The 115343-nt window shown below is 60.2% G+C and carries 94 protein-coding genes and 25 pseudogenes (1 of these 119 running past the window's edge); 43 read left to right on the top strand and 76 right to left on the bottom strand.

Annotation, left to right across the window (positions count from 1 at the left end; all coding sequences use genetic code 11):
- Both NKJ01_RS02225 and NKJ01_RS02220 read right to left on the bottom strand, forming a co-directional pair.
- A protein-coding gene (locus tag NKJ01_RS02225) for an ABC transporter permease (protein WP_352725663.1) crosses the window boundary here: on the bottom strand, positions 1 to 269 show its beginning. 514 nt of this gene lie to the left of the window's left edge; the window shows 269 of its 783 coding nt (coding positions 1-269); the start codon lies at positions 267 to 269; its stop codon lies beyond the left edge, outside the window.
- A gap of 8 nt (positions 270 to 277) precedes the next feature.
- On the bottom strand, positions 278 to 1696 hold the full coding sequence (locus NKJ01_RS02220) for an ABC transporter substrate-binding protein (protein ID WP_352725661.1): 1419 nt from the start codon (positions 1694 to 1696) through the stop codon (positions 278 to 280).
- A gap of 390 nt (positions 1697 to 2086) precedes the next feature.
- Here NKJ01_RS02220 and NKJ01_RS02215 point away from each other — a divergent pair, with 390 nt between their 5' ends.
- Positions 2087 to 2839 (top strand): Crp/Fnr family transcriptional regulator, encoded by a 753-nt coding sequence (locus tag NKJ01_RS02215; protein ID WP_352726027.1) that lies wholly within the window; start codon positions 2087 to 2089, stop codon positions 2837 to 2839.
- A 19-nt stretch (positions 2840 to 2858) separates the two neighbouring features.
- Here the strand turns inward: NKJ01_RS02215 and NKJ01_RS02210 are convergent, their stop codons facing one another.
- From NKJ01_RS02210 to NKJ01_RS02170, 9 genes and pseudogenes are all read right to left on the bottom strand, one after another.
- Positions 2859 to 3815 (bottom strand): HEAT repeat domain-containing protein, encoded by a 957-nt coding sequence (locus tag NKJ01_RS02210; protein ID WP_352725659.1) that lies wholly within the window; start codon positions 3813 to 3815, stop codon positions 2859 to 2861.
- A 1-nt stretch (position 3816) separates the two neighbouring features.
- Entirely contained in the window at positions 3817 to 4050 is a 234-nt protein-coding gene (locus NKJ01_RS02205) for a 4Fe-4S dicluster domain-containing protein (protein ID WP_352725657.1), read from the bottom strand.
- Between the two features lie 10 nt (positions 4051 to 4060).
- The gene (locus NKJ01_RS02200) at positions 4061 to 5797 is read right to left on the bottom strand and encodes a fumarate reductase/succinate dehydrogenase flavoprotein subunit (RefSeq protein ID WP_352725655.1); all 1737 of its coding nucleotides are present in this window, start codon (positions 5795 to 5797) and stop codon (positions 4061 to 4063) included.
- A gap of 9 nt (positions 5798 to 5806) precedes the next feature.
- Entirely contained in the window at positions 5807 to 6094 is a 288-nt protein-coding gene (locus NKJ01_RS02195) for a gamma-butyrobetaine hydroxylase-like domain-containing protein (RefSeq protein WP_352725653.1), read from the bottom strand.
- Between the two features lie 126 nt (positions 6095 to 6220).
- Positions 6221 to 6377: pseudogene (locus NKJ01_RS02190) on the bottom strand (pantoate--beta-alanine ligase); the annotation flags it as partial.
- Entirely contained in the window at positions 6365 to 6421 is a 57-nt protein-coding gene (locus NKJ01_RS02185; protein WP_352726026.1) for a hypothetical protein, read from the bottom strand. The gene NKJ01_RS02185 and the pseudogene NKJ01_RS02190, both read right to left, overlap by 13 nt.
- 461 nt (positions 6422 to 6882) lie before the next feature.
- Positions 6883 to 7965, bottom strand: coding sequence for an HPP family protein (locus tag NKJ01_RS02180; protein ID WP_352726024.1), 1083 nt, complete (start codon positions 7963 to 7965; stop codon positions 6883 to 6885).
- Between the two features lie 491 nt (positions 7966 to 8456).
- Positions 8457 to 9303 (bottom strand): annotated as a pseudogene (locus tag NKJ01_RS02175) (LysR family transcriptional regulator); the annotation flags it as partial.
- Positions 9304 to 9827: 524 nt separating this feature from the next.
- Positions 9828 to 10442 carry a hypothetical protein gene (locus NKJ01_RS02170; protein ID WP_352725651.1) on the bottom strand — a complete coding sequence of 205 codons (615 nt, stop codon included), beginning with the start codon at positions 10440 to 10442 and terminating at the stop codon, positions 9828 to 9830.
- A 753-nt stretch (positions 10443 to 11195) separates the two neighbouring features.
- On the opposite strand from NKJ01_RS02170, the gene NKJ01_RS02165 reads away from it, so the two are divergent.
- Entirely contained in the window at positions 11196 to 11435 is a 240-nt protein-coding gene (locus NKJ01_RS02165) for a hypothetical protein (RefSeq protein WP_352725649.1), read from the top strand.
- 50 nt (positions 11436 to 11485) lie between these two features.
- On the top strand, positions 11486 to 11701 hold the full coding sequence (locus NKJ01_RS02160; RefSeq protein ID WP_352725647.1) for a hypothetical protein: 216 nt from the start codon (positions 11486 to 11488) through the stop codon (positions 11699 to 11701).
- A 12-nt stretch (positions 11702 to 11713) separates the two neighbouring features.
- On the opposite strand, the pseudogene NKJ01_RS02155 reads toward NKJ01_RS02160, so the two are convergent.
- Positions 11714 to 11995, bottom strand: a pseudogene (locus tag NKJ01_RS02155) (class I tRNA ligase family protein); the annotation flags it as partial.
- A 128-nt stretch (positions 11996 to 12123) separates the two neighbouring features.
- Complete coding sequence (locus tag NKJ01_RS02150) at positions 12124 to 13770, bottom strand: MFS transporter (RefSeq protein WP_352725646.1); 1647 nt, start codon at positions 13768 to 13770, stop codon at positions 12124 to 12126.
- A gap of 318 nt (positions 13771 to 14088) precedes the next feature.
- Between NKJ01_RS02150 and NKJ01_RS02145 the strand changes: the two genes are divergently transcribed.
- Together NKJ01_RS02145 and NKJ01_RS02140 are read left to right on the top strand one after the other, a co-directional pair.
- On the top strand, positions 14089 to 14472 hold the full coding sequence (locus NKJ01_RS02145) for a hypothetical protein (RefSeq protein ID WP_352725644.1): 384 nt from the start codon (positions 14089 to 14091) through the stop codon (positions 14470 to 14472).
- A gap of 212 nt (positions 14473 to 14684) precedes the next feature.
- A complete protein-coding gene (locus NKJ01_RS02140; protein ID WP_352725642.1) occupies positions 14685 to 14963 on the top strand; it encodes a WGR domain-containing protein in 279 nt (92 codons plus the stop codon).
- A 356-nt stretch (positions 14964 to 15319) separates the two neighbouring features.
- Here NKJ01_RS02140 and NKJ01_RS02135 read toward each other — a convergent pair whose 3' ends face one another.
- The 4 genes and pseudogenes from NKJ01_RS02135 to NKJ01_RS02120 all read right to left on the bottom strand — a co-directional run bounded on the left by NKJ01_RS02135 (position 15320) and on the right by NKJ01_RS02120 (position 18465).
- On the bottom strand, positions 15320 to 16156 hold the full coding sequence (locus tag NKJ01_RS02135) for a thermonuclease family protein (protein WP_352725641.1): 837 nt from the start codon (positions 16154 to 16156) through the stop codon (positions 15320 to 15322).
- Between the two features lie 243 nt (positions 16157 to 16399).
- Positions 16400 to 16861 carry a hypothetical protein gene (locus NKJ01_RS02130; RefSeq protein ID WP_352725639.1) on the bottom strand — a complete coding sequence of 154 codons (462 nt, stop codon included), beginning with the start codon at positions 16859 to 16861 and terminating at the stop codon, positions 16400 to 16402.
- 86 nt (positions 16862 to 16947) lie between these two features.
- The gene (locus NKJ01_RS02125) at positions 16948 to 17634 is read right to left on the bottom strand and encodes a DUF6946 family protein (protein ID WP_352725637.1); all 687 of its coding nucleotides are present in this window, start codon (positions 17632 to 17634) and stop codon (positions 16948 to 16950) included.
- A gap of 157 nt (positions 17635 to 17791) precedes the next feature.
- Positions 17792 to 18465, bottom strand: a pseudogene (locus NKJ01_RS02120) (class I SAM-dependent methyltransferase).
- 941 nt (positions 18466 to 19406) lie between these two features.
- Between NKJ01_RS02120 and NKJ01_RS02115 the strand changes: the two are divergent.
- Both NKJ01_RS02115 and NKJ01_RS02110 read left to right on the top strand, forming a co-directional pair.
- The gene (locus tag NKJ01_RS02115; RefSeq protein ID WP_352725635.1) at positions 19407 to 19793 is read left to right on the top strand and encodes a hypothetical protein; all 387 of its coding nucleotides are present in this window, start codon (positions 19407 to 19409) and stop codon (positions 19791 to 19793) included.
- Between the two features lie 11 nt (positions 19794 to 19804).
- Positions 19805 to 20023, top strand: coding sequence for a hypothetical protein (locus tag NKJ01_RS02110; protein WP_352725634.1), 219 nt, complete (start codon positions 19805 to 19807; stop codon positions 20021 to 20023).
- 699 nt (positions 20024 to 20722) lie between these two features.
- Here the strand turns inward: NKJ01_RS02110 and NKJ01_RS02105 are convergent.
- The 3 genes from NKJ01_RS02105 to NKJ01_RS02095 form a co-directional block, all read right to left on the bottom strand.
- Complete coding sequence (locus NKJ01_RS02105) at positions 20723 to 21166, bottom strand: hypothetical protein (protein ID WP_352725632.1); 444 nt, start codon at positions 21164 to 21166, stop codon at positions 20723 to 20725.
- Between the two features lie 236 nt (positions 21167 to 21402).
- A complete protein-coding gene (locus tag NKJ01_RS02100; RefSeq protein WP_352725631.1) occupies positions 21403 to 21651 on the bottom strand; it encodes a DUF982 domain-containing protein in 249 nt (82 codons plus the stop codon).
- Between the two features lie 93 nt (positions 21652 to 21744).
- On the bottom strand, positions 21745 to 22041 hold the full coding sequence (locus NKJ01_RS02095; protein WP_352725629.1) for a DUF982 domain-containing protein: 297 nt from the start codon (positions 22039 to 22041) through the stop codon (positions 21745 to 21747).
- A 161-nt stretch (positions 22042 to 22202) separates the two neighbouring features.
- Between NKJ01_RS02095 and NKJ01_RS02090 the strand changes: the two genes are divergently transcribed.
- Together NKJ01_RS02090 and NKJ01_RS02085 are read left to right on the top strand one after the other, a co-directional pair.
- On the top strand, positions 22203 to 22562 hold the full coding sequence (locus NKJ01_RS02090; protein WP_352725628.1) for a hypothetical protein: 360 nt from the start codon (positions 22203 to 22205) through the stop codon (positions 22560 to 22562).
- 383 nt (positions 22563 to 22945) lie between these two features.
- Positions 22946 to 23437: a HEPN domain-containing protein gene (locus NKJ01_RS02085; protein WP_352725626.1), complete on the top strand. Its 492-nt coding sequence runs from the start codon at positions 22946 to 22948 to the stop codon at positions 23435 to 23437.
- Here NKJ01_RS02085 and NKJ01_RS02080 read toward each other — a convergent pair.
- Positions 23415 to 23711, bottom strand: a complete 297-nt coding sequence (locus NKJ01_RS02080; RefSeq protein WP_352725624.1) for a hypothetical protein — start codon at positions 23709 to 23711, stop codon at positions 23415 to 23417. The genes NKJ01_RS02085 and NKJ01_RS02080 overlap by 23 nt on opposite strands.
- 1267 nt (positions 23712 to 24978) lie before the next feature.
- Positions 24979 to 25890: a DMT family transporter gene (locus tag NKJ01_RS02075; RefSeq protein ID WP_352725623.1), complete on the bottom strand. Its 912-nt coding sequence runs from the start codon at positions 25888 to 25890 to the stop codon at positions 24979 to 24981.
- Positions 25891 to 26029: 139 nt separating this feature from the next.
- Here NKJ01_RS02075 and NKJ01_RS02070 point away from each other — a divergent pair, with 139 nt between their 5' ends.
- Positions 26030 to 26905: a LysR family transcriptional regulator gene (locus tag NKJ01_RS02070; RefSeq protein WP_352726022.1), complete on the top strand. Its 876-nt coding sequence runs from the start codon at positions 26030 to 26032 to the stop codon at positions 26903 to 26905.
- Between the two features lie 183 nt (positions 26906 to 27088).
- On the opposite strand, the gene NKJ01_RS02065 is transcribed toward NKJ01_RS02070, so the two are convergent.
- From NKJ01_RS02065 to NKJ01_RS02055, 3 genes are all read right to left on the bottom strand, one after another.
- The gene (locus NKJ01_RS02065; protein WP_352725621.1) at positions 27089 to 27361 is read right to left on the bottom strand and encodes a Y4lK-related protein; all 273 of its coding nucleotides are present in this window, start codon (positions 27359 to 27361) and stop codon (positions 27089 to 27091) included.
- A gap of 839 nt (positions 27362 to 28200) precedes the next feature.
- Positions 28201 to 28404 carry a hypothetical protein gene (locus NKJ01_RS02060; RefSeq protein WP_352725619.1) on the bottom strand — a complete coding sequence of 68 codons (204 nt, stop codon included), beginning with the start codon at positions 28402 to 28404 and terminating at the stop codon, positions 28201 to 28203.
- Positions 28405 to 28825: 421 nt separating this feature from the next.
- Positions 28826 to 29431, bottom strand: a complete 606-nt coding sequence (locus NKJ01_RS02055) for a cold-shock protein (RefSeq protein ID WP_352725617.1) — start codon at positions 29429 to 29431, stop codon at positions 28826 to 28828.
- On the opposite strand from NKJ01_RS02055, the gene NKJ01_RS02050 reads away from it, so the two are divergent.
- Positions 29424 to 29573 carry a hypothetical protein gene (locus NKJ01_RS02050; RefSeq protein ID WP_352725615.1) on the top strand — a complete coding sequence of 50 codons (150 nt, stop codon included), beginning with the start codon at positions 29424 to 29426 and terminating at the stop codon, positions 29571 to 29573. The two genes, NKJ01_RS02055 and NKJ01_RS02050, sit on opposite strands and share 8 nt — an antisense overlap.
- A gap of 77 nt (positions 29574 to 29650) precedes the next feature.
- Here the strand turns inward: NKJ01_RS02050 and NKJ01_RS02045 are convergent.
- Positions 29651 to 29948, bottom strand: a pseudogene (locus NKJ01_RS02045) (3-methyl-2-oxobutanoate hydroxymethyltransferase); the annotation flags it as partial.
- Between the two features lie 187 nt (positions 29949 to 30135).
- On the opposite strand from NKJ01_RS02045, the gene NKJ01_RS02040 reads away from it, so the two are divergent.
- From NKJ01_RS02040 to NKJ01_RS02010, 7 genes and pseudogenes are all read left to right on the top strand, one after another.
- Positions 30136 to 31095, top strand: a complete 960-nt coding sequence (locus NKJ01_RS02040) for an NUDIX hydrolase (RefSeq protein WP_352725613.1) — start codon at positions 30136 to 30138, stop codon at positions 31093 to 31095.
- Positions 31096 to 31158: 63 nt separating this feature from the next.
- Positions 31159 to 32132 (top strand): annotated as a pseudogene (gene nadA / locus NKJ01_RS02035) (quinolinate synthase NadA).
- Positions 32129 to 33674 (top strand): annotated as a pseudogene (locus NKJ01_RS02030) (L-aspartate oxidase). Before nadA ends, NKJ01_RS02030 begins: the two co-directional pseudogenes overlap by 4 nt.
- Positions 33671 to 34525, top strand: a complete 855-nt coding sequence (gene nadC / locus NKJ01_RS02025; RefSeq protein WP_352725611.1) for a carboxylating nicotinate-nucleotide diphosphorylase — start codon at positions 33671 to 33673, stop codon at positions 34523 to 34525. The pseudogene NKJ01_RS02030 and the gene nadC overlap by 4 nt, the downstream one beginning before the upstream one ends.
- Before the next feature lie 150 nt (positions 34526 to 34675).
- A complete protein-coding gene (gene bioB / locus NKJ01_RS02020; protein ID WP_352725609.1) occupies positions 34676 to 35617 on the top strand; it encodes a biotin synthase BioB in 942 nt (313 codons plus the stop codon).
- Positions 35614 to 36753, top strand: a complete 1140-nt coding sequence (locus NKJ01_RS02015) for an 8-amino-7-oxononanoate synthase (protein ID WP_352725607.1) — start codon at positions 35614 to 35616, stop codon at positions 36751 to 36753. The genes bioB and NKJ01_RS02015 overlap by 4 nt, the downstream gene beginning before the upstream one ends.
- A pseudogene (locus tag NKJ01_RS02010) lies at positions 36750 to 36872 on the top strand (AAA family ATPase); the annotation flags it as partial. The gene NKJ01_RS02015 and the pseudogene NKJ01_RS02010, both read left to right, overlap by 4 nt.
- On the opposite strand, the pseudogene NKJ01_RS02005 reads toward NKJ01_RS02010, so the two are convergent.
- The 6 genes and pseudogenes from NKJ01_RS02005 to speB form a co-directional block, all read right to left on the bottom strand.
- A pseudogene (locus NKJ01_RS02005) lies at positions 36861 to 36998 on the bottom strand (IS701 family transposase); the annotation flags it as partial. The pseudogenes NKJ01_RS02010 and NKJ01_RS02005 overlap by 12 nt on opposite strands.
- A gap of 243 nt (positions 36999 to 37241) precedes the next feature.
- Positions 37242 to 38030, bottom strand: coding sequence for a methyltransferase (locus NKJ01_RS02000; protein WP_352725605.1), 789 nt, complete (start codon positions 38028 to 38030; stop codon positions 37242 to 37244).
- A gap of 291 nt (positions 38031 to 38321) precedes the next feature.
- Positions 38322 to 39353: a PLP-dependent cysteine synthase family protein gene (locus NKJ01_RS01995; RefSeq protein WP_352725603.1), complete on the bottom strand. Its 1032-nt coding sequence runs from the start codon at positions 39351 to 39353 to the stop codon at positions 38322 to 38324.
- A complete protein-coding gene (locus NKJ01_RS01990) occupies positions 39350 to 40702 on the bottom strand; it encodes a type III PLP-dependent enzyme domain-containing protein (protein ID WP_352725601.1) in 1353 nt (450 codons plus the stop codon). Before NKJ01_RS01990 ends, NKJ01_RS01995 begins: the two co-directional genes overlap by 4 nt.
- Before the next feature lie 10 nt (positions 40703 to 40712).
- Complete coding sequence (locus tag NKJ01_RS01985; protein ID WP_352725599.1) at positions 40713 to 41126, bottom strand: ParB N-terminal domain-containing protein; 414 nt, start codon at positions 41124 to 41126, stop codon at positions 40713 to 40715.
- Between the two features lie 874 nt (positions 41127 to 42000).
- Positions 42001 to 43071 carry an agmatinase gene (speB, locus tag NKJ01_RS01980; protein WP_352725597.1) on the bottom strand — a complete coding sequence of 357 codons (1071 nt, stop codon included), beginning with the start codon at positions 43069 to 43071 and terminating at the stop codon, positions 42001 to 42003.
- Positions 43072 to 44197: 1126 nt separating this feature from the next.
- On the opposite strand from speB, the gene NKJ01_RS36365 reads away from it, so the two are divergent.
- Complete coding sequence (locus tag NKJ01_RS36365) at positions 44198 to 44554, top strand: hypothetical protein (protein WP_502905847.1); 357 nt, start codon at positions 44198 to 44200, stop codon at positions 44552 to 44554.
- Between the two features lie 467 nt (positions 44555 to 45021).
- Positions 45022 to 45534 (top strand): GNAT family N-acetyltransferase, encoded by a 513-nt coding sequence (locus tag NKJ01_RS01970; RefSeq protein WP_352725595.1) that lies wholly within the window; start codon positions 45022 to 45024, stop codon positions 45532 to 45534.
- A 102-nt stretch (positions 45535 to 45636) separates the two neighbouring features.
- Here NKJ01_RS01970 and NKJ01_RS01965 read toward each other — a convergent pair.
- From NKJ01_RS01965 to NKJ01_RS01920, 10 genes and pseudogenes are all read right to left on the bottom strand, one after another.
- Positions 45637 to 45858 (bottom strand): annotated as a pseudogene (locus tag NKJ01_RS01965) (IS6 family transposase); the annotation flags it as partial.
- A 95-nt stretch (positions 45859 to 45953) separates the two neighbouring features.
- Positions 45954 to 46277 carry an IS66 family transposase zinc-finger binding domain-containing protein gene (locus tag NKJ01_RS01960; protein WP_352725593.1) on the bottom strand — a complete coding sequence of 108 codons (324 nt, stop codon included), beginning with the start codon at positions 46275 to 46277 and terminating at the stop codon, positions 45954 to 45956.
- Between the two features lie 64 nt (positions 46278 to 46341).
- On the bottom strand, positions 46342 to 46551 hold the full coding sequence (locus NKJ01_RS01955; RefSeq protein ID WP_352725591.1) for a transposase: 210 nt from the start codon (positions 46549 to 46551) through the stop codon (positions 46342 to 46344).
- Positions 46552 to 46762: 211 nt separating this feature from the next.
- Positions 46763 to 47620, bottom strand: coding sequence for an ABC transporter permease (locus NKJ01_RS01950; protein ID WP_352725589.1), 858 nt, complete (start codon positions 47618 to 47620; stop codon positions 46763 to 46765).
- Between the two features lie 31 nt (positions 47621 to 47651).
- Positions 47652 to 48473 carry an ABC transporter permease gene (locus tag NKJ01_RS01945; protein WP_352725587.1) on the bottom strand — a complete coding sequence of 274 codons (822 nt, stop codon included), beginning with the start codon at positions 48471 to 48473 and terminating at the stop codon, positions 47652 to 47654.
- A gap of 38 nt (positions 48474 to 48511) precedes the next feature.
- The gene (locus NKJ01_RS01940) at positions 48512 to 49555 is read right to left on the bottom strand and encodes an ABC transporter ATP-binding protein (protein ID WP_352725585.1); all 1044 of its coding nucleotides are present in this window, start codon (positions 49553 to 49555) and stop codon (positions 48512 to 48514) included.
- A gap of 9 nt (positions 49556 to 49564) precedes the next feature.
- Positions 49565 to 50683 (bottom strand): ABC transporter substrate-binding protein, encoded by a 1119-nt coding sequence (locus NKJ01_RS01935; protein WP_352725583.1) that lies wholly within the window; start codon positions 50681 to 50683, stop codon positions 49565 to 49567.
- A gap of 15 nt (positions 50684 to 50698) precedes the next feature.
- Entirely contained in the window at positions 50699 to 51730 is a 1032-nt protein-coding gene (locus tag NKJ01_RS01930; protein WP_352725581.1) for a histone deacetylase family protein, read from the bottom strand.
- A 101-nt stretch (positions 51731 to 51831) separates the two neighbouring features.
- Positions 51832 to 53484 (bottom strand): annotated as a pseudogene (locus tag NKJ01_RS01925) (choline dehydrogenase); the annotation flags it as partial.
- A 5-nt stretch (positions 53485 to 53489) separates the two neighbouring features.
- Positions 53490 to 53849, bottom strand: coding sequence for a cupin domain-containing protein (locus NKJ01_RS01920; protein WP_352725577.1), 360 nt, complete (start codon positions 53847 to 53849; stop codon positions 53490 to 53492).
- 108 nt (positions 53850 to 53957) lie between these two features.
- On the opposite strand from NKJ01_RS01920, the gene NKJ01_RS01915 reads away from it, so the two are divergent.
- Positions 53958 to 54917 (top strand): LysR family transcriptional regulator, encoded by a 960-nt coding sequence (locus NKJ01_RS01915; RefSeq protein ID WP_352725575.1) that lies wholly within the window; start codon positions 53958 to 53960, stop codon positions 54915 to 54917.
- 196 nt (positions 54918 to 55113) lie between these two features.
- Here the strand turns inward: NKJ01_RS01915 and NKJ01_RS01910 are convergent, their stop codons facing one another.
- The 5 genes from NKJ01_RS01910 to NKJ01_RS01890 form a co-directional block, all read right to left on the bottom strand.
- Positions 55114 to 56751: an ABC transporter ATP-binding protein gene (locus NKJ01_RS01910; RefSeq protein ID WP_352725573.1), complete on the bottom strand. Its 1638-nt coding sequence runs from the start codon at positions 56749 to 56751 to the stop codon at positions 55114 to 55116.
- Positions 56744 to 57568, bottom strand: coding sequence for an ABC transporter permease (locus NKJ01_RS01905; RefSeq protein ID WP_352725571.1), 825 nt, complete (start codon positions 57566 to 57568; stop codon positions 56744 to 56746). Before NKJ01_RS01905 ends, NKJ01_RS01910 begins: the two co-directional genes overlap by 8 nt.
- A gap of 8 nt (positions 57569 to 57576) precedes the next feature.
- A complete protein-coding gene (locus tag NKJ01_RS01900) occupies positions 57577 to 58536 on the bottom strand; it encodes an ABC transporter permease (protein WP_352725570.1) in 960 nt (319 codons plus the stop codon).
- Between the two features lie 16 nt (positions 58537 to 58552).
- Complete coding sequence (locus tag NKJ01_RS01895) at positions 58553 to 60139, bottom strand: ABC transporter substrate-binding protein (protein ID WP_352725568.1); 1587 nt, start codon at positions 60137 to 60139, stop codon at positions 58553 to 58555.
- 991 nt (positions 60140 to 61130) lie between these two features.
- On the bottom strand, positions 61131 to 61808 hold the full coding sequence (locus NKJ01_RS01890; protein ID WP_352725566.1) for a GntR family transcriptional regulator: 678 nt from the start codon (positions 61806 to 61808) through the stop codon (positions 61131 to 61133).
- Positions 61809 to 61980: 172 nt separating this feature from the next.
- Here NKJ01_RS01890 and ocd point away from each other — a divergent pair, with 172 nt between their 5' ends.
- The 4 genes and pseudogenes from ocd to tnpA all read left to right on the top strand — a co-directional run bounded on the left by ocd (position 61981) and on the right by tnpA (position 65162).
- A complete protein-coding gene (ocd, locus tag NKJ01_RS01885; RefSeq protein WP_352725564.1) occupies positions 61981 to 63048 on the top strand; it encodes an ornithine cyclodeaminase in 1068 nt (355 codons plus the stop codon).
- Entirely contained in the window at positions 63048 to 64280 is a 1233-nt protein-coding gene (locus tag NKJ01_RS01880) for an amidohydrolase (protein WP_352725562.1), read from the top strand. Before ocd ends, NKJ01_RS01880 begins: the two co-directional genes overlap by 1 nt.
- A 170-nt stretch (positions 64281 to 64450) precedes the next feature.
- Positions 64451 to 64657, top strand: a pseudogene (locus tag NKJ01_RS01875) (DUF6429 family protein); the annotation flags it as partial.
- 76 nt (positions 64658 to 64733) lie between these two features.
- The gene (gene tnpA, locus NKJ01_RS01870; RefSeq protein WP_352725560.1) at positions 64734 to 65162 is read left to right on the top strand and encodes an IS200/IS605 family transposase; all 429 of its coding nucleotides are present in this window, start codon (positions 64734 to 64736) and stop codon (positions 65160 to 65162) included.
- 94 nt (positions 65163 to 65256) lie between these two features.
- On the opposite strand, the pseudogene NKJ01_RS36360 reads toward tnpA, so the two are convergent.
- Positions 65257 to 65437 (bottom strand): annotated as a pseudogene (locus NKJ01_RS36360) (IS66 family transposase); the annotation flags it as partial.
- 284 nt (positions 65438 to 65721) lie between these two features.
- On the opposite strand from NKJ01_RS36360, the gene NKJ01_RS01865 reads away from it, so the two are divergent.
- The 3 genes from NKJ01_RS01865 to NKJ01_RS01855 all read left to right on the top strand — a co-directional run bounded on the left by NKJ01_RS01865 (position 65722) and on the right by NKJ01_RS01855 (position 69530).
- Entirely contained in the window at positions 65722 to 66084 is a 363-nt protein-coding gene (locus tag NKJ01_RS01865; protein WP_352725558.1) for a cupin domain-containing protein, read from the top strand.
- Between the two features lie 330 nt (positions 66085 to 66414).
- Positions 66415 to 67695 (top strand): NAD(P)/FAD-dependent oxidoreductase, encoded by a 1281-nt coding sequence (locus NKJ01_RS01860; RefSeq protein ID WP_352725556.1) that lies wholly within the window; start codon positions 66415 to 66417, stop codon positions 67693 to 67695.
- A gap of 755 nt (positions 67696 to 68450) precedes the next feature.
- The gene (locus NKJ01_RS01855) at positions 68451 to 69530 is read left to right on the top strand and encodes a LysR family transcriptional regulator (protein ID WP_352725554.1); all 1080 of its coding nucleotides are present in this window, start codon (positions 68451 to 68453) and stop codon (positions 69528 to 69530) included.
- A 500-nt stretch (positions 69531 to 70030) separates the two neighbouring features.
- Here NKJ01_RS01855 and NKJ01_RS01850 read toward each other — a convergent pair whose 3' ends face one another.
- The 6 genes from NKJ01_RS01850 to NKJ01_RS01825 form a co-directional block, all read right to left on the bottom strand.
- On the bottom strand, positions 70031 to 71152 hold the full coding sequence (locus tag NKJ01_RS01850) for a GlxA family transcriptional regulator (protein WP_352725552.1): 1122 nt from the start codon (positions 71150 to 71152) through the stop codon (positions 70031 to 70033).
- 1 nt (position 71153) lies between these two features.
- Complete coding sequence (locus tag NKJ01_RS01845; protein ID WP_352725550.1) at positions 71154 to 72398, bottom strand: NAD(P)/FAD-dependent oxidoreductase; 1245 nt, start codon at positions 72396 to 72398, stop codon at positions 71154 to 71156.
- Between the two features lies 1 nt (position 72399).
- The gene (locus NKJ01_RS01840; RefSeq protein ID WP_352725548.1) at positions 72400 to 74082 is read right to left on the bottom strand and encodes a hydantoinase B/oxoprolinase family protein; all 1683 of its coding nucleotides are present in this window, start codon (positions 74080 to 74082) and stop codon (positions 72400 to 72402) included.
- Positions 74079 to 76133 carry a hydantoinase/oxoprolinase family protein gene (locus NKJ01_RS01835; RefSeq protein WP_352725546.1) on the bottom strand — a complete coding sequence of 685 codons (2055 nt, stop codon included), beginning with the start codon at positions 76131 to 76133 and terminating at the stop codon, positions 74079 to 74081. Before NKJ01_RS01835 ends, NKJ01_RS01840 begins: the two co-directional genes overlap by 4 nt.
- 9 nt (positions 76134 to 76142) lie before the next feature.
- Entirely contained in the window at positions 76143 to 76460 is a 318-nt protein-coding gene (locus NKJ01_RS01830; RefSeq protein WP_352725544.1) for a hypothetical protein, read from the bottom strand.
- A 388-nt stretch (positions 76461 to 76848) separates the two neighbouring features.
- The gene (locus tag NKJ01_RS01825; RefSeq protein ID WP_352725542.1) at positions 76849 to 77778 is read right to left on the bottom strand and encodes a recombinase family protein; all 930 of its coding nucleotides are present in this window, start codon (positions 77776 to 77778) and stop codon (positions 76849 to 76851) included.
- Positions 77779 to 77843: 65 nt separating this feature from the next.
- Here NKJ01_RS01825 and NKJ01_RS36355 point away from each other — a divergent pair.
- Together NKJ01_RS36355 and NKJ01_RS01815 are read left to right on the top strand one after the other, a co-directional pair.
- Positions 77844 to 78020: pseudogene (locus NKJ01_RS36355) on the top strand (hypothetical protein); the annotation flags it as partial.
- Between the two features lie 17 nt (positions 78021 to 78037).
- Positions 78038 to 78479, top strand: a pseudogene (locus NKJ01_RS01815) (transposase); the annotation flags it as partial.
- Here NKJ01_RS01815 and NKJ01_RS36350 read toward each other — a convergent pair.
- The 3 genes and pseudogenes from NKJ01_RS36350 to NKJ01_RS01805 all read right to left on the bottom strand — a co-directional run bounded on the left by NKJ01_RS36350 (position 78460) and on the right by NKJ01_RS01805 (position 81083).
- Positions 78460 to 78609 (bottom strand): hypothetical protein, encoded by a 150-nt coding sequence (locus tag NKJ01_RS36350; RefSeq protein WP_502905846.1) that lies wholly within the window; start codon positions 78607 to 78609, stop codon positions 78460 to 78462. The pseudogene NKJ01_RS01815 and the gene NKJ01_RS36350 overlap by 20 nt on opposite strands.
- Positions 78610 to 78798: 189 nt before the next feature.
- Positions 78799 to 80692: pseudogene (locus NKJ01_RS01810) on the bottom strand (TPR end-of-group domain-containing protein).
- Positions 80693 to 80888: 196 nt separating this feature from the next.
- Positions 80889 to 81083 carry a hypothetical protein gene (locus NKJ01_RS01805; protein ID WP_352725538.1) on the bottom strand — a complete coding sequence of 65 codons (195 nt, stop codon included), beginning with the start codon at positions 81081 to 81083 and terminating at the stop codon, positions 80889 to 80891.
- 348 nt (positions 81084 to 81431) lie between these two features.
- Between NKJ01_RS01805 and NKJ01_RS01800 the strand changes: the two genes are divergently transcribed.
- From NKJ01_RS01800 to NKJ01_RS01790, 3 genes are all read left to right on the top strand, one after another.
- Positions 81432 to 81899 (top strand): LysR family transcriptional regulator, encoded by a 468-nt coding sequence (locus tag NKJ01_RS01800; protein WP_352725536.1) that lies wholly within the window; start codon positions 81432 to 81434, stop codon positions 81897 to 81899.
- Positions 81829 to 82350, top strand: a complete 522-nt coding sequence (locus tag NKJ01_RS01795) for a LysR family transcriptional regulator substrate-binding protein (protein ID WP_352725534.1) — start codon at positions 81829 to 81831, stop codon at positions 82348 to 82350. Before NKJ01_RS01800 ends, NKJ01_RS01795 begins: the two co-directional genes overlap by 71 nt.
- 836 nt (positions 82351 to 83186) lie before the next feature.
- Positions 83187 to 84869: an adenylate/guanylate cyclase domain-containing protein gene (locus NKJ01_RS01790; RefSeq protein WP_352725532.1), complete on the top strand. Its 1683-nt coding sequence runs from the start codon at positions 83187 to 83189 to the stop codon at positions 84867 to 84869.
- Here the strand turns inward: NKJ01_RS01790 and NKJ01_RS01785 are convergent.
- The 5 genes and pseudogenes from NKJ01_RS01785 to NKJ01_RS01760 form a co-directional block, all read right to left on the bottom strand.
- Positions 84823 to 85593: a tyrosine-type recombinase/integrase gene (locus tag NKJ01_RS01785; protein ID WP_352725530.1), complete on the bottom strand. Its 771-nt coding sequence runs from the start codon at positions 85591 to 85593 to the stop codon at positions 84823 to 84825. The two genes, NKJ01_RS01790 and NKJ01_RS01785, sit on opposite strands and share 47 nt — an antisense overlap.
- Positions 85594 to 86019: 426 nt before the next feature.
- Positions 86020 to 87051, bottom strand: a complete 1032-nt coding sequence (locus tag NKJ01_RS01780; protein ID WP_352725528.1) for an IS110 family RNA-guided transposase — start codon at positions 87049 to 87051, stop codon at positions 86020 to 86022.
- A 242-nt stretch (positions 87052 to 87293) separates the two neighbouring features.
- Positions 87294 to 87695 carry an RES domain-containing protein gene (locus NKJ01_RS01775; RefSeq protein WP_352725526.1) on the bottom strand — a complete coding sequence of 134 codons (402 nt, stop codon included), beginning with the start codon at positions 87693 to 87695 and terminating at the stop codon, positions 87294 to 87296.
- Positions 87696 to 87885: 190 nt separating this feature from the next.
- Positions 87886 to 88563, bottom strand: coding sequence for an XRE family transcriptional regulator (locus tag NKJ01_RS01770; RefSeq protein ID WP_352725524.1), 678 nt, complete (start codon positions 88561 to 88563; stop codon positions 87886 to 87888).
- Between the two features lie 118 nt (positions 88564 to 88681).
- A pseudogene (locus NKJ01_RS01760) lies at positions 88682 to 88950 on the bottom strand (helix-turn-helix domain-containing protein); the annotation flags it as partial.
- A 67-nt stretch (positions 88951 to 89017) separates the two neighbouring features.
- Between NKJ01_RS01760 and NKJ01_RS01755 the strand changes: the two are divergent.
- The 4 genes and pseudogenes from NKJ01_RS01755 (at position 89018) to NKJ01_RS01740 (ending at position 92553) form a co-directional block, all read left to right on the top strand.
- Positions 89018 to 90670 (top strand): annotated as a pseudogene (locus NKJ01_RS01755) (TnsB C-terminal domain-containing protein).
- 1 nt (position 90671) lies between these two features.
- Positions 90672 to 91550 (top strand): TniB family NTP-binding protein, encoded by an 879-nt coding sequence (locus NKJ01_RS01750; protein ID WP_352725522.1) that lies wholly within the window; start codon positions 90672 to 90674, stop codon positions 91548 to 91550.
- Between the two features lie 46 nt (positions 91551 to 91596).
- Positions 91597 to 91956 (top strand): annotated as a pseudogene (locus tag NKJ01_RS01745) (TniQ family protein); the annotation flags it as partial.
- A gap of 228 nt (positions 91957 to 92184) precedes the next feature.
- Complete coding sequence (locus NKJ01_RS01740; RefSeq protein WP_352725520.1) at positions 92185 to 92553, top strand: hypothetical protein; 369 nt, start codon at positions 92185 to 92187, stop codon at positions 92551 to 92553.
- Positions 92554 to 92941: 388 nt separating this feature from the next.
- Here NKJ01_RS01740 and NKJ01_RS01735 read toward each other — a convergent pair whose 3' ends face one another.
- The 5 genes and pseudogenes from NKJ01_RS01735 to NKJ01_RS01710 all read right to left on the bottom strand — a co-directional run bounded on the left by NKJ01_RS01735 (position 92942) and on the right by NKJ01_RS01710 (position 98422).
- Positions 92942 to 94573, bottom strand: a complete 1632-nt coding sequence (locus tag NKJ01_RS01735) for a tetratricopeptide repeat protein (RefSeq protein ID WP_352725519.1) — start codon at positions 94571 to 94573, stop codon at positions 92942 to 92944.
- A gap of 139 nt (positions 94574 to 94712) precedes the next feature.
- Positions 94713 to 95376 (bottom strand): annotated as a pseudogene (gene scpB / locus NKJ01_RS01730) (SMC-Scp complex subunit ScpB).
- A 126-nt stretch (positions 95377 to 95502) separates the two neighbouring features.
- Positions 95503 to 96486: a DUF1403 family protein gene (locus NKJ01_RS01725; protein ID WP_352725517.1), complete on the bottom strand. Its 984-nt coding sequence runs from the start codon at positions 96484 to 96486 to the stop codon at positions 95503 to 95505.
- A 711-nt stretch (positions 96487 to 97197) separates the two neighbouring features.
- Positions 97198 to 98154 (bottom strand): annotated as a pseudogene (istA, locus tag NKJ01_RS01720) (IS21 family transposase); the annotation flags it as partial.
- A gap of 145 nt (positions 98155 to 98299) precedes the next feature.
- Positions 98300 to 98422, bottom strand: a complete 123-nt coding sequence (locus NKJ01_RS01710; protein WP_352618450.1) for a GntR family transcriptional regulator — start codon at positions 98420 to 98422, stop codon at positions 98300 to 98302.
- A 128-nt stretch (positions 98423 to 98550) separates the two neighbouring features.
- Here NKJ01_RS01710 and NKJ01_RS01705 point away from each other — a divergent pair, with 128 nt between their 5' ends.
- The gene (locus NKJ01_RS01705; protein WP_352725515.1) at positions 98551 to 99768 is read left to right on the top strand and encodes a dihydrodipicolinate synthase family protein; all 1218 of its coding nucleotides are present in this window, start codon (positions 98551 to 98553) and stop codon (positions 99766 to 99768) included.
- A gap of 420 nt (positions 99769 to 100188) precedes the next feature.
- On the opposite strand, the gene NKJ01_RS01700 is transcribed toward NKJ01_RS01705, so the two are convergent.
- The 6 genes and pseudogenes from NKJ01_RS01700 to NKJ01_RS01675 all read right to left on the bottom strand — a co-directional run.
- The gene (locus NKJ01_RS01700; protein WP_352725513.1) at positions 100189 to 102348 is read right to left on the bottom strand and encodes a peptidase domain-containing ABC transporter; all 2160 of its coding nucleotides are present in this window, start codon (positions 102346 to 102348) and stop codon (positions 100189 to 100191) included.
- A gap of 31 nt (positions 102349 to 102379) precedes the next feature.
- Positions 102380 to 103465 carry an HlyD family secretion protein gene (locus NKJ01_RS01695; RefSeq protein WP_352725511.1) on the bottom strand — a complete coding sequence of 362 codons (1086 nt, stop codon included), beginning with the start codon at positions 103463 to 103465 and terminating at the stop codon, positions 102380 to 102382.
- A gap of 88 nt (positions 103466 to 103553) precedes the next feature.
- Positions 103554 to 103727 carry a hypothetical protein gene (locus NKJ01_RS01690; protein ID WP_352725509.1) on the bottom strand — a complete coding sequence of 58 codons (174 nt, stop codon included), beginning with the start codon at positions 103725 to 103727 and terminating at the stop codon, positions 103554 to 103556.
- A 564-nt stretch (positions 103728 to 104291) separates the two neighbouring features.
- Positions 104292 to 104495, bottom strand: a complete 204-nt coding sequence (locus NKJ01_RS01685; RefSeq protein WP_352725507.1) for a hypothetical protein — start codon at positions 104493 to 104495, stop codon at positions 104292 to 104294.
- Between the two features lie 352 nt (positions 104496 to 104847).
- Positions 104848 to 105554: pseudogene (gene scpB, locus NKJ01_RS01680) on the bottom strand (SMC-Scp complex subunit ScpB).
- 5 nt (positions 105555 to 105559) lie between these two features.
- Positions 105560 to 105870: pseudogene (locus tag NKJ01_RS01675) on the bottom strand (DUF1403 family protein); the annotation flags it as partial.
- 476 nt (positions 105871 to 106346) lie between these two features.
- Here NKJ01_RS01675 and NKJ01_RS01670 point away from each other — a divergent pair.
- Positions 106347 to 106504, top strand: a pseudogene (locus tag NKJ01_RS01670) (cold-shock protein).
- On the opposite strand, the gene NKJ01_RS01665 reads toward NKJ01_RS01670, so the two are convergent.
- Entirely contained in the window at positions 106441 to 106770 is a 330-nt protein-coding gene (locus tag NKJ01_RS01665; protein ID WP_352725505.1) for a hypothetical protein, read from the bottom strand. The pseudogene NKJ01_RS01670 and the gene NKJ01_RS01665 overlap by 64 nt on opposite strands.
- Positions 106771 to 108871: 2101 nt before the next feature.
- Here NKJ01_RS01665 and repA point away from each other — a divergent pair.
- The 3 genes from repA (at position 108872) to repC (ending at position 112459) form a co-directional block, all read left to right on the top strand.
- Positions 108872 to 110074: a plasmid partitioning protein RepA gene (repA, locus tag NKJ01_RS01660; RefSeq protein WP_352725503.1), complete on the top strand. Its 1203-nt coding sequence runs from the start codon at positions 108872 to 108874 to the stop codon at positions 110072 to 110074.
- Between the two features lie 2 nt (positions 110075 to 110076).
- Positions 110077 to 111087, top strand: a complete 1011-nt coding sequence (gene repB / locus NKJ01_RS01655) for a plasmid partitioning protein RepB (protein ID WP_352725501.1) — start codon at positions 110077 to 110079, stop codon at positions 111085 to 111087.
- A gap of 166 nt (positions 111088 to 111253) precedes the next feature.
- Positions 111254 to 112459: a plasmid replication protein RepC gene (gene repC, locus NKJ01_RS01650; RefSeq protein WP_352726015.1), complete on the top strand. Its 1206-nt coding sequence runs from the start codon at positions 111254 to 111256 to the stop codon at positions 112457 to 112459.
- Between the two features lie 83 nt (positions 112460 to 112542).
- Here the strand turns inward: repC and fic are convergent, their stop codons facing one another.
- Positions 112543 to 113646 carry a protein adenylyltransferase Fic gene (gene fic / locus NKJ01_RS01645; protein WP_352725499.1) on the bottom strand — a complete coding sequence of 368 codons (1104 nt, stop codon included), beginning with the start codon at positions 113644 to 113646 and terminating at the stop codon, positions 112543 to 112545.
- A gap of 137 nt (positions 113647 to 113783) precedes the next feature.
- On the bottom strand, positions 113784 to 114959 hold the full coding sequence (locus NKJ01_RS01640; RefSeq protein ID WP_352725497.1) for a site-specific integrase: 1176 nt from the start codon (positions 114957 to 114959) through the stop codon (positions 113784 to 113786).
- Between the two features lie 197 nt (positions 114960 to 115156).
- Between NKJ01_RS01640 and NKJ01_RS01635 the strand changes: the two are divergent.
- Positions 115157 to 115343, top strand: a pseudogene (locus NKJ01_RS01635) (RHE_PE00001 family protein); the annotation flags it as partial.

Genomic DNA, 115343 nt, shown 5'->3' with positions numbered 1-115343 from the left:
CCGATGACGAGACCGAGACCGATGCCGATCACGGCGGCGATGCCAAAGCCGGCCAGAACCCTTTCCAGGCTGCTCGAGACATGGGCAAAGAACTTGGGCGAGCGCAGGAAATCCAACGCTGCCGACACGACATCCACGGGCAATGGCACATTCTCGAACGTGACAATGCCGAGATTCAGTCTGAGGCTCGATGCCATCTGCCAGAGAATGAGGCAGATGGCGAGGGATCCGGCCCGGCGCAACCAGCGCCCTAGGTGGAAACGCGTCATGGCCAGCCTCAATTGCTGGCCAGGATCGAGTCCTTGGCGGCAGCGAAATCCAGCACCTTGCCACCATGATCCCTGGCCCATTTCTCGGCGTTTTCCTTCAGCAGGAAGGCGCTGACTTCGCCGCCGTCGGTACGCACGAACCAGGCCTGATTGCCGAGCAGCTTGATGCCGCTTTCACGGTCCTGGGCATAAAACACCCGGACCGGCTTGCCCTCACCTTCAATGGCCTTGAGCGCCTTGAATGCGCTCTGCGGCGACGCATAGTGTCGGACGAGCGGCTCACCCTGGATCCAAATCTCAGCAACGCGCTTGGGATCGCTGATCGCCTCACCGGTGGCAGCATCCTTGGCGTTCAAAGGCAGCTGGGCATAATTCTTAAGCGCGGCATCATAGTCGACCCCAGACGCCTTGAATGCGGCCTTTATGAATCGGTCATCGACAAAGCTGTTCACGTCGAGCGACTGGTCGGTCTTTTTCAGGACCCTCAAAGTGTCGATCGCGGTGGCGACAGCCTGGCGGTATTCCGGCTTCCAGGTTAAATCACGGGTCTGAAGCCCAAGCGGTCCATGGAACAGGTAGTCGACCTCGGCATCGACGCCCGTCACCTTGGCGATCAGCTCACTGTATTTCTCCGGCTCCCTGGCGATCAACTGATCGGCCTCGATTGCGGCGCGAAGATAGGCAACAACAATCTCGGGATATTTGCCGGCATAGTTGGCATCGACCAGGGCACCGTGGAAAGTGGGCGTCTTTGCCTGCGATCCGTCATAGATCTTGCGGGCGAAGCCGCGCCAGGGGAAGAGTTCGGCAAAGGGGACAAAATCGGCATGCGCCTCGATCTGGTTTGCCTGGAGGGCCGCGCCGGCAACTTCAGGCGCCTGGGTGATGATCTTCACGTCGCGTTCGGCGTCCCACCCCTGTGCCTTGACGGCGCGCAGCAGCATGCCATGCGAGGTCGATGCGAATGGAACGGAGATGGTTTTGCCCTTGAGGTCCGAGAGCGACTGGATGGGCGAAGCGGTCGGCACCACAATGCCGTTGCCGCTACCGTTCACGCTGCCCGACAGCACGGTGATGAACAGGCTCTTTCTTCCGGCCTTGATATGGGCGAGACCGTTGAAGGAGCCAGGGAAATCCGCCATCACGCCGAAATCAAGCTTTCCGGCGATCTGCTCATTGGTGATCGGCGCGCCGCTCGTGAAGTTCTTCCACTGGATATCATAGATGACGTCCTTATACTTGCCGTCGTGCGGCAGGTATTTGTCGAGCAGCTTCAACTCACGGATCAGCAATCCGCCGGTGGCGGTATTGATGGTGGTGTCCTGCGTGCCGATCGCCACGCGGATGGTTTCGGCATCCGCGGCAGACGCGAAGCCGGCCGCCACAAGGGCAAGGACAAGGGCAGCCAAATGTGTGCGAAAATTCATGGTCCTACCTCGTGATTTGATGCCGGCATACGGCGGCTGGATTTGCCGACGCAGTGGCGATTGCCAACCGCCGTCGCGCAAATTTATGTGCCGATCGGCTGAAGGCATAAGCAATTACTTGCACGATTTCGGAGCCGGTCTTGGACCGCGGGCATCCGGCCGGTTTTGGCACGGATTAAAATCGTCGTTCTAAAACAAGTGGTTAGATGCGCCGTTCGAAATAAGGGCACAAGAATCATCTACGTCAGGCGTGAAAGGCGCAACTATATTCCTTTTTTGTCTATAGAATTTATATACTTTTTACGCGTTTTCACGACGTGCAGGGAGCCGGATATGAGCCTCGAAATGCTTTCGACCGATTTCGAAGCTGAGCGTAAGAAACATGAGCCGGTGCTCGAACTGCCCGAGCAGGTCATTCTTCCCGGCGATCGGGCGCTCTTTCTCAGCGAAAGCGTGGAAGGGCTCGACGACGGCGCGCATTTTCTCGATACCCTGACATCAGACGAGTGGGCGAAACTGAGGGCGCATGGCCGACGTCTTGCTTTTGCGACCGGTCAGGCGATCTTCACCCAGGGCGATAGGCACGGTGGCATTTTCATCATCGAAAGCGGCAAGGTTCACGTCTTCTACACGGCACCGTCAGGACGCGAAATCACCCTTGCCTACTGGACGGCGGGGCATTTCATTGGTGGTCCCGAAATGACCGGCGGTGGAATTCATATCTGGTCCGGAGAAGCGTTGAGTGAATGCCGGATGCTGTTCATACCGGCCAATGCGTTGAAGAATCTCGTCGTCGAGCTTCCGAATTTCGCGCTCTGTCTCCTGCAGGGGCTTGCAGCGAAGGGCAGATGCTATTCGGCGATGGCTCAGATGCTCGGCACGCGTTCGGTGATCGAACGTCTGGCGCAGTTCCTGATGAATCTCGGTAACCTTCATGGCGTGCGCGACGGACGGGCAATCGTCATCAATGCCAAGGTGACGCATGACCAGATTGCGGCCATGGTCGGCTCCACACGCCAATGGGTGACGATGATGATGAAGCGCTTCCAAAAGGAAGGGCTGGTAACGGTGACGCCACGTCATATCCGTATCGAACGCCCGCACGCGCTGATGGAAATGGTTTCGAAGCGCGCGGCGGCGTGAGGCCACGCTTCGGCTTCCACTAACCGAGCCGCGTTAGCGCCCAGCGAACGGTCTTGCGTACGTCTGGATCGGCGTCGCCGATATGCGCCATGAGAGCATCCCGCGACGATGGATCAGCGATTTCACCGAGCGCCGCCGCGGACTCCTTGCGCAGCGAAGCCATGTCGCTGGTCAACAGCTCGGAAATCCGCTGTACCGCCGATTGCGCTTTGAGCTTGCCAAGCGCATTCAGGCATTTTTGCCGAACCTGCCAGTATTCGTCGGAAAGCCCGGCGCTCAGTCCGTCGACGGCCGAGGTCTGGCCGATACGGCCAAGCGATTCGGCCGCCGCGACCCGCACCTGCCAGTTCTCATCGTCGAGGGCTGCCGTCACGGCGGCCGCTGCGGCGGGCTGGCTCGTGAAGGACAAGGCGTTGACCGCAACCGACCGAACGGTGGCATCGGCATCGCGCGTCGCGGCGATGAGCGACGGCAAGGTCTCTTCCAGCTTGAGATAGGCGACGACGCCGAGCGCCTGTGCGCGCACATTGGCATCTTCATCCCGCATCGCCGCCAGAGCGGGGCCGAGTGCGCCGCGCGAACGCAACGCTTTCAGCCCGCGAAAACCCGCCGCCCGGACGAAGGCGCGCCCATGACTGACGAGCGGCAGAATGGATTGCGCTGCCGCCGGATCCTTCAGCTCAGCAAGGCTATCGGCTGCCGCCTGGGCCACCGTCAAATCCTGATCCGCCGCCAGACGGGCAAGGCCCGCAGCCGCCTCAACGGTGTCGAACTCCGACAGTGAGATTGCCAGCTGCAAACGCACGGTCGCGTCGAGGTCGGCAACTGCGGTGAGGAGATGCGGCAGCACATCCGCGCTCGCGGTCTCGGCAAGATCGATCACGGCAAGCCGTCGCACGGCCGCGTCTGCATCGTTCAGACGCTCGCCGATTTCCTCGATGTCGCCAAAATCTTCGAAGGGATCGAATGCAGTCATGTCAGCGCAACAGATAGGGGATGTTGACGGTGACGGCGCCGGTCGGACAATCCTGCTCGCACGGCATGCAGTACCAGCACTCGTCGAATTTCATATAGGCTTTGCCAGTGAGATCGCTGATGCGCAGGACATCCAGCGGGCAGACATCGACGCAGACCGTGCAGCCCTTGTCGGCGATGCATTTCGCCTCGTCCACGACGACGGGAACGGTTGTGGGTGAAAGCGCAAGCGGCATGGCTTCCTCGTCAGGCTTGATTGGAAACGCGCAGACGGTCATAGGCCGTCCGCTCCTCGTTCTCGATCGGAACGATGTAGGGTTGGATTGGCCACTTCTCAGAAACCGAGCGGCCGTCGACCTTGCGCAGAAGCGTATGGCAGAACCAGTTGTCGTCATCCTTTTTGGGATAATCGACACGGTTGTGATAGAGCCCCCAGCGGCTCTCCGTCCGGAAGAGCGAGGCGTGGGCCGCCATGTCGGCGCAGTCGAGAATGGACGACACTTCGAGCGAACGCATCAGTTCATGTGCGTCGCGTGCGACAAGGGCGGTTTCGAGATCATCCCTGATCTCCGCGAGTCGCGCCTGGCCGATCCGCATCCTGGCCGTCACCTTGGGCGGCTGCAGATAGTCGTTGACTAGCCGCCTGGTCTTGTATTCCAGCTGGTTGGGTGGGATGCCGTCCTCGCGCCGCGTCGGTGCCAACACCCGCTCGCGCTCCGCCTTGACAAACTCGCTGTCGAAATCCGCAAGGTCGGTTTCGAGCGCGACTTCGGCGGCGTGCTCGCCGGCGACGGCTCCATTGGTGAAGGCGCCGAGCATATAGTTGTGTGGCACGCTCGCCATGTCGCCCGCGGCATAGAGGCCCGGCACCGTGGTCCGGGCGAATTCATCGACGAAAACACCTGACGCGCTGTGACCCGAACAGAAGCCGATTTCGGAAATGTGCATTTCGATCATCTTTTCGCGGTAATCGGTGCCCCGCGCCTGATGGAACCTGCCGCGCGACGGGCGCTCGACCTTGTGCAGGATCTCTTCGATCTCGCCGACCGTGTCGGCATGAAGGTGGTTGAGCTTCAGGAACACCGGCCCCTTGCCGGACTGTAGTTCGTTGTAGAATTCCTGCATCATCTGTCCCGACCAGTAGTCGCTTTCGATGAAGCGATTGCCTTCACTGTTGGCGGTATAGGCTCCGAACGGACCGGCAACGTAAGCGCAAGCCGGGCCGTTATAGTCCTTGATCAGCGGATTGATCTGATAGCATTCGAGATTCGCGAGCGCGGCACCCGCATGATAGGCCATGGCATAGCCATCACCGGAATTGGTCGGATTCTCATAGGTTCCGAAGAGATAGCCGGAATGCGGCAAGCCGAGCCGGCCCGCCGCGCCCAGGCACAGGATCACGGTCTTGGCACGCAGCACGAGGAATTCAGCCGTGCGCGTGTTCACCGCAATGGCGCCCGCGATCCTGCCGTCCTTGGCGGTCAACAGGCGCGTTGCCATGAACCGGTTGGAGACCAATATCCTTTCGCGCTTGATCTGCCGGTAGAGCGCCTTCTTGACGGTATCGCCATTCGGCATCGGCAGCACATAGGTTCCGAGATGGTGGACCTTCTTCAGGTCGAAATCACCGTTGGCGTTCTTCTGGAAGCGGATGCCGAAACGGTCGAGTTCCTGGATGATGTCATAGCAGCGCGAGGCGTATTTGAAGACCGGCGCCTGGTCGACGATGCCGTCATTGGCGATGGTTATTTCCTTGGTGTATTGCTCGGGCGTCGCATATCCTGGGACGACGGCGTTGTTCAGCCCGTCCATGCCCATGCAGATAGCTCCGGAACGCTTCACATTGGCCTTCTCGAGCAGGACGACATTCAGCGCGGGATTTTTCTGCTTCGCCTTGAGCGCCGCCATCGGTCCGGCGGTGCCGCCGCCGATCACCAGCACATCGCAGGTGACTTCCGACAGTCCTTCGACAAAATGATCCATTCTCGTTCCTCACGCCTGAGAATCGGCGATTTCGCGCAAATAGCTCCAGGGATAAATGCCCCGGTCGTGACCGTCGGAGAACACCAGACGTATGGCATATGAACCGATCGCCTCTGCCCTCGTCACGGTGACGGTCTCGAACGAATGTTCGTTACCCTCGATGTCCGCCCGCACCTGCTGTGCCGCCCGGCTGCGTGCTCGGAGCACGGACGCCGGGATAAGCGAGACCGCACCGTCATCCCATGTAACGCAGAGATGGCTGCGCGCGGCGGTGACCTTGAGCTCAAGAGGTATCACGGCGTTCCCTGATGGTTCGCCTCATCTTAGGGACCAGCGGAACCTGGACACGCAATAAATTGCCTGCGGCCAGCATGCGTATTGAAACCGGGATAAATCGGGGCGGAACAAGAGCTGTCCCAATCTCGGACGGAACGCGCCGCACAGTCCTTCGCTGATGTCGTTCACGGCAACAGTGGTGGCAAGCGGCGCCCTCGTCCTCGATGCGCGGATATGCGGCGAGCTCGGCCTGGCTGTTGAACTGCTTCGGATTGACGAAGAGCGTCACGATCACCCGGTCGGAGCCGTTCCATGGCCCAGCGACGTCCGCACGAATGGAAGGCCCATCGTGACGTTAACGCCGCGTCGACATCTGGGTCTTCAGAGGGATATCTCCGTTCCTATCCCTGCAGGCTCGCCCATCGTCAGCGCGACAGGCTTTTCGTGTACATCATCGTAGCGGTGGCCGGAGCTGGCGAACCCGTCAGTAATCTGCGCAGTACCTTCCGCAGGCCCGAGAGTTCCTCAGTCTTCCGGTCGCTGGCCTCCAGCTTGGCCAATGCGATCGACTTCACATCTGCGCGCTCCCGGTACGCGTCGCTATAGAGCGACAAAGGTTGCCTGTATCCCTCAACCGAGACGCCAAGGCCAGGCGCCCGCTGCAACGAACCGCAGGCGATGTCACGTCAACGGCTGAGAGGCTCGTGGTCGCGGTTGAAAGCGCGGTCGCGTTTCAGAAGGTCGATCCGCTATCCCTATATTCATTGATGTCCTTTCGGGTCCCCGGATCGAGCAATCCGGATGACTATTTATGCGGCCGCCAGCGTTGTGTCTGCCATGTGCACGCGCGCTGCCGCCGCCAGCAGGTCAGTCTGGGTGATCAGCCCAAGAATGCGTCGCTCGGTATCGACGATGACCACGGCATGGCTGCGGCCGTCGGTGAGCACCGGCAGCAGGCTCATCGCCGGCGTATCGGGAGAGGCGGTGCCAGCCTTCGACATCACAGCCCTCACCGTGTCAGTCGCCTTCGTCAGCTCGCGCAGGCCAACTACACCGACCAGCCCGCCCTCGGCGTCGGTCACCGGCAGCGTCCGGATGTTGTGATCGAGCAGCAAATGACGCGCCTGGTCGGCAGGCGCATGTTCATCGACCGAAATCACATCGCGCGACATGATGTCCTTGCACAGCAAGGTCCGGTGGGAGCGCACCATAGCCTGCAACTCGACCTGCCGCAGCAGCCGCTCGAGATCGTTGCGGTCGATGTCGAAGGTTTCCTCGAGCGCGCCAAGCGCGGCATCGATATCCTCGGGCCGGAAGCCGACCCGCTGCCGCGCCGGCGGATCGATGGTTCCATGCGTGCTTTTGAGGGCGGCGGCCGCCACATGCGGATAGTTGCGCCGCGACAGTTTGTGGATGCCGTAGCCGAGTGCGACCAGCACGATCGAGTTCAGCGCCACCGGAACGAAGGGAAACAGCAAGCCGGAGCTGAAGACGGCCGGTCCGCCGAACACCGCGGTCAAGGCGGCGGCGCCGCCCGGCGGATGCAGGCAGCGCGCGAACGACATGGCGGCGATGGCCAGCGCCACCGCAATGCCGGTGGCAAGGACGGGTTCATGCACAAAATGCGCCACGATCACCCCGACCAGCGCCGAAATCGTATTGCCGCCGATAATCGACCAAGGTTGCGCCAGCGGGCTTGAAGGCACGGCAAAGAGCAGCACGGCCGATGCTCCCATTGGAGCAACCAGCAGGGCGACATGTGGGCCAGATCCGTTCGCCAGCGCACTGATCACGCCCGTCAATGCGATGCCGATCATGGCCCCGATGCAGGCGAGCAGCCGCTCGCGCAGCGTCGCACCGGCAAGGATCGGAACAAAGAGACGAAAGGCCATGGCATGTCCTTGGGCGAGTGGTCGGAACTCCGCGGTCCGCAATGCAGGCAAAGCCACAGATTTGGAAGTTAAGCCAATTCGGAAAGTCGGCTCACGGGGGAATACTTTTGCGCGAAGCGGCCATTGCCAAATGGGTGCAGACATTTGATCGGCCAGAGGAGGCGTACGGCACGGACGCTGATCCGCTCGATTGAGCGTCTGCGCCTTGCAGCCGATCTTCGCCGCGATCGAGGAAACCGGAGCCCATCGCGATGAATAGTCGCCTTCGTGATCCATAACCATCCGAACCGCGCGGGCCCGGATCTCAGCTGAAAACGGCGCGGGTTCAACCTGTCTATCTCTTGTTCGTTCCCTTGAACGCGGCGCGCGGCTTATGAAGAGCAGTGGCGGCCCGCTCTTGGATGACGCCGCCCTCGAGAGGGGATTGGGATAGAAACCGCTCGAGAGTGGATATACGCAGAGCCGCCGGAATTTGATAATATCCAACAGCATGAGGAGACGGCTGGCGAGCGCTCATCTCTTGGGTTGACGGCAAGCACAACAGGAACGGGTGATCACTGGATCAATGATCTTAACGGTGCGGACCTGGCCTTGAGACGCCTCTTTCTGAATGGCCGACGGGGTAAGGATGGAATACGCCTTTCCTTCAAGGACTATATTGATGATCGTGGAAAGGGAGTCGACTTCGAAACTGATGTCCAAAACACAATCGTGCTGGGCGACGACATCCGCCACCGAACGCCTGACATTGTTGTTGCGCATGGGAACCGCCAGCGGAAACGCGTGCAGGTCGGCGAGCGGTATCGAATCTTCGAAAGGCGGTTGGCCCGGCGTCACCACCAGGCAAAACTCTTCGCGGGCCAGCACCGTCATTTGCCCCACGCTCTCGACAGTCCGGTACAGGACAGCCAGATTGAAACGGCCAGCAGCCATCCACTCCTCCAGTGGTCCTGTCATGCCCTCGATCATCTTAAGCGAAATCCTTGGCAATTCGCTTGTGACAGATTCAAGCAAGGGACCGCTAAGGACGCGAGAGGCTCCGGACGGAATGCCAATGGTCACCTCTCCGGAAGGAGCAGCCACCGAGTTGGTCAGTTCCGCCTCAGTGATCTGAATTTCCTTAAGGATACTACGGCCGCGCTCAAGCAGCTTGCCTCCGGACGCGGTGACACTGACACCGGTCCTGTCGCGAACCAGCAGCTGGGTGCCGAATCCCTCCTCCAGCCGACGCACATGCAGACTTAGAGCGCTTTGAGCAACGTTGAGCAACGCAGCTGCCTTCGTGAAACTGCCGGCTTCAACGACGCCGACAAAGTATCTTAGCTGCCTGATGTCCACGATGAACAAATCCAACCAGGGCATGATCCCCAGTCCTTTTTTATCTATCTCGACACAGTCTTGACGTGTTCCCGTCCGATCTGGCGGTTCGTCCGTCCGGGCCTGCCGGCCAAAGTGCCGCTCGTCGCGTTCAGCGGCCGTCGCCGACACTGACGCTGGACGGCGTGCTTACCCGCGTTTCGGCAGATGCGATGCACGAGGAGCGCTGCGGAACGACATATTTCAGCTCGGCCGTTGCGGTTGAGCGCCGTGGCGATCAATCGACGAAACGGTGAGGGATATTCCTGTGCGCATGCGCCAGACTCGCGCGCGCACGCCCGAAAGAGAATCCCAAATCGGACTCTTCTGTTGGCGGCAACCACTAGCCCTTAAGAACGTTCACCGCGTGCCTCGGGTTGCCTCAATTATCATTGCCACGTCGTTCCGATGATAGAACTCCTGCAGGGAAGTCGGTGCTCTTAAGAAGTCACGCACATCCGCTTCAATGTCTGCAAAGTTGGACGTAGGATCGAGATGAGCCACAGCTATTTCAACGCCCGCATACCCTTTCGCTCGCGTCGTGCGCCAGTTCCGGTCGATGAGCGCTGCCAGGGCGCGCTCCATACCGACCGCGTCGCGCGTCTCGATACGCATTTCAGCCGTGCCCATCTTGGCTTTGAAAAGGAGCTTGTCGCCCCGTCCTGGCAGCGCATGGGGGAGATGGATGATCGAATCGTCATGGCCGCTTTCTCTATCCAGGCCATGCGAAGGGCCGGAAATTCTGCGGTCGCGATTTCATAGACGCTCTGATGGAAGGCCGTGCGGGTGTCGCGCTTCTTTGAATATCCCGCGCGGGCATCGGCGATCGCCTCCCGCATGACATGAATCTTGAATGCATGCCGAGTTTCGTCCTGGCTTACGAGCCAGGCGACGATCCATTCATAGGTCAGATATCCGTTCAGAAAATCCTTCTCCTCGGCAAGCAGCGCGTCCACGTATCGTTGCGGGGCGGCGAGAATGACAAGGAACGTATCCCATAACTCCTTCGCAACGCCTTCGTCGCCGCGCATTCGGTATCGCTCGAACTGCCGCGCCATCCTGATCGCCCGGATTTTATTTTCGACCAGAAGGCCGCAGCGGCTCCCGTCATTTTCAAGCACGAGTTCGACATCGGTTTTGCCAAGCGAACTTTCGTGAACGCTTCGTCTTACCGACTTGTCGAAAACGGCTGCGTCATTCCGAGATGGCCAGCAACCGCCGTGATGAATTGCGGTTCCGTGCCCGCCAATTCGCAAAGGATGAGATCGGTCATGACCTCCTCGACACGATTCAGCGTGCGGCTATCTGCGAAGACAGGCGAACGGGTCTCCATGGATTTCTTCACCTCCCCCAAGGACAGCGCAGCGGACGCATCCGCTCCGGTTATAGATGCAGGCGTTCATTTTTCTATACGGTACAGTAAGTCCTTCACACCGCGCCTGACGCAGTGGCGCCCCCAAAAAGAGTTTGCACGGTGAGGCCGCTAGAACGCCACTTGTGGCCTTACTCCTATTCTACTTCGATGAGAAAGGCTGCGTGGCAGAACCAGTGGAAAGAACTTTCCCGGAGCTACGATGGCCGCGTATCCAAGCGTCGCACTCACCAAAAGAAAGAAATGCACCTCCTGACGTAGCCATTGTCCTGCTGCCTTTTCGCCGTCCCATGCTTCATGGGAGCGAATGTAGGTGTCCTGTGATGCATGTCGTCGTAGGTTGAAATGTAAAGATGCGGTTGTTCTCGCGTCAATGGATTTCCTAGATGGATCGAAATGCACGATCTGCGGCCACTTCGTTAAGACCCATTACGGTATTGGCATCCAGGGAAGCGGCCCGGGGCTGCGAAGCGTCTGAAGGACACCAGTGCTAAGGGGGACCATGATCTACTGGATTCGAATCGTATTCTTCTGGTCTTTGGCGCTCGCGGTCCTTGCGTTCGCCCTATGGTTCGGTATCACCACCGACAATCTCAATCCGCTGGCGCGTTTCGTCGTGGTTGCCATCTTGGTGGGCTTCTCAGCACTGAGCCTGTTGGAGCTCAAGGGTCATAGTGGGCGGGTCCTGGGCCGCGGAGTATCCGACCCATGGGGCGGCCTTTGGCGACGGCGTAGGCGTTGACGGGAGACAGCGCCGGCGTGGCTTACTGCGGGAGGTCGTGGCGGGTTGCTTTGATCGACGCGAACGACTCGGGCGCGTGCGAGCGGATGGCTCATATCGGGATTGTTGGCCGCGAATATGCCCCTTGCGCCAGCATGCATCCGGCCGACGGCTCGGGAAACGGCATCATCGGATGCGGACGAGGCGGCCAAAGCCGGGCCTGCGTCGCCTACGTGCTCGACGAGATCTACAAGCTGCTGCATGCCCATGAACACCGGCTTCAGTAGTTCCAGATATCAGTCGCAGAACAGGTTCCTGACGAAGCGGTAGGCAGCGCCGGCCGCCTCGTTGAAACGCGCGCGACCTCGTTCATCTCGGCGAAGCGCCGCGTTCCACAGCTTGGTGCCGAAGTTGCGGAAGCCGGCGATGCGCCGGATCGAGCTTCACACCGCGCCCCTGCGCCGCCATGACGGTCAAGGTGAAACGCGGCGCATCGGCACGTATTCGTCGATGAGGTCGAGCGGGTCGATGACGTTGCCTTTCGACCTCGACATCTTCTGCCCGTTCTTGTCGCGCACCAGAAACGGAGAGGTGGCGGTGGACGCTTCGGCCGCCACTTATGTACGGCTCGTCCTCGCATCTGAGCTATGGTGATAGAGCGCGATCAAGTGACAAGCCGGGTCCAACTCCCGAAATTCTACCGATCTCCTTAAGGTCGCGATACAAAGGGCACTGGCTGGACTTGGCTGCCGGGCGCCGGACTTGTCGACCGCTCGATCGAAAGTGAGAGACGAGGAGGAGAATCACCGACCTGCAGAGCGGCAAGGCGCTCGCCTACCTCCCTGTCAGTCACCGTTAGCCTGTGGTTTAGGCGAAGATAGTCCGTCCATGTCGGCGTGCGGAACGTCTCGGTCCAAAGCATGGGCTTCTGAAGGTCGCGCTGGAGGGTCCAGTCCCGCGCACCGGCACGGCTCTGAACGCGCCGCCTTTCGCGCATGCAGCTCAGAAATTCCGCGATATTCTCCTCGGGTATCGAGTACTCCACCTTGATCACGATCGGGCCGCTCCTGGGCTTCAAATCGAGGGCCAGTTCTGGTGGCCTGAAGTCGAAGGCCCCTTGATCCGATTCCTCCCATAGCCGTACCGGCAATAGCTTTCCCACAGCTGCAACCAGCAACAGCGCCGCTGCAGCACCCTCCAAAGCCCACGTCAGGGAATAGTTCTGCGCGACAGCACCCCAGATCCAGCTGCCGGCTGCCATGCCGCCGTAGGTCAAGGCGTAATAGATGGACAGGGTGCGACCAACGACCCACCTTGGGCTTGCCAACTGCACACACACGTCGGTTTCGGTCCAGGTGACAACCCAGCCAGCGCCACCGATTGCAAGCGCGATCGCTGCTACAGCCACCGATGATGTGAGAGCCAGTAAAAGGCAACACGTTGCGCAAGCAACGGATGCGAGCGTGATCAATCGATTCTGGGACGTGATGCGTCGCAAGTAGCTATTGCCAATGCCCGCGATGAAGGCGCCCGTGCCGAAGCCGGCCAACAGGACGCCGTAAACAATTGGTCCACCCGCCAGTTGGTCGCGAACCAGGAGGGGGAGCAGAGCAAGGATCGAGATGCTTGACAGCCCGAACAGGGTTGCACGCACAATCGCCACTCTGATCTCCGAGGAGATTGCCGTGAAGCGCATGCCATCATGAATGGCCGTCGTCATCCGCTCGCGCGGAAGAGGCGAAGAGCGAACTCGCCACTTGGACCGCAGCACAGCGCTCAACGGGACCAGGTCGCTCAGCGCCGCCAAGCCGAAAGCCGTAAGCGGGCCCAGCATAGCCAAAATTACACCGCCCAGCGCCGGTCCTATGCTCCGAACCACGTTGTACCCCACCGACATCAGCGTCACCGCGGCGGGTATGTCACGCTTTTCCAGGATGTCGCCGACCGAGGCGTGCCAGGCTGGATCGTTCAAGGCAAAGCCGCATCCGGCCAAGAAACTCAGCCCCAGGATCAGCCATGGGCTAACAAAGCCCAGTCCAACAGAGAGAGCCAGCGCCGTGGATGCCAGCGCGATCAGGCAATGTCCGGCAAGCATCACGCCGCGGCGGCTGAAGCTGTCTGCAATCGCTCCAGCAAGAATCGACAAGAAGAAGGCGGGCAGTGTCGATGCAGCCTGTACGAGCGCAACCATCAGATCGGAGGCTGAAATCGTTGCCATGAGCCAGCTTATAGCCACGCTTTGCACCAGCCAGCCAAGGCTGGATATCTGCGTGGCTGTCCAGATCGAACGAAAGACCGGGTTCTGAAGAGGGATCAGTGTGCTTGCCGCAAAGCGCGGAGGATCTTGACGCCGCATCACTTCTCACCTCCACCACGCAGTTCTTTCGCTCACGCACCTGCTGACAGCGGTGCGCTTGCGCACAGCTGCGTCAGAACGAAGTTCCGATATCGCGCTCGCAACAAAGCCGATGTCGCATCCACGGTGCTGATGCGCGATGAGTGTGCCAGTTGGGCGTCAGCTGGTCTGGGTCGCGCAGCCCGACGGGGTGCGGTCTGCCCTGCGACTCTTGGCCTTGGACGGTGCTACCGCGCCGATGGCTGCGTTGTCAAACTGCCGCGGTGCTTCCGGGCGTCCATAAATCAGTCACTGCAACGATGACAGGGCGGCATCCAGTTGGCCGCCGCCGGCCATCAGGTGACGGTGCTCGACATCGATCCGCAACTGTCCGCTCTGGAGTGGAGCAAAAACACTCGCCGCGCCGGGTACGCTCTTTCAAACATCGACGTCATCCGCATCAGGTCGACCGAAGTACTGATCGATCGCCTGGCGCAATCCGACGCCGAGGACCTGCTGCTGGTCGATGTCCAGGGCGGCCGTGGCGCCGGCCGTCGCCAACGCCGACTTCGTGCTGATCCCGACGAGGCACGTCTTCGAAGTCACGCAATGCCGGTCTCGCAGATGATCGAGCTGCAGGTCCATTGCGCGCGCAACAGAACACCCATGCAGGAGGTGGTGCAGGGCCCGATAACGGAATTCCTTGCTCGGCAGCCGAAGTAGCCAGACGCGCCAATCAGCGTCGATTTTTCGTTACGACCGACCGCCATGACTCGGGCCCAACGAGGATTGGCTACATCTCTCCGGCGAAGCCATCAAAGACGCTGCTGAACGACTGACGTTCGGTTCCATCCATCATGAGAGTGAATCGATCCGCGTCCGCTGATTCAAACCATTCATTGGACGCGCGGGTCCGGCTGCGCGATCTGTCCGCCATGATCGCACAGCTCTATCGCCTCTGTATCGAACGCCGCGATGCGGATCGGAACATGGCGCGCTTCTATGCGCTGTCGATCGAGGAGACCCTGTTCGGCCAGACCTGCCTGGTCCGCCGTTGGGGCCGGATCGGAACCACCGGCCGCACGGTACAGCACTCCTTCGATACCGAGGGCGAAGCCGTCAAGCTTTTCCTTGAGCTGCTGCGCGCCAAGCGGATGCGCGGCTATCAGCCGCGATCCGCTACCCGACGCGCAGAAGCGATCCCGTCTGGTTGACGGGGCAGCCGCTGGGGCGACGGGAGCCAGGCTGTCCTCGGTCTGGTTGGAGCTGTCGCGCTTGGGTCAAGCGGGGAATTCGACGGCGCCGACAATGATTTTGGAGCTGTAGCGCAAGATGCCCGCGTTGTCCGTTCCCTTGGTTGATGGGTGCCATTCGGTGTCCCTGCTCGGTCTAGCCGCTTTCGCCTTGACCACCTTGCCGTCGACCCGGCGCGGGCGCGATGTCGCCAGTCGGAAGTCAGTGATCTTGACGCTGCCGCATGCTCGCACTTTCGGGGCGTTGCCGAAGCACTCCGCGTTCCCGCGGCCCGCGCCAGCGCAGTAAAAAACAGGGCAACACCGGCCCCTGTGGCTTAACGCTTTGCTTTGCGCCAACCGGCGGCCACCGCCTCTTCCGCGCTGCAGAACCACCGCTCTCCCTTGCTGGTCGTTATGACCGTGCGATCGTAATACTCTTGGCCAGGCATGTGATAGATGTGCTCACCGCGGGCGTTGATGTTGCCCTTGATGTTGCAAGCACTGGGCGACGCAGCGAGCAGAGGAGCGATCGTCGATGGCTGTTCCTTGTCAGCGCGATGCTCGGCACGCCAATCCCAAGGCGCTTCAAACGTTCCTGCCCAGATGCCAACCCTTGCCGCCTTGGCCTTCTCCTGCAGCACGGCGTAGGCACCTTGGCTATATTGCGGCCAATCAAGAGCTTGGCCGTTCTCGACCATCCAGGCGGCGACGCTGGCACCATCGGCCCGCCTACAATTGCCGACATAGCGGTCGTACCGATCCCATGACACAAACGTGCACTGGGTCGGTCGCGAGGCGGCGAGAAAGGCATCAAGAGCGGCGGCAGACTTGGCGCCACATTGATAGTGGAAGCCATTGGCGTCGTCGCACTGCTGTGCTGACTCCGGTGCATCGACACCATTGAAGCGAATGCGCTGGCCATGGATCTCGATCGTGTCGCCGTCGATCACAGATGCGACCCCAGCAATTGCTACCGGTCTCGGCTTGATTACGTTCTGCAGATTGATTTCCGGCAGCGATCCGCTGTTATGCATGACAAACTGCGTCACCAGAGCGCAAGCCGCAGCCACGGTCACGAAGACCAGCCGCATCGGCACGCTGGCCCAGCGGCGTCCTGCGCCAGTACGCTTGCGCAACGAGCTTGACCGATCATCATAGCGGGATTTATCCAAGCCCCTTCTCCCCGGCGCAAGAATGCGCCCAAAATACACGGAAAGTCCAGAATCCTATCGGAACCGCTCAACGGCTCGCCTGTTGTGAAATCGAAGGGCTCAGTCGAGCAGCACCAGTCGAGCGGGTCTTCCACAACCATCGCAAGCGACCGGAACATGGATTCGACCACCACCAAGGCGACCAGTCCGAATTCTGCAAAGACTGTGCCCCTGGCCGCCGCGCCGCGCTACAACATCGCCCGGTCACAGAACCTGCGCCGCCGCACCGTCATTCGTTAGATCGACGCCGCGTAACTTGAGATCGTTCCGTAAGGGAGCAAACACTGGGGTCGCTGACAATTCGAAATTGGCATCCCACTCTGCAAACAACGCGGGAACTTGATCGACACGAAAGTATCGTTCCGCAGCGGTCTTGCTGGTTGCCTTGTCACGTCGCGCCAACCCCTCGGCTACGGGCCGTGGAACGAGGTAGATTGCGCGAGCCTTGAACCCCTCGGATGGCAGCAGAACAATGGCCAGCCAATCGAATTGGTCATAGTCGTTGTAGCCGACATAGGCAGCACCGCGCTTAAATGTCCGCGACTTTACCGAAACGCGTTGCGCTGGCCGGTCGAATGGCTGCGCGATCACATCGTAACCGGGCCAGTTGTCGGGAACTTTCAACGCGGGGATGCCCGCGAGCGTGAGTTCCGCGGCAACGATCATCTCGCAAGCATCGCCCATCTGCTTGGTCGTATATCGCTTTCGTGCAGTGGTCTCCATGCTGGTCGATCTGGCATCCACCGGAACTCTTAGCATTTGAGAAAATCCCCGTTGCCGTTGGCCCAACCTAAGCGGAGCCGCTGCCCTGACTTTAGGATCACGGTGCTCGACTTGTCAGGTTTAACTTCGGCACCGAAAAGGCTCGCGAAGCTGGCGAAATCCTCAAACCATATTCGGGCTGGCGAGAACGAGTGGACGATCATGGCGGCTTCATCGGTCTTGAAGCGCCGAGCCTCGATCAACGAGGAAGCCGTCCTATGCACCAACTGATAACGGATATGAAATGGTGGGACATCATCGAAGCCGAGCAAGCCGCATAGTTGGCGCATGCGCTCTCGCTTTCCCTGCGATGGTTCGGCATACCACTCGCCCACGGTCGGTCCAAACGGCTCGCTTACCTTGCCTTCGATGGTAGCAGCACAAGTCTGTTCGCCGAAGCGGATAAGCGCAAACACGTCGTTCTGACTGTCACGGTTGCCACCGTCGAGTGGCACCCGGTGCTCGGGCAAGGCCAGGAGTAGCTCGGCCGAGCCATCGAACATTTGCGCGACTTCAGCCGGCAAGCCGTCAGCACTTTCCCAACAATGAGCAAGCGTCTTTGCCGAATAGCCGGTTCGCCATTGCCTCTCAGGTTCGGCGAGAAAGGCTTGCCAACTCGTCGGACCTTGGCTCGGAATATAAACCCGCGTCCGACGTGCATTTCGCAGAATACCCAATGGATGACCCCGCTAGCAGCACGTTCGCCCCTGCTGCTCACGCCATATCCTAGCGGATCATTAGTGAACCTCGGTTTAAAAGTCGCGATATGTAGGCTGCATGCCGGTTGACGATCCCGTTAAGGGGAACCTGAGCTGTGATCGAACGCAGCGGCACTCATGCTTTCACCGCCGAGAAGAAGAGAAATCGCGGCTTGGTCGTGAGGTCCTGATATGCCTCCGGAAAGCGTGAGCGGGCCTCAGGATCGGGCTGAGGTTCGTTCAGCGACTCGATATGGAAGCCTGCTGACCTCAATGCATCGAACATGACGTGAAGGGGGCGATACCAGAAGCGCATGGTCATCGGCTTGTCGCCGCGCTGCCAGAATTCGGCCAAGCTATAGGTCTCGAAATAGTTCTCGCGACCCGCCAGCTGGCGATCCATGAGGATGGTGTGTGGACAAAACCAGCCGGCCGCCTTGGGGCAGCAAACGGTTGAATTCCGAAAGCGGTCGTGACCAGTCGGGCAGATAGTGCATGACGAGCGGGGCGAGGACCAAATTGAAGGCACCATCGTTGAAGGGCAGCGGTTCGTTCAGATCAGCGACCAACAATCGTGCCCGGCTCTCAAGGCGACGGTGGGCGATTTCGAGCAAACCCGCACTTGAGTCGATACCGGTCAGGATTGCCCCTCGGCCGACAAGTGCCTCCGCCGCCGCATCCAGCATCGAGCACCCGAAGCCCCTCGACGTGACCCGCCATCGAAAGGATGGCCGGCCGTTTAGTATGCATTCCAGGCGTTGTTCTCTTATCAACGTCATAAGCCGCTGCAAACGTTGTTATCCCAGCCACATAACCACTATCGAAGGTCAGGGTTTATCGAGTTCTGATGCAATAGATAGTTTCCCTCAACTCGACCGGCCAATACCTGTGACTGGCGGCTTTGATCAACGGCTCTCTGAGCCGTCTTCAACGATGTCGACCTTCGGCGACCTCCCCACCGTCGACCTGTCCGCCCGCCTGGATCGGGCGCGCGGAACGACGAGATCAAACGTTTCATCAGTTCGCCGAGGATTCCGTCGTGCTCCGGATGACCGCCATTAACGGCTTTGCTCTCAATTAGCATCGTGGCGACATCGCGCATGCGAACCACGCTAATGCGCTGGGCCAAAAATGTTCCCGCCATGTTCCGGCACGATCCGCGTTCTGCTATGCCACAATCGCCGCTGTTCTGGCTTTGATCTTTCTGTCTATCAGGATGGGTCAGGAGGGCCGGACCAATCATGTGCGGCGATGGCGAGAGCATCTGGTGCCGCCGCCTTCTGATCGCGGCTGAGGAAGGTACGCGATTGTCCGGACCATGCCTGCGCGAATTACCTGTCAGGCGCGCTACCCTCGAGCTCGGTTCGATAAGTCTATTTGGAGACAAAATCCTGTTCGGCCATACAACCCCGAAACACCTCGTCCGAGGTAATTGCCCGGGTCAAGAGGCCCCCATCTGCGCTGGCGAAGTTGTTTGCTGATCTTCCCCTGCAGATTGCCTTCGCCTGCTCGAACCGACTTTGGAAAGACGGTGACGTCGCCTTCCACTGGTCCGAACTGCTGTTACATCCGGTGACGATGAGCATTGCCACCAGAACCCAGCCATAGCGCATGCGATGCTTCCCCCATCAATTCAAAGGCGGCGACGATACCATCGAAATACTCGAAGGAGAACCACTGAGCCCAGTGCGCCAAAGCATTGCGCCGGGTCCGGAAACACGGCATCTTCCTTTACCACGGGGGGCTATCTCATGATCACTTTCAAAGCTGCGGTCTTCGTCGCTTCCGTTGCCCTTGCATCGGCGGCAGTGGCTCAAGAAGCCTATGAGCTGAACGAGATTGAGCTGGCCGCGATCAAACGCAGCGTGAGCGTCCAACTGAAAGACCCCGACAGCGCGAAGTTTGGGCCAATCAAAGCGGTTCCTTATCCCGGTGTCCAGGAGGGAGTTGTTTTGGCTTGCGGCTTGGTCAACGCGAAGAACGGTTTCGGCGGTTACGCCGGCGAGACGCCGTTTGTAGGCGTTCTGGCAACTTATAGGCAGACAGCGCAGGCCGAGTTTGTTCTTAGGGAAATAGGCGGAGCGGAAACCGACAGCGCCGCCATCATTTCCTATTGCAAGAGCCAAGGCATCCGGTGAAAGGGCAGGTCATGGACCGGAACGATACCTTCCTCGACTATCTCGCACCGATCATCGAGGCGTTTGTGATTTTCTTGACTTCGGCAGGCGCGATAAGTGTTCTGGTAATGGCCTTGGCTTGGCTGGCAGGAACTGGCGTCGGTACAGCGGCGCAGTTGGTCGTCTATGCCTTTGCTACGTCCACCACGATAGCGGTCATGATCAGGCGAGAATTGCGGCTGAAACGTTAGGGTTGCTGGACCGACCCAAAATCGGCTTCCGTAGCTGCCTTATCGCCGCCACTAGCCGCCCTCGAAGTCGACCGTAACGCTTCGGTTGCCCGCCCAGCGCGTGACCAAAGAAAGCTTTGGCTCCGAACCCAACGTGCGCGCACGGTCGTGATGTTCGCGACGGTCGCGGTCATGATCGGGCGGCCTTCTGCGATGGCCCGCAATTTCGAGCGGGAGCGCCTGCGGACGGGCGAAGAGTCGGTTGGGAGTTTTCGCCGCCCCTTCGGGGGGCGATGGTCGGTCTGGAGGCCTTTGGAAGATTGGCGAGGGTTTCGGGCGGCCGGATCCGCCCATACGTCAAAGCCAGCTGCAGGGGAATGGTCCTTGGCGAGAGCCGACGAGACGGCCTGGAGACTCTGCATCGGTCCCGTAAGCTCGGGGCACGACGGTTTGGCCAGTGCCTCTTCGTGTTCGGACCCCTCGCCATTCGAGCGCGCGCGGTGGGCTTCCTTGCGCGACAACCAGCCTTCGTGGCACTCGACTTCGCCGCGATGCGAGACGGTGACGACGACCTTGCCGCCTTTCTTCTTCGGCGTCTTTTCGTAGTCCCATGAGTGGAAATATTGCCCCGGTTCGAGCAGCACCACCTCGGGCCACCCGGCTTCCAGATAGGCATCGCGTCTGGCGGCAATCGGCTCGTTCTGCTTTTCCCAGAACAGGTCAGCGCCAGCGAAATAGCATTCCCTGGCCGAACAGGTCTGAGACGATCAGGCCGCCATAATCATCGACGGCAAACAGCGCCACCTTGGTGGAAATCGACTGGCGGCCGAACAGCCATTGCTTCAATTGATAGCCTCGCGGCGCGTGTTGATCGGGATCGGCAAAGCGCCAGCCAGTCCTTCTGCCCGCCTTCGAGGCCATGGTCAGATGCCGCACCGTCTCGGTGTCGATCTCCTCGCGGCGATAGGCTTCGCGAATCTTGGGCGACAGGTCGCCGAGCGCCAGAATGCGCTTCACCTGTTGCTCCATGAGCCCGAAGATGGCGGCGATATCGGCAACGCCGCGCCCTTCCTTGATCAGCCGGGTGAAGGTTTTCGTTGAGAAGCCAAGCCCCGCCCGCATCTCTCCACGCCGGACCGGGCCGCAGCGCTGCGCCGGCGCCACTCAGCCTCCGACTAATAGAAGGTCTGCTGTCCGGCGCTCCAGGAAGCGTTGCGTCTCAATCCGCAAACAGGATAGGCGATGCGGGCGAACGGCGTAGCGCAGTCGGCCGGTTGGCCTGTCGCTCGGGCTTGCGGGTCGCGCTCGCGAGCTGGCTTCAAACACAACTGCTCGTCCCGGCCGCGCGGCTGTACCAGGCAGCGAGAGCCGAAGAGAGGACGCATGGGCCAGAGCTCGGTCTAATCGCTGCGCAGTATCTTTGCTTCCAGGGCGGCCGCGACGAAAGCGCGTCGAGCAACTGGCGACCGAGCCTTCCCACGCAGCACCTGCAGACATACGTCCATCGCTACCCTACTCTTCTCGGTCTGGCGACCAATATCCCGCAGCAAGATAGCGGCGGCGTCATTGACGTCGAGCACGATACGCTCGGAGCCATGGCGGCCGACCTGCACAATGACTGGCCTTTCGAACCTGCTCAAGCCGGCCATCTCCCCCCTTGACAGCCAGTCTGCGCCGACAGGCCGCATGCTAAACCGAATGTCACTGCCGCGCGTCGCCCCAGTCGCATGGGCGAACAGGATCTAGACTTTTGCGGTGCCCGCTTTGCAGGCCGCAATCCACTGCATCGCAGAGGTCGCATCTTCCAATATGCCAACCTGCTTTGCAAAGTCGTAAAGCGCGTTGCGCGCCGCACCTACAGGCTTGTGCCCATGGTAGGCATCATGGCACGTCCGAAGGGCAGTTTCGTGGGCACGATCTCTGCGATCTTGCGGCCATTCATCGAGAAGATCAATGGCTTCGGCAAGACTTGCAATCTCTTGCACGATATAGGTGGAGCGCTTCACGAAAATGGGGCTGTTGAAAGCCTCGGCCTTCATTTGTTCCTCCCGACCTGCTGAAAAGCCAGTTCACGTAAGGCGGTGCCGCATCGACCCCCGCCGATGGTTACACAATGTGTTGTCGGCGCGATGACGCTTCAAGAGGAAAACGCGGGCGTGATGTCATCGGCCATTGGCCGAAGCATCTCAAGGCGCTCTCAATGGTCAAGCGGCGGCCGGTTCTCTCCGCTTCGTTCGGCATGCTCTCCATTCGAATGGCACGTTGTAGTTCCTTTGCGGCGGGATCGATACTCCAGGCGAGGGAAGCTCGAAACCTCGCCTACGTCATTGACGAGCTCAAACCGGTCAGCGATGCAGATCGCATAGAAGAAAACTCGCCAAGTTCGCCGACACAAAACGTCTGCGGCATGCGCACGGTGCCCGCGCATGGGGAATGGATTGAACGAGCCCTGGAATGCTACCAGGCACCCTCGCCCTATGGTCGAAGTCACGCATGGAGAGGCGAATGCGGAAAACGCGCACGTCGGGTGCGCGGCGAAGATGAAGAAACGGTCACGTAATGAGGCAAGGCGCTTTATCCCTATTCAAGCCAGGCCAAGCGCCGGGGCTGCGGCAGTGGGTGCGTCAGGGATGCGTGCCCGAAGGGGTGAAGACGACCTCAGCGCGGCTTCAGCGAAGCCCGCAGCCCGGCCCGCAGGGAGACGCCCACCTGATCTCTTCCGACGCCGATCGGCGAGGCAACGACAAGCCAGGCGCGGCATGTGCCCTTTTCATCCGTCGAGAACCACTGCGGTCGCCTCGATCCCAGACCCCACCGCGGCAGGTCTTGGTCGGGATTGCGATAGCGATGCCAAGACATGGAGAGTGCCGAAGAATAAGATTGTTTTGCTCTTTACCAAAACTTCTGTGTGGCATTTTAATTGCAGGAATGGAGATTGCATGAATGGAGATTGAAGAACGAAAATACCCAGGAGAGCTGGCCTCCCCGCTGCAGGTCCACGAGCTTGCGGAAGAGTACCGCAAGGCGGCAACCATGCTGCTTCGGCTCGGCCGGCCAGGCAAACCGCTCACTCGAGCGCCCTTCAGGTTGTCGGCGATCCATGCGATCGAACTCTATCTGACCGCGCTTTTGCTTCACCGTGGGCGCAGCCCCAATCAAATCCGAAAGATGCAGCATGATCTGTCGGCGCGCACGGAGCTCGCCTTGGAAGCGGGGCTGCGCCTTCGCGCGAAAACCGCCCAACATCTTCACTCCCTCAGCCAGAACCGGGAATATCTCGTCACCCGCTACGGCCCGGAGCTGGCTGCAACCGCCTCCCAGATAAACCGGCTTACCGCTACTCTGGACGAGGTGGCGGCAAAGGTAACCATATTGATCGGCTTGTCCTCAACTAGGCCGCAGCCGGTCGGTCTTACCGCGGAGACCTCGCCTTGATGCGCGCGATGATGTCCGGATCTGAGACGAAGTCATCGAGGAAGTCGTTCCACTTTTCGGCCGAACGTCGAGCATGGGCGAGCATCTGTGTTAGCTCGTCAATGCCGTCGTCGGTGAGAGCGGTTATCGCCTCCTCCGTACCGTCATGGACACTGATGATACTGCCATAGCTGAGATTGTCATCGTTGTTGACGATCGCCTGAAGGAGATCGAGATCCTCCCCGATCATTTGCGAAACGTGTTCGATGGTGAAGACGTGGGTTATTGTCGCCATCAAGCGGCCTCGGCGTAGGTCACGGTGACTGGTATCCAATTCCAGGGAAGAGTTTCGTCAAGGTCGATGCGAGGGCAAAGGGTGTCCAGCCGTCTTCTGCCGGTGCGCCACGGCTCTCGAGCGTCTATCTGACGTCACCAAGTGTTGCTCCAGCGGTGCCGCTGGAGACCACCCATAGGCATTCTTGAATCGGCTCGGATCGACTGCGCAGGCGACATCGTCGAAACGAAACCACTCTCTCGGCTTTCGATCCGGCCGCCGCGCGGACGCGCAGGATCTCGACCTCTCGGCCCGCGACGCGCGCCAGGAGCCACCGTCAAGTCGGCCGACATCGCTAACTCAGGATCGGCGAGATTGAAGAGCAGTTTGAATTTACCTCGCGCCCCGAGAAGCATTTCAGCTTTTGGTAGACTTGTTACAGGCGCGATAGTTACTGCCGACGGCATCTGCCGGGCGATGAGATATTGATGATCGACCTATCGTCTTTCGCAAAAGTCAGGCCGGGACCAGGCCGACCTCCAGCCGGACTACTTCGATCCTTCAGTCCCCAATGGCAGTTGGCGCTTTGAATGGACGCGCCCGCTAGGCGTCGACCTCACTTTGTCTCGCCATCGCATGCAGCGATACAATTCGACGGCACAATTGACGTGCCGTAAGGCACATTCAGGCAAACGATGCGCGAATGATTTTTTCTTCTCAGTGCAACCACCGACATTCACGACGATCATCTCCCACCCTCGGGGGTTCTGTGGGAGCTCGGCCGAGAACGTGATGCATTTCGAACGAAAGACCTGCAGCTGGTTCCAATGCGTCCGTCCGTCCAGGCTTATTTTGAGACTTGTCTGACGAAGAATTTCTCTGGCCCTTCATCGAAGGCCAAGGGGCCGAGGATATTTTGAAGGCGATGGCGGAGTGGGGCGTTATGGGAAATGCTCTTCATCTGGGAGCCGAACTTCGACGCTGTTCTGGTATATCCCAGCCCGGGGGATCAATCACGTCTCCTGGTGTGACATCGCACCTGGAGCACTGATCGAACGGTCGATCGCGGAACGGCGCAGTTCATACGCTCAAACGTCGCTGCGTCTCGCTCGCCTCACCTAAAATCCAGTCGCGAAACCTCTTAATCTTCGCGATGCGCACTTTTTCGGTGGGGGCGATTGCATAATAGTCGTCGCAGGCCTTTGCAGCGTGCGAAGGTCAAGGAGTTTTGCGACCGTCGCAAAGAGCTCCAAGCCATCATCCGGCTCGGTGCTCCAATTTATCGCCGCTAACGCCGGATAACGATAATCCCAGCCAATGCGATGAGGACAATACCGAGTATGGATGCCGCATCCAGACGTTCCGAGAACAGCACGACGCCCCAGAGCACTGCGAAGGCCAGATAGGAAAAGTCCCAGGTCGAGATGATCGACGATGGTCCCCACTGGTAGGCGATGGCCGTGCCGACGCTACCGATCAGCATCGTCATGCTCAAAAACCCGATCAACGCCCATTGGGTCCAGCCCATTGGAATCCACGCGCCCATGAACAGGCTTTGTCCGCCCTCGCTCCCTGCCATCACGGTCGCCAGGCTCGCGCCACCCCCGAGACCGATCGCTATCACGTTGAAGATCAGCGCCAGAACGAAGGGGCTTTCGCCGCGGCTCTTGGTGCGCGTCAGCACCATGGCCAGAGCGTAGAGAATTGCAGAAACAAGCGGCATCACGGCATGGACGCCAAGATCGCCGGCCTGCGGCTTCAGCATGAGCAGCACACCGACGAAGCCGAGGGCGACTCCGACCCAACCTTGCACCCCGACAGGTTCCCTGATCCAGAAGGCCGCAAAGAGCGTAATGAACAGAGGGATCGTGTAATAGACCGCCGCCGCCATCGAGAAGTCGAGGCGCGGCAGCGAAGCGTAATAGATCAGCAGGCTCGACAGAAGCAGGCTGCTTCGCAGGATGGCCCAGCCAGGATGGTTTGGGCGCAACGAGACCTGCGGAGAGCGCCATTTCAGGATCGAGATCAACAAGGGCAGCGTGGCGCAGGACCGCAGGAGAATGAACTGCGACAGCGGCATGTCCGAGATCGTGACCTTAATGATCGCATCCGCAATGGAAAGCGTCAGGTCCGTGAAAACCATCGCCGCAACGGCGATGCCCACCCTGTCCGCGTTGGAAGCCGTCTGACCGATCGACATTTTTCGCGTTCCCTGCTTCCGTACGCCGAGGCTACCGAGCCGCGATCGTTCCAACAACTCCGATTATACGGAAATATTGTCCGTGCTATTGTACAATGAACACGAAAGAGGATGCGTCGCTTTGGACAGTGTGGACGACATGATCCTTTTGGCTGAACTCGCCGAAACGGGCAGCTTTACCCGTACCGGGGAGCGGATCGGAATGCCCAAATCCACGGTCAGCCAGCGCATCGCCCAGCTTGAGGCACGTCTGGGACTGCGGCTCCTCAACCGCTCCACACGGCATGTAAGCCTCACCGGCAGCGGCCAGGTCTATCTCGAATACTGCCGCCGCGTTCGCGCAGAGGTCTCGGCCGCGAACATGGCGATGACCAATCTTAAGGAACAGCCTGTCGGGACGCTGAAGATCACCTGTCCGGAGGTAACAGCCACCTATTTCATGCCGACCTTTCTGCACGGATTTACCACGCAGTTTCCCCGGATCGCGGTCGAGCTGATCGCCACAAACCGGCATCTCGACATCATCCGCGAGCGGGTTGATTTCGCTTTTCGCGTTGGCGCGACCACAGGTCAGGACCTGATCGTGCGGCGTGTCTCCTCGATCAAACGGGTTCTCGTCGCCGCCCCGGCCTATCTGGCGGCTGGCAGTCCTCTTCGGGAACCGACCGAGCTTCTACAGCGCCGCTGCCTGGTGCATGATGCGCAGCCCGAATGGGTGTTCTCGTCGCACGACACACCGATCGTTCTGCGGCCGCCGCCGGCCGCGACCTCGGATTCCATGGGGTTCCTGCTGCAATCTTGTATCGCGGGCGATGGGGTCGCACTCCTTCCCGCTTATGTGTGCCAGCCCTCCGTCTCGGCCGGCCGCCTCGTGGAATTGCTGCCGGGTTGGGAAATTCCACCCTATGAAATGATGCTGATCGTTCCCAACCTGAAGAACCAGTCCAAGGCGCAGACCGCATTCCGCGATTATGTGAATAGCTTCGACTTTTCAGCGTTTGCTGTTGGGCGTTAGCCGGAACTTCCCGAGTCTGACGGCCGCTTGTTGTGCAAAGGGACTATCTGTCGCAAAATCCCGGCTTAGGCGGTCGCTCCGTCGCCCGCGTCAGAAAGATGTCGACTGACTAGCTGGACAAACTCCTTTGTTCGACAATCGTATCCGATCCGCCCTTTGTGCGTTCCAACTTCGAGTGCCTGTTTAGTGCGTTCTCCGGCCCTCGTTCGTCGACGACTCGGGTTCTATGTACCGACCAATCGAGCGAAGATAGGCAACGATCTCCGGTAGCAGGTGATCACGATCGCCAAACTCTTCCACGATTCTTTTTACCTTGCGCCAGGGTGCCTTCCCGTCAACGTCGCCTAGCGAATAGCCTAAGTGACCGATCGCGCAGCTATCACAGCCAGCCTCGATCACCTTGTCTACGAACGCAGGGATTTCGCTGGCCTTCAATAGTCGAATGTTGCTGGTCATCGCAGATATCTCCGTTGGGGGTCGGCGTGGAAATTGCCGACACTCATTGTGCTCGAACCTGCACGCACTTCGCTACCTGTGCACTTGCACAGGTTGCAGGTGTCAGCCCTGCCGAAGGCGCCGGATCGAGCGCTTGCTGAACATTTGTCCATTGTTTGGCACTCCGGGCACTCATGCCAGGACAGCCCACCTGCTCCGTTCCAGCAAGGCAGCATTGGCTGCCGGAACGCTCCCATTGCGCGCACTGGAAGACGATGCCGGCGCCTGCAGCTCAGGCAGTCGGAGTGAGTCAATGCCGAGCCGCCCATTCCTCTTTCCTCGCCAGTCGCTCGAGCCGCACGCGCTCTTTTCGCTCTGCAATCCAGTCGGTTGGGTCGCGGTTGGCGCGATCGAGGGGTCCGGCGTCTGAAAAGGTCCTTAGATCCCGTAGTCAGAGCCAGACCAATCAGTCGAGATGGCTGCGAACCGCGTTGCGGGCGCGAACTGGCTCCTGCGATGGTTCGATACCCAGTATTTTCTCCGCCATCTCTTCTTCACGGGCAAGAGCAGGATCGCCTCGGATTGCGCGTCCAAGGCGATGCCGCGGCGTGGCTTGCCGAAGTGCGGCAGATGCGCGTCGATCGTCCGGACCGGTTGCCATCGACCCAAATATCTGCGGATCGGAGTCAATCTCGCAAAGCCGCCAGCGTTGCAATCCCAAGCCGGCGCTCGGGCTTCTCCTGCCCGAAGATGAGTTTCGATCGGCCTGGCTGAAGGGCGGCCTGATCGGCAGTATCAGACACCTGCCAGGCGAACCAGACTTGCGCCACGCTTCGCTACTGGGATTTTCTCGACGAAAACTAGCGCGCCGATTGTTTCCTGGCATATGTGGCGACGGCGCAGAGGAAAGCCAAAGCAGCGGTGTCACACGCGGTTCGAGACGGCCCTTTTGCAAACAGTACGGCATCAGCAATCGGGAGCGTCAGGCCATGTTTTTTTGCGAAGGAGGTAAGCTCGTAAGGCTGATCGTCATCTCGATTGCGAATACCAAATTCGTAGTCCATCGATCATCTCCTCCCGTGTTCCCAACCATCCCTCTTTGAGCCCACAACGATTAGCTGCCCATGGCAGGTTCTTGTAAAGAGCATCTTCTTCGAAAATACCCAAGTGGGTCCATAGCTCGCGCGCCCAGCTGCACCGCTCAGCAGAGCCTGCGCGGATTTCTCTTTCTTGGCAGATCCGAGCATGACGCCCGGCCCAGGTAACGCCTTCGCCCGTGCGATGGGTAAATTGTGCATTGCAATAGTTTGCGTTTGGATATGATCCTGCCTTCGAAGATCTACTCCTCCCAGATGTGATGCGGATGCTGAATGCGGCGCACCTCCTCCTGCGATGCATTCAAATCAAGCCCGCTGTCACCTCCGCCCGGCAGTGGCTTTTTCTTTGTATGAGCGGCGTTTCGGGCCATGGGCGATGCATCGCCGTCTAGGCGAGGCGAATGCTCCGGACTTCCACGCCTTTCTTGCCTTGCCCGCATTGGACAAACACCTTCTGTCCCGCCACCAGCACGCTGAGCCCTGAGCGGGTCAGCGTGCTGGCATGAACGAAGAGGTCCTTCTCACCGTCGTCGGGAGCAATGAAGCCGAAGCCCTTTTCGGGTTTGTACCACTTGACCGTGCCGCCGCTCTCCAGCTGCGCACCCGTCTCGATGATGCTCCCTCCAGCGACGCGCGTATGTGACGGAGTTTTCGCGATCTGATCGCCGATCTCCAGCACCTGCGCGACTTGAGGACCTTTTGGACTTTTTTCGACCGTGACCTTGAGAGGCGTCCCCGCGGCAACATCCCGGCTTCCGGCCGCCTCTAGCACGCGGACGTGCAGATAGGCCTCCCTGCCGTCCGACAGTTTGACGAAGCCAAAACCCTTGCTGACTGTGAACCACATTACCTCGCCGTCGACAGGGTCTGCGGTCACCGTCGCCGGGCGCTGAAAGTAGCTTGGCTCGGAGGGCCGTTCCAAAAAGGAAACAGGGTCATCGTCATGGCGATGCCGGCGTGGCTCGCGATGGTCTCGATATTTGCCCATGATCATCTCGACTGGCATGGATGGCGAACTGCGCAACCGTCAAGATAATCTCAATCGGGCGACGCGTTTATGTCAAATGGCCGTGGTGGCCGTGCCCGGCCATCAGCCGAACCCTTTGAAACTAGATTCATTTCCCCTCAAACAATAGTGCCGGCGAGTCGATTTACTGATTCGCATAGGGTTGTGGGAGTGCGACGCGCGGGCGAACTGGAAGGGCTTTTACTGGGCAGTGCGGAAAGCCTGCTCCGGTTTCCTTCGAAAGGTCCCGAACGGCGGATCGACGACCATCAGCGCCGGCTCCAGGCCACGGCCAGCGCATGATCATCAACGAGCGTCACGCCCAGCGTTGACGCCAGGCCCTGGAAAACCATCCCGCGCTGTCGCCGACGAGAACAATGTCGCAATGTCGATCGACGAGCTTTGGAATCGGCGTGGTATAGACCGTCAGGCAGACGAGCGGCGTCCCACCTTTGCCCGAACGGACATCCGGCGGTGTGATCGCCTTGGCGTCAGCCACCGCCACTCAATGGCCGTTTCCTTCCCCAACGTTACCAACACGGGTGTCGCGTTTGGCATATTTTCGGTGCAGCTGCGACCAGCTAAAATCGCCACGACGCTTGGTGTTGACGCGCCGACAATTAGCAGACAAACCAAATTAAATCGGTTCAGCCGCCTACGCGGCAGGGCTCTGCCCAACAATGTCGGGGACCATGGACGATCGCGCAAGAGGGATCAGGAAAGGCGGAGCTGGACGCATGGCCAACGACGTCAACGCGGATTTGATCGCCGTCGTGGTCGCCATGGACAGCAGCGCCCCCTGCGTTCTGACCATCCCGCAGGCAAACGCCCTGCCCTCGGGCCCGTTCGAGCTTACTCACCGTTCGCTGCAGTCGGGCCTCAGGGGATGGGTGGAACAACAGACCGGCCAGCCGCTCGGCTATATCGAACAGCTCTACACCTTTGCCGATCGCGACCGGGTTGGCGCTGATGACCGCGTGATCTCTATCAGCTATCTGGCGCTCACCCACCAAGACGAAGCTGGCGGCTCGGCCGAGCGACACTGGGGAAGCTGGTACGACTATTTCCCGTGGGAGGATCACCGCTCCGGCACACCCGCGGTCGTGGACGAGTTGCGGCTGCGCCTCATCGAATGGGCGGACAGCGCTGACGACGGCACGACGCGCCTCGACCGGCGACGGCGGGCGGCGATCGCCTTCGGCTTTGACGACCGTCATTGGAACGAGGAACTCGCGCTTCAACGTTATGAACTGCTCTACGAAGCCGCCCTGGTGGAGGAAGCAATACGCGCCGGACATTCCGCCGCGCCCATCTCGGTGTCGGGCAGATCGATGATCGCCGATCATCGTCGCATCCTGGCAACGGGCATTGCGCGGCTGCGCTCCAAGATCAAATACCGGCCGGTCGTATCCGAACTGATGCCGCCGGTCTTCACGCTTTTGCAGCTGCAGCGCACGGTGGAGGCACTCGTCGGCAGGCTCGTGCGTAAGCCGAACTTTCGCCGGCTGATCGAGCAGCAGGAGCTGGTCGAGGAGACCGGTGAGACGACTGCGGAAACCGGCGGCCGGCCGGCGCAACTTTATCGCTTCCGCCACGCGGTTCTCGACGAGAGGGTGATAGCCGGAACAAAATTGCCGCTCTCGCGGGCTTGACCGCTTATACTCGCCACGAATATATACGCATTATATTCAGCTGGAATATAATCGGAGGGCTCGATGAGCACCGTGCTGCTTTCGGGCGCTTCCCTGTACGATCGAGTCCGGCGGGTGATCCCGCTGATCGAATGGCTGACTTTCGCCGATGATATCGAGGCGATCCTTGCTCTGAAGCGCGAGCGCAACGCCGTCATCCTGGCGCACAACTACCAGACACCGGAGATCTTCCACTGTGTCGCCGACATCGTCGGCGACAGCCTGGCGCTTGCGCGCAAGGCGATGTCGGCCGAAGCCGATGTCATCGTGCTCGCCGGCGTGCATTTCATGGCCGAGACGGCAAAGCTGCTCAATCCGCAAAAGATGGTGCTCATTCCTGACCTCAGGGCAGGCTGTTCGCTGGCGGACTCCATTACCCCGAGGATATCCGGCTGCTGCGGCAACGCTATCCGGGCGTACCGGTCGTCACCTATGTCAACACATCAGCCGAGGTGAAGGCCGAGTCGGATATCTGCTGTACCTCCGGCAATGCGCGGGCTGTGGTGGAGTCGCTCGGCGTCCCACGTGTCATCATGCTGCCGGACGAATATCTGGCCCAGAACATCGCCGCCCAGACCGATGTCGAGATCATTGCCTGGAAAGGGCATTGTGAGGTGCATGAACGTTTCACGCCTGCCGACATCCGCGAGTTGCGCGAAAGCCATCCCGGTGTGATCGTGCTCGCGCATCCCGAATGCCCGCCGGAAGTCGTCGCGGAAGCCGACTTTTCCGGGTCGACCGCGGCCATGTCCGATTATGTCGGTAACAAAAAGCCGTCCCGCGTCGTGCTGATGACGGAGTGCTCGATGAGCGACAATGTCGCGCTCGCACACCCCGAGATCGAGTTCATCCGGCCCTGCAATCTGTGCCCGCACATGAAGCGGATAACGCTCCCCAACATCCGTATGGCTCTCGAAGAGAACCAGCACGTCGTGACCATCGCACCCGAGATCGCCCAGCGCGCGCGGCTGGCGGTCGAGCGGATGCTTGCAATTTGAGCGCCGATATCCGCAGCTTCTTCGGGCGGCCGATTATCATCGGCGGCGGCATCGCCGGGCTGATGACCGCACTTCACCTGGCGCCCGAACCGGTGCTTCTTCTGTCCAGGACGCCGCTCGGATCTGAGGCATCGAGTGTGTGGGCACAGGGCGGACTGGCTGCCAGCCTTGGCGTTGACGACGATCCGGTACTGCACCTCGCCGACACGCTCGCTGCTGGCGATGGGCTGTGCGACGCGGAAATCGTTAGCCGCGTCCTCCATGCCGCTCCGAACTCGATTGAGACCCTGGCAAACCTTGGGGCCCGCTTCGATCGAACGCCTGAAGGAGCACTGCTGCTGGGATTGGAAGCCGCGCACAGCCGCCGGCGCATCGTTCATGCCGGCGGCGACGGCAGCGGACAGGAAATCATGCGTGCGCTGGTCGAGGCTGTGCGTTCTACCCCGTCGATTGTCGTCGTCGAGGGTGTGGAGGCGCGGCGGCTGGCGGTGGAGGACAATACGGTCCGTGGCGTTTGGGCAAGCTGTTCGATGAATCCTGTATTCTTGGGAACAGGACGGGTCGTCCTCGCCACCGGCGGCATTGGGGGGCTGTTTTTCGACACCACCAATCCTCTGGGCAATTGCGGACAGGGGATGGCGCTTGCGGCGCGCGCGGGTGCGGTCCTTGCCGACCTGGAATTCGTCCAGTTTCATCCGACCGCGCTCGACGGGTCGGATCGCCCGATGCCGCTGATCAGCGAAGCGGTTCGCGGCGAAGGCGCGACGATTGTCGACGAAACAGGCCGGCGCTTCCTTGAAGACTTGCATGACGCTGAACTCGCGCCGCGCGACGTGGTGGCGCGCGCCATCTGGACGCATCTTGTAGATGGCCACCATGTCTTCCTCGATGGACGACAAAAGCCCGGCCCGACATTCGCGCGGCAGTTTCCGACGATCGCAGCAAGCTGCCGCGCCGCCGGCATCGACCCGGCGCACGACCTCATTCCTATACGGCCGGCCCAGCACTATCACATGGGCGGCGTCGCGGTGGATCAGGAAGGACGTAGCTCCGTTGCCGGACTTTGGGCCTGCGGCGAAGTCGCCTCGACCGGACTGCACGGCGCCAACAGGCTTGCCAGCAACTCGCTGACCGAGGCTGTCGTCTGCGCGCGCTGGGTCGCCGAAAGCGTGGCGCGATCTCCGATCGGCGTCAGAACAAGATTGACGGCACGGGAAATTCCGTCTCCCGATCCACGTCCGTTGCGCCCTCTCCTCTCACGCAGCCTTGGCGTGAAGCGGGATGGCAAGAGCTTGCGCGAGGCCGTGTGCGCATTGCTTCCCGCTTGCCAAACGCCACGATGCGGCGTCCGATCCCGCGGTAGTGGGATTGATGATCGCGATCGCCGCTTTGCTGCGCGAAGAAAGCCGCGGCGCTCACTACCGCACGGACTTTCCCGATCGTGCTGCGATCGGCCGCCGTTCCGAATTCACCCTCGATGAAGCCTTAGCAGCGGCCGAGGAACTCGCATTTTCGCCGACGGTTGAAGAGGTCGAGCAATGAACCTTTCGCCGCTTCCCGCAATCATGCTCGAGCCTCTGGTGCGGGCAGCACTTCTGGAAGATCTCGGCCGGGCGGGTGATCTGACGACCGACGCGATCGTGCCGAAGAACCATCACGCGACGACCGTGCTGTCGGCGCGCCAGACCGGAGTTGTCGCCGGGCTTGATCTGGCGAGGCTCGCCTTCAGGCTGATCGATGAGACTGTCCAGGTTACGGTGGAGTGTCCGGACGGCAGCGAGGTGGCGCACGGACAGACCATCGCATCGGTCAGCGGCCCGGCCCGCGCCATTCTCACCGCCGAACGGACGGCGCTCAATTTTCTCTCTCATCTGAGCGGCATCGCCACCGCAACGGCATCGATCGTCAATGCGATCCGCGAGTACAAGGCGAAGGTCGTCTGCACCCGCAAGACGACACCCGGTTTGCGGGCTATCGAAAAATACGCCGTGCGCGCTGGTGGCGGCTCCAATCACCGTTTCGGCCTCGACGACGCCATCCTGATCAAGGACAACCACATCGCCATCGCCGGCGGCATTCGCACGGCAATCGAGCGGGCGCGAAGCAGCGTCGGCCATCTCGTCAAGATCGAAGTCGAGGTCGAGACGCTGGCCCAGTTGGAAGAGGCCTTGGCCCTCGCTCCCGACGCCGTGCTGCTTGACAACATGTCGGTCGACGAACTTCACCAGGCGGTGGCCATGGTTGCCGGCCGGGCGATCACCGAAGCATCGGGCCGGATTACGCTCGGTTCGGCTGCGGAGATTGCTGCCACCGGTGTCGACCTAATCTCCATGGGCTGGCTGACCCACAGCGCGCCGATCCTGGATATTGGCCTCGACTATTGTGATTCATGATCGACTGACGGAACGGATGGCAGCGGGAGGGATAGGCTTTCCGGCCGGCAGAGAAGCCGTAAAGGCCAGAAACCAGGGAACAGGATGAAAATGCACGCAACGATTTCGGAATTGACCGCGCCTGAAGTTCAATCCCCCGGCGACCCCCGGATGTGGACCCTGGAGAAGGCTCGGGCTGTTCACGACGCGCCCTTCAACAATCTCCTCTTCCTGGCACAAACCGTCCACCGCGAGAATTTCGATCCCAACAAGGTGCAGCTCAGCCGGCTTCTCAGCATCAAGACGGGCGGCTGTCCAGAGGATTGCGGCTATTGCAGCCAGTCCGCGCATCACGAAACCGGTCTGAAGGCGTCGAAACTGATGGAGGTCAGGCGCGTCATCGCCGAGGCGACCAAGGCGCGTGACGCCGGCGCCACTCGCTATTGCATGGGCGCCGCCTGGCGAAACCCCAAGGCGCGCGACATGGATGCGGTCGTGGCGATGGTCGAAGGCGTGAAGGCGCTCGGCATGGAGACCTGCATGACGCTCGGTATGCTCGATAGTGAGCAGACCGCTCGTCTCAAAGAGGCGGGTCTCGACTATTACAACCACAACATCGATACGTCGGAACGTTACTACAGCGAGATCATCAGCACGCGCAGCTTTGCCGACCGGCTCGATACGCTCGAGCAGGTTCGCCAATCCGGCATCAAGGTCTGCTGCGGCGGCATTATCGGCATGGGCGAAGAGCCGGTGGACCGGATCGACATGCTGGTGACGCTGGCCAATCTGCCGGAGCATCCGCAAAGCGTTCCGATCAACATGCTGATTCCGATCGCCGGCACCCCGCTTGCCGAAGCCAAGCCCATCGAGCCGATCGAATTCGTGCGCGTGATCGCCCTGGCACGCATCATGATGCCGAAATCGCACGTCCGACTTTCGGCCGGCCGCACCGCCATGACCGACGAGATGCAGGCGCTGTGCTTCTTTGCCGGCGCCAACTCGATCTTTGTCGGCGACACGCTGCTGACGGCGGACAATCCCGGCGAGGACAAGGATCTTTTGCTCTTCCGGCGCCTCGGCATTGAGCCGATGGAACGCGAGGCGCAATGAGCGGGGCACCGCTTGCCCGCTACGAGGCGACCTTGCAGGGACTGGCGCGCAGGGACCGGTTACGGACACTGTCGCCGCGCGCCGGGCTCGACTTCTCGTCGAACGACTATCTCGGGCTTGCCGCCTCCAGGAGACTTGGCGACGCGGTTACGGCCGCGATCGCGCGGGGCACGCCGGTCGGCGCCACCGGGTCGCGGCTGCTGCGCGGCAATGCACCCGAGCATGAGCAACTGGAGGCGGACGCCGCGGCATTCTTCGGCGCCGAACGCGCACTGTTCTTCGGCAGCGGCTACATCGCCAACTTCGCTCTGCTCACCGTGCTGCCGCAGAAGGGCGACCTTCTGGTCCTCGACGAACTCGCTCATGCCAGCATGCATGAGGGCGCACAGGCCGGGCGCGCTGAGGCCAGGCTGGCCGCGCACAACGACGTCGACGCTGTCGAGGACGCGATCACGCGCTGGCGCGCCGAAGGCGGCATGGGACGCGTCTGGATCGCGGTCGAAAGCCTTTACAGCATGGATGGCGACCGCGCGCCGATGGAGAGTATCGTCGCGCTTGCCGATCGGCACGAGGCATTCCTTGTTGTCGACGAAGCGCATGCCACCGGCGTTTGGGGACCGGACGGCCGCGGCTTCGCTGCCGCGTTCGAGGGCCGCGACAACATCATCGCCCTCCACACATGCGGCAAGGCGCTTGGCGCGTCCGGCGCACTGATCACCGGGCCTGGAACGCTGTGCGACTATCTCGTCAACCGTTGCCGGCCATTCATCTACGCCACCGCGCCCTCACCGCTGATGGCGGTGGCGGCGCGCGAAGCGCTCGCCATATTGTCCGACGAGCCCATGCGTCGTGTTCGATTGCATGAACAAGTCGCCTCCGCTTGCCGTCAGTTGGCCGAGCGCTGTGGCGTGATGCCGAGCGGCTCGCAGATCCAGCCAGTCGTCATCGGCGATAACAAGTGCACGATGGCGGTGGCGGCGGCACTGCAGGCGCGCGACTTCGACATAGGCGGCATTCGTCCGCCGACCGTGCCCGAGGGCACGTCGCGGCTGCGCATTTCGCTGACGCTCAACGTCGATGAGGCCGACATTCGCGCCATGGTCGAAACGCTCGTCGAAGTGTTGGCAACCGCATGACCCAACGCATCGTCATCACTGGAACCGACACCGGAATTGGCAAGACCGTGTTTGCGGCTGGGCTCGCCGGTTTGCTCGACGGCTTCTGCTGGAAGCCGGTGCTGTCACTCGATCAGGAGCCACTCTTCGGCGTGAGCCTCGGGCCGATTGTAGTCCCTGGATGCCGCCCGCAAGCGCACGGCGGCGAAGCGGGAATTGAGCTCGGTGTTGGTTCCTTCACGCCAGGTGATCGTGCGCCAAGTCGACCGGGAACCACAAACAATTCCTTCGGCCCGAGCCGTCAGAGCGAAGCAAGCTGTTGGCCCTGATAAGCACGCTGCTGTCGGAGTCCCTCGACGTGTTGGCAGTGACGGAGATCAGTGATGAAGATCACAGATGGCCACCTGACGCGCGGCGCCTGAGAAGCATGTGAATCGCCGTTTCAGGCCGCCGAAATCGCCGTGCATCAAGCGGGTTAGATGGTCAATGCCCGTTGCCGGGCCACGTCCTTATGGCTCAATCACGAGGTAGCCGAAATCACCGTTGCGGACGTGCTCGTACCGACGGCAAGTAGAGAGCACAGGATCCAGTCGCCAGCGATCCAGATAGCCGGTCTCCAGATAAGTTGGTGAGCGCCACCGTCGATTCTGGATGGAGGCCACCAGACCCACGAGTGGGCCAACAACGTCCTCGGAGTCGCAAATCGCGATCGGCGGCATCTGTGGCCTTTCCTCGAGCTCGCACGCGGAGTAATCGGCATCACCGCCATAGGGAACGTTGGCCACAATACAGTCAGGTTCGGGGATGGTTACGTCGTCAACGAAGAAGCTTTCATAAAAGGTGATGTCAACGCCGTGCCGCTTGGCGTTTGCCCTGGCAAGACACAACGCGTTGGGATCTATGTCGCATGCCGCGATTTCAAGGTCCGGCCTCTCGCACTTTAGCGAAATCGAGAGCCATCCGCAGCCAGTTCCGACCTCCATAATTCGCCCACCGGAAGGTGCATCGCGGAGGACACGCTCAGCTAGCTCATGGGCATAATCATCCGGGATATAGCAACGGCGATCCAGATGGAATTCGCGGCCAAAGAAACTAGCATATCCGCGCAGATAGGCGTTCGGCTCTCCGAATCGCTTTCTGGTGGCCAGGCGATATAGTCTTGCGTCGTCTTCGCCTGCTAGCCTGATTATTTCTTCAATTTCTGTATCTGAAACCTTGTACTTCTTTAGCATACTCAATGCTAACTCTCGTTTATTGTATGATTGTGAGATAATACCACCTTCTATCTTCGCGTTCATTTCGTTGTTCCTCAGTTAGAGAAAAGCGTGGGACAAGAAGTTGGGGAAGGTGGAATTTCGCGTTAGCGACTGCCACCGCCAAAGCCTATCAGAAGACCATCGGCGCTCATAACAAGCATGTATCGTGCTAAAGGAGAAAAAATCCTTTGATACAATGTGTTGGCTCTGAGACGACTATTTCGCATACTCGACTCGTCGGACATCGGACAAAAATGCTGCTGGAACGCGGCATTGTGCCGAATGTCATACACTACGCACAAGGGATTGAATCCTAAGCGGACAATTAAATATTCAGCGGCCAAGTGGGTCTGGAGCCATTAGCGGCTGCGGCACAGCCGGTGCTTTCGAGAAAAGGTCGGCAAACTGCGCCTCAATGTCAATTATGTGGATGTCGTGAGTCGACAGCCAGTCCTGATTGAAGATTGTGTCCAGGTACTTTGTCCCGCTGTCGCACGCTAGGCTGACGATGCGCGATCCAACCGGCGCTTCACGGGCCACGCTAAGCGCCTCGTAGATCGCCCCACCAGTCGAGCCACCCACCAGCAATCCATGCCGCCGCGCCAAGTAGTGACAAATCGAAAAAGCCTTGTCGTCGGCCACTTTTCGGCCCCAATCTATCACGTCATAATCGATCACAATGCCCACATTGGCCCCTTCGGGCGTACCAGTACCCGATTGACGGTAACACCCTCCCTGACCGCCAAAGATGATACTTCCGACAGGTTCGACGCCAATCACTCGGACCTCGGGGATACGCAGCCTCAGTTGACGGGCGGTCCCGCAAAGTGATCCGCCGGTACCGATGGCCGACACAAAATGCGTGATTGTCGGGCCGAGATCATCTAGTAACTCAGCCGCTAGTCCCATGTAGCCGGTGGCGTTGGCGGGATTGTTGTGCTGTTCGGTCCATGTACCACCCTCTTCGATGGCAATCCGCCTGGCTTCCTCGTCACGCTGGTCTGTGGCTAGGGCGCCATCGTCATTGCCAACGACTTGGACATTGCTGCCGAATGCACGAACAGTAAGGATCTTGTCGAGGCTTGCATGGGAGTCCATGAGGGCAGTGAATTCGAGTCTGCGCACGGCGGAGATCATAGCCAACGCACTGGCCGTATTCCCTGACGAGGATTCGACAATACCGATAGCAGGCTCATTTTGCGTGATAGGCAGGTTGTCGACCATGCTCAACGCCATGCGGTCCTTCATCGAGCCAGTAGGATTGAACATTTCCAACTTGACATAAAGGCTGACCTCACCGCCTCGCAAAGGAAGGTGCAGCAAGGGCGTCCGTCCAATAGTTTCAAGAATGCTATCGACGATCATTGGGCGATTCCTCCTTGCGAAGGAGTTTCGTCGGCTAAGATCTTCCATCCGGACGAACGCCGGACGGCGGCAATCTTTCTAGGCAAGGGAATTTGGTGGAATGAACTCTCATTCGAATCCATTTGGTAACCGGCGGTGTTGGTGAAGACGACGAGATCACCTGGGGAAACGCCACCCTCGAGGGCGCGCCATCGAATGACATCGGATTCGAGACAGCTGCGCCCGAGCAGAAAGTAGCGCGCATTGTGTCGCGGCGCTGCACGTTCTTCTCGCGACAGAACCGCCGGAGGAGGCACGAAATCGGCGCCAAACCAGGTCTCAGAAAGTGAAAAGGACATACCATCAAGGACCACCGCGAATCGACCGTCTCCAAGGTCCTTGATGTCAATCACATTGAAGGCGCTGATCCCACACTGGTCGAGAAGCGAGCGACCAGGCTGCAGTATAATCGGCAGCCGGTGACGCTCCAAGAAGCCTCGGTCTGCCGGCTCCGCAATGCCGATCTGGATCACTGCAGCTGCGTGACGCACCCCAGCAAGCTCCGGAGCGTAAGGATAGCTGCCAGGTTTTGCCTTACTGGCCCAATGGACGCCTCGACTGTATGCAGCCGGATCGAACCTCTGAAGGTAACGCATGGGATATCCACCGCCGATGTCGATGCCGCCGGGGGGCAGGCCCTGGGCGCAGAGGCGCCGTAGAAAGGCAATGGAGGAGCGCAACTGTTCTGCGCGAGTCTGAACTTTGTAGTCGTTAATATGAAAGGACACACCAATCTGCTCTACTTTGGCCTTTTCAAGCAGCGGCAGACACGCCACGAACTGACCTTCGGTCATTCCAAAGCGCGAGCCAGGCTCGCTTATGGGACGGGCCCGAAGGAACAGACGGCGGACACTTCCTACCGTGTCGGCCAGTGCAAGAATGCGTTTCAGCTCTTCGATGCAGTCGACGTGGATAGCTAACCCATTGCGTATGCACAGACTGATTTCGTGATCGGACTTCGCCGGACCGGTCATCGAGATGCGCTCCACTGGAACTAGGTTCATGAAGGCCGAAGTCATCTCGTGGGCCGAAGAAACGTCAGCACCAGCGCCAGCCAGAGCGAATGCGCGCAGGAGCGACGCGGACTTACAGGCTTTCAACGCGAACTGGACCTGACAATCGCCATAGACTGTCCGCAACTCGTTCCGCCACTGGAGGTAGTTTCGGCTGGCTTGGTCTGGAAATACCACATGCAACGGCGATCCGAATCCGTCGACCCAAGCGGCCAGTTCGGATCGACTGTTGAGCAAATCGAGCGTCCACTCGCTGAGTAGCGGCTCCGGTTCGTCGCCAGAGTATTCCTGGATCATTGATCGTCCCTCATCTCAAGTCGTCGAGATCGACGGAGCAGCTTGGCAGCCCAACCTGTAACTTGTGTCGGGTCGTTTTATAGCTCAACAGGTCACCGGAAAGACCGGCCTGGATAATACGATCCACAGCAACGGGCCCGGGCTCGGACCAGTAGGTCACATGCAAGTTTGGATCATCATAGGAAAGCAAGACGCATGGAACAAACGATAGACCGAGCTCCGTGGCACAGAAATGGCGATGATGACCATCCATGATCATCGAATGGCGGTGTTCGACCAGCATCGGCCGGGTCCACAGTTTCTTTTTGGCGATCATCTTGGCCAGCGTCCGAGCACGTTCAAAGTTGATTTCCTCGGATGGTCGCAGCTGACTGACTGGCAGTTTGACGACGGTGTAATTGGAGATGCGATTTGCGGGCGACAAAGGCTTTCTCCTCACTCGTGGCGCCTTTGCTAATAACCGCACGTATCGTGCCAAAACAGAAAATCGTTTAAAAACAACTTGTTGGATCTGAGTACGGCTATGTGTATATCTGACATTGTCGGACTGCGGACAACGCGGAGTGCGGTTGTCCTCGTTCATTGCGAGGTAATTGATGCTTGCTGACCCAGGGCTAATCTTCAGTGCCGAAACTTGGCCGGTTTTTGATTGGAACGCTGCCCGGCTTCACCGTCGGAATCCGCAGGCAACCATTCGGCTAGCCGCCGCATGGTTTCGAGGTTCACACCGCCGATCTTGATGCTTCCTATCTAAATCCATCACAACAGTAGATGGCTCCTGCCGGGCAAGTAAGTGGCTGCATACAATAGGCAGGGCTTAAGCGAGGGAGCGGGTTCTGGTGGACCTCACCAATGTTGGGCTTGCCGGCAAGGCTGATCCGCTGGCGGCCAGCGGCATCGGGTGGCTATCGCCCGCGTGCTTGCGACGGGCCCTGAATCATGCTCAAGCCGACCTCGACAGTCGATCCGGAGAAGGTGAACGAGATCGTGCAGGGTAAGCAGATACTGGCCCGACGCGCGATGACCATGATGTGGTCACCCATGAGGCCGGTCCGTGCGTTGGTGGATCGACGAGGCCGGCATCCTTCAGGCTGTGCAGCAGAGAAAGCGGAAGGGACGAAAACGGCGAAGGTCCCGCTCCATCCCTCCTGCCGTGTAGGCGCGAATGCGATTCCCCTGCCACCATAGAGCGGGGCAGGTGATCGCGTAGTGAATCGGTGAGTGAGTAGCCTTGTCATTCGGAACTCGCAGCTGCGCGGCGACACGAACTGCGTCCGTCAGACAGTCGAACTCCCCGTTCATCTGGCGGCTCGATTGCCCTTCGTCAGCGCGGGGCTGAAAACTATCAGGCTCAGTATCTCGAACAGCATCTGGGCGCCGGCATGGGCCGTGTTGGCGGTGGCGTCATATTGCGGAGCGACCTCGACCACATCGCCACCAACCAGATTCATGCCCTTCATGCCGCGCACGATCGCCTGCGCCTCGCGCGTGGAGAGACCGCCGATCTCGGGCGTCCCGGTGCCCGGCGCGAAAGCAGGGTCGAGACTGTCTATATCGAAGGAGAGATAGGCAGGGCCGTCGCCGACAACCGCCCTCGCCTTCTCGATCACACCATCGATCCCCATTTTTGCAATATCCTCGGCATGAATGACGGTCATGCCGGAATCGTAGGAGAATTCCCACAGATATTCCGAGGAGCCCCGGATGCCGATCTGGATCGTGCGCGTGGGATCGAGCACGCCGTCGAGGACGGCGTTCAGGAAAGGGCCTCCATGATGGAATTTCGTCTGGTCGAATGGTCCGCCCGTGTCGCAATGCGCATCGATATGGATCAGCCCGACGGGCCTCCCCTTGCCGATCGCACGCAAAATAGGATGGGTGATGGAATGGTCGCCGCCGACGGAAAGCGGGATAATTCCGGCCGCGACGATCTGCCCGATCCGCCTCTCGATGTCTTCGTGGCTCTGCTCAAGTCGGTACCGGCTGGCAAAGGCAATATCACCAATGTCCGCCACCTTTAGATCGAAGACAGGCGCACAGTCGAGCACGTGATTGTAAGGCCCGATCCGTTCGATGGACCGCAGCGCCCGCGGCCCGAAACGGGAACCCGGCCGGTTGGAGACACCCAGATCCATCGGCAAACCGATCATCGCCACCTGCAGGTCGCGGAAATCGGGTCGCTCCTGGTCCACCGGCAGGTAGGGCGCCGCCAGAAAAGTCGGGATGCCGGCATAGGGCGCGGCACAGCGGCCTCCCTCGAAGAATATCCGGTCCGCCACCTTGCGGAAGCGCGGATCGATCATCTCGCCGCCATGGCCGGAGCCGTAGCGAGCGCGAAGCCTTCCCAGTTCTTTTTCATTCCACGCCATAGGAAGCCCTTCCATTGTTGCAATGGGCAGTGAATTACAGCTGCGAGGCAGGGATCAAATCCTGCGGACCAAGGACCAGAGCAAGGAATCCAGCTTAACGTGATGCTGTCGACCCCCTCTCAGCCCGTATCGCGGCTCCGTTGCGACCATCGGAAGTCCTGCCGCGATACTGGCTGGGTCGGCACCTCTCCCGCTCGCCGGGGGTAGGGGTAGGAAGCACCCACTCTCGCTTGTGGGGAGTGTCGCGAACGAAGTGAGCGAGCGGGGGCAACCGCCTTGAACTTTTTCACCACCCACGCTTTCGCAGCTACCTCTGCCATCGAGGCTCCCAACGAAGTGCGCGCTTCCATTTTCCTGATTTTGTGAAGGCTCGCGGAGGCGAAACGGTATAACTTCCCGTGCGGGCGTATTTTTGGTAGACTTGCCGATGCCCCCTTCCCGTAGAAGGCGATCTTACGCAGACCTAACACATTGCTTTCCTTCTTTCGTTCCATCCATTGCGGTTGCCGACATGAACGTTGGGCCGGCAGTTCCGGCCGCCTCGCACCGAAGGGCCTCAAAACTCGTGCCAATTTGGCTGATCGAGCCCAGTAGAAATTCTACTGATTGGTTTTCAGCTATTAAGCCGGAGACAAAACAAGAACTGGCTAAACAAGCATATGTTGCGAACCCGACAAATCGCGATACGAGGTGTCGGATGGCGTCTTCCTACCGAGGCCGAGCGAGCCGCGACGAAGTGAACGTATGGCCCGTCCCGCCTGCAAGGGTGTTTTTGAAGATTGCTCTGCTCAGTCTGCATCAACGTATCCAGTCTCGTTCCGCTGAGCCTGCGCCTTGTCGAATAAATGCTGCTGGAACGCGGCATTGTCGTCTCCTACGAAACGTTCCGCCGTTGGGCAAAGAAGTTCGGCCCAGACTATGCCCGTCGCTTCCGACGCAAGAGCCCAGCCTGGACGTGTGGCACCTGGACGAGGTGGCCATCACCGGCAAGAAACACTCGTTGTGACGGGCCGTCGATCAAGACTATGTTGCTCGACGAGATCATCCAGAGCCGGCGCAACACCAAGGCGGACCAAGCGATTGCTTGACCAGGCTGCTGAGAAAGCTGGGCGTCCCACCAAAGCGGATGATCACCGGCAAGTTGCCTTCCTACGGGGCCGCTCAGCGGCAGGTATGCCGAATGTCGTACACCGATCGCACCAGGGGATTGAATAACCGGGCGGAGAATTCGCATGTGCCGCTGCGAAAACGGGAGCGCATGATGCAGTGCTTCCGATTCGCAGCTCCGCATTCGAAATTCACCACCGCCGCCTCCAGGCCCTGGCGGAGTGGAAAGCCGTGGCTGGGGTCAGCTGAAATCAGCGCCGCAGTTCTTATCGAGTTTTTATCCAGACAACGTGGCGTCGCCGAGATGGCCTTCGCTACCCATTGCAGTGTTACACGTTGTCCGACGTCCGACGGACATGCGACATATCTACATTAGAGCCATTATGTTGTTGTGAAATGATTTTCTCCGTTGGCACGGTACATGCTTCGTTCTCCGCAAACGCATCATACGGATTGAGAGAAAGGCTTTGTCGCAAATTGATGCAACGTCTACCTGGCATGGGTGCTCCTCGTTTTCACACGGCGCTGTCCGCCCTTTGCTCGACACCCCGCCGCTGTTGAGGGTGCGGGGATCGCATTTCCGGCGAACGCGCGATCAGGAATTATTGGACGTTTACAGCCGTTCGGGAAAGGGTCGGACAATGCTTTTCAAGCGAGGCAGCGACGCCAGCCGGGTCGTCGATCTCGTCGGGAGTTCTTATCTCGCGTCGACAACCACTCTGACGTGATCGCACGCGCGCTTGCCACCATCGCCCAATATGGCTCGCACATTTGGTCCTCGGGCCGAACCGCAGCTGAATTTCGGTGTTGCTGGCGTATCTGTACAATTGGACGGAGTTTCACTTGAATCTGGAAACAGAACGTTTATTCATGCGCCCCATACGTCCTTGGGACGCCGATGCACTGCATCGTCTATACTGTGATCCGCTAGTAGTCGAATTGACGACGGAGGGAATTCCGCCAACGCGGGAAATGTCCGATGCGTGGCTCGCCCTCTATATTCGTGAGTGGAAGACCCACGGGTTTGGATTCTGGATGGTCTATCAACGCGAAGACAATGGCGACTTGCGCTTCGTGGGGCTGTCCGGGTTGCGCCCTTTCGATGACGACGACATTCAAATCGGATGCTACTTATTCGGAGACCGGTCCGGTCAACGGATTGCGGCGGAAAGCCTTAAACCAGTGATCGAATTCGCCTTCGCAATCCGACCTATCGATCGCTTGGTCTGTATCATACGCCCGACGAATATAAGATCTCACAAAATGGCAACCGGACTGGGCTTTTCCTGCCTTGGGCCGGTTGTCGTTGACGGAACGGACTATCAACTCTATCAAATGTGTCGTCCGCCACAATGACACTCGGCGGACGTGTTTGTTGCAGGGATCTGAACGGGGCGTATGGGAGGATCGGTGCGCAGCGGATCGGGCGGCGAGTGGCGAATTGCTCAGCCAAGAGGCCACCTCGTCCAGGTACCACACGTCCCGGCTGGGCTCTTGCGTCGGAAGCGACGGGCATAGTCTGGGCCGAACTTCTTTGCCCAACGGCGGAACGTTTCGTAGGAGACGACAATGCCGCGTTCCAGCAGCATTTATTCGACAAGGCGCAGGCTCAGCGGAAACCTGGGCAATGATCTGCGGTGGGAAACGATGGCGCTTGTAGCTGATCGGCGAGATGTTCATCCACTGTGTCTATCGCAGTGTCTCCTCACAACCCGTTACCTTGACAGAGCCCCTGGGCGAGCGCGGCATCGCTGAGCTTGCCGCGTGCAATGGCCTTAGCTGGGTACGGGCGCCTGGATGATTTTATCGCAGGTCCGGCAGCTGTACTTGGGTCGAATGGTCTCCCCTGCCAGGCCTGAGGCCTGGGCGACCAGATCGAGCATCTCCTCGCTATCTTCGCCCTTGGCGCGCAGATCGCCGCCGCAGCCCGGGCAACATGCGCAAGACGGCTCGCGAACGATCCGCTCGCGCGGCAGGTTTGGGTTGAGCTTGCGCACCGGCAACACCCGGACCTTGTCGGTGTCAGCGACGATGGGCAGCTCGATATCGGGCACGCTTGCGGCGAAATCAGTCTTGAGATCTTCGAGCTCGAGCCGCATCTGGCCCAGCTTCTCGGACGAACGGCCGGAGGCCTTGCGATGCGTTCGACACCGGGCAGATCGCTCACGTGCGCGCGAAGGTCGCCATCGCCTGATCGGCGTCAAGCTCGCCGCCGGCCATCTGCTTGCGCCAGGCATAGAGCTGTGACGGAGCTACGCCGAACGCTTCCGCGACCTCAGTCACCGACGACCCCGCCGCGCTCGCCAGGTCGACCAACGCGCGCTTCTCAGTGCAACTCCACAGCCTTCGTTGCCGCGCGCGCCCGGGTACCACATCGCTTAATTTCAGATGCCCAGAAACGCAAAAAGCCCCCACAGGGGGGTTGGGGTTGCGGGGCGCAACACCCGATCGCTGGGAATCGGCACAAATGAACAGGGCGACCCTCTCGGATCGCCCTCTATATTAATCGCAGGAATCATTGTTGCGGGGGCTCACAACCGACGGTTCCTGCGATTGGTCGAACGGCACATACCGAAGCTTCCTGCTACGCATTGAGCGGCATCGAACCGCAGTCACCTATTTTGTTGCTGAATTTTTGCGCTGGATCCTTTCTTTGTTGCGATCGTCGACTTTTAGCTGCGGCGATTCCGGCGAGTCCAACCAGTACCGAACCAGCAAGAGCAATCGACGCGACGGCAAGCGCTGGCGTGGCGGCAGACCGCAAGGACAGCCACATGAGGACCGGCAGCGTCTGGCTATCGCGATTCGTCAGGAACAGCGCCATCACGAACTCGTTCAGCGAAATCACGAAGGCGAACAGCCCCGAGGAAAAGATGCCCGTGGTGCAGGCGGGTAGCACGACCTCGACAAACACCCGCCACGGACGAGCGCCGAGATCGAGGGCCGCCTCGACGAGGCGCTGATCGACCGTTCGAAAGACGGCCTCCATCAGCAGGAAGACCAGCGGCATGGCCCAGAGCGAATGGGCCAGCATGACGAGCAGCGGCGAACCGAAAAGCGACACGCCGAACACCTGCATCCGGCTGAATGTCATCGCGATGCCAAGCCCCAGAACCACGCCGGGCATGAAGAGCGGCAGCATGATGATGAGGTAGAGCACCGACGACCCGCGCATTGTGTTGCGCGTAAACGCCCATGCAGCCGCGACCCCGGAGCTCGTCGAGAGAAGCATGGTGCCGGTTGCGACGAGCAGGCTGTTGGCCAGTGCGGACGTCCATTGCGCGCTTCCTGCGAAATCAAGATACCATTCAAGGGACAGGTTACGAACGGGGAAACGCAATTGTTGCCCGGCACTGAACGACATTGCCAAAGTCATCAGGATCGGCAGCAGAATGTAAACCACGATAATTGCGCCGAAGATGGCTGCCAGTATTCGCAGCACGCGATCTCCGCGCGGTGGCATCGCGCCCAACCTATACATGAAAAGACCTCTGTGTCGGCTGAAGCCAGCGGATCACGGCCATCGTGCCGGCAACCCCCAGCATCAGCGCCATGGAAAGCGTCGCGGCCATCGGCCAGTGGTGCTTGCTCAGCATCTGGTCCTGGATCAGATAGCCGAGTGTCCACAGTGTATCGGGGCCGAGCGCCAGCGGCGTCGCATAGACGCCTATCGTCCAGATGAAGGCCTGCGCAAAGGCTGCAAACAGACCGACGAGCGTTTGCGGCAGGATCACTTCGGAGAACGTCGTGAATGGCGGCGCACCGAGATCGGAGGCGGCTTCCAGCGTGCGCCGGTCGATGCCGTCGAAGACCGACAGCAGAATGAAGAAGCAATAGGGAAGCGTAACGTAAACGAGACCCACGAGAGCAGCACCTTCGGTGTACATCAAGCTGATCTTGTCGTTGGTCAGGCCCGTCGAAACGAGGATGTAGCTGAGCAACCCGTTTTTGGGAAAAATCGTCCACCATCCGAAGATGATGGCGATCTCGGAAATCAGCATGGGCAGAAGAGCCAAGCCGACAAACATAAAGCGCCATCGTCCTGGCCTCAGCCAGACGAGGAGAGCGAAAGCATAAGCGAGCGCGACCGTAAGGATCGAGGCGAAGAACGCGAGCCGAACCGTATTCCAGATCACCCCCGCGATCAAAGGATCAGACAGGAGGCGGCGATAGTGATCGAAGGTGAACCCAGCGACATAGGCAGTCTGCGGCTCATGGCCGTTGAGACTCATGCGGGCCATGAACAGGGCCGGAACGCCAAAGCAGGCCAGCGAGAGCAAGAGCGCCGGTGCCATGACCAACCAGAACCCTAGCGGGCTTTCCCCTGGCCGCTTCATGAGAACACCCGCATCGCTGTGTTTTCCCAGCCTACCGTCACACTGTGGCCCAGCTGGAGCCCCAGATTGGCGCGGTGGTCACACACAAGAGATACCCGTCCGGCGACAAGGTGATAGCGCCAGCTGTCGCCGAGGAACTCCAATGTCTCGACGCGCAGCTTCAGATTGTTTGGCGCGGACGCCGCGTCTTGGCCCAAATGCAACTGTGCAGGACGCAAATAGAGCCGATGCCGACCTGGTGGCAAAGGGTTGGCAAGGATCAAGCTGAGCGATGCTCCGTTTGCATCACGATGTTCATCTCCCGTCACCGTGATCTCGAGGCAGGAACTCTCGCCGACGAAACCGTGCACGAACTCACTAAAGGCCGCATTATAGATGGTTTCGGGCGGATCGATCTGTTCGATACGCCCGCGATTCATCACAGCCACTCTGTCCGACAGAGCCATGGCCTCGCCCTGATCATGCGTAACATAGATCGCCGAGAAGCCGATCTGTTGGTGCAGCCGGCGTATTTCAGCCCGCAACTGCAAGCGCAGTGTCAGGTCCAAGGCAGAGAGTGGCTCATCGAAAAGCAGCACCGCCGGACAGACCGCCAGTGAACGCGCCAGCGCCACCCGCTGCCGCTGTCCTCCGGAGAGCTGTTCAGGATAGCGCTCCTCCATGCCTCTGAGCCGCACAGTATCAAGAGTCTCGGCAATCCGGCGAGCAATTTCTTCCCGAGGAACGCCTCGCATTCGCAATCCGAAGGCGATGTTGTCCGCCACCGTCTTGTGCGGAAAGAGAGCACCTGACTGGAAGACAGTCGCCGTATCGCGCAGATAGGGAGGCAGGCGATCGGCGCGTTCGCCATTGATGCGGATTTCGCCGCCGTTGGGTGCTTCGAAGCCGCCGACCATCCGTAGCGTTGTCGTCTTCCCCGATCCCGACGGCCCGAGAAGAGTGAGGAATTCTCCCTTTCGAAGAGAAAGGGATATTCCGTCCACCGCCACGACCGCGCCATAGCTGCGGTGGAGGCGATCCAGTTCCAGCGCGGGCACCATCCTCGTCCCTCAACCCGCCGAACGCGAGATCGTGAGCTTCATCCGCTCGTCAAACGCCTGGTACCCGTTGTTGATGCTCTTCCATCCCTCCATGGTGATCAGCTGGAACATTCGGTGGAAGTCCGCGTTCGACTGCGGATAGTTCTGCCAGTGCAATGGGACAGTAACGTCCCGGCGGGACATGAAGACCATCGATTTTGCAAGGAACCGGTTCTGCGTCTCCTTCTCCAAAAGATAATTCTGGAACAGGTCGGCCAGATCGCTGTGTCTCGTGCCGCGCACCTTGATGTACCAGTCGGTCCAGGCGGAGGTGCCTTCTTTGGGAACGGTGATCAGATACTCGCCCGGGCTGGCCTGCATCAGGGAAAGGGCGTCGGAGGAGTAGGTTAGTGCTGCGTCCGCCTCGTCCTGGTTCAGAACAGTAGCCGCTTCCGCGCCGCTCATGTACCAACGCGCAACGCGCAGTTTGTCGAGCTTGGCAAATAACGGCTCTGCGGTCGCCATCGCGAACATGTCCTGAAGGCCCCGCTTGCCTCCGCTCATCAGCGCGGGAACCGAGAGCGACCACCACCAGGATGACCCGTCAAGAGTGATCTTCTTCGCTAGCTTCTCGTCCCAGAGAATCGACCAGCTCGTGGGCTCGATGCCAAGGCTCTTGCGGACCAGGAGCATGCAGGTTCCGCCGGAAAACGGAACACCATAGTCCTCAGCTCCCGGGCGGGTTTCGGCGAAATAGGGATAGACCGCATCGAGATTGGGGATCGCGACCCGGTCGCTCTTGAGCCACAGTTTTTCCGCGATGCCCTGGCCGGTGACGGATTCTTCGGTAATGGTGATGTCGAAGGGTGGGTTGTCTGCAGGTGCGGCAAGAATCTGCGGCACCATCTGGTCCCACCCGCCATTGCTTTCGACACGTGTTCCATATTCTGCATTGAATGGCTCGATGACCGTTTCCTTGAAAACCGTCTCGTAGCCGCCGGACCAGGGCACGACGATCAGGCCTTCACCGGCAAAACTGGTCTTCGCCGAGGCGACGGAGGCCGGCCCGATGATCGCAGGCATGGTCAGCGCACCCACTTGCAGGAAACGTCGGCGCGAAAGTTGTAGTCTTCCATTCCCCATTTTCATTTTATGTTCCCTTTTTTATCTTTGGTTGAAGCCGGTGATGACGTTGGCGGTGTTGGTGCCAAGTGCTGCGATGGCGTAGCCGCCTTCCATGACGAACAGCGTCGGCAGGCCCAGCGCTGAAATGTCGGCACCGACAGTCAGGAAGTCAGGCGTCTCAAGCCGGAACCCGCCGACCGGGTCATCGACAAAGGTGTCGACGCCGAGCGAGACGATCAGCACGTCCGGCCCATACGCACGGATTTCGCTCAGCGCCGCAGCCAACGCCTCGCGATAGGCGGCAATGGTGGTTCCGAGCGGCAGGGGCAGATTGAGGTTGAACCCTTCGCCGCCACCCGCGCCAGTCTCGCGTGCATACCCCATCAGGAACGGATATTCCTGCTCCGGCTTGGCATGCACTGACGCGTAAAGGACATCCGAGCGATCGTAAAAAATGCGTTGGGTGCCGTTGCCGTGATGGTAGTCGATATCAAGGATGGCGATGCGATTTGCGCCTTGGTCGAGCAACGTTTGCGCGGCGACGGCGGCATTGTTCACATAACAGTAGCCGCCCGCCAGGTCAGACGAAGCGTGATGCCCCGGTGGTCGGCAGAGTGCGAAGGCGGCCGTCGCGCCGTTCGTGATTTCCTGCGTCGCCGTAAGCGTGACGTCGACTGCTGAGCGGACAGCGGTCCATGTCCCTTTTACGAAAGGAACGCACACATCGAAGGTGTAGCAGGACAGCATCGAATGGACGCTCTCGTTCGGCTGCTGTTCCATTCCGCGCATTCCGAACGTATATGCCGTCGCGAACCCGCCCGCGCCGAACTCGGCCTTCCACAAAGGCCAGCACTGTTCAAGAAAGGCCACGAATCCCGGCGTGTGAACGCGGAGGATCGAGTTCAACTCGAAGGGCCGCGCATCCGCGAAATCACGATGCCCTTGAGCGCGCAGGGCTGCCACAATCGCATCCATCCGGCCCGGATTTTCGCACATCGGGATCATCTGGTCGTAGCGCATCTCCTTTGCGCCATCGTGGCCACGGTGGGCGTCGGAATAGACGACACGCATCAGGAGGCCTCCTTCGGCACGGGTTCGCCTTTGGCATTGGCGAGAAGCGCCGCTGCAAGAAGATCGCGGTCAGCGGCGTAATTGCGGGTGATGGCGGGGCTGCGTTGGCGTGTTGCCCAATGGGGATCGGCCAGCAACTCGGCAGCTTCCGCTTCGGGGAGGTGTCGGCCACGAATGAGATCGGATATCCGTTCGGCCAGTACCAGGGTTGGCGCATGCAAGTCGCCGGCCGTCGCCTGCGGCATCAGCGAGGCATCGACCACCCGAAGGCCATGCACTCCGCGCACGCGCCCGTCGGGAAATGTTACGGCAGCCTCGTCGCTGCCCATCCGGCACGTACCGCAGGGATGATAGGCGCTTTCAAGATTCTGTTTCACAAAGCCGTCCAGCGCCGCGTCGTTTTGCACAGCCGTGCCGGGGGTCAGTTCCCGGCCGCGATAGGGAGTAAAGGCGGGTTGCGCGAAGATTTCGCGCGTCAGGCGGACACACGCACGGAACTCCATCCAGTCATCCGGATGAGACATGTAGTTGAACCGCACACAGGGCAGGCTTTGAGGGCGCGCGTCTCGCAGCCTGACCCAGCCGCGGCTCTTCGACCGCTTGGTGCCGACATGTACCTGGAACCCATGCCCTTCCACGAGGGTCTGTCCGTCATAGGAAATGGCAAGCGGCAAAAAGTGAAACTGGATATCGGGATAGACGATGCCGGCGCGGCTACGTATGTGGCCGCCGCTTTCGAAATGGTTCGTCGCTCCAAGGCCGCGCCTGGTCGCCAGCCACTCGATGCCGATCTTCGCCTTGCCCAACAGGCTCTGCGTCGGAAACAGGCTGACGGGCTTGGTGCATTCCATCTGCAGGTAGAGTTCCAGATGGTCCATCAGGTTCTCGCCCACGTCGTGCGCATCATGCACGACGTGGATGCCATGTTCGGCGAGTTCGGCCGCAGGCCCAAGGCCCGAGCGTTTCAGAATGATGGGCGACATGATGGAGCCCGCCGAAAGGATTACCTCCCGCTCGGCGGCAGCCCGGGCAATCGTTCCCCCGACCGAAAAGACAACGCCCGTCGCCCTAACGCCGTCAAATGTCACTCGGTCGACAAGCCCGCCCTTGATCACCCGGACATTGCCGCGCGCAATGGCGGGGCGCAGATAGGCACGTGCCGCGCTCATCCGGCGCCCATCCGCGACGTTCATCTCCATCGGGCCGAAACCTTCATGCTGGCGGCCGTTCATGTTGTCGCTCCGGGCATAGCCGGCCTCGCTGCCGGCTTCGACAAAGGCCCGGTAGAGCGGGTTTGTCTCTGGCCCCCGCTTGATCCGCATTGGACCGTCGGTTCCGCGCAGAGGGCCGCCGCCCTCGGCGTTTTCGAGACGCTCGAAATAGGGAAGCACGTTCGTCCAGCGCCATCCGTTGGCACCGCGCGCCTCCCACAGCTCGTAGTCCATGGGATTGCCGCGCACCCAGCACATCCCATTGATCGAGGACGAACCGCCGAGCCCCTTGCCGCGCGGCAAGTTAAGCTCACGTTCGCCTAGCGCCGGCTCCGGCTCCGTCTTCATGCCCCAGTTGAAGCGTGTCGTGTTCATCGGGATCGAAAGGGCCGCTGGCATGTCGACAATGACCGCCTTTTCGCTGCCGCCGGCCTCGATCACCAGGATTCGTGTGCGGGGGTCCTCACTGAGGCGGTTCGCCAGGACGCAACCGGCGGCCCCTGCACCAGCGATGATGTAATGATAGATGCCCTCGTCCCGCATGTCTGTTACTCGACGATAACGTAGAACTTCAGCATCGGCACCGGTTGCCGCCAGGTGCCGTGAAAGCCCTTGGGCACGAGGAAGGAATCGCCTTTACCATAGGTTTCGGAGAAACCGTCCGCTTCAAGCGTCACCTCGCCCTCCAGGATGACCATGAACTCGTCGGCGGTATAGCTGTCGTAGTGCTCAGTATAAGGCCCGCAGCGCCAGATGCCGGATTTTACGCCGCGTTCGGGACGGGCGTAGTAGGCGTGGTCCAGGCCAACCGGCAGGCCCTCGATCAACTCGGCGTGGTCAAGGGGATGATCGGGCAGTTGTTGCCAGCCTAGCCGGCCAGTCGAAGAGAAACGGATCGGCCGAGACATAGAGAACCTCCAGATCGGGGGGGAAGTTGACGGCACCCTGCGGTTCGATCTTCTCGTTGACAAGTGACAAGAACTTCTCTTGAGTAACTTCAAGTTACGGGGAAAGTCGTGAGGAAACATCAGTCGCTGACCGCGCTGCGCGCTTTCGAGGCTGTTGCCCGCCTGAAAAGCATCTCATCTGCCGCAGAAGAGCTGCACGTTACCCGGCCAGCGGTGTCAAAGCAGGTAACACTGCTCGAAAGTGATATCGGATGCGCCCTTCTCTTGCGCAGTGGCAACACGATCCGCCTTACGCCGGCCGGGAACGAATTGTTTCTGGCGCTGAGGCAAGCATTTGAGTTGATTCATTCGACCACCGACACCATCAGCCGGAGGGCAAAGCAGGGCCAGCATCTGCGGGTTCTGGTCTGCCGCGACTTCGCATCGAGCTGGCTGGCTGGCCAGGTCGGTGCCTTTCTGGTCGCCAATCCGGGCATCTCCGTCGAAATCACGGCCGAGAAAAACGGCAATTTCCGTATGGACGAGGATTTCGACTTCCGCATTTTTTACGAGATGGATGGCGCAAGGGTCATTGCCGGGCTTGAAGAAGCTGAACTCTGTCGCTGGATCGACATGCTGGTTTGCACCGAGAGCTTCGCCGCCTCCTACCTCGGTGAAGGCCGCAACCCGGGTGATGCGCCGTATCTGATTGATGCTAACTACGACATCTGGGAGGAGTGGTGCGCCCTGACAGGTATCGATCCCAGCGGCCCGCGCCGCCAGCAAACGGTTTTCAATGAGACTACGCTATGCCTCTCCGTGGCTGCATCCGGCGGGGGGCTAACCATCGGCGACAGTTTCCTGGCTTTGCCGGCAATCTGCGCAGGCGAATTCGTCGTTCCCTACAGGATCGGCCTCGTCAGCGCACAGCGCTATACCCTGTTCAAGCCTCAAGGTCGCCAGGCGACACCGGCAAGCCGCAAGTTCGAGGCTTGGCTGCGCGGCTCGATAAAGGCCTACCAGGCCAGCGTGCTTCAGGTCTTGGCGGACAAGGGCATCCGGGTGTTAGAGCGATCAGCAACTTGTTAGGCGTTGCGAGACGAGCAGGGGAGCAGGCCTTCATTGACGGCCCGAAAGAGGCTCCTTTTCTTTTCCAAGTTGGAAAAAGAGCCTGGCTCGGAGGCCGGGCTCGGCTTGGCGCAGGCGACGGAAAAGTGCCCGTGCGGATGAGAACAGGGCCTATAAGACAACGTAGTGACCGATATCGCGCGCGTAGGTTCGAAATTCAGTTCCCCGCACTCGCCATTTTCCGCCCGGTGATCGCCTTCTCCAGCCAGCCGAGTTCCATCTCCGGCACGGACGACAGCAGGAGATCGGTATAGTCGTCGAATGGCGGCGTCAGCACCTGGCTCTTCGCCCCATAGCGCACGACCTCGCCGCGATACATGACGGCGATGGAATCGGCGATCGACTTCACCGTCGCAAGATCGTGGGTGATGAAGAGGTAAGCCACCTGCTCGATCTGCTGGAGATTAAGCAACAGTTTCAGGATGCCGTTGGCCACCAGCGGGTCGAGTGCCGAAGTTACCTCATCGCAGATGATGAGCTTGGGCTTGGCCGCTAGCGCACGGGCGATGCAGACGCGCTGCTTCTGGCCTCCTGACAATTCGGCCGGATAGCGGTCGATGAAGCCCTTGCCCATCTCGATTTCCTCGAGCAGCTCCTTGACCCGTCGGTCGCGCTCGGCGCCCTTGAGGCCGAAATAGGAGGTCAGCGGCCGGCCGATGATGGTGCCGACGGTATGGCGCGGGTTCATCGCCACATCGGCCATCTGGTAGATCATCTGAAGCTGGCGGAGGTCTTCCTTGGTGCGGCCGCCGAGTCGGTTGGCAAGCTTGCGGCCCTCGAAGGTGATTTCACCCTGCTGCGGTGGCAACAAGCCGGTGATCGCCCGCGCCAGCGTCGATTTTCCGGAGCCGGATTCGCCGACCACAGCCAGCGTTTGGCCGGGATGGATATCGACCGAGACGTTCTTCAGCACCTTGATTACGCCCCGGCCGTAGGCGGCCGTGACGTTCTTCACCGATAGGATCGGTTTCGGCGTCGGCTGCTTCTCTTCGTGCTCGATATGGTGCACGGAGACCAAGGCCTGAGTATAGGCCTGCTTTGGGTCCTTGATGATCTGATGGGTGGTGCCCGTCTCTACCATCTTGCCATGGCGCAGCACCATGATCTCGTCGGCCACCTGCGCTACGACTGCAAGGTCATGGGTTATATAGAGCGCGGCAACACCTGTGGCGTGGATCGCCTCCTTGATCGCCGCCAGCACGTCGATCTGCGTCGTCACGTCGAGTGCAGTGGTCGGCTCGTCGAAGATGATCAGATCCGGCTCGGGGCAGAGCGCCATGGCCGTCATCACGCGTTGCAATTGTCCGCCGGAGACCTGGTGCGGATACCGCCTGCCGATATTTTCCGGGTCGGGAAGGCTGAGTTTGCGGAACAGTGCCACCGCCCGGCGTTCGGCCTCGGCGCGTTTGGCTAAGCCGTGCTTGAGCGAGCTTTCCACCACCTGGTCCATCAGTCGCTGGGCGGGATTGAAGGCCGCCGCCGCGGATTGCGCGACATAGCATACTTCACCGCCGCGCAGTCTGCGGATGCCGTTCTTACCCTGCTTAAGGATGTCGCGGCCGTTGAGGATGACCTCGCCGCCGGTGATGCGCACGCCGCCGCGGCCATACCCCATCGGCGAGAGCCCGATGGTGGATTTGCCGGCGCCGGATTCACCGATCAGGCCCAGCACCTTGCCCTTCTCGAGCGTCAGCGATACGCCATCGACAATCGTGATCGTCCGCGGTTTTTCCCCGGGGGGATAGGTCGTCGCCTCGATCCGGAGATTGCGGATGTCGAGCAGCACATCAGCCATTGCCGCGCCCTCCCTTGAGGTCAGTGGTCCGATTGAGGATCCAGTCGGCGACGAGATTGACGGAGATGGCCAGCGCCGCGATCGCTGCGGCGGGAATGAGCGCCGCCGGGATGCCGAAGACGATGCCGTCCTTGTTTTCCTTCACCATGCCGCCCCAGTCGGCCGCCGGCGGCTGCACGCCGAGCCCAAGGAAGGAGAGCGCGGAGAGGAAGAGCACAGCATAGATGAAGCGCAGGCCGAATTCCGAGACCAACGGCGAAAGCGCATTCGGCAGAATCTCGGCGAAGATCACCCACCACTTGCCTTCGCCGCGCAGTTTGGCGGCCTCGACGAAATCCATGACGTTCAAGTCCGATGCGACCGCGCGTGAAAGGCGGTAGACGCGGGTCGCATCGAGAATGCCCATGACGAGGATCAGCGTGACAGTCGTCGAAGGCAGGACCGTGAGCACCACGAGACCGAAGATCAGCGTCGGGATCGCCATCAGCAGGTCGACGAAACGGGACATCAACATATCGAACCAACCGCCGGCCACCGCGGCGGTGAAGCCCAGGATTGCGCCCATCGAGAAGGAAAGCAGTGTCGCCAGCACCGCGATCAGGATCGTCGTCTGGGCGCCATAGATCATGCGCGAGAGCAGGTCGCGGCCAAGATTGTCGGTGCCGAAGAGAAATTTCGCCGATATCGGCTCCCAGACGCCGCCGGCGATGTCGCCGAGGCCGTAGGGGGCGATCCACTGTGCAAAGATCGCCGCGAGGAAGAAGAGGGCGGTGACAACAAGGCCGATCAGCGCGCCGATGGGAATACGTCTTGGCATGGTGCTCCTTACCTCGGATGCCTGAGGCGCGGATTGGCGAGAATGGACGCCACGTCGGCCACGACATTGAGCGAGATATAAACGGCGGCGAAGATCAGCCCAACGGCCTGCACGACCGGCACGTCGCGCTTGGCGACATGGTCGACCAGATACTGGCCCATGCCGGGATAGACGAAGATCACCTCGATCACCACCACGCCGACCACGAGATAGGCGAGGTTCAGGATCACGACATTGACGATCGGGGCGATGGCATTGGGGAAAGCGTGCCTGCGGATGATCTCGAAGGCGGCGAGTCCCTTCAGTTCGGCCGTCTCAATATAGGCGGACTGCATGACGTTGAGGATCGCCGCCCGCGTCATCCGCATCATATGGGCGAGGATGCCCAGCGTGAGCGTCGTGCAGGGCAGCGCGATTGCCTTCATTTTATCGAGAAAGGGCATGGCCTCATACACCATCGACATGCCAGGGAAGATCTGGAACTTCACGGCCAAGAAATACACCAACAGATAGCCGATGAAGAATTCCGGCACCGATGTGGAGGCGAGTGCCACGCCGGTGATCAGTTTATCGATGAGGCCGTCGCGATACCGTACTGCCGTCAGTCCGAAGACAATCGCGAGCGGGACGGATATAATCGCTGCCCAGAAGGCCAGGAACAGCGTGTTCCACAGCCGTTCCTTGATGGAAGTGGCGATATCGAGCCCACTGGTGAGAGCAGTGCCTAGGTCGCCCTGCAGGATTCCGAAGAGCCAGCGAAAATATCTGATGTAGGCCGGGTCGTTCAGCCCCATCTCCTCGCGCAGGTTTGCGAGTGCTACCGGTGTTGCCGATTGCCCGAGGATGGATTGCGCGACATCGCCGGGCAAGATCTGCGTCCCAGCAAAGATCAGAACCGACACGGCGAACAAGAGAATGATACCCAGCGCGACGCGCTGGGCAATGAGTTTCATAATGGGCGACGACATGTCCGGTCCGTATGCTTCACGCCGCAAGCCAGCAACGCTGCAGGGCATAGCCGCCCGACATCTCATAGTTCGGGTCTTCAACCCAGCCTTCGACGCCGGGGCCGGTCGCGTCGATATAGTCGTTGAACATCGGCGCAATCAGGCCGCCTTCGTTCTGCAGGATCGTCGCCATATCGCGATACATGCCCTTGCGCTTGCCGCTGTCGAGCTCGGAGCGCGCGGCCAGTAGCAGCTGGTCAAACTTCTCGTTGAAGAAGCGCGTGTCATTCCACTCAGCCTTGGAATAGTAAGCTGCGGAGTACATCTGGTCCTGCGTTGGCCGGCCGCCCCAGTAAGAGGTCGAGAAGGGCTGCTTGTTCCAGACTTCGGCCCAGTAGCCGTCGCCTGGCTCGCGCTTGACATCGAGAGTAATGCCGGCTTGGGCGCAGGACTGCTGATAGAGCTGGGCTGCATCAACGGCACCGGGGAAAGCCACGTCGGAGGTCCGAAGCAGTATTGTACCGGAAAGGCCGGACTTCTTGTAGTGGAAGGCCGCCTTATCGGGATCGAAGGGGCGCTGTTCGAGATCGTCGGGGGAAAGCGGATAGGCCTTGTTGATTGGAATGTCGTTGCCAATCGAACCGTAGCCCATCAGGATCCGGTCAACCATTTCTTCTCGGTTCATTGCATATTTCAGCGCCAGGCGAAGATCGTTGCTGTCGAAGGGCGCAGTGTTGCAGAACATGTTGAATGGATAGAAGCCGCGACCCGATACGTTACGGACTGTTACGCCAGAAACGCGCTTGATTAGGCCTACGATCTTGGGCTCTACGCGGTTGATCATATTGACTTGACCGCTCTGCAACGCCGACATGCGGGCGGTCGCATCATTGATGACGATGATTTCGACCGTCGATGCATGGCCGATATCGGAATTCCAATAGCCGTCGTATTTCTCGAGCACATGGCGAACGCCCGGCTCGTTCGAAACGACTTTGTAAGGGCCGCAGGAAATGCCTTCGTTGGGATTGTCCTTGCCCCCGTTCGGCTGAATCATCAGATGGTAATCCCCCATAAGGTAGGGAAAGTCGGCATTAGCCTCCTTGAGACTGATAACCACATTGCCGCCGTCGGCCTTGATCCTTTCGATCTCGGTCATTAATCCCAACGCGCCGGATTTCGACTTCTCGTCCGAATGACGCTCCAGCGTCGCCACCACATCCTCCGGCGTCACATTCTTGCCGTTGTGGAAGGTCACGCCCTTTCGGATCTTGAACGTCCAGGTCTTGGCATCCGCCGAAGAGCCGATCTCCTCGGCAACGTGCGGCACGATTTCGCCGGTTGGCGAAAAGCTCACCAAGCCGTCGCCGATCTGATAACCCAGCATAATTGGCACCTGGCTCTCCCAAGTCGCGGGATCGAGGCTATCGGTCGAGGTGCCGCCCTGCATGCCGGCCTTGAGCGTCCCGCCCTTAACCGGCCCTTCAGCGCGGACAGCAGTGGCGATTAGGCCATTGGCAACCGCAGCACCGACGCCGAGGGCTGCCGCGCGGCCCAGAAAATCGCGCCGGCTTAACCTACCCGCCGCAACGTATTTGCTCAAAGCGTTTAATTCGTCATTCATGGTTAGTTCCCCTTTTTCTGAACCGGTCTGGCTTTCTCTGAAGCGCTAGACAATCCTTTAAGATCAACCCTCGCTTTCACGAAGATTGGAAACAAAGAAATACTTCTTAATTGGTTGTGTTCTAAATCCCGCTGAAGGCGGGGTGCTAATGAATTTTATCTCGATTGCCAACGATGTTTTGCATAACCCTGCGGCGGCTGCCAGATTTTGGGATGTTCATACGTCGGAGTCTCAACGAGAGCCTCAAAAGCTACTGCACACTACACTAAGCCTAACATGCGGGGTCGAATTGCAAAGTGAAAAGTATTCCCCCGTGGTAACCTGAAGTTACCGTTCCCGTCAACGAGCTGTTTCTGAGCGCTGATTGACCGCCGGCGAGATTCGGCGCTCGTCCATGGATGGGACATGGCTCGAATGTGCCGCCGTCTCGCCGACGGCTATGAAAAGTCGTCCGAAAACGCCACAGCGTGGGCACCGATCGCTTTCCAGTCTCACCTGACTACAGCGCGGCGATCTGGGAGAGACCTGGCGCGCCGCACCTGACGCCGTATCATTTGAACCGGCCTTTATTTCATTGCCTCGGTGTATGATGAGTGGGTGTAATTTCTGGTGAAGTTTTCTGTGCTGCCAGCGCGCCGCTCCAGCTGCAATGGCAGCAACAGACGATGCCAGCGCTCCCACGTCGGTCTAACGCTTCGGATCATTGTGCTCCCAGGAGTGCCGAACATATCGCGGGAAATTCGGTCAGCTAGAGGCCAGGAGCAGATCCAGTGATACTCAGCCACGCGGGTCGTTCCCATAGATCACCGGTGCAAAAGCCTTGGGCAGGAAAATGAGGTTAATCGCATTGAAAACATGGCTAACATCGCAAAGCCGATGATGATCAAGCTATCGCGGACAGGTTGTCTGTTTGCATCTATTTGATTCCTTCAATTCTTGTCGAGGCCGGTTCTCGGGCTGCCCCTCCGGGTCGGATGCACGCTGGCAACTCTCAACCCTTCTGCGGGTCTTGCGCATGGGAAAAGCGCGGCGGTATGTCTTGCAGCCAGTACCGACTGTCGGCCTGCATAATTTCAATTGCCTTTATTTGATCGTGTTCCGCTAATGCCGCCCAGAAGAAATATTGTGTCTCGATGATCCGCTTCATGCGTCTTGCGCCATCTTCCGCCCGAACAAGCGCAGCGACAATGTAGAAACGGCGAAAGAGCGACAGTGCGTGTTCGGCAAGATAGCGGTTGTGGACATGGTCAAGCATCCGCTGACGGAATTGCAGAAGCGTTTCCGAAAACGCGGGAATGCTGCCAGTCTGAATACGGTCCACGTCCCGTAAGATCGCGCGGCAAGTTTCAGCATTGGAATAGGTCATGAAATCATAGACCAATGCCTGATGGATCCAAGGGCTAACCTCGTAAAGTTCGACGATCTCGGCATCGGTGAAGTCGGCTACGTAGAAGCCCTGCCGGGGGCGGCTGGTGGTCAGACCCAGCCCTTCCAGCTCGCGTGCGGCTTCGCGCACTGGTCCGCGGCTGATCCCGAGTTTCGCGGCCAAATGCACCTCGTTGAGTCGGGTGCCTGGCTTGAGGACACCTTGGGTTATGAGCCTGATCAGTTCGTCGCGCACCATCTCGGAGAGGTTGGGAGACTTCAGCTGGATGACGTCCTTATACATCTGCACTCTCGCGGAAAGCGGTTTCAGGCCGGGTTCCCGGCGCTGGGGCGCAGGGTTACGATTTTACGACATCCTGTCAAATGTTAACAGTTTACATTAATTAAATTGTTGCTACTTTTGGATCATGCCAACGGCCTGCAACCGAGCCCGGTGCGCTGAGAGGAGAATTGCCATGTCGCTTCCCAAACCCGGCCCGATGAGCCTTGTGCCCTTCGTTAGCGTCGAGAACATGATGCGCATCGTCGTCGAACGGGGTATCGAACGCACGCTAGTCGAACTTGCCAGATATATTGAACAGGATTTCCTTCGGTGGCCGCAGTTCGACAAGATGCCGCGAATTGCCGCGCATTCACCAGACGGCGTCATCGAGCTGATGCCGACCTCTGACGGCCGCAGCTATGGTTTCAAATATGTCAACGGTCATCCCAAGAACGTGCGCTCGAGCCGGCAGACTGTGACGGCTTTCGGCGTGCTCTCGGATGTCGAAACCGGCTACCCGGTGCTCCTCACGGAAATGACAATCCTGACCGCCCTGCGGACCGCGGCGACGTCGGCCATCGTCGCCAAGTACCTCGCGCCCAAGGGCGCGAGGGCAATGGCGATGATCGGCAATGGCGCGCAGTCGGAATTCCAGTGTCTCGCCTTCAAGGCGCTCTGCGGCATCGACACCGTCCATCTCTACGACGTCGACGCGCGGGCCACAGAAAAGACCGTCCGCAACCTCAAGGGCAAAGGGCTGAACGTCGTCACCTGTAAGGCCGGCGAGGAGGCGATGGAGGGCGCGCAGATCATCACTACCTGCACCGCCGACAAGCAGTTCGCGACCATCCTGACCGACAACATGGTCGGCCCCGGCGTTCACATCAATGCAATCGGCGGCGACTGCCCCGGCAAGACAGAGCTGCACCGCGACATCCTTCTGCGTTCAGATATTTTCGTAGAATACTCCCCGCAAACCCGGATTGAGGGCGAAATTCAGCAACTTCCCTCAGACCATCCGGTGACGGAAATCTGGCAGGTCATGATAGGCGAGGCCGCAGGCCGGACCAGCGACAATCAGATCACCCTGTTCGACTCAGTCGGATTTGCTACTGAGGATTTCAGCGCCCTGCGCTATGTGAACACCGTGCTGAAGGAGCACCAGGGCCAGGAAATGTTGGACATGCTCGCCGATCCGGACGATCCACGCGACCTTTTCGGTATGATAGAACGCTACGGCAAGGCAGTGGGGGAACTCTGATGAAGATTGGTTTCCCTAGCCTGACCAATACGGACATTGCTGAGTTGACCGAATGGCGCCGCAATCTTCACCGCCATCCGGAACTGTCCGGCGAGGAGGAGCGAACCGCCGCGACCGTCGTCGCGATGCTTCGTGAGGCCCGCCCGGACAGGATAGTGGGGAAGATCGGCGGCCACGGCGTTGCCGCAATTTACGACAGCGGCAAGCCCGGCCGGCGAGTGCTTTTGCGCTGCGAACTTGACGGCCTGCCGATTCAGGACCTTGCCGATATTCCCTACCGCTCGAACGTGCCAGGCAAGGGCCACCAGTGCGGCCATGACGGGCATATGGCGATGGTTGCCGCGATCGCGCGCCTACTCGGCAGGAAGCGTCCGGAAAAAGGCGCGGCTATCCTCATGTTCCAGCCCTCCGAGGAAGACGGTTCCGGCGCGCGCAAGGTGGTCGAGGACGCGGCCTTCGCCGAGCTGAAGCCGGATTTCGCATTTGCGATCCATAACATGCCAGGTGTCCCGTTCGGCCAAGTCCAGATCGTCGACGGTCCCGTCTGCTGTGCCTCGAGTGGGATCATGCTGAAGCTGGTTGGCAGAACCGCACATGCCTCTCAGCCAGAGACGGGAGTGTCGCCGATGGCGGCGATCGCGCGTTTGATGCCGGAGCTTTCGGCAATGAGTAGCCCCGTCGGCACATCGACGAGCGATCCCGACTTCACGCTCATCACAGTTACCCATGTGGATATGGGAGCGCCCGCCTTCGGCGTCGCTCCCGGCGAGGCGAACCTCTTTGCCACCCTTCGCTCGCTCACTGACGATGGCATAGCAGCGCTGATAGACAAGGTTGAGGCGCTCGCGCGAACGGTCACGCAGGAGAACGGGCTCAAGCTTGAGATCGGCTACACCGATGTCTTCGTGACCTGTCAGAACGACCCCGATGCCGCTTCGATCGTTCGCGACGCGCTCGACCGCATCGGGGTGGTTCACGGGCCGGGAGCGCTACCATTTCGCGGTTCGGAGGATTTCGGATATTTCGGTCGCGGTGCGAAGATGGCGCTGATGTTGCTCGGCTCGGGTGAGACCCTTCCTGCCCTGCACAATCCGGATTTTGACTTTCCGGACGACCTCATACCAGTAGGTTCTCAAATCTATGCGGCGATCCTCCAGACGGTCGAAACATTAGACTGGGGAATACAATATAGAGCCGATGCCGCGCCGAGGATGTCTCAGGAGATGGAATAGCAAGGCCAGCCGGATGATGGCGTCAAATTCCTCTGTTGCAGCCCCAGCAGGGGATGGGACGGGGGCGGAGGCCGTCCACTGAGACGGGCAGATGTCTAATATCCGTTTAGTCCGGACGCATCTGACGTAGGCCGCAGGCTTTTAGCGACCGCGTCTAGTAACATCGCTATATGGATGTCGACGAAGACAAGGTCGACGATACGGTCCTGGCGCTGTTGTGGCTGACGCTTCATAACGAACGCTGCGCCTGGAAAGGTGGAGACTGGTCGACTACGGATCGCTTGCGCAGGAAAAGCTTGATCGGCGACCCGGTGAACAGGTCGAAGTCGTTGATCCCGACGGACGAAGGTCTGCGGCGGTCGGAGGATCTGTTTAGAGTCCCCGATAGGGGATCAGGAAACCCCACGCCTTTAGGCGGCTGGGATCGCGGCGCTTGCCGTGTAGACTGGCTGGATGGAAGCGTACAAGCGTGGCAGCCACACGGTTTGGGACTGCAAGTATCACCTGGTTTGGGTGACGAAGTACCGTTACGCGGTGCTTGGCGGCGACGTTGGAAACCGGTGCCGGGAGTTGCTGCGCGAGACGGCGCGCGCGCACGAGATGGTTGTGCATGCCGGCTCGATCAACCGCGACCATGTGCATATGCTGGTGTCGATCCCGCCGCGGCTGTCGGTGTCGCGCGCGGTACAGCATCTGAAGGGGCGCAGCTCGCACAAGCTGCTGAGCGAGTTCGCAATACTGCGCAATCGCTACTGGGGCCAGCACCTATGGGCGAGAGGCTATTGGGTGGTGAGCAGCGGGAATGTGACCGACGAGATGTGGGCCGAATACATCATGAACCAGGAGCCGCCCGAGCCCGACGACAACTTCAACGTGACATGAGTTCGCGCCCTGTCCGCCGGACGGCGGACCGATCCGGCTTTAAGCCGTAACTTGAAGCCACCGCCTTTAGGCGGTGGAGTATTCACGGCGTTGTTTATGTTGCCGCCGCAATAGCTCGCCTTTGTGCGCTCTCCACTCCCACGGCTGAAGTTCATGCAGGCGCGAGACAGGAAGTTCGGCTATCCGGGCAAGGGTATCGGCAAGTCATGCGAACGTGCGGATGTCCAGTTGCGGCGCAAGGCTCGTTCCGCCGCGTTGTTCGTCATGCAGCTTCTTCATCTCCTCGCGGACCGGATCGGTATACAAATCGGAGAAGTCGACATCGCGCCGGAGGTACCCGATCGTCGGCTCTGCCTGGGGGACATAGATCGTCGGCGAGATCTTCGTGCATTTCTGTTGCGCCTTGCGCGCGTGTCTTTTGAAATTCCGTTAAACAGCCTCCCTCTACTCTTCGGTAACTTAAGGTTACCGTGCAGGAATGCTATTCACTTTACAATTGGTTCCCCGCTTATCTAAAGCTCGGGTGTACAGTCGTAAAAACGCTAGGAGACGAAAAGCGATGAGCAAGCCGGTCCGATTTTCTCCCTCTGGCCCTCATGGGTGGATGCAGGTTGAGGACTCGCCACTAAAGACGGCGGAACTGATCGATGGAAACCCGAAGGGGCTTGACCACGTTTATCATCAGCGGGCCGGGAGCGGCCTTATTGCCGGCATCTGGCGCTCCAGCCCGTACACCGAGTTCTATGACGACTATCCTGTGGACGAGTTCATGTACGTGGTCGATGGATCTGTCACACTGGAGGGCGAAACTTTCAGCGAAACCTTTCGCAAGGGCGACGCTTTTCTCCTGCCGAAAGGATTTAAGGGTCGCTGGAAGCAAGAGGAGCCCATGGTGAAATATTATGTGGTGGTTACCACCTAAGTGTGCGGCAACTGCCGTTCAACTACAAACGCGATAACAAAATGCGATCTCCATTCTAAAGATACTATATTTTTTGTGCGTGTTGATGTTATGGTAATATATATACTCGTGTGAACCGTAGTGACTAATAGTCACACTCCGGTAGATCTAGACAATTGAAGACGGAACCTGCGCCTTCTGCTCAGAATGCAAATGTATCCGCGCGGTCCGCTGCCTTTCGGTGACCTATGCAGAAGTCGGATCGGTTCAGCAAATCTATAAGCGAAATATATAAGCATCGGCTTCGAAGTTGTCGCCGGTAGCGCAATGCATGGCGAAAGGCGCCCCAACATGAGCAATCTTTCTTTCGATGTGGCGATCGTCGGTGGCGGCATAATGGGTGCCGCCACCGCGTACTATCTGTCGAAAGCTGGCGTGAGTGTCGGTTTGTTTGAGAAGGGGCGCATAGGGGGCGAACAGTCTAGCCGGAATTGGGGGGCAGTTCGGCAACAACTACGCCATCCCGCCGAAATACCTCTGATGATGGAGTCGGTTCGAATCTGGGCGGGCCTCGAAAGGGAGTTCGGTCAAGATATTGATTGGCGCCAGCAAGGCCAGCTCTCAATAGCTTACAATGAGAACTTACTTGCGGGTTACTCCAAGTGGATACCGATCGGCCGTGAATTCGGCCTGGATACAAAGATTATCACGCCGAACGAAGTACGCGAGTTGTTGCCGCATTTCGAAGATGGTGGGTGCAAAGGTGCGATCTGCACAGCTTCGGACGGTTGTGCTGAGCCGGAAAAGGTCGCCGCCGCTTACGCATGCGCCGCTAAGGCTAAAGGAGCCCATATCTTTGAATTATGCAGCGTTTCTGCAATAGAGGATCAGAATGGCGCCGCTTGTGGCCTCGTAACTGAGCAAGGTCAAGTTAAGGCCAACGCAATAGTCGTCACTGCAGGTGCCTGGACCAGTCGGCTTTTGAAGCCGCTTGGCATTGGCCATCCGTCGCTATGGATCCGAGGTTCAGTGGGCCGCACTAGCATCTTGCCAATCAAAATCCGCGAGCTCGTGGTCGACGGTAGATGCGCCTATCGTCAACGGCCCGATGGGCGGGTGAATATTGCGGTGGCTGAGGACGGCTTTCACGACCTCATGCTCGACAGTTTTACTTATGGGTTGAAATTTCTGCCGTTGGCAATGCGTAACTGGCAGAATGTCAGATTTAGCCTGGGCAAACCTATGCTTCGCAGTTTGATGGGAGAGTTTAGTAATTTTACGACCCATCGCACGCTGGACCCGCAGCCCGATTGGAAGGGGCTGAGAAAAGCAGCAAAATCATTTCTCGATGAATATCCTGGCGCAGGCTCGATAAGATACGAACGAGGGTGGGCTGGCTACATCGACTACATGCCAGATGAACTGCCAGTCATAGGCGAAATCCCTCGACGTTCAGGTCTCTATGTCGCAGCGGGTTTCTCCGGTCACGGCTTCGGAATGGGGCCGGTCGTTGGCCGCGTGATGGCTGACCTTCTTCAAGGCAATCCTGTTGGGCAAGACCTGCAGCCGTTTCGCCCAGAGCGGTTTTCAAAGCCCTCTGGGATTGGGGCGAAGAGTGGCGTCGGACTTTAATCCGCGGGATAAGCATTTCGACGAACGCTGCGTCGGACGCGGCGGCAGTGTTACTAGCTGGCTTCATCAAAGCCATGCTACGGATCTCGCGGATCCAGCTCGACGTGCCCGATCTGCCAGCACTGTTCGGGAACTGCGGAGCACGAGTTCTCCTTGTTGCAGCAACCGGCGAGCCAATATCCGCATCAAGCTCCTCAAGCACTGCTCAACAAGCAGATATGCAATATGTCATTGGCGATGTTACTGTTATGGTTCATTGTCAACAACAGGAGGATTAGAGTGAGAACGAGTACATACAGGTTCAAGTGCGGAATGACCGCCAAGATCCACTTACACTTATCGCATGCGCTCACGAGCTTCGGACTTCCGTCCTGGGCTGGCATGATCGTGTCGAATCCTGCCGGAAGGCGGAGGCGATTGATTTTCGGTGGACTGATCGCCAACCGACCTTGAACAGCGATGACATTATCGGAGGCCCACAACAAACGTGGCGCAAAGATCATCACCTCAAAGCTGACGAGACGCACAGAGGCGCTTCCGCTCGATCGCGAAGTGGCGCCATTGTGCCGAACTTCTTCCGCGAACTTGATTGACATTGACATGGGCGCCGTCAGTGCTGGACCTTCGGCTGAACTTCGCATTTTTGAATTCTGGCGCGGCTTCTAACTGAAGGGATGACGATCACCCTTGCTTGGCGTCCTTGTTGACAAGAACCCGAATTTCTTCCTAACTAACTTTAGGTTACGGAGAGAACATTGAGGCAACATCAGTCACTCACTGCGTTACGCGCCTTCGAGGCAGTTTCTCGCCTCCGGAGCTTCTCAGCCGCAGCAGAGGAGTTGCGCGTAACGCGGCCTGCTATCTCAAAGCAGATAGCGTTACTTGAGAGTGACATGGGGTGCGCGCTGCTGACACGCCTCCGTAAGGAGGTAGATCTCACGCCGGGCGGAAACGACCTATTTCTGGCACTGAAACAGGCATTCGAATTGATCCATTCGACGACTGAAGCGGTCATCCGCAGGGCGAAGCAGGGCCAGCATCTTCGGGTGCTGGCCTGCCGGGACTTCGCCTCAAGCTGGTTGGCGAGTCACGTCGGAACGTTCCTGGTGGCCAACCCGGGTATTTCTATGGAAATCACTTCCGAGAAAAGCGGCACTTTTCGCTTGGATGAAGATTTCGACTTCCGCATTTTTTGCAGAACGAAGGGGGACAAAGTATACGGTGGGTTCGAAGAAACCCACCTATGTCACTGGATTGACATGCTAGTCTGTACCGAAAGCTTTGCCACGTCCTATCTCTACAACGGACACAAGGCATGCGATGCACCGTATCTGGTCAACGAGAGGTATGATATTTGGGAAGAATATTGTGCCCTGGCAGGAATCGACTCTGGCGGTCCTCGGCGACATCAGACCCGATTTGACGAGACGACATTGTGCCTTTCAGTCGCAGCATCTGGTGGGGGGATGACGATCGGTGACAGTTTTCTCGCCTTGCCAGCGATCAGAACGGGCGAGCTAATCGTCCCGTACAAGATTGGTCTTGTCTGTGAGGATTACTATGGAATGTTCAAGCCGCAGGGGCGCTTGGCAACACCAGCAAGCCGAAAGTTCGAGGCTTGGCTGCACGGTGCTATCAAAGCTCATGAAGCGATGGTACTTCAAATGTTGGCAGAAAAAGGTATTCGGGTGATAGAGCACCCTAAGTCGAAATCGGAGGATGCGACTGGCAAGACTAGTCGTGCATCTATGCCAGAACACTTTCAGCCGGTGCGTCCTCAAAACCCGAGCGTGCGGAATAGTGTCCCCCAGCGAGCGCTGCTTGAGTGGCGATAGCGGGCCAGACTTCCATTTAATTAACTGAAAAAACGCGACCGCTACAAGGCTGTTTCGAAACAGAAGCTACGAATTCTTATCTGAGACTCGAGCTCAAAAGGAGTTCAGTCGTATCGCTCGATCCGATCCAGGCGCTTGACGACGGCCCGCCTTCTTTCGCTCATCGGCATTCGGCGAGAGAAAAGACGCGAGAGCGGCTTCCACAATCAGTCAAGCCCGATTGCTCGCGTCGATCGGCAAAGTCGGCAAGTCGAGGTCACGCTCCAGGTAATTGACAGGTGCTGCTTCAACCAGCTGATCGTTTCTGGCTTTATCTGATCCGAACCGTTCGCCATCCCAATGGAATGATGCCGTCGCTTCCCAGATGCCCCACGCGGATCTGACCGGGCACCAGGCGATCAGCGACGTAAAAGCGGTGCATGCGCTGTTTCGCCTTGCCAGCAATAATCCCACCGTGAGACAGGATCTCCCACGGGGTCATGCCGTTGACGGGATCTCCGTCAGGTATCAGGCGTATGACGCGGATTGGTTCCGGCATGGTTTGGCTCATTGCACTTGACGTTATGTTGAAAGGGAGTTGATGGTCGGGGCGTTACGCCCGGACCGATGACATTGACCAACAGGCTCGAGCTCGGTTGGAAGAACATCGCCAGCCGGTTCTGGGATTGGGACTTTCCGGCCGCCAGCCGCCCGCGTTCTTCGTTCGGTGTCACCCCGAAGAAGGACCGATACGCCTGAGTGAAATGGGACGCCGAAGAATAGCCGCAGGCAAAGGCAATGTTCGCGACCGGGTAACGCGTGTTGACGAGCAGCGATTGTCCCTTTTGCAGGCGGAGCGCGGTGTAGAACCTTCCCGGCGCGACACCAAACTCCGTTTCGAAGCGGCGATACAGCTGACGAATCGACATGTTGGACCGCGCAGCAACTTCATCCAGGGACAGAGGTTTGGTGATGGCCTGGCGCATGGCTTCGACCGCCATGGACAGCATTTTATCCCTGATGGTCAGGCTGGTATCCGCATCCTTGAGGAAAAAGCATTCCCGAACGTATTGAGCGATTTCGTCGCCCTGGTCCTGCGAGATCCAGCTCAGCATCATATCCAAAACAGCCATCCCGCCGCTGCACGTAAAGATGCGCCCGCTTTGCTCCATCCCGGAGCTGCGGAAATCGACCCTGGAGAATAATTCCCGCGCGCTGTCGAATTCTTCCCAGTGAATGGTCGCGGCCCTCCCATCAAGCAGCCCTGCTTGGGCGAGAAGCAGGGGCGCCGTGTCGACCGCCAAGATCCAGGCCCCGCGCCGCTCCGCAGCTCTGAGCCAGCCCAGCAGGCGCGCGGAGCTCGCCGCTTCGGGAAAGTAGGATGCATTCAGAAAGACAATATCGGCCGGAGGCGAACTGCTATCGAATTGTAGCTGCGCCGCGATCGTAAAGCCGTTGCTGGCACGTGGCGCATCGGACTGCACGCCCTTGATCGTCCAGTCGAATGCCTTCCAGCGATGGGCCAGGTTGACGAAGCGCAGCGCTTCGAGGATCAGTGTCGTGGTCAGCATGGAAAATCCGTCCGCCAGAACAACATCGATCAAGACGGGCTCGGAGGTTGCTTGGGAAAGACGATCCGCCATTCTAGCCGCCATTGAACCGTCGCGAGCTGAAAGGCGCAAGGTCGTAATCGCTGCGACCTCTAACGATCAGGTCGGAAATGGTCTTCCCGACGATCGGCCCTATGCCAAAGCCGTGGCCACTGAGGCCAGCCGCGACAAACAGCCCGTTCGGCTCACTTAGAGCTTCGATAACCGGCAGCTCATCGGGCATATAATCGATATAGCCGGCCCAGGCACGTTCGTACTGGATCGAGCCGACGCCCGGATATTCCTCGACGAACCGATCCGCCGCCCGCGCCAAACCCGTCCAGTCGGGCCGCGGATCCAACGTGCGATGGGTGGTAAAATCGTCGAATTCCGCCATCAGACTGCGGATCATTGGCTTGCCGAGACTGAACCGGAGGTTCCGCCAGTTCCGCTTGGCCAGTGGCAGGAATTTCAACCCATAAGTAAAACTGTCGAGCATGAGGTCGTGAAAGCCGTCCTCGGCCACTGCGATGTTAACGCGCCCGTCCGGGCGCTGGCGGTAAGCACACTTGCCCCATACCACGAGCTTGCGCATCTCAATCGGCAGCACGCCCGTCCGGCCGACCGAGCCGCGCACCCACAGGCTGGGGTGCTTGATGCCGAGTGGTTTTAGGAGCCGGCTGGTCCAGACGCCCGACGCGAGTACAATGGTTTCACATGCTAAGCGGCCCCGTTCCGTCTCGACGCCGCACACAGCATCATTCCATCGATCGATGGACAACGCTGCGGTGAACTCCATGATCGTGGCACCAAGCCGCGCAGCTGCCCGAGCGAACGCTGAGGCTGCCTTTTCCGGTTCGGCGTTGCCGTCGGTCGGCGTGAACAGGGCGCCCTGGCAATCCCTGGGGTCGTAGTGCGGAAGCAGATCCGCAACCTCGCGCGGCGTCAGGAGCCGGGTAGTCAGTCCGAACTCCCGCGCAATCGGCATGAAAGCCTCGGAACGCTCACGCATGCCACGATCATAGATTAGACGCATTTGGCCCTGCTGGCGCCAGTCCACGTTTTCGCCCAGTTCCGCTTCGATGCCGCGCCAGATCTCAAGGCAGTCGAGCATCATCGGAATTTCGGTTGAATGACGGCCTTGGGTGCGAACGGCACCCCAGTTGCGACTGGATTGCTCGCCATTGATACGACCCTTTTCCACCAGGGCAACGCGCTTGCCGGCTTTGGCCAAGTAGTACGCTGTGGTCGCCCCCACAATGCCGCCGCCAATCACAACCGCGTCGAACCTCTGGTTCATGCTACGCCTTGGGTGTGACATGTGGGTAGTGTTGCGCCGCAAACTCGGGCGAAATGAAGCCCTCGCGGATGCTGCGGGCCACCTCGGCCGGCGCGCGTTCGGCGGGTTCGCCGAACCCCCCGCCGCCCGGGGAGATCAGGCGTATGGCTTCGCCTTTTGCCATGATGCGGTCGACCACGAACATTTCAATCTCTTCGACCGCTCCATCCGCGCGGTGATACTCAAGCGAGGCGCGGCCGCCCTCGCCGCCCCCGAAGATGCCTGGGGCCGGGCTTTTCTTGCCGTCAGCCTTAGTCGAAACCGACACGCCGTCGACCAGGGACCCGATGTCCCGGATGATCGCGGCTCCGCCCTGCGTCCTGCCCGGCCCGACCGTATCGATGGCGAGACCGTACTCACGCACGATCAGCGGAAATTCGATCTCCAACGGTTCGGCCGGGGTATTGGATGTGTTGGTGATGCCCGCCTGCGTGCCATGCATGCCATCCTTACGAAGCGTCGCACCGACGCCGCCGGCAACCGCCTCGACGTACACGAAAGGCTCACCGGACCGGCGCTTGCCGTAGAACGCCATTCCGGTGTTGATGTCGGCGGAGGGCGCTACAGCCCGCTCTCGCGGCAATGCTTGCGCGAAGGCCAGCGTGATCGCACGCACAACCCGTTGCGCCGTGTATTCCCGATTGCCGACCGCCGCGGGGAACTCGGGATTAAGGATGGTGCCCTCCGGAGTTTCGATCCGGACCGGCTGGAACATGCCGAAGTTGGCTGGTATGGATGGGTCCACCATCATGTTGATCCCGCAGAAGACCGCCGCGAGCAGCGGATAGTGCCCCATGTTGATTGAGCCCTTGGCCTGCCGGTCGGTGCCCGCAAAATCGAGCGTCACCTCGCCACCCTGCATGCGAACCATGAGGCAGATCTTCTTGGGAGGCCCGGGTACGCCCTCGTCATCGGTATAAACCTCCGAGCGGTACTCTCCGTCGGGAAGCTCTTTAAGCCTCTGCCGCATTCGCCGTTCGGTATAGATAAGCAGGTCGGCCATGCTCTTCTGCACACGAGCCAGCCCGTGTTCCGCCGCGAGCTTTTGCAGGCTTCTTGCCCCCTGATTGTTGGCGGCGATCTGGACCTTGAGGTCCAGGATGCGCTCCATAGGATCGCGGGTGTTGTGTGCGATCATGGCTAAGAGGTCCTCGTCAAGCACCCCCTCGCGAACGATACGCATATGCGGGATGCGGATGCCTTCGGCGAAGACGCTGGTGAGGATGTGGTCAGTTGACCCGGGGATGACGCCGCCCACGTCGGAGTGATGGCCGATGTTGCCGATGAAGTACTGTATTTTTCCGTCGATAAAGACAGGCGTGATGATCGAGATGTCGTTGCTGTGCGATCCGCCTGCCAAGTAGACGTCGTTGCAGATGAACACATCGCCTTCCTGAAAGCTCTCAAGCTGACGGGAGGTTAGCAGGGTCTCCACCCCGCCCATAACACCCGACAACAGCATCGGAATGTAGAGCGCCTGGCAGATGAGACGGCCACCCTTATCGAAGATCGCGACGGAGGCGTCCTTGCGCTCCTTGATGTTGGTGGAAAACGAGGAGCGGATCAGCGTATTCATGACCTCGTCGGTGATCGACAGAAGCCGATTGTTGAACACCTCCATGTCAATGGCATTGATCTGGTTCATGCGTCAGACCTCTCCCTGGTCAAAATGAGATTGCCCCATCGGTCGACAGTTGCGGCCCAGGCCGAGGGGAGAACGGTCGTCGCGGTGGGTTCCTCAATCACGGCAGGCCCGACGATGGTCGCACCCACCGGCAACTTTTCGCGGTCGTAGATTCCCGCCTCGGTCCAGGCAGCATTCTCCTCGCCCATATGCACCGTGCGGGTGCCAAGACGGGCTTCGTCCAACGTGCCTCTCACCGCAGTTGGCTCTTCGAGCGGCATGGCAATCCTGCCGATGGCTTCAACCCGGACGTTGACGATCTCGATCGCACGGTCTTCGACGTGGTAGCCGTAGACATCATCATTGACACCGTAGAAAGCGCGCACGAAAGCGTCCTTCTCAAAGATGTCGCCCTCGACGCGAACTTCAAAGTTCTGGCCGACATAGCGCGCCTCAATCACACGGACATGCTCGCGCAAGCGTTCGGGCACGCCTTCGCTGATGAGCCACATGTCGGCTTCCACGATCATGGCTTGCGCGTGGTCGAGCACCTCGCGCCAGCTGGTCTCCGTAAGTGCCATCACGTGGGACCTCACGAAGCTCCGGGAGATATCTGAGAGCAGAACGCCGCGCGCGCACATTGTCCCAGGCGCAACGGGCACGAGGACGGTCGGGATTCCAACCTCATCCGCGACGAAAGTGGCGTGCAGCGGCCCCGCGCCTCCGAACGCCACGAGTGCGAAATCCTTGATGTCGCTACCACGCTCGATCGAGATGGAGCGGATCGCACGCGCCATGTTCGCGACGGCAATTCGAATGATGCCGACGGCCGCGTCATCGAGCGAGGCACCGATTTTGTCGGCGATCGCCGTTATGGCGCGCGTTGCCGCGGAACGATCCACCGGCATGGCACCACCGAGAAGGGCAACCGGATTGAGGCGGCCCATGTGCAGATTCGCGTCGGTGATTGTGGGCTCAGTGCCGCCGCGCATATATCCCACCGGCCCAGGCACCGCGCCGGCGGAGTGCGGCCCTGCCTTCAGGGCGCCGGCGTCATCGACCCATGCAATAGAACCACCGCCTGCACCGATCACATGCACATCGACCATCGGGCAGCGCACCGGATACCCGGCGACCTCCCGCAGGGGTGTGTAGGCGCCGCGGCCATTCAGGACGAGCGAAACGTCGGTCGACGTGCCGCCAACATCAAAGGTCACGGCGTTCAGAAATCCGGCGGCCGAAGCCACCTGCGCAGCCCCTACGACTCCGGCCGCGGGGCCTGAAAGGCAAGTCCGGACGGGATAGGCCTTTGCCGCCTCCATCGACATCAGGCCGCCGTTTGAATGCACCGTATGTGGTACCGCCCGCACACCCAGCCCGCGCGAGCGATGCATCAAGCGGTCTAAATAGCCCGCCATTTTGGGCGTCAGATAGGCATTCATCACGGTCGTGGAGAAGCGTTCGAATTCCCGAAATTCCGGCTGTACGTCCGAACTTAGGGAAATCGGCATGCCGGGCAGTTCCTCGCGCAGGATCTCGCCGGCGCGTTTTTCGTGGGCGTGGTATCGATAGGCGTGGACAAAGCAGACCGCGACGGCCGCAACTCCCGCGGCACGCAACTGGGCCGCCGCGGCTCGCACAGCGGCTTCATCAAGCGGTATAATTTCATCGCCGTCCGCGGTGTACCTTTCGGCAATCTCAAGGCGTAACCAGCGCTCGACCAGGGGCGCTGGGCGGTGAATGGAATAGTCATAGAGGTGCGGACGCTGCTGCCGCGCGATCTCCAAGACGTCCCGGAACCCCTTCGTGGTGACGAGACCGGTTAACGTGCCTTTCCGCTCAATGATCATGTTCGTGGCGACGGTGGTGCCGTGACCAAAATGAGCAATAGCCGCTGGATCGAACCCGCTAGCGATGACCTTTTTCAATCCATTTTCGATCGCCTCCGAAGGGTCGTGAGGCGTCGAGGGCGTCTTGAAGTGGTGTAGGTCACCCGTAAGCTCATTGGCTAGGGATACGTCCGTGAACGTCCCACCGACATCGACCCCGAGCCGATATTGCTCCTGCGTCATGCACGACCCTCAAACATCTGGATTCGCCAATCCGGATGATGAGAATTGTGGGCTTTCGCAGAGACGAACAGTCAAGATCCTGCCGAGAAATAGCGATATCATGCCATCGAAGTTGGTTATCGAATTTGAGCCATTGGGTGGGCAGTCGGCTCTTAGCTTCTCGCTGGGCGGTCTAAGGTCAGCACCCATGCCCACGTCCAATTCCACGGCGCCGGCGCGGTCGGGCGTGGTGCCGCCCGCCAGCAGCTTCTCCTTCGAGAGCAATCCAGCATCCTCGAGCGCTTCGATATCGCGAAGATCGCGCAGCGTATCGAATCCGAACCGCATCGGGAACTTCAGTGGTGGTGACACAGATGTAGGGTGCGCCGGGCTGCAGCGCGCGCGGGACGGAGGCGATCATGCCGAGCCTCGCAATTGCCGATCAGGTCGGCTGATTTTTGTGCCAAAGAGGCGCAGAAATCGGCCCGAGTGATCGGTTGGAAATAGGCCACCGTCACATCACCGGCCCTTCCGATTGAGAGAGGTCAATCATCCACTCACTGACGCTGTGCGGATGGCGTGGGCGTAGGCGGGCCGCGTCAGATGCCCAAAGCCGCCGGCGGGGTAGTGTAGACCGGCTGGAACCTGATCTGGAAAATAATAGGCGCGGCGATTGATGCTTATGAACGGATCGAGGCTGGCACGCCGGCATCTCGGATTGGCACTGTTCATACACTCAAACGTCTCTGCGTCTCACCCGCCTCACCCAAAATCCAGTCGCGAAATCTCTTAACCTTAGCTCGGCGTCATGACGCGTTCGCTCGATATGTTGTCGGCGCAAAGTGTCCGTCTCGGCGGCGCGTGCCTCAAGCTCGTGCTGCACCGCCAAGGTGACCTCAAGCGTCATCGGCGTCATCAGCTCGACAAGCAATGCACCCACTGCCGGGTCGACGACTTTGCCGGGCACGGACTGGCAGATCTTGCCGCCACGGCGGGTGGCGGTCTCCTGGCAGATATAGGTCGGGACAGGCTGACCATGCTCCTGGCTGTAATGGACGCCCATGCGCCCGCCGCAAAGGCCGCAGAGAACTCTGCCCTGGAGCAAGGCAGATCCTTCGCGAACCGGTCCGGCGTGGCGCTGCATTCGGTAGGCTTGCGCATTGTCGGCGAGACGCTGCTGGTTGGCCTTGAAGCGCTCCCAGTCAATATAGCCCGGATGCATGTCGGGGATCACGAACCGCCACTCGGCCATACCAACCTTGATCTGCGAGACGCCGCCGCCCGGCCGCGGCCGACCACGCGTTCGACCGTAGACGAAGGCGCCGGCATATCTCGGATTATGCAAGACCTGGAGGATGCGGGCATGCCGCGGCGGCGCCCACATCAGCTCGCCTTTGTGCGGTCCCTTGCGCAATCGCCGCGGGAACAAAATACCTTCGTCGAGGAAAAACTTGACAGTTCTGGTTGCGCTGCCCAGGCGCTCGAAGGTCGTGAACACCATGCGGAGCGCGGCCTGCACCTCGGCGTCCGGGTCGAGTGCGAGGGTGCCATCGGACAAGTAGACCAGGCCCACGGGCGGCCCTATCTTCAGATCGCCGCGGCTTGCCTTGTTGAGTTGGCCGCCGCGCATGCGCGCCTTGAGGAAGTGCAACTCCGCTTCCGACATCGTTCCTTTCGAACCCGCGACATACTGCCCAGCAACAGCCGCTTGAAGTCGTTGTCCAGTATCCGTATCACCCGCATGCCGGCGCGCGCCTCACGGTCGTGCGTCATCTCCTTTACGCCGGCGACGCCCACTTTGTCGTCGACCTGCCGGATGGCGGCCGGCTGCTGCTGCCGGCGTGGATGACCGAGACCGGCGCGGCGACGCCACCGATGGTGGCCACGCCACGGCTTTCCTTCACCTGCCTGCGCGAGCTGCGCCCAAGACCGGCGTTCAGCGGATCGTATCCTTACACGGCGGCATTGCTCCGTCAGCAAGGCGTAGAGCGGCCTTGGCGCTCGGGCTGGCGGAGCGCGAAGAGATCTCTCGCGGGATCGCGGCGGGTCTCGCAATACGCGCTATTGCACGAAGTCTAGGGCGATCCCCATCGACAATATGTCGCGAGATCTCGCGCAATGGCGGTGCACAAACGTATCGTGCAACCCGGGCTGACAAGCATGCTTGGGAGCGAGCGCTGCGCCCGAAGCAGTGTCGCCTGGCATGCTCTGGACGGCTACGATGGCGGGTGGCGCAAAAGCTGGCGCTGCAATGGTCGCCGGAGCAGATAGCGGGCTGGTTGCGGCGAGAGTACCCGGGCGATCCAAGCATGCGGATATCTCATGAAGCGATCTATCGCAGTCTATTTCATCCAGTCGCGAGGGGTGACCTGCTGCTGGAAGGACACTGGGCGGTGTCCGGAGATCGCTTCAGAAACCTGGCGAAATCCTTGATGGCTCGGATATGAGCCTGCTGGGCTTTGTCGCCCATCCCGCGAATGCGCATGTCTTCGATCATCCGCTCGCGCAGCGGGGTGGTCCTCTCCTTCGTCATGGGAACCTCCTGTCTGATGATTGAGAAGACCCCAATCGTCAGCCAGGACCGCAAACCGACAAATGCACGGCGTTCAGATCATTGCTGCACCCTCGCCACGGGCGCCAGTGCCGCGCGAGCGGCTTCGTCCTTGCGCTACAACCGGACGACGGATCAACCGGCGAGTTCGAGCAGCTTTTGATACAGTGGATGATTGCGGATCGGATCGAGATCTGAATCATTTTTGACCCAGAGTTTCATATCGGTTCCAAACTGCTGAACGCAAATCTCCAGCAATTCGATGGCCCGATCGATTTCGCCAAGCTGCGAGTAGGTGCAGGCGGCATTTATAGCGACAGAGATTATCGTCCGGATCGATAGCCAAAGCACGCGCCAGCCATTCCTCTGCCCGATCACGCTCTCCGAGAAATGCCAGCGCGACGGCTCCTTGCTGCGCAGGCTTTGAGTCTTCCGGATGCTGCCTAAGCGCCTCTTCGGCTCGTCGCACTCCGAGGCGCGCATATTTTGTTGCTTCCTCCAGACGTCCGAGGGACCGAAGGACACCAATTAGGAAAAGCGGCGCCTGATAGTCATCCGGCTGAATCTCCATTGCGCGAAGGTAGTGCTGAGCCGCCTGCTCGAAATCGCCCTTTGTAAGGAAGAATTCGGCGTACAACTGATTGGCTTCGTAGCAATTGGGGTCTAGTGCAAGGGCCCTTTCGAAAGCGACAGCCGCCGCTTCGGCGTTGCTGTCGATCATCAAGGCGTAAGCCCTTGCCGCATATGCTTCCGCCAGATTGGGCTCGAGCGCCAAGGCCTTGCCGGTGGTTGCCAGAAGATCGGCGGCCGAAACCTTCACGCCATGCCTGGAATTGAGGCGCGAATCGCAGTTCGCCATACCCGCGTAAGCGCGCGCGAATCGCGGATCTAGGTCCGCGGCCCTCGCAAACATCCGCCGAGCCAATATCAGTGAGGATCTCGTCGTCGCATGAAGTAGCTGGCGACCCCTTAGATAGTTCGTGTACGCTTCGACATTGTCGGTCGGCGCTTGCTCGATTGCCTTCTTCTCATCCGGCAAGAGCTTGACCTTGAGCTGGTCCACAATCGTTTTGGTAATCTCATCCTGGATGGCGAAAATATCGGTGAGCTCACGGTCGTAACGAGCGGCCCACACATGGCCGCCGGAGATGCCTTCGATCAATTGGGCGTTGATCCTTACACGATCCCCGGCTCGGCGAACGCTACCCTCGACCACATAGGCGACGCCAAGCTCCCTCGCTGTCTGCTCCAGGTTCACCGCCTTACCCTTGTAAGTGAAGACCGTATTGCGGCCGAGCACGAATAAGCCCGAAACATTCGACAGGTCGGTGATGATGTCCTCGGTGATGCCGTCACTGAAAAATTCCTGTTCGGGGTCATTGCTCATGTTCGCGAAGGGCAGAACTGCCACCGACGGCTTCTCGGAGCGCTCACGTACTTGACCGCCTCCGGCTGCTGCAGGAGTTATACGGCTGTCGGGTGATCTCAAATTGATAAAGTAGACACGCACCGACTGGGCAATATTCTTGACGGTCTTCTCGCCTTGATCGAGGAACTCAAGTTCCAGCTTGTTGCCGACGTGATTGCGTACCGCCTCTGAACACGCGATGCCGCCTGGCCCAGCAAGGCCCTCGAGACGCGCGGCCATGTTCACGCCGTCACCGTAGAAGTCCTCACCATCGACGATGATGTCGCCGACATTGATACCTATGCGGAACTTTATGTGCCGGTCCTCGGGAATTCCCGCGTTGCGCCCCGGCATGCCGCGCTGGATCTGAACGGCGCAACGCGCCGCGTTGAGAACGCTTCCGAACTCAACCAAACAGCCGTCCCCCATGACCTTGAAGATGCGGCCACCGTGCTGGGCTATCGTGGGATCGAAAAACTCGCGACGATGCTGGCGCAGCGCACCCAGCGTGCGCTCTTCATTGGCCTCCATGAGGCGGCTATAGCCCACCACATCCGCGGCCAAGATGGCGGCCAGACGTCGCTCGACCTGCTGCTCGGACAAAGCCTTGTTCCCCTCAATCGGGAACTATCCTATTCGATCCGGAAGCGAATGTGCAGCGCCCATCGCCGAAGCAGCGTGGAAGGTCTGGAAGGGGCCGACAACGGAGGGACTGCCTTTGAATACAGGACAAACGGACAGGCCGGCCACAAGCCGCAATGTCTGGAATTGGGCCTACAGCCGGACAGCAAAGGACGCAGCACGTCAACGAGTCGACTTACTCGTCCGAGGCAGGATGGTGCGTCGGCAAATCCGCCCACTCGCGCAGCGAGAAATGCGCTGTCGGATCAATCGGGGCGTCGTTGCTGGCGCATACGCGGTCGATCCAGTTGGCCACCCAGTTCCGCACACGGGATAAGAGATTCCGGCGCTCGGCTTCGATTAATGCGATCCTCGTATCGATCAAGCTCATGAGCGGCTCCTAGTGTGTTCGGCGGATATCGCCGGCGCGAGCAAAGCTGCAACCAGACCGCGCTTTGTGTCCCAAAGCCGGGGCCAGGATAATCCAAATGGTGTGGGGCATATTCCGGCAACCCGGCCTTGCGACAGGTAGTCGTTGCAGGGCTCGATCAGCAGGTGGGCGATGCGATCCTGTGGATAGATAAGCGGTTCCATCGCTGTCTCCATCGGGCCGCGGGGGGCATCCGCGGTGCTTGATCGGCGGAGAACGCCCGATCTCGGAGATACATGGACCACTCTCGCATGTTGCGTCCAATATCTATATCTTCTACCGATCGATACCCAATCGGCATGAGTTATCATGATCGACCTTCGGCGTGCGCGAAGCTTTGTCACCGTGGTCGAACTCGGGACCGTGTCGAAGGCGGCGCAGCATCTTCATGTCGCCCAGCCCGCACTGTCGCGTCAGCTGCACGAACTTGAGCATGAGCTCGGGTTCAAGCTTTTCGACCGGGTCGGGCGCGGACTTGTTCTCACAGGCGAAGGTGAACAGATGCTTGCGGACTGCCGCGGACTTCTCAACTACGCGGCCGCGGTTCGCGAAAAGGCACAACTGCTTCGGGGTGGCGACATTGGCATACTGAAGGTGGCGGCATCCCCGCAATTCATCGAGGGCATCCTCGCCGAATTCTCCATCGCTACGCAAAGCTCTTTCCCGGCGTCCAGGTGGAACTGCGCGAGCGCTGGGATGGGACGAGATGCAGGGGTTACTGGAGCGCGGCGACATTCACATCGGGCAGAGCCTCGGCAATGCAGTGCCGCCCCATGATCAGCGCTTCGAAAGCCATCAAATTATGCCCCTTGAGCTACTCTTGGCGTTTCAGCCCGGGATGGCGCCGGCTCCAGGGGACAATGTGGAGATTCGTTGTCTAGCGAAGTATCCGTTGTTGGTGCTCGATACGAACTACGCCAATCGACGAATGTTCGATGCGGCATGCCGGCTCGCGGGACTGGAGCCAACCATAGCCTTTGAAAGCCGGACCCCGCACACGCTGATAGCGATGGCGGAAAGCGGGCATGGCGTAGCGGTGATTCCGTCGACGATGCGATTCCGTTCCGATCAGCTGCAAGTCGCTCATCTGACGTTCCAGAAAAAACGTCTCCGCGAACCGCTGGCGGTCTTTTGGGATCGACGGCGCCCGCTGCCACGGTACGCGATCGCGTTTTGTCGCGAACTGGCCGACTATGCTAGTGCATCTCGCCCGACCGATGAACGTTGAATGCCTCATCGGAGACTGCGTGCGCCATAGCCCGCACGCTGACCACACCTCCGACATCCAAGTGAGGCGGACTTTCCTGCATTTTCGTTCCTCAGGCGTCCACTTTTGGCGCGACCACTATGCGGGTCATCTGCGAGCGGTCTACTTCCAACCCATTGCTGACGTTGTGACTTGGCGCGATGATCTCGACCGAGCCAAGTCGGCGTGTGGGTCTTAGAAGGGAGAACGTGCATGGTTGAATTCAACGTCGGCTTCGTGATTTTCCCGGGGATCACACAACTCGACTTTACCGGTCCGTTTGAAGTTTTGAGCCGGCTGGGAAGCCGCTAGCTCTCGGCTCCAAGCAAATTTGCCGAATCCAAAGTCCACGTTATCGCGAAAACCGTGCTCCGGGTTGTGAGCGACCGCGGCCTCGGCATCCTGCCGACTTGCACCTTCGAGAAGCAGACGCGACGAGCCCACGGTCGCTGACACTGTCAGCTTGCAGCAAGCAAGACTGATCCCGGCGGCCGATATGCGGCGCAAAGCCACTGGGCCGAACACGAAGCGATGACGACCCCGCTCTCGCGAGGTCGTTTTCATCAGATTTCAGTTCCCTCGGCCAGCGTCAGTGCATCCTCGACGTCGCATCGTCGTTGTCTGACCCGAAGCAGTCATTGACTGTTGAAGGCTCAGTGTCCCGAAAGGGGTAGGAGACCATCATTCCACCCAGGTAGCCGTTCTCGTTGCTGGCCACGATGGACTCCTCCGTGCGGCGCAAATATCATCGATCCAACCAGTGAGGCGATCACTTAATGGCTGATGAACGCGTCAAGCGCCGTCTTGCCGCTATCGCTGTGGCCGACGTGGTCGGCTACAGCCGAATGATGGAGGCGGATGAGGCGGGTACGCTGGCGGCACTGAAGGAGCGGCGCAAGGCGATCCTGGAGCCGATCGTTCGCGATCGCGGCGGGCGGATCGTCAAGCTTATGGGCGACGGCGTGCTGATGGAGTTCACCAGCGCGGTGAACGCGGTCGAGGCTGCAGTCGAACTACAGGCCAAAATGGCGGAGGCCAACCAATCCGTCACCGAGCACCGCCGCATATTGCTGCGTATCGGCATCAATCTGGGCGACGTGATCGGTGAGGGCTCGGACATCTATGGCGACGGTGTGAACGTTGCGGCTCGCCTCGAAGCCTTGGCAGAGCCAGGCGGGGTCTGCGTCTCGGCCAAGGTTCATGAGGAATTGCGAGGCAAAGGCAACGCTGCCTTCGAGGACATGGGCGAGGTGGCGCTCAAGAATATCGTCAGACCGGTGCGCGTTTACCGTGTGGAAACGAGTACTGGTCAGGTGGGCGGGCGGGCCGCAACGACGTCTGCTGCCGGGCCCTCCATTGCCGTTTTGCCATTCGACAATCTGAGCGGCGATCCCAGTCAACAATACCTTTCGGACGGCATCACGGAGGACATCACCACCGAGTTGTCGCGGTTCAGAAATCTTACCGTCGCGGCGCGTCACGCTTCGTTCCATCTTGCCAGGATGGGCATCAACCCAATGCAGGCCGCCCGCGATCTGGGCGCGAACTACGTCATCGAAGGTAGTGTGCAGAAGGCGGGCGAGCGGATGCGCATTACTGCGCAGTTGATCGACGCAAGGACAGGCAACCACGTCTGGGCGGAGCGGTATGATCGCGAATGCCACGACATTTTTGCTGTGCAGGACGAAGTCGTGGCAGCAATCGTGACGACGCTCGAGGGGCGAATGGTGGCCGCTGCTGCTCTTCAGGTGCGCAAGCGGCCAACGTCGAGCTGGACGGCCTATGACTTTTTCCTGCAGGGCCGGGAGCTGGCCGACGCCAACATGGAGAAGGAGGCCGTTCCGCTTTTTTCCCGCGCGACGGCGATCGATCCCGATTTTGCGCACGCTCACGCCTGGCTGGCGATCGCTCTCCTCGGCCGCTACTGGTTCGACACCGACCCACGAACGCTGCACGAAGCGTCACTTGCCGCACAAAGAGCCATGGAGTTGGACAGCAACGATCCGACGGTCCACCACGCCAACGGCATGGTCATGGTGTGGCTCCGCGAATACGAACGGGCCGGCGTCCATTTCGACCGCGCCGTCGCTCTCAATCCGGCCGATGCGCAAATTCGCGCGGACCGAGCGAATTGGTTGCGATACGCCGGCCGGCCGGAGGAGGCTCTGGCTTCAATCGATGACGCGCTGAAGAGAACCCCGTTTCCACCACACTGGTTCTGGGTAATTCGCGCCAAAATTTTGTTGGAACTGAGGAGATATGGCGAAGTCGTAGCGGCCTTGGACAACATGCCAAAAAAGGATCACCCCGCTTGGCTCACACTGGCGGCCGCCCATGACCATCTCGGCCATGCCGCTCTCGCTGCGCATGCGCTGGCAAAGGCTCGCGAACTTAGACCCAGCATCTCATCGCGGGAACTGATCGCTGTGAATCCTTATGCTCACCGAGATGCGCTCAAACCTCTGCTCGATGGCCTGCGCAACGCCGGATTGCCGGAGTAAGTAGACCGCCAATGGGACATTGAAAATTTACACCACGCGGCGAGTTCACCGGAACGCATGCGGATATGCGATAGAGCTGCCGCGTGCTGATCGGCTTCATCGCGTGCTGCCCGGGAAACAACCAGCCGTCGCGATGCATTACACCCTGCTGCCGCCCCACCCTCCACCATTGCCGCAGGACAGTGAGCAGGTCCTCCGAGAGCATGGCGTTGCGATATCGCCCACCTTTGCCACGTTCCACGCGCAGCAGCATGCGTTCGCTGTCGACATCTGCGACCTTCAGCATCGACACCTCGGCGACGCGCAGGCCCGCGCCATAGGCAACCGACAGTGCGGCCTGGTGCTTAAGGCAGGTGGTGGCGTTGAGCAGCCGGGCGACCTCGTCGCGACTGAGCACCACGGGCAGGTTGCGCGGATGCGACAGCCGGACGAGCCGGCGCGCCAGGTCCGGGCGGTCGAGCGTTTGGGTGAAGAAGAAGCGTAGCGCCGACACGATGCTGTTCATCGTCGGCACGGGAACGCCATCTTCCTGCTGGTCGATCTGGAACCGACGTAGGTCGTCGGCGGTCGCTGTGTCTGGTGAACGCCCGAGGAATGTCGCCAGGCGTCCGATATCGCGGAGATAGTTGCGCTGTGTCTCCCGTGAAAAACGCCGCATGTTCATGTCGTCGATCAGCCGCTGGCGCAGCGGGCTGATCGAAGCTTCGAGAACTGGATGAGGCATGGTCAGGCTCCTTGTTGAAGAAGCCTGTGATGCTCTGCCCCTGCCGAACCCCGCTCAACGCAGGCGCAACGACCGGTTCTTGATCCCTACCTCAACCGCACGCGCCCTCCCGCGCAGCGGGTCGTCTAGTCGCTCGGCCGTCAAGGGGGTGAGTGCAAGGCAGTCGTCCTTTCTGTCGATGCTCGTTCGTTCGCTCGTATGCCGGGTACAGGGTCGTCTACGCGGTCGATGCAAAGATCGCCGCAGGATGAGTTTCGCAGGTGAGATCTTCCTATGTTCGTTACGCAATCTGCTAAACGAGGCAGTTGCTTCCCGCTTCGCGGAATGATCTCAGCCACGTCCCGGCAGGGACGGCTCGGTGCGTCCTGTAAGAACGCTATCGGTTGAATGGCCTGAAGAAATCGTCGCAGGCGAGCGTCTGCAGGATCAGGCAGCGGCGGGCGTTCCTCCGTGCGGATCGAACAGCTCGCCCGTCCGGAGCATCGCATGCATGATCACTGCCAGCTTGCGCGCCAGGGCCACGGCCGCGCGCTTGAAGCCGAGCCGTTCTTTCAGCTCCAACGCCCAGGTTCGCAGGGTGCTGGTATCCGTCGACCGGTTCAGGATGACCGCGGCCGCCTCGTATAGCAGTCCGCGCAACTGATTGTCGCCACGGCGCGAGATATGGCCGTCATTATCGACCTCGCCGGACTGGTAGCGCCTCGGGGTCAGGCCCACCCATGCACCCACGGCGCGCGAGTTCCTGAAGTTCGCCGGATCCTCCACGGCTGCGGCAAAGGCGGTGGCTGTGACGGTGCCTACACCAGGCACTGACATGAGCAGACGGCAATGCTGGTCCTCACGCGCCATCGCGGCCAGCTGCTTGCTCAGCTCTGCTATTTGCTGTCGGATATTGCTCCATGCCTGAAGCATTGGCGCAACGATGCGTGCCAGCTTGTCTTCGCCCTGCAGAAGGTCGCGAACGTTGCGCTCGAACACGCTGCCGGCGCCCTTGGGCACGACGAGGCCGAACGTCTTCATCAACCCACGGATCTGGTTGGATATCTGCAGACGCATCTTAAGCAGCTGGCGCCGCGCGGTGATCAGCGTGCGGATCAGCATGCTGTCGAAACCTTTGACCCGAACCTCTCGGTAGAAGCCGACCTCGGCCAGATGTGCCAGGCCATCAGCATCGTTCGCATCGGTCTTGTTCGCGGCCATGTCGAGCGCGGCCTTGGCATGCCGCGCGTCGATGCAGATCACCGGCAGACCCTCTGCCATCAGCGCGTGGTAGAACCACACCGACAGCGGCCCCGTCTCGAACACGATCCGCCGGGCATACGGTGCGCGCTTGCGGATCACCGCCGCGAGCAGTTGCGGGTCGGACGCGCACTTGCCCCGCCAAATCCTCTTGCTGTCCTGCCGGATCGATATTGCCGTCTCTTTCATGGATACGTCGAGACCGATATACTGCTTCATGGCTGTCCTCCGTTCGATGCCTGGGCCCGGTGTCGATCGTGAGCCCGTTCTTCATCCTATCGGGGGACAGCCAGCCGGCTAGATGTTCGAACATCGCCGCCACATCTTAGGTGGCCACCGCTCCCGCGATTACGTCATGTTCGTTCCCCGTGAACATACCGGTCGTTCCGTTGCTCCGGCTTAGCAGGCGATTCTGGCGCTACAGCCATCTTTGCCAAGCGATACGGATACGAGCTGCATCTTCACACCAACCCCACCCTGAAATCCTCCAGAACCTGAGCCAGCCCTCGCGCGCCGAGAAGCGCCATGACGCGCTTCGCCTGAAGCTTCGGTACCGCGCGATCGTAAATAGCAAGGTTGGTCGCCTCGTTGAGGCGCGAGGGATAAATGATCCCGTCGGGCTCAGATGGGTGCTCGTGAAACGCCAGTGACCACCGGCGTGCCAGGTTCTGGCGCTGTGCCCGAACGACATCGGTCGGCACCCCCATTCTGACGGCGTTGTCATCTCTGAGGTCGACAACTCGAAGTGAGGCTGTGGTCGCGATCTCCGCATAGCGCCGTCGGGTCAGCTCCACCTCCTCTATTGGAACATCGTAAAGGATCCCTTCGCGGCGATCGCGGAGCACCGTCTCGAGGAAGCACACCTTCAGGGAGTCGCCGAGTAAAGAACGCCAAACCGATTGGCGGATCGCTGAACCGGCTCGGCGACTTCCCGTACCCCAACGGATCGGGATAGGTGCTCCGGTAGATCCGGCCGAATGTCCGACCCGACGATATGGTCTCGATTTCGAGGTTTGCGCGCGCGAAATCGGGTGGAGGTGGAACGCCGGGCATTCAGTCGAAATCGCCCCTGGCCATGCCTTCCGCCGCGGCCAACACCGAGGCGTCATCGCCTTGCTGAAGGGCTCGAAGGCCCGTCCGCCCATCGAGGGCGCCATGGTGCGACGCCAGAAACCGATAGACGGCCCAGGCACTGTTGCCCAACATTGCATGCAGCGCTGGCAATGCGCCGAAGGGACGACCGTCCTTGTCGAGTTGCCAGACAGGAAAGCGGAAACCGCGTTTGGCGCCATCGATCCCGAGCACCTGTCCGCTTTGCCGCTTGGCGTTGACCGTCACCCGCGATGTGCCGAGCAGCTTGGCAAAGGTATCCGCGCTCAGCATCTCCTCGCCGGCGACAATTTCGGCGACGCGCTTGCGGCCACGCGCGCGCGCTTCGGCAAGCGCCGCCTCGAGTTCGGCATCCGGCCTGCCCGTGTCCTCGACGGGAAAGGTATCGACCGGTTGCTCCTCGACGGGCGTGATCGTCTGTGCACCGGCGGCCGGATCGACCTCTACCCGGAACGAAACGCGATGGCCGATCTTCCGGCTGCGTGCGATCGCTTCCTGATAGCGTTCGAGCAGCACCTTCTTGAAGTCTGCCTGTGCCGGCAGCTTCGTGGTGAAGCTCAGGGCGGCGACTCCCGCATGGGATGCGGTCCCGCTATGATTGCTTGGTTTTGGAGCGGCCATGATGAGAACCTCCTGCTGTCACCAATATGGTTGCAGAGCGCAAGTTCGTCAAGTTCGATAATTTCGTAAATTAGCGAATGGCTGCGGACTAAACAATTCCCCACGCTCGAAACCTTCCCCTGCCCGTCATCTCGCGCAGCCCGAGCTCGCCGACCAAATTGAGCGCACCCTGTTTTGTCACCTTTAGCCTGGGCGTCCGAATGTCCATATGGGCGTCGTGCAGGACGAGGTCCTCGAGGTGGACGAGCTCGCCCTCCAGCCAAAGTGCCGCGGCCGCGTCGGCGAAGTGTTGGCGCTCGACAAAGCCGTCGCGACAGGCGATCGGGCGAGCCGCTCGTCAAGCCGCGTGTCGCTTTCACTTCCTGATTTCAATCGCGGAATAGTCATGGGCTGTTTAGGTTTAGGCGCTACGACGGTCGTGATTTTTCGCTAACGATTTCACTGACTGCTCATTTTGCCGAACCGATTGCACAGCCTGAAACCGGCGCCTGCAGCGTCACATTCCGAAGAAGCATGGTCGACGGCGCGCCGGGTTGCGCGCGAACTCGACAGGATTTTGGACGGCTCAGGTCCCCGACGGGCGGCGATCGTTCGGGCCGCAGCCGAACTGCGCCTTTCGACGCGGCAGGTCTACAACCTGCTCACACGCTACCGTGTCGATCGGACCGTGACGTCGCTCTTGCCCTGCCGGGATAGGACACGGAAGAAGCGACTTCAGCAGGACATCGAGAAGATCATCGCGACGACACTGCGAGAGCAGTGGCTGGTGCTGGAGGCTCCGCCCCTCGCTCCGGTCGTGGCCGAGATCCGCGCCCGCTGCGAGGAGGCCGGCCTGGCTCCTCCGTCCTACCTCACGGTCGCTCGCCGAATACCAGCATTGTTTGGCGCCGAGGAAATCGCAAAGAAGCGATCTGCGAACCCGAAACATCTCTATCGGCTCAAGGCCCGGCCTGGATACATCCACGCGGCGTACCCTCTGGATGTCTGCCAGATCGATCACACGCCGACCGACATCAATTTCGTCGAGGTTGTCGAGGGCGGCGGGACGTTCGTCGGCAGGGCCTACCTGACGCTCGTCACCGACGTGGCGACGCGCTGTATTCTCGGGTTCTGCCTCACGCTCGAAAAGCCGTCGGCGCTGTCGGTCGCATTGTGCCTGGCGCAGGCGATGTGTCCGAAGGAGGAATGGCTGGCTGCGCGCGGTATCGAACATGGGTGGCCGATGTTCGGTCGACCGCGATCGCTAGTCACCGACTCCGCCAAGGAGTTCAAGGGCAATGCCTTCCAGCGCGGGTGCGAGGACTACGGCATCCGCATCCGCTACCGAGATCGCGGCCGGGTCCATCACGGCGGCGTGGTCGAAAGGCTGCTTGGGAAGCTCAACGGGGTTCTTGCAACGCAGCCCGGCTCAACGGGCCGATCCGTGGCGAACCGCGACCAATATCCCGCAGAGCGGCGCGCGCGTCTCAGCTTCGCCGATCTTGAGCGATGCGTCGTGCTCGCGGTGATCGACCACAACCTGCAGCAAAACGCGAGGACCCTGAAGGTGCCGGCGTCAGAATGGAGCCGGCAGGCGCACGACCTTGCGCGTTTCGACGATGATGCCATGAGGGTCCTGCTGGCATTCATGCCCGGAACGGAGCGCCGCATCTCACCGCAGGGCGTCAGCATGTTCGCGCTCGACTATTACTCATCTTGGCTGGGCGAGCTTGTTCCGCAGCGAGATCGGCTGGGCAAGCTCGAGCTTCGATAAAATCCTCGCGACATCAGCCATGTCTATGCCCGCGATCCCGAAACCAGGGAGTTTCGATTTGTGGAGCGGCGCGACGGCATGCTTGCTCCGATGACGTTGTGGGAGCACGAGGCCGACCGCCTGCAGCGACGCGCCGCGAACGCGCGCACGGATGTCGAGAAGGTAACGCTGCGCCGGCGGATCGCGGAGATTAGCGGCGGATCGAAGCCGTCGAAGGCTGAGCTGCGCAATGCCGTGCGCAAATCCCACGCCGCTGACGCGCCCAAGCCCTACGACGCGATGCGGCCGGAGCCGCCGGCGCCCGCCGATCATCCCTCTCGCTCGAAACGCCGCCTGCCGGTGGAGGATTGGTGAGATGACGGGTCATCTTCTCGATCACGTTCGTCCTCACCTCGACCGCAGCACGGAAGAGCGGATCACCTACATTCAGGCGCCGCGATGGATTGGACATCAGGTGGCGGTCACGGCGCATGAACGCCTTGCCGAACTTCTGTCGCGGCCGCCATCGTTGCGGACCCGAGGACTGATGCTCGTCGGCCCCTATGCCAACGGCAAGACGATGATCGCCGAGCGGTTCGCCGTCGGGCATCTGAGAACAGCCGAGCAGCAGCGGGTATGGGTGGTGCAGACGCGCGAGGGGGCCGGTCTCGCCCATTTCTACGGGAGCATCCTGCAGGCCTTGCGCGCGCCGACGGGCAGCAGCCGGAACGTCGGCCGCAAAGCCGAACAGGTCGATCATCTGCTCGACAGGCTGAAGCCCAGAATGCTGATCTTCGATGAGTTCCACAATGCGCTGCGCGGCCGTGCCCGCGACGTCGAGGCCATGCTTGCCTTCCTGCGGAGGATCGGCCGCCAGTTCGACATCTCTCCGGTTCTGATCGGTGAGGTCACCGTCTATGACTTCGTAAACCAGACCGCTGAAATGGCGACCAGGTTCGACCTACACGCCGTGCCGCGATGGCAATATGGCGAGGAGTTTCTTGCGCTGCTCGACAGCCTGGAGAGCGCCTTGCCGCTTGTCCGTGCGTCCGATCTCTCGGAGGAACCCTTGGCGCGAAGGATATTCCAGCTCTCCGAGGGACTGATCGGCGAGATCGTAGCGATCATCTCCGCAGCGGCCTCAGCCGCAGTGAGGTCCGGCGAGGAGCGAATTACGAAATCGGGCATCGATGCGCGGCACCACGTCCCGGTCTCGAGGCGCCGCCGGGCGCCGGTGCGTGACGACCTGCTGTGACGGGTGATTCGGTACGGGCGGCCTTCGCGATCGAGATCCGCGAGAGATATGGCGACGTTGCGGGAACCGCTGGCCGGTTGCCGTCTCACCCCTTCCGGACGAACTGCTTTCGAGCTGGCTCCACCGTCTCGCGCTCGCGAACGGCACCGCGCCGCGGTCCTTCGCCGGCGTCCTGGGTCTCGGCGAAAGGATGTGGTCGCCGCGCCTCGACCTTAGACTACCGCGCCCCGTCGCCACGTTGCTCGGCCATCAGACCGGCCGGGCGACCGAGGAGATCTCGGCGATGACGATGAGCGGATGTGCGATGGCCCCGCTCTTGCTGCCATTGCGCGCCAGCTCGCACCGGAGCCGTTCGACCTGGATGCAGTATTGTCCAGATTGCTTTACAGCGGACGAGGCGCCGTATCTTCGGCGGCAGTGGCGGCTGGCATCGCGTGTGTCGTGCTTCGCGCATGGCTGCGGGCTTCGGGATCGATGTCCGGCCTGCCACTCCGGCATCGCGACCTTCGACCAATGCGAACTGGTCCCCCAGCATTTTTGTGCACGATGCGGGTTCGACCCGCGCGCTGCTCCCAGGGCCGCGGTCCGGGCGTCCGCGCGCCGTCTGGAACGCGCGATCGCGGATATATGCCGCGTGGACACGGCCAAGGGTTTGATAAAAATAAGCGACGCCGTCGCGCGGGTTCTGCGCGCGCCGGTCGCCGCCGAAGTCCGATCAGCGAGGACGCTCACGAATCTATCGAGCGCCGCGCGCATTCGCTGCTTCGAGGCGCTCGCATCGAAACCTCCTGACTGGCTTGTGAAAGACATGGACGGCGCCGACGCATGCCGACGTTGGATGATCCTGGCTGCGGGAAGCCATGAGGCGCTGATCGCGCGCTTTGCAGACTTCCTGGAGGGACATCAGGCAGCGCCGCGACCGAAGCGCACCCCAAGTGTCAAAGCGGATCGATCCTTCGGCGCTTACGTGCGCCTTATGCACGCCGTTGGCGCTCGTGCTTGAGCAAAAAGGTAGCTGCAGCTCAAGCACGCGCCATTCGAAGTCGGTGATATGAAAGCCGTCGGTCAATAAGCGACCTCTGAGCGGACGTTGAGGCGGGTTGCATGCATACGGATGCCCCCGGGGCCCTGAGGAGGGTTCTCAGTGAAGGGGTGGTGGCGAGGCAGAGTTTTACCAGCATGGAGGCACTGGAGCAGCATCTGGCCTAGCGGATGCGCGAGATCGCGGACCTGCACTGCCACGATTCGACAAGGACTTCGTGCAGGGCATCATTGCCCTGCAGCAGAGTGACGGCCGGCTTCGCGCGCGCAATGGACGCGTGCGAGACGCTGCTCGATGCTGGCTCTTATGGCGCTGAGGAGGCTGCAACGTGGCGAGCGGAGCTTGCCACTTATTGCGGTGCGCTCCGACAGGCACATGATGCCATGATCGGCACCTCTGCATGCGCCAGCGCCTGATCCAACTGCTGTCGGACCTCGCTGACTTCTACCGCGTCACCACGTCGGCTAAGGCACTCAAGCAGGCCGTGAAGGCTCCAGACGTTGCGTGGGTGTTGGCAAGGCCGCGGCAACGTCGCATCAAGCCCAAGGTCGGCGCGATAGACAGCCTCAGCTTCGGCATATCGTTCGGCATCCATCAGCAATGCGCCAAGCGCGTGTCGCGTCGGCTGCATCCAACCCCATGGCTCGTCATAGAGCAAATTGTCGTCGAGATCGACCGCACGCCGCAGGAAGTCCAGACCTTCATGGACGCGGCCGGACTTGTAGTGCAACTCCCCCAGCATCATAGCTTCGGCAACCTTCAGGATATCGGCGCATGGGTTATTGAACAGCATGCGCTCGGGTTGCACTGCATCGCGCGCCGCCGCGAAAAGGCTAGCGCTTTCCTCTGCCTGGGGAATTCTACCGAGATTGGACAGAGCCACGGTCCGGGCATAATGCAACAGGACGGTGCTGAAGGAGTAAAGCTCGGCATCTTCGGGGAAGGCCTCTTTCAGGATGCAGGACCAGCGGCCAAAGCGGATAAGTACGTGCAACTTCATCGGCGCGAAGGCTTCAAACATCTCTGGCATGTAACGCACCACCGGCTCTGGCAGGTTTTCCGCCAATGCCCTCGCGGCCTCGAAGGCATCCGACGGACGACCAAGGAACATGGCCCCGTAGATTTGAAAGTGAAGGTTGTGGATCCGGTAGACCGTGTAAAAGTTCTCACCGCCTGCATAAGCGAAATATGAACGATCCACCTGAGCCGCCTGCCGGTTGCGCGCCACGACATTGTGGTAGTCGCCGCAAAGCACGTCGATATGCGTCGCCATATGCACAAGATGCCCAGAGTATGGCACGAGGCGCACCAGCCGATCTCCATGCGGTAAGGCTTTTTCTGGCGTCGACGACATCTCCATCAGATGAATGTAGAAATGCAATAACCCCGGATGTCCCCAGGCTGCTGGCTGGGTCGTGAAGGCGTCGTCCAATGCCGCGCGCGCTTCCTCCGTCGAGGTGCCAGCGGCAGGCTGCCCGGTCCGAGTATCCCAAAGCGCCCAAGGCGTGCGGTTGATCAGTGCCTCGACAAAGATCGCGGTCACATCCAGATCGTCAGGGAATCTCTCGTAGACTGTGCGCATCGCTGCAGCGAAATCGTCATTCCAAGGGCCGTAATCCGTAATCTCAGGATCAGTAGGGAACCGCGACCTCAGCGCATCAAGCAATGCGCGCTCGACTTGGATTGCGGGAAGATCGCGCGCCTCCGCCAGCAATATGTGCGCCCGCGTCAAAGCGGCAATACGCTCTTCTGGCCCGAAGAAGTCCCATAGCTTGTTGTAGTTTGGGCCTAGACAGTGGGCAATCCCCCATCGAGCCATGACGTTTGAAGGCGCCACTTCAAGCACGCGCTCGTAACAGGAAATGGCTTCTTCGTGGTTGAATCCGTATTGCCAGATCAGCCCCCGGTCGAACCACCTCTGCGCCTCGGAAGGCGTGTTGTCCAGCCGGCGGGAGAAGGTGCCTAGATCGAAATACGTCATCGTATCCAACTCTCCATGGCTGTCGGCGACTACCCGCCCAGACTACATCAAACCCCGAAGGACGGGAGTTCGATCTCAGGATGCCGCCCGATCTTGATGGCATCGTAGTGACTCCCACTCTTGCTGACCGCTTTCATGCTCAGGAGATCGAAGCGGTCAGTCCGATTCCCACCCTTTTCGCCATTTCTGTGACTTCTTGCTGACGGCCTAGTCCTTCGACTTCAATTCCGACGCCCTGTGCTTCGCCGCTGGATAACTCCGGCATGATATCCCCGGCCAGCAGCTTTTCCTTGCTGAGCAACCCCGCATCCTCGAGCGCCTCGAAGTCGGGGAGATCGCGAAGGGTTTCAAGCCCGAACTCCAGCAGGAATGCCTGCGTGGTGACATAGGTGTAGGGCGCGCCCGGCTGCGGCGCGCGTGGGCCGGATGCGATGAATCCGAAGGAGCGAAGGTTGCCGATCAGGTCACGCGAAACCTCCTTGCCAAAAAAGCTCGACAGCTCGGCGCGGGTGATCGGCTGGAAGTAGGCGATGCACATCACCACCAGCACATCCGACTGCGCGAGATCCGCCCTACCCTCGCCGGCGCCGAGCGCGACACGGATCGCATCGGCGTAGGCCGGCCGGGTCAGGTGCCGAAAACCGACGGCGACGGCGGACCAGGTCATAGGGCCGGCCGCGCAGTTCTTAACGGATGTCGTCGATCAAGAGGTCGATGCTGCAGCTTTTGCCGACGATCCGCGCCAGCGTCTCGCGGCCGACCGGCTTGCTGGCTGCAAAGATCGTCGCCTCGACGCGGTTCATCCATTCGCGCCAGCGCACCTCCGGCGGCAGGTGATCCAGCTCGCGGTCAAACAGGCGGTCGCCTGACCGACCTTCGCCTCCCTGCTCCCCTTTTCGTCGTTTGGCCGCACTCCGCCATCGTTTTTTTCACAGCCCGTAGAGGCGGAAGGTGGTGCGGCCCGACAGCTCGCGCACGGCCCCAAGATCGACAAGACGGTCGAACAGCCGGCGCAGGCCACGGTCACTCATCGCGGCCTTTTTGTCTCCGCGTGACGCGACGAGCGCGTCGTCGTTCAGCAATCGGTCGACGACGATGTCCGCCCCCTTGGCCCTGAGTTTCGGCGCGCTGGCCAGCAACCGCTCGGCACGGCGCCCGAGCTCGGTCGACAGGTCGATGGCACGCAGCGCCGCACGTGCCTGCCCGGCAAGCAAAGCTTTTGTTCGCTCCGGCCCCGCCTCGATGGTTGGCGCCGTGGCGCCGGCCGCAACGCGACGTGGGCGGCTCGCACCCAAGGCGGGCTCGGCGCCGAGCAGCGGCACGGCTTGTTCCCAGCCCAACCTTTGCGCGAGCAGAGCGTCAGCGAGCCATGCTCCTACGCCGCGCCGGAAGCCATGGCGCTCGGCGGCCGCGACCGCACCGCTCAGCGTTTCGACCGTCCCGACGCTGGCGCCGAGCTGCCGAAGCTCGTCCGCCAGATCGCTGACCGCCGCGCCGCCGCGGGTGAAAAAGCCGAATTCCTCCAACACCGCGGCGAGACTTTTCTTCGTCAGAAGCGCCTCTGCGGGCCGTGCTGCCAGCCGGCGCCAGCCGAGGAGCAAAAGACCGGCCGGGCCAATGGACAAAAAATCGCCGGGGCGGGCGAGGAGAAAGGAATCGCGCAGCGCCGCTTCATCCTCAACGCGCCCCGCCTGCCGCGCCGTCATTGCGGCCGCGGCGAGCGCCAGGCGCTGCCGCCAGGCACCGGCCCACCGCTCCTGCCGGCGCACGATCGAATCGAGCGCGCCGATCGCAGCCCCGGCAAGAATCGCCGTATCCTCAAGCGTCTGCGGCTGCAGCGTCGCCCGGCGAAGCCACGTCGGCACGGGCACCGCAGGCCCGGCCTGCGCGAGGCCCGGGCAGTTGGACTCCATGGCGCGGGGACGGTTTGGGGCGAAGAATCATTGGCCGTAGCATGAAACATCGCGGCTCTTCTAGCAACGCAAATGCGAACAAACCGCCGCGCCCGTCGATGTCGTTTCATGTCCGGTAAGCTTGCCTTATCGCCGCACCGAAGCAGAGGAACACAAAGGAAAAGAAGGACGCATCAGAGCAAGAAGGCCCGGACTCTAATCTCAGATGGGGAAATTACCCGTGGCAGGTCACCCCAACCCGCTCTTCGGCGCCCGCTCGATTTCTGGAGAGGTGTAGTCGGTGAACAATGTCGGCCGCGCGATCCATCCATTCGTTCGAGCGACGCTGGTGCACCGGCTCGATTATCCCGACAGCGTCGCTCACTATGCCGACCGCGAATAGGCTAACCCAATTACATTGGAAATAAGTAACTCGAGCGAAAACGTGCAATTTGCTTTCGACACGTGCCCTAATCGCGTAGAGATATCAATTTCCACGTCCTGGAATTCAAGGAACTGATTGTACTGTGGAAAATACGCCTTATACGCAGCCTCCTTCCCAAAACAAAGAGGTCCCGCCGCTTGAGTAAATGTAGATCGTACATGCGTTGCTCGTTAGGGGTGGCAATCAAGTCGATCAGGTTCTCCGGAAGAGGTTCATTAGGCTTAATGTCGACGCCGAGAGCTGCAATCCTTTTCGTCCCGGCAATAGCGGCAGCTGCTACTGTATTGGTCGGCCACCACTTGGCCGGCATGACGGATGATCACCCGGCCTGCCAGCACCACGACCTGGACGCTCTCGCCGATCAGGCGCCAAGGGACCGAGTAGCTGTTGGTGTCGAGATCGATCGCGCAGTCGGCCTGAACCTTGCGGACCAGGTCCCGCAACTGACCGAACGGGGCACGCCCAGCCAGGGGGCGAAGCGTGCGAGCTTCATCGGCAAAGCGTTCCACCGGCGCGACACCGGTCGTGCCGTGTTCGCGCTGATCGGCGACCTCGCGCGTCCATCGGTCCAGATGCGCCTCGAACGCCGCCCAGCTCTCGAACCGCCGCCCGGCGATCGCGATCTTCTTGACGTGGCCCACTCCGCGTTCGTCCTTCCCTTTCGTACGTGCTTGATAGGGAGCACAGGCCCCCGGCTGGAGCCCCAGTACCGGGCGGAGGCATGCAGCTGCGCGTAAACCTCACCTGGCGCGTCACCGCGTCATGGTGCTCGACAAGAGCCTCCGCATTATCGATCAGGCCCGGAACGCCCCCGAACCGCAGGAATGCGCCCTCCATCCCTTCGAACCAGTCGGCCTGGCGCTGCCTCTGCGAGGCCCGGATATGCACCCGGCGCGAATAGCCAAGCGTCCCGACAAACACATGGATCCGCACCCGCTCGCCGCCGATCCAAACACGGGTATCGCCGAAGTCGATCTGCATCTGATGACCGGGCGCCGTCTCGAAGCGGACTGTCGCCCGCTTCTGCGCCTCTAGCTCCCGGCGCCAATGCTGTACCCCACGCTCCACCGAACGCAGGCTGATAATGATCCCGTGTTCGTCCGCCAACTCCTGGCGATAACGTCCCCGTTGCCGTCATGACGGAAAAATCGCTCCCTCAACCAATCATCAAGCCGGTCGAGCGCCGACACGCGCGGGCGTAAAGGGGCGAGATCAGGTGTAGCCCCAGGCCAGCGTCTCTGGCGGATTCGACCAAGGCCGTTTCCCGCGATCGTGGCAGGTCATTGAACCAAACGGCGACGTGCAGTCCCGCATCTGCTCCCTGGACAGTGATGCGATCCCCGAAGCTGCGCTGCAAGGCACCCAACAACATTTCCCGACGCTCGCCGTTCAGCCTGCGCACACGCCGAGGTCATTTGCCAGGGCCCGGGAGGATGGCAGCTGACTGCCGGTTTCGTAGACGCCGCCGAGGATTTGCTTGCGAAGGGCTTCGTATATCTGGCGTGCACCCATCGCGTGCGAGCGCGCTGCAGACCCGGCACTTGAAGACTGGACCATCTCTTTCATCGCCAACTGGATATTTCACATTGGCCAGGTTGCCGTCAATCTTTCGGAACCCCAAGAGAGATCGCAGAGGCCGAATGACCAGCTCCCATCCATCCGAAACCGATGCTCCCACGGGGTCGCTCAACCGCACCAGCCCCGGATTTGCCACCCGGGCGATCCATCATGGCTACGATCCGGCCGGCTTTTCCAATGCCGTCCAGCCGCCAGTGTTCCTGACGTCAACCTATGGGTTCGAAAGCGTGGCAGCAAACGATGCCGCCGCCGCGCTTGGTGGAAGGCTCTATGCGCGCGAATACAATCCCACGACCGAGATCCTCGAGCAGCGGCTCGCGAATCTGGAAGGAGCCGAGGCAGGTCTGGTCGTTGCCTCGGGGATGGCGGCCTTCGGCACTCTGATCCTGTCGCTCCTGTCCCAAGGCGATGAACTCATCGTCCACAGGACGCTTTATGCGAACACGCTAGCCATGGTCGAACAGGCGGTCCCCCGCTTCGGCATCAAGGTCGTCGCGGTCGACCTGTGCGATCCACAACGGCGACGGACGCTCGCCGAGACCTTGGACGAAATCGCCGGGCGAATGCCGGTCGTGGTGGGTGTGGGCGCGCTGCGCACCGATGAAGCAGTGAGGTTCGCGCAGGACGCCAAGGGAGCTGCCGCGGGGCTGCTTGCGGCCGCCTCCTACACCCCGCTCACTGAGGACGAAGTGTTCGAACATTTCTCGACGGTGGCGTGCGAGAGCGGCCTGCCGATCGTCGTCTACGACAATCCAGGAACGACGCATTTCCATTTCACCCCAGCACTCATCAGCCGCCTGGCAAAGGTGGGTGCGATTGTCATTATCAAGAATCCGACAGACAAGGGCGATGCGATCAAGAGCCATCTGGCCGACCAGAGGCGCACTGTGCCGGAAGGGTTCTCGATCGGCTACAGCGGCGACTGGAACGCCGCCGAGGCCATGATCGCCGGCGCCGACACATGGCACAGCGTCCTCGCGGGCATCCTGCCCGAGGTCTGCATGACGATCGTCACAGCGGCGCAACAGGGCGATGCGGCCGAAGCGCGACGTATCGATGCCACGCTTGCGCCGCTCTGGAGCCTCTTCAAGGAGTTCTCGAGCCTTCGCGTCGTCTATGCACTTGCCGAATTGCTCGACATTTGCCGTGCCGACCGCGTCCAATCCTGCCTCTGCCCTCAGCAGCGAAGCGCCAGATCGCCGCCGCGTTGGAACGCTTGCCATCGGATGCCAGCCGGTGAACAGCGAACCCGGCGGCCAGTGAAAGGAACTGTCATGTAGAGCTCGCGCACGGACACGTTCGGCCGCCGCTCTTCGATCGCGATGCGTAGCTTCTTGGCCACAACCTTTTCGAGCGAGACCCGCCGACGCAACGCCTCGACGCTATCAATGCTCGCTACATGCAAAAAGGGACACGTCGTTCAATGCTTCGCTGGAAGATTAACTTGCTCGGTAATGTTCTGTCGTCACTCGGGATGGTGAGTATTTGGGCACTTGGCAATCTGACGAGAATGACCCCCGAGCTCAAGCCGCATTACAGACGATGCGGAGGAATGTTGCGATTATGCAGGGCAGGCGAGACGCTATTCACCGAGTGCGACGATGCGATCCGCGTCAGCTCATACGTGATGCTGCAGGCCACGCTCCTAGGTCTCGATGACCGGATCTGGCGGTGATCGATGCGCTACGGCACCGTCGTGGTTAGCTGGATCCGGTTTGCGCCCGCCACAAGCGTGCGTAAGCACCTTCAGTTGCCAGCAGATCAGCATGCCTCCCCTCCTCAATAAGCTGTCCCTTGTCGAAGACCACGATCTTGTCGGCCCTACGAACGGTGCTGAGTCGATGAGCGATGACGATTATGGTCTTACCGGCCCGACGAAGATCTTCAATGATTCGCAGGACAAACCCCTCGGCTATCGAGTCGAGAGAGGAAGTCGCTTCGTCGAGGATCAGGATCTCCGGATCCCGGTACAGAGCCCGAGCCAACGCAAGCTGCTGCTTCTCGCCGCCGGAGAGGCGTATACCATTCTCGCCCAAATAGGTCTGAAGACCGCCGGGCCAGCGCTCGATCAGCTCTCGTAGCCCTATTTGACCGCAGATGTGCAGGATCTTCTCGATGTCCGGCTCGAACTCGCCAAGGGCGATGTTCCCGACCACCGAGCCCGAGAACACATCGACCGATTGCGGCACAGCAGCGATAGCCTTGCGCACGGACACTGTTGAGAGATCCTGGAGGGCAAAGGGACCAATCCGGATGCGTCCTCCCTCAAGCGGGTAGACATTCTGCAGCAACGCCGCAAGGGTGCTCTTGCCCGAGCCGCTTTCCCCCACCAAGGCCGTCATCTCGCCCCGGCGGAAGGTGACGCTGAGATCGTGGAAAAGCTCCGGCTGCGAACCATGGCGGAACGTGACTTTCTCCAGGCGAATATCACCAAGGTCGGACTTTGTGGCATCGATGCCGCCGCCGCTTGTCTCCTGCTCCAGGTCGAAGATCTCAAACAGGCGATCCGCTGCGATGAAGCCATCCTGAACGATCCGATTAGTCTGGATCAGATTGGCAACCGGCCGGATGACATAGCCGAGTAACGTATAACAGGACAGTAACTCGCCGGGCGTGACGGTTTGATCGAGGGCAAGCGTCGTTCCGAACCACATCAGCACGATGGTGAATAGGGTCGAGAGGAAAGTCGAGGCATTATCCCCAAAGATCGAGATGAGACCGGAACTGTAGACGGAGTGCAGCATCTTGATGAAACGGATCTCCATCTTGAAGTTGGCGAAACTCTCCATGCCGGAGGTCTTGATTGTGGAGACAGCTCCGAGCGATTCCACCAGCTCCGCCTCCAGGTTGGCGGCATCCTCCATAATGGCGCGCTGGTGCTTGCTATTCAGCCGGTTGATGGTCCAATAGACCATGAGGTACAGCGGAATGGAGACCGCCACGACCAAGGCGATCTTCCACGAGTAGATGCACATCAGACCGAACGAAAATAGAATCATTAGCACGTCAACGAATATGTTGATCGAGACGTCGTTCAGGAAGCTCCTGATCTTCACCGCGTCGTTCATGCGGGCGATGATTTCGCCCATGCGCATGCTATCGAAGAACTTCTGGGGCAGGCTCAGGATGTGATTGTAGTAGCCGAGGATCAAGTGGACATCGATCTTCTGCCCCGTTTGCAGGATAAGCCGGTTCCCGAGGAGATTGATCAGGATCTGCGCCACCAGGATCACCAGCATGACGAGGCTCATCAGGTTGAGCAGGTTGCGGTTGCCCCCTGTGATCACATGATCGACGATCTTCTGGACGTAGATTGCCGTCGAGAGCCCGAGGACCGTCGTCACGAGCGCCCCGGCGAGAGCCTGAGCCATCACCGCCCTTTGTGGCGCAAGCAGACGCGCGAAGCGGGCAAGCGGCGTAATGGTCTCGTCGCGGCGCTTGAAGGTGGCTGCCGGAACCAGGAGCACCAGGACGCCAGTCCATTGCGTCTTGAATTCCTCGTGCGTCAGCTTGCGGATTTCGCCATAGGATGGGTCCATGACGGTGACCCACCTCGTGTCGATCGCCTGGATGACGACGAAGTGGTGAAGGACGCCCTTGACGACGACGTGCGCGATAGCGGGCTTGGGGATCTTGTACAGGCTATCGAAGCCACCCTTCACCGCCTTGGCAAGAAAGCCCAGCTTTCGGGCCGCTTCCGTGAGGCCCAGTACGGTAGTGCCGGAGCGGTCGGTCGAGGCATACTGGCGGATGCGCGACAATGGCAGCTTGTGACCATAGAAGGCTGCGACAGAAGCAAGACTGGCAGCTCCACAATCGGTGATGTCGTGCTGCTTGAACTTGATGACCTTGCTCGACATGGGGCTCGCTGGCTGTTTGGACAAGGAAGGATTAGTGGCCCGCCAGGAGGGGATTGAGCCAATCGTCGGCCTCATTGTAGAGGAGTTGCAGAAGAGTGCGTTCTGCCGCGAGGAAGCGGGCCCGCACGGTCATACCCTTCTTCAGATGACCAATGACCCCGTTCTTGAGTGCGAGATGGGTGCGAGAGAGTGCGCAGCGGACCTTGAAGACCGGGCTCATGTCGTGGAGGGTGAAGTCCTGCGCTACGCCGAGCACTGTCGCATCGATGAGACCCCATTGATTGTAGTTGAATGCATCCACTTGGAGCCGCACCGACTGGCCCTCCCGCACGAAGCCGATGTCTTTGGGGGAGACGTAGATTTCCGCCACCAGTTCGTCGTCCGGCGAAACCCAAGCAACGGTTTGCCCGGCCTGGATGTAGCTGCCGGGGGTCAGGCCGGTGAATTGCTCGAGTGCGCCTGACACGGGGGCCCGAATGTGGGTGAGATCCCGTTCCTTCTCGAGCTGATGCACGGTGGCCGTGAGTTCCTTGAGGCGCAGGTTGAGGTCGAAGAGCTGCTGGTTCCATTCGGCGGATTTGCGCCGGGCAAGGATCTCCCCCTGAACCTTAATGTTCTGGAGGGCGAAAGCCTTCTCGTCAACGGCCTTTGGGGGCGTTGCAGCAGCGGAGAGCAGTCGCTTAGCGCGGTCGAGTTCCGCCGCGGCATTACTGCTGGCATATTGGTTCTCCCGCAGCAGGTTGAGAAAATGCGCCCGCTCCGCCTTTGCGGACTCGGTCAGGAGGAGGATCGGGTCCTTGGCCTTCGTGCCGGAGGAGATCAGGGTTTCGAGGTCACGGGCAAGATCACTCTTAGCGCGAATATCGCCTTTATACGCCCTGAGCTTTTCCTCAACCACCTCATCATCGAGGGCGAGAATCTCCTGCCCCTGGGCAACCAGATGGTTCTCAACGGCAAGGATACGGGAGATGCGTCCGGAGACGGGTGCGACCAGGGGCGTCTTCTCGACGGTGGGGCGAATGATACCGGCACTTTGGACCGAGATCGCTATGGTGATGAGTGGCAGCGATACCAACGTCGCAACCACAGAGAGCAAAATCAGCCGATAGATGATCAAAGATCGTCCTGATCGTCGGGAGAGAATGCTCTCTGCAGTGTAGCTGGCAATTTCAGGAGAAAGGGTATTTAGCTTGCACACTAATGTTCTAACCGTGTCTCTTCCAGTGCCTCGCCGCTACCAGTATAGTCGCAGCCGCAACGCCTATTAACCCCGCCACCGCGAAAGCTATCGCCGCAAAAAAAGCCCACCCGCCCGAAATTGTGGATGCTTCTTCTGGAGCCAGTTCAGTCACACCATAGTCTGACAGATCGACCTTCATTGCTGTCTCCTTTCCTAGAGATCAAATAAGATGAACCAGTCTGCCATTAGCGGCTTTTGCCGCCGTACAACCAACATCAAGAGTCGTGCCAACTGCACAGGAAGCGACCCAGAAAACTAATTCTGGATGTTATTCAATGGCTTCACTGAGAGCGCGGCGGCACGCCAGCCAGACGTCACCGTGTCGCGGATTCGACAAACCCGACACTGGTAGGGGCCAGTGCGGTAGGTCGGATACTTAGGGTCGGATACTTAGGGATAGAGTCGAATATAGGTCTCCTGAGGGAGCTCTGCCTGCATGGAGGATATATTTCGGCCAAGCATTCTGCCGAGAGAACCGGCCTGTCAGGAACAGCATCTGGAACGCGCTGAGCAGCTTGCGGCAGTGTGGTCTTGTGTAAGCGCCCGATTGTTATCGCGGAGATTTCGCTTTGATGCGTGCGATGATGTCTGGGTCTGACGAAGTCTTCGAGGAAATCGTTTCCAGTCATTGGTCGAGCGGCGGGCATGGGCGCCGGTGCCGTCGTAAACGCTGATGAGACTGCCGTAGGACAGATTGTCGTGGTCAGACGATCGCCTCCAGGAGTTCGGGGTCCTCTCCGAGCATTTTCGCGACGTGATTGAATTTATCCAGCGAATCCGCGAGGCATCTGAACTGGCGAGAAGCAAGAAGAAGCCCGATTATCCTGCCGATCAGCGACCAGCTGTCATTATCGGGCAATTGCGCCGGGTCCTGGCACGACCCCGGTGACGCTAAAATCGAGCGCATGGTCCTGATCCCTCCGTTTAGTCGGGAGGTGGAGCGCTACGGGAATCTGAAAAAGTCTCTGGCTACCTATCGGTTGGCCTTTGGCCAGCCCCGGCAAGATGACTTGATCGAACTGTGTTCGACGTTCAGATCTGACGTCGTGGCGGAGCTAGCTGACTTACAAATCTCGCTCAGACCATCGAAGGTTGACTCCTTCCCCTGTTGATGCGGCGTTGGAATAGCCATCGTCGTTGGTCGGATCGCGCAACCGGCAGCTTGATGCGCGCTCGTTTGACGGACCCAGGCCGACTTGCGCCAAGGCGGGACAGAGGCGATATGGGCTGTAAACCCCGAGGTCGGGTCGGATCTGCTTTCAGATGTCGGGCTCTGAAACGTCATCCCGATCGCTATCTGAAAACCCTGGCATGATGTCGCCCGCAAGCAGCTTCTCCTTGCTCAGCAGTCCGGCATCCTCGAGCGCCTCGAAATCCGGCAGGTCGCGCAGCGTGTCGAGGCCGACTTTCCAGCAGGAATTGTTTTGTCGTCACGTAGGTGTAGGGCGCGCCCGGCGTCGGGCTGCGCGGCCCGGAAGCGATCAGGCCGGCACCGCGAAGATGACCAATAAATCGCGGCTGATCTCCTTGCCGAAGAACGATGACAACTCGGCGCGGGTGATCGGCTGGAAGTAGCCAATGCACATCAGCACCAAAACCTCGGACTGTGTCAGGTCGGCCGTCTTCTCACGTCCGCCGACGGCGGCGCGGATGGCGTCGGCATAGGCCGGCCGGGTCAGGTGCTTCCAGCCGCCGGCGACGGCGAGAGGTCATAGGGCCGGCCGCGCAATTCCTCGCGGATGTCATCGATCAGCAGGTCGATGCTGCAGCTCTTGCCGACAATGCGCGCAAGCACCTCACGGGTGACCGGTTCGCTGGCGGCAAAAATGGTCGCCTCGACGCGGTGCATCCATTCGCGCCAGCGCGCCTCCGGCGGCAGATGATCCAGCTCGCGGTCGAACAGGCAGTCGCCTGATCGATCGTCATCTGGCCGGTCCTTCCGTGGTCTGCGCGTCGTCTCGGCCATGGTCGTCACAGCCCGTAAATACGGAACGTTGATCGGCCGAACGGCTCGCGCACGGCGCCGAGTTCGACCAGGCGATCGAACAGGCGGCGAAGCCCACGGTCGCTCATGCCTGCGATCTTTGCCGAAGCAACGATCGCATCGTCGGACAGGAGCTTTTACGACAGTGTGCGCTGCCTTGGCCCTGAGTTCCGGGGCAACGACAAGCAGCCGGTCTGCCCGGCGCTCGAATTCGGCTGAAAGATCAATGGCACGCAGGGCAGCGCGCGCCTGCGCGGCAAGCAGACCCTTTCGCACGCTCGCTATCTGTCTCTACTGTCTCGGTGGCTAGCCAAGCCGGCGCCGTTGCCATCGGTGCGGTCGAAGGGGCACCGGCAAGCGTGGCGTGGTGGCGCGGCGAGGGTTTGGGACGCAGAACCATCGCAAGCACGATCAATCATGGCGGCGCTTTTGGCAACCGAATTACGGAACAACCGCCGCGCCTGTCGTGCGCGGACAACGAATGATAATGTTGCATTGTCAATCACTTAACGATGGTGACCAATCGTCGAATCGTTAGCGTTCTTTCTTGGATTTAGCTGAAGATGTGATTGCCTACGACAAGGATATGCAGCGGCATTCCAGATACCGATCCCGGTCGGGTGGGCTTCTGCAAATTGGCAATGGATGACAGTCGTGAATTTGTTGGCTGCTGATCGTGCTGAAACGGCCGGCGATCGGCAGTCGGTTAGTCAGAAAGGGCTTGCATGGCACCGGTAGGTAAAGTGGTTCAATTCCCAAAAAGGTTCTGGTTTCATTCAGTCTGATCAAGTCGGCCCGATGTGCTCGTGCATGTTTCTGCCGTGGAGTGCGCCGGCTTGCGCGGCCTCAATGATGGTCAGAAGATCAGCTATGAACTGGTGCAGGACAAACGTTCTGGAAAGACGTTAGCCGGCGAGCTTCGGACGAATTGATCGAGGCTGACCGGTACAGCGGTCGGCTTCATCCCTTCCACATTCGAGCGAAGAAGAGTCTGCATCTGGTCTGGCACGTCGAGTTCGCCGCGCGCCTCGATCTCCAAAAGGTATCGGGCTTTGGCCAAACGATCGCCTTGGGTGGCAGCAGGATAGGCGCAGATAGCCAGCAGCGCCCTCTCCTCCTCTCGGTTGGCATTGTCGTAGTCGCGGCCCCTGCCGCCCACTTCGTGTACGACCTTGCCGAAGGCCGCGTATGCGGTCATGTGCGACTCAATCGATGCTCGCAGTTCGCTTGAGAGATTCTGTTGTCGGTTTGGTGCCTCGGTGGCGTGAGCCACCGCGGTAACCGTCGAGGCGAAGACGGCGCTGCCGGAGTGGAAAAGCAAGGCGCGGCGGTTGATCCTGGACGTGGTGATCTCTCCTGTTCATTTCATGGCAAGCCCGATCGGGCGTCGCACTATCAAGGACACTTGTTAGCACGACGCCCAGCACATTCATGTCAGGATGGATAGACCTCCCTCCCCTCCCCGCCTTAAGTAGAAACTGGGGTCGCGACCGGCATGCACGCCCCAAGTTTTAACGAACTGTTAAGGTTACTGGACCGCACATAGATGGCAATCGTGCTGGAAAGCACGAAGCGGCGATGAGCAACAAGCGATCAAGGGGCCATACTTTCAGTTGTACGGGTGCAACCACTGCCCCCAACTGGTTTGGGTGGTCCAGGGTGGAAGCCCGCGATGGAATGACGGTCAGTATATTGCAAATTGGCCTAAGCCCGCTTCTGTTGCAGGGAGAGGTGGTAGGCTGAAGAGTCGGCATTAGATGCCTGCGGATCGACTGTTGTCGAAGGAAATTGGTGCTGGCCAATCGCTTCGAAGCCCAGACTAGGTACCCTGCGCGTCGTGCGGCGTGAAGGGTACGACGACTACATCGGCGTCGACGTCTTGTCTCGCGAAACCTGCTTGGCGCCCCGGGTGCATCGACTGTGGCCGCTTCACGTCGTAAGATGGTAATGCCAGACCGATGATGCCGCTATGGCTTGGCTGGTTGTACGCGTGCAACTGTCTCGCCCGACGCCCGAACAGCAAATTGGTATGGCGTGGTTTCCCGCGGGCTCTGGGTGGAGACTGGATCATTTGCTCCGTGTGAGTTGCAGGTGGCCCAACAATCACGGGCCCCTGCTCGGCACCGAGCACTGAAGCTCCGTCATCGAACGCATTCGTCAAACGCTGACCTGCACAAGGCTTCCGCTCTCGGTTGTGCGGACACAAAGCAAATGTGAACCGCCTTGCCACATTGCCGACCGGATAGATCTGGGCGGTCGATAGGCTCAACCGCAGGACAGTGCCTGGATGTTGCGGAGGTCGCCGCTGGCGCCGAGGAAATGCGTGGCAAGGAATGGCGCAAGGCGTGCAACCTCGCGGTCTCTGATCGAACGGAGCTTCGCCAGCTCGCGTTGGACGATAGCCCGGCTCAGCGGACCGCCGCGGGCGCCGCGAAGTACAGGCCAGTTGGGTCAGTGAGGAGCGGACAGATCCGGCGGTGGATGGCGACCGCGCGCAGCGCGATCAATAGCACGCCACCACTTGGGTCTTTGCGCGCTTCCGGTGAGACGCATCACGGTGGGGCACCGATATGGATCCTGCCGGTCAACCCATTAGCTTCGCCGGCGGACATAGGAGCTAAAGAGCGGCAATAGTTTCATATGTACAACTTTGGTGCCGGAGCGTGCCGAGGTTCATGCTGCCTAGAAGTGTGCTCGGGCACCGCGACAGATACCGAGGCCCGGACGCAATCGAAAATGATTGTGAAGGAGCTCCGACAACGAAGTTGCACACGTACAACGTCGGCTGCAAAACGGTGGCGCCCCGTTCCAGCAACGGAACCTTGTCGCCCTCGGCCGGATGCGACTGCCTGCGAGAGGCAAGGCGTCGGAAATCCTCGGCGCAACACGTCAATCCTGTGGGCGGTGATTTCGACGAGCGACCAGGAGAGGGAGTTGCACACGTACAACCAGCGTAATATAGGCATCACTGTTGTGCCGGCACCCGCGGTTCCGCCTGTAGCCGACGACCACTGGCGGTCTCTTCAAATTGCGATCTATCGGGAGGGGAAGCGGTGCGGCTGCAAATTCCTGCAAAGCAGTCGTATGCCGGCCCCGTCTGGGAAATACCTTGCCGACATAGTAGTGCGCGGCTTTGATTCTTTGCAATTTGCAAGCGGACGAGGACTCGCTTAGCGGCTTGGCAGCGTTAACCTTTCATTAACCAAAAAGGGTTTGTCGACCATCCAGAATCAGTCCATCTTGATCAGCGCATTTCTGTCGCCTCTTGGCCAAAATGCGCAGATCAGGAGAGGCCGGTGTTGGACAAGGTCAGCCAAAGCAGTCCCGCGGGCGAAAGCCTTCGCGAACTCATCGCCAAGGATGCCGCGGAACTGTCAAGGCAGTTGCAGGCGCATCAGGCAAGAACATTCCCGCCGACGTCGCAGAAGGGCATACGCCTATTCACGCCGGGGGAGGCCGCTGACTTCATCGGCATCCATGAGGGCTATCTTCGCCAGATCGTCGCCGAGGGGCATGGTCCGCAGCCACAGCCAAACGGACGGCGGCTCTATTCCGTGGGGGATATTGACCGGCTCCGCCAGGTGCTCGACGAGGCGAACTCGAAGGCGCCTGGAAAATACATTCGACATCGCAGGGCAGGGGAGAAGCTTCAGATTCTCTCCGTCATGAATTTCAAGGGCGGCAGCGCCAAGACGACGACGGCTGCCCATCTCGCGCAGTTCCTGTCCCTGCGCGGCTACCGGGTGCTCGCCATCGACCTTGATCCCCAGGCCAGTCTATCGGCCATGTTTGGCCACCAGCCTGAGCTGGATGTTGGCCCCAACGAGACCATCTACGGGGCGATCCGTTACGACGAGGATTGTCGCAGCATTCTGGAAATCGTGCGCTCGACCTATACGCCCAACTTGCACCTCATCCCGGGCAATCTAGAACTGATGGAGTTCGAGCACGAGACGCCGAAGGTGTTGTCCAGCCGGCAGCCTGGCACGATGTTCTTCGCTCGCCTCGGTGAATGCCTGGCCGAGATCGAAAGCGCATATGACGTCGTCGTCATCGACTGCCCGCCGCAACTTGGCTTCCTGACGCTGTCGGCCTTGTGCTCCGCCACGGCCGTCATCATCACCGTGCACCCACAGATGCTCGACGTCATGTCGATGTCTCAGTTCCTGCTCATGACCTCGGACTTACTCTCGGTCGTGGAGAACGCCGGCGGCAACACCGACTATGATTGGATGCGTTATCTGGTCACGCGGTTCGAGCCGAACGATGGTCCGCAAAGCCAGATGGCCGGGTTCATGCGCTCGATCTTCGGCAATCGCGTGCTCGAAAACGCCATGCTCAAGTCCACGGCGATCTCCGATGCGGGGCTGACCAAGCAGACCCTTTACGAGGTCGAGCGCGGGCAATTCACGCGCGGGACATACGACCGTGCGCTTGAGAGCCTGACCCTCGTCAACGGCGAGATCGAGGAACTGATCCGCAAGACCTGGGGGCGTAAATAGCAATGGCCCGCAAGAACCTATTCGAAGTCTCGGAACCGACCGGCGAGCAAACTCCGCCTGACGCCGCCAGGACGGCACTGGTGAGGCCACTGATGGGGCTGGATCGGCCGCTCAAGCCTGGCAGGCCGGTCGGCGCCATCTCGCAATCGCTCGAGAACATCAATTCGCGCGCTCAGCGGGCCGAGGAGATCGAGCGCAAGCTGTCGGAAGGGCAGGCGGTCGTTGAGCTCGACCCCAGTCTCATCGACCAGTCCATCGTGATCGATCGACTGGGCGTGAGCGACGAAAGACGAGCGGCCCTCGTCGACCAGATCCGCGAGCATGGTCAACAGGTGCCCATTCTGGTGCGCCCGCATCCTGAAAACGATGCTCGCTACCAGGTCGCCTACGGGCATCGGAGACTGGCTGCGGTCAGGCAGCTCGGCCGCATGGTCCGCGCTGTCGTCAGGGACCTGACCGACGAGCAGCTCGTCGTCAGCCAGGGGCAGGAAAACAACAGTCGCAGTGACCTTTCCTACGTCGAGCGCTGCTATTTTGCGGCCAAGCTCGAGGCCAAGGGCTTTTCGCGCGACATCATCATGGCCTCGCTTGGCGTCGACAAGGCGGCGCTGTCCAGGATGATTGCGCTGGTCGCGCGCCTGCCGGCCGAGATTATCGAGGCGATCGGCACCGCGGAATCCGTTGGGCGTCAGAAATGGGCCGAGCTTGCCGATCTGCTCGAGGAAAAGGGTAAGCGGGCCAAGGCGCTTAAGGCCATCCAGGATCCTGAATTCGCGGCGCGCACGAGTGATGAGCGTTTTCAGGCCATTCACGACCTCGTCAAGACCGCAGCAAAGAAGCCGGAGCGGACGGTGTGGACCGCCGCCAACGGATCTCGCCTGGTCAACATCAGCGACAGCGAAACGAAGATGACCTTCGCTTTCGACAAGCGCATCGAACCGGAATTCGCAAGCTTCGTGCGGGAGCACCTGCAAACGCTCTATGACGAGTTCCGCCAAAAGATAACGGACTAAGGAGCACTTAACCGCAAAAGAAAAAGGCCCCCGAACGTCACCGTAGCGGAAGCCCTTCTCGTATCTAGACAATCCGAGAATCTCATTTCCGCGAATCAGTGTCAAGAGTTTTAAGCGTCGATTCGGCGGACGGATTTCTTTTGCCTAATTGAAGGCGAAGGAAGAAATGGAGACGGGTATTGCAACGACGCCCTTTGGGCGGCGGCCGATGTCGCTTGCCATGCTGGCAGCGCAAAACGAGTCACGTGAGATCCCCAAGGGCAGGGTGGTCGACAAGTGGCAGATCTATCGCAACCTCTGCGAGGGCAAGAGCATCGTCGGCATCGGCGATCGCGCTCTGGCCGTCCTGAATGCGTTGCTATCATTCTATCCTGACAGTGAGCTGAGTGAGGAAAACGGCCTCATCGTCTTTCCCTCGAACGCACAGCTCTCCCTCAGGGCGCATGGAATGCCTGATACCACTGTCAGGCGACACCTGGCGGCGCTAGTGGACTGCGGGCTGATCATCCGTCGGGACAGCCCGAACGGCAAGCGTTATGCGCGGAAGGGCAGGGGAGGGGAGATTGAGGAAGCATTTGGCTTTTCCCTGGCGCCGCTGCTGGCTCGTGCTAACGAGTTCGAGGCGGCGGCTGAGCATGTTCGCGCCGACAACAGGGCGCTCAGGCTTATGCGCGAGCGGATCACCTTGCACCGCCGTGACATCCACAAGCTGATCGAGGCGGCCGTTGAGGAAGATGTGCCGGGCGACTGGGGAGGCCTGTGGAAGCGTTTCCGCGGCGTTGTGGAGGGAATTCCGCGCCGAGCTTGCATTGCCGAGCTTGAAGCTATCGTGGCCGATCTGGCCGCGTTGCGTGACGAAGTGGATAACCTGCTGGAAATTCATATGGAATCCACGAATCCGAGCGGCAATGACTCCCAAAGCGAGCGGCAGCAATCTGATTCAAATACCGACTCTATCTTTGAATTTGAACCGGCTTTCGAACAAAGCAGGGCGGCGGTCGAGTCAGAACGACGAGCGGCCGAGAAGCCGAGAGGGTATCCGATAGGGCTAGTCCTGAAAGCTTGCCCGGAAATTGCGGAATACGCCGTCGACGGGATCGGCAACTGGCGCGATTTGATGGTCACGGCGGCCCAGGTGCGCGGTTATCTCGGCGTGTCGCCTTCCGCATACGAGGACGCCTGCCATGTGATGGGTCAGGAGATCGCCGCAGTGGTGATTGCCTGCATTCTGCAGCGGGCACAGCACATCAATTCCGCGGGCGGATACCTGCGCGTTCTCACCGATAAGGCCAAGGCAGGGGAGTTTTCGGTCGGGCCGATGCTGATGGCGGCGCTCAAGGCTAACGGCGCGACAGCGAGGATGACGGGATGAGCACGGGGACGGTCTCAAGCGCGCGCCGGTATGATCGCGGTCGCGATCTGCGGTTCGATTTCCCGCGCTCTGCTGTTTTGGGACTATTGCGCAGTTCGCGGCGGCGGCCGATCGGTGAGAAGCGCCAAGAGGGCCGGATTGATGTAGAGGTTTTCCCGGCCAGCCTTCATCTCCTGGAGCAGGCCTTGCTCGGCGAGGGTCCTCAGATAGACCGATGCCGCCTGTCGCTTGGCGATGCCGGCTACCACCAGATCGCCGATCCGACAATAAGGGTTCACGAAGATCACCTCGGCCAACTCGCGCGAATAGATCTTCGGCAGGTCGCGCCGCATGCGCTCCGCGGTTTGATTGAGCAGGTCGCGGATGGCGCGGATGCGCGCGGTCGACCAGTTGGCTGTCTCCCGGATTGCTTCGAGCATGTAGAGGATCCAGTCCTGCCATGCCGCCTCGGTCGTGACGGCCAGAAGCCGGTCGTAATAAGCTCGCTTGTTGCCGATGATATAGCGGCTGAGATAGAGCACCGGGATGTCCAGCAGCCCTTTGTCGACGAGATAGAGCAGATTCAGCACCCGTCCGGTTCGGCCATTGCCGTCGGTGAAAGGGTGGATGGCCTCGAACTGATAGTGCATCACGGCCAACCGGATCAGCGGGTCGATATCCTCGGCCTCGTGGATATAGCGCTCCCAGTTCGCAAGTTTGTCGCGCAGCAGCGCCTGACCCTGCGGCGGGGTGTAAATGACGGTGCCGGTGGCCTCGTTCATCAGGGCGGTGCCCGGCGTCGTGCGAATATCCAATTCCACGCCCTTGATGGTCCGGCAGACGGCGATCGCCGTGGACGTCGACACCGGGCGATGCTTGAGCGTCTGGAAGCCTTCACTGAGGGCGGTGCGATAGCGCAGCGCCTCTTTCGTTGCCGGATCAGCCTGGTTGCCGGCCTCATTGGCGAAGCGGAACAGCCTGTCGGTCGTGGTGACGATGTTTTCGATTTCCGAGCTTGCCTGCGCTTCAAGCAGTGGAATCGAATTGATCAGGACCGCCTGGTTGGGGATGAGCTGTCCGGACACGCGGAGTTCCGCCAGTGCTGCTCGCGCCGCGATGCAGGCCTTCAGCACCGCCTTAGTCTCCACATCGTCGCGCGGAGGAAGGGGAGGGAGGTCGTTGTAGGGACGATCCGGGTGAAACGGCATGTCGGGCAATCCTCGTGCGATCGACATGTCGGGCGGGATATGTCGTCGACATCGACACGTCGTTAGATCATGTCGATAGAATCGCAATCTATCGACATGTATTGGGCGCCGCAAGCGGCCCGCACAATGCTCCGAATCTATATGATCACCCGCGCCGCCCGTCCGAGCGTCCGTTCGGCGTCGTTGTAGTAGTTCGAGGCCTGCTGCACCGAACGATGCTGCGACTGCTGCATGGCTTCGGGCAGCGGAATGCCGCGGCGGGCGGTTTCGGTGAGATAGCCGGAGCGCAGGCCGTGGGCGGAGAAGGCTAGCGGGTCGAGGCCGGCCTCGGCGATACGGCGCTTCAGGATCAGGTTGACGGCCTGCGGCGTCAGGGCGCGTTTTTCTAGGTTGCCCCATCGATCGATGCCGCGAAACACGGCGCCCTCGCTGATCCCGGCGCGCGCCAGCCAGTCTTTCAAAACCAGCACAGGCCGGCCGACCAGCAGCACGAAAGCGTCGCTGTCGGCTTGCGTCGTCTTGGTGCGGCCGAGCCGGATCGACAGGTAGGGCAGTTTTTCGCCGTCGGGGTTCTTGGGATCGGCCGGCACCGGGTCTTCTTCGATGATCTGCTCGATCCTGAGCGAAGCAATCTCGCTGCGCCGGCGGCCGCCGGAGGCGAACGCGGTGATGAGAAGGGCGCGGTCGCGCAGGTCGACGAGACGGTCCCCGGCGCACGCCTTGAGCAGGGCGGCCAGAATATCGGCGGTCACTGCCTTTTTGCTCTTGCGGCCGCGGGGGCGTGCGCTGGCGCGCACCGCCAATTTTATCGCGCTCTGCAGCCCCGGCGCGTTGAATTTGCCGCGCAAACCGCGCCATTTGGTCAAGGTCGACCAGCTCGACAGCCGCCGGCGCACGGTGGCGGGCGCGTGCGGTCCGTCGCTGCGCAAAAGCCCTTGGGATTTCAGCGTCGCCGCGACGTCGGCCGGCATGCCGTGCGCCGGATCCGTCTCGCGTTTGGCAAAATCCCACAGGTGGTGGGCGACGAATTTGATCAGCAGTGCTTCTGGCGCCGGCCAGGGCAGCGGCTGTCCGGTCGCGGCAAAAGACCAGGCCTCGAGGTAGCCGAGGTCGGAGGCCAGTGCCCGCAGAGAATTTGCGCCAATGCCTTCCCTGGCCAGGTGGCGCAGGGTTGCGACGTCGTCGTCGGTTAGGAGATTTGCCAGAAAATCGCGGCGGTCGAAGGGCAGCACGGAATCGAGCGCGTCGAGGGCTTCGGCGCGACGCGCCACCAGTTCGGTGCTTTGGCGGCCGCCAAGGGACGTTTCGGGCATCGAGGGGACCTTCCGGGCGGGTTTCTGGGGCCTTCGCGACCGTGCTTTGGCCGAATCTAGCGCCTTTGCGCGGCCAAATCCATCACTATCGATAAGAGGTCATTATCGATAGTGATGTTTGTCCCTGAAGAAACACGATGTAAGTCCAGTGAGAGCCTCACTAGCTTGACCAATGCGAATCAGCCATCATGAAAACAATGGCTTACACGCTCGACAAACTGCCCCTGGAAACCCTGATCGGGCCGGTTGCCCGCGCGACCGAGGTTTTGGTCCGCCTCGACGAGCGGGTGGCCCGCTCGCCGGTCCGCGACGGCTTTGTCGAGCGCCAGCATTTTGCCGACGCGGCTTCCGCGCTCTGGCTCGCGGGCGAACTCGTCCACCTCG

Source organism: Mesorhizobium sp. M0276, assembly GCF_040321755.1.
GTDB lineage: Bacteria > Pseudomonadota > Alphaproteobacteria > Rhizobiales > Rhizobiaceae > Mesorhizobium.
This window is presented reverse-complemented; position numbering and strand designations above follow the sequence as displayed.

Coding starts and splice junctions, on each gene's coding strand:
- NKJ01_RS02220 (WP_352725661.1), bottom strand. CDS start 1,696: ATGAATTTTCGCACACATTTGGCTGCCCTTGTCCTTGCCCTTGTGGCG.
- NKJ01_RS02210 (WP_352725659.1), bottom strand. CDS start 3,815: ATGACTGCATTCGATCCCTTCGAAGATTTTGGCGACATCGAGGAAATC.
- NKJ01_RS02205 (WP_352725657.1), bottom strand. CDS start 4,050: ATGCCGCTTGCGCTTTCACCCACAACCGTTCCCGTCGTCGTGGACGAG.
- NKJ01_RS02200 (WP_352725655.1), bottom strand. CDS start 5,797: ATGGATCATTTTGTCGAAGGACTGTCGGAAGTCACCTGCGATGTGCTG.
- NKJ01_RS02180 (WP_352726024.1), bottom strand. CDS start 7,965: ATGGCCTTTCGTCTCTTTGTTCCGATCCTTGCCGGTGCGACGCTGCGC.
- NKJ01_RS02165 (WP_352725649.1), top strand. CDS start 11,196: ATGATCTACTGGATTCGAATCGTATTCTTCTGGTCTTTGGCGCTCGCG.
- NKJ01_RS02150 (WP_352725646.1), bottom strand. CDS start 13,770: ATGCGGCGTCAAGATCCTCCGCGCTTTGCGGCAAGCACACTGATCCCT.
- NKJ01_RS02140 (WP_352725642.1), top strand. CDS start 14,685: ATGATCGCACAGCTCTATCGCCTCTGTATCGAACGCCGCGATGCGGAT.
- NKJ01_RS02130 (WP_352725639.1), bottom strand. CDS start 16,861: ATGATCGTTGCCGCGGAACTCACGCTCGCGGGCATCCCCGCGTTGAAA.
- NKJ01_RS02115 (WP_352725635.1), top strand. CDS start 19,407: ATGATCACTTTCAAAGCTGCGGTCTTCGTCGCTTCCGTTGCCCTTGCA.
- NKJ01_RS02110 (WP_352725634.1), top strand. CDS start 19,805: ATGGACCGGAACGATACCTTCCTCGACTATCTCGCACCGATCATCGAG.
- NKJ01_RS02100 (WP_352725631.1), bottom strand. CDS start 21,651: ATGGCCGGCTTGAGCAGGTTCGAAAGGCCAGTCATTGTGCAGGTCGGC.
- NKJ01_RS02095 (WP_352725629.1), bottom strand. CDS start 22,041: ATGAAGGCCGAGGCTTTCAACAGCCCCATTTTCGTGAAGCGCTCCACC.
- NKJ01_RS02090 (WP_352725628.1), top strand. CDS start 22,203: ATGGTCAAGCGGCGGCCGGTTCTCTCCGCTTCGTTCGGCATGCTCTCC.
- NKJ01_RS02085 (WP_352725626.1), top strand. CDS start 22,946: ATGGAGATTGAAGAACGAAAATACCCAGGAGAGCTGGCCTCCCCGCTG.
- NKJ01_RS02080 (WP_352725624.1), bottom strand. CDS start 23,711: ATGGCGACAATAACCCACGTCTTCACCATCGAACACGTTTCGCAAATG.
- NKJ01_RS02075 (WP_352725623.1), bottom strand. CDS start 25,890: ATGTCGATCGGTCAGACGGCTTCCAACGCGGACAGGGTGGGCATCGCC.
- NKJ01_RS02070 (WP_352726022.1), top strand. CDS start 26,030: ATGATCCTTTTGGCTGAACTCGCCGAAACGGGCAGCTTTACCCGTACC.
- NKJ01_RS02065 (WP_352725621.1), bottom strand. CDS start 27,361: ATGACCAGCAACATTCGACTATTGAAGGCCAGCGAAATCCCTGCGTTC.
- NKJ01_RS02060 (WP_352725619.1), bottom strand. CDS start 28,404: ATGGACTACGAATTTGGTATTCGCAATCGAGATGACGATCAGCCTTAC.
- NKJ01_RS02050 (WP_352725615.1), top strand. CDS start 29,424: ATGATCATCTCGACTGGCATGGATGGCGAACTGCGCAACCGTCAAGAT.
- NKJ01_RS02055 (WP_352725617.1), bottom strand. CDS start 29,431: ATGATCATGGGCAAATATCGAGACCATCGCGAGCCACGCCGGCATCGC.
- NKJ01_RS02040 (WP_352725613.1), top strand. CDS start 30,136: ATGGACGATCGCGCAAGAGGGATCAGGAAAGGCGGAGCTGGACGCATG.
- nadC (WP_352725611.1), top strand. CDS start 33,671: ATGAACCTTTCGCCGCTTCCCGCAATCATGCTCGAGCCTCTGGTGCGG.
- bioB (WP_352725609.1), top strand. CDS start 34,676: ATGTGGACCCTGGAGAAGGCTCGGGCTGTTCACGACGCGCCCTTCAAC.
- NKJ01_RS02015 (WP_352725607.1), top strand. CDS start 35,614: ATGAGCGGGGCACCGCTTGCCCGCTACGAGGCGACCTTGCAGGGACTG.
- NKJ01_RS02000 (WP_352725605.1), bottom strand. CDS start 38,030: ATGAACGCGAAGATAGAAGGTGGTATTATCTCACAATCATACAATAAA.
- NKJ01_RS01995 (WP_352725603.1), bottom strand. CDS start 39,353: ATGATCGTCGATAGCATTCTTGAAACTATTGGACGGACGCCCTTGCTG.
- NKJ01_RS01990 (WP_352725601.1), bottom strand. CDS start 40,702: ATGATCCAGGAATACTCTGGCGACGAACCGGAGCCGCTACTCAGCGAG.
- speB (WP_352725597.1), bottom strand. CDS start 43,071: ATGGCGTGGAATGAAAAAGAACTGGGAAGGCTTCGCGCTCGCTACGGC.
- NKJ01_RS36365 (WP_502905847.1), top strand. CDS start 44,198: ATGATCACCGGCAAGTTGCCTTCCTACGGGGCCGCTCAGCGGCAGGTA.
- NKJ01_RS01960 (WP_352725593.1), bottom strand. CDS start 46,277: ATGCGGCTCGAGCTCGAAGATCTCAAGACTGATTTCGCCGCAAGCGTG.
- NKJ01_RS01945 (WP_352725587.1), bottom strand. CDS start 48,473: ATGGCACCGGCGCTCTTGCTCTCGCTGGCCTGCTTTGGCGTTCCGGCC.
- NKJ01_RS01940 (WP_352725585.1), bottom strand. CDS start 49,555: ATGGTGCCCGCGCTGGAACTGGATCGCCTCCACCGCAGCTATGGCGCG.
- NKJ01_RS01935 (WP_352725583.1), bottom strand. CDS start 50,683: ATGAAAATGGGGAATGGAAGACTACAACTTTCGCGCCGACGTTTCCTG.
- NKJ01_RS01930 (WP_352725581.1), bottom strand. CDS start 51,730: ATGCGTGTCGTCTATTCCGACGCCCACCGTGGCCACGATGGCGCAAAG.
- NKJ01_RS01920 (WP_352725577.1), bottom strand. CDS start 53,849: ATGTCTCGGCCGATCCGTTTCTCTTCGACTGGCCGGCTAGGCTGGCAA.
- NKJ01_RS01910 (WP_352725573.1), bottom strand. CDS start 56,751: ATGGCTGATGTGCTGCTCGACATCCGCAATCTCCGGATCGAGGCGACG.
- NKJ01_RS01905 (WP_352725571.1), bottom strand. CDS start 57,568: ATGCCAAGACGTATTCCCATCGGCGCGCTGATCGGCCTTGTTGTCACC.
- NKJ01_RS01900 (WP_352725570.1), bottom strand. CDS start 58,536: ATGTCGTCGCCCATTATGAAACTCATTGCCCAGCGCGTCGCGCTGGGT.
- NKJ01_RS01895 (WP_352725568.1), bottom strand. CDS start 60,139: ATGAATGACGAATTAAACGCTTTGAGCAAATACGTTGCGGCGGGTAGG.
- NKJ01_RS01890 (WP_352725566.1), bottom strand. CDS start 61,808: ATGTATAAGGACGTCATCCAGCTGAAGTCTCCCAACCTCTCCGAGATG.
- ocd (WP_352725564.1), top strand. CDS start 61,981: ATGTCGCTTCCCAAACCCGGCCCGATGAGCCTTGTGCCCTTCGTTAGC.
- NKJ01_RS01880 (WP_352725562.1), top strand. CDS start 63,048: ATGAAGATTGGTTTCCCTAGCCTGACCAATACGGACATTGCTGAGTTG.
- tnpA (WP_352725560.1), top strand. CDS start 64,734: ATGGAAGCGTACAAGCGTGGCAGCCACACGGTTTGGGACTGCAAGTAT.
- NKJ01_RS01865 (WP_352725558.1), top strand. CDS start 65,722: ATGAGCAAGCCGGTCCGATTTTCTCCCTCTGGCCCTCATGGGTGGATG.
- NKJ01_RS01860 (WP_352725556.1), top strand. CDS start 66,415: ATGAGCAATCTTTCTTTCGATGTGGCGATCGTCGGTGGCGGCATAATG.
- NKJ01_RS01850 (WP_352725552.1), bottom strand. CDS start 71,152: ATGGCGGATCGTCTTTCCCAAGCAACCTCCGAGCCCGTCTTGATCGAT.
- NKJ01_RS01845 (WP_352725550.1), bottom strand. CDS start 72,398: ATGAACCAGAGGTTCGACGCGGTTGTGATTGGCGGCGGCATTGTGGGG.
- NKJ01_RS01840 (WP_352725548.1), bottom strand. CDS start 74,082: ATGAACCAGATCAATGCCATTGACATGGAGGTGTTCAACAATCGGCTT.
- NKJ01_RS01835 (WP_352725546.1), bottom strand. CDS start 76,133: ATGACGCAGGAGCAATATCGGCTCGGGGTCGATGTCGGTGGGACGTTC.
- NKJ01_RS01830 (WP_352725544.1), bottom strand. CDS start 76,460: ATGCGGTTCGGATTCGATACGCTGCGCGATCTTCGCGATATCGAAGCG.
- NKJ01_RS01825 (WP_352725542.1), bottom strand. CDS start 77,778: ATGTCGGAAGCGGAGTTGCACTTCCTCAAGGCGCGCATGCGCGGCGGC.
- NKJ01_RS36350 (WP_502905846.1), bottom strand. CDS start 78,609: ATGATCGAAGACATGCGCATTCGCGGGATGGGCGACAAAGCCCAGCAG.
- NKJ01_RS01805 (WP_352725538.1), bottom strand. CDS start 81,083: ATGAGCTTGATCGATACGAGGATCGCATTAATCGAAGCCGAGCGCCGG.
- NKJ01_RS01800 (WP_352725536.1), top strand. CDS start 81,432: ATGATCGACCTTCGGCGTGCGCGAAGCTTTGTCACCGTGGTCGAACTC.
- NKJ01_RS01795 (WP_352725534.1), top strand. CDS start 81,829: ATGCAGGGGTTACTGGAGCGCGGCGACATTCACATCGGGCAGAGCCTC.
- NKJ01_RS01785 (WP_352725530.1), bottom strand. CDS start 85,593: ATGCCTCATCCAGTTCTCGAAGCTTCGATCAGCCCGCTGCGCCAGCGG.
- NKJ01_RS01780 (WP_352725528.1), bottom strand. CDS start 87,051: ATGAAGCAGTATATCGGTCTCGACGTATCCATGAAAGAGACGGCAATA.
- NKJ01_RS01770 (WP_352725524.1), bottom strand. CDS start 88,563: ATGGCCGCTCCAAAACCAAGCAATCATAGCGGGACCGCATCCCATGCG.
- NKJ01_RS01750 (WP_352725522.1), top strand. CDS start 90,672: ATGACGGGTCATCTTCTCGATCACGTTCGTCCTCACCTCGACCGCAGC.
- NKJ01_RS01735 (WP_352725519.1), bottom strand. CDS start 94,573: ATGACGTATTTCGATCTAGGCACCTTCTCCCGCCGGCTGGACAACACG.
- NKJ01_RS01725 (WP_352725517.1), bottom strand. CDS start 96,486: ATGGAGTCCAACTGCCCGGGCCTCGCGCAGGCCGGGCCTGCGGTGCCC.
- NKJ01_RS01710 (WP_352618450.1), bottom strand. CDS start 98,422: ATGGGTGCACGCCAGATATACGAAGCCCTTCGCAAGCAAATCCTCGGC.
- NKJ01_RS01705 (WP_352725515.1), top strand. CDS start 98,551: ATGACCAGCTCCCATCCATCCGAAACCGATGCTCCCACGGGGTCGCTC.
- NKJ01_RS01700 (WP_352725513.1), bottom strand. CDS start 102,348: ATGTCGAGCAAGGTCATCAAGTTCAAGCAGCACGACATCACCGATTGT.
- NKJ01_RS01690 (WP_352725509.1), bottom strand. CDS start 103,727: ATGAAGGTCGATCTGTCAGACTATGGTGTGACTGAACTGGCTCCAGAA.
- NKJ01_RS01685 (WP_352725507.1), bottom strand. CDS start 104,495: ATGCGCTCGATTTTAGCGTCACCGGGGTCGTGCCAGGACCCGGCGCAA.
- NKJ01_RS01665 (WP_352725505.1), bottom strand. CDS start 106,770: ATGACCGCATACGCGGCCTTCGGCAAGGTCGTACACGAAGTGGGCGGC.
- repB (WP_352725501.1), top strand. CDS start 110,077: ATGGCCCGCAAGAACCTATTCGAAGTCTCGGAACCGACCGGCGAGCAA.
- repC (WP_352726015.1), top strand. CDS start 111,254: ATGGAGACGGGTATTGCAACGACGCCCTTTGGGCGGCGGCCGATGTCG.
- fic (WP_352725499.1), bottom strand. CDS start 113,646: ATGCCGTTTCACCCGGATCGTCCCTACAACGACCTCCCTCCCCTTCCT.
- NKJ01_RS01640 (WP_352725497.1), bottom strand. CDS start 114,959: ATGCCCGAAACGTCCCTTGGCGGCCGCCAAAGCACCGAACTGGTGGCG.